Source organism: Pantoea sp. BJ2 (assembly GCF_040255075.1).
GTDB lineage: Bacteria > Pseudomonadota > Gammaproteobacteria > Enterobacterales > Enterobacteriaceae > Pantoea > Pantoea leporis.
Genome location: NZ_CP158292.1, coordinates 519044 through 634386, shown reverse-complemented (window position 1 = coordinate 634386; position 115343 = coordinate 519044). Strand labels below are relative to the sequence as shown.

General features: G+C 55.3%; 105 protein-coding genes and 2 tRNA genes (1 of these 107 cut by a window edge). 51 read left to right on the top strand and 56 right to left on the bottom strand.

The features are described 5' to 3' along the window. The 3 genes in view from AAF463_RS02790 to AAF463_RS02780 are tightly spaced (at most 37 nt apart) and all read right to left on the bottom strand, a layout consistent with a single transcriptional unit that may run on beyond the window. Positions 1-243, bottom strand: the 5' portion of a protein-coding gene (locus AAF463_RS02790; protein WP_350261489.1) for a cytochrome c. Its footprint begins 1014 nt before the window's first position; the window shows 243 of its 1257 coding nt (coding positions 1-243); it begins with the start codon at positions 241-243; its stop codon lies off the left edge, out of view. A gap of 4 nt (positions 244-247) precedes the next feature. Next, on the bottom strand, positions 248-2017 hold the full coding sequence (locus AAF463_RS02785; protein WP_192235833.1) for a GMC family oxidoreductase: 1770 nt from the start codon (positions 2015-2017) through the stop codon (positions 248-250). Positions 2018-2054: 37 nt separating this feature from the next. After that, the gene (locus AAF463_RS02780) at positions 2055-2786 is read right to left on the bottom strand and encodes a gluconate 2-dehydrogenase subunit 3 family protein (protein WP_309836058.1); all 732 of its coding nucleotides are present in this window, start codon (positions 2784-2786) and stop codon (positions 2055-2057) included. Between the two features lie 532 nt (positions 2787-3318). On the opposite strand from AAF463_RS02780, the gene AAF463_RS02775 reads away from it, so the two are divergent. From AAF463_RS02775 to AAF463_RS02765, 3 genes are all read left to right on the top strand, one after another. Next, entirely contained in the window at positions 3319-4887 is a 1569-nt protein-coding gene (locus AAF463_RS02775) for an ABC transporter substrate-binding protein (protein ID WP_350261488.1), read from the top strand. A 333-nt stretch (positions 4888-5220) separates the two neighbouring features. Then, positions 5221-6723, top strand: a complete 1503-nt coding sequence (locus AAF463_RS02770; RefSeq protein WP_350261487.1) for a helicase HerA-like C-terminal domain-containing protein — start codon at positions 5221-5223, stop codon at positions 6721-6723. 80 nt (positions 6724-6803) lie between these two features. Next, positions 6804-8081, top strand: coding sequence for a DUF445 domain-containing protein (locus AAF463_RS02765; protein WP_350261486.1), 1278 nt, complete (start codon positions 6804-6806; stop codon positions 8079-8081). Positions 8082-8113: 32 nt separating this feature from the next. On the opposite strand, the gene lptG is transcribed toward AAF463_RS02765, so the two are convergent. Together lptG and lptF are read right to left on the bottom strand one after the other, a co-directional pair. Continuing rightward, positions 8114-9190, bottom strand: a complete 1077-nt coding sequence (gene lptG / locus AAF463_RS02760; RefSeq protein WP_350261485.1) for an LPS export ABC transporter permease LptG — start codon at positions 9188-9190, stop codon at positions 8114-8116. Next, positions 9190-10290 carry an LPS export ABC transporter permease LptF gene (gene lptF / locus AAF463_RS02755; protein WP_110868051.1) on the bottom strand — a complete coding sequence of 367 codons (1101 nt, stop codon included), beginning with the start codon at positions 10288-10290 and terminating at the stop codon, positions 9190-9192. The genes lptG and lptF overlap by 1 nt, the downstream gene beginning before the upstream one ends. A 269-nt stretch (positions 10291-10559) precedes the next feature. On the opposite strand from lptF, the gene pepA reads away from it, so the two are divergent. The 4 genes from pepA (at position 10560) to AAF463_RS02735 (ending at position 16162) form a co-directional block, all read left to right on the top strand. Further along, positions 10560-12071, top strand: coding sequence for a leucyl aminopeptidase (gene pepA, locus AAF463_RS02750; RefSeq protein WP_101762227.1), 1512 nt, complete (start codon positions 10560-10562; stop codon positions 12069-12071). 201 nt (positions 12072-12272) lie between these two features. After that, positions 12273-12734 carry a DNA polymerase III subunit chi gene (locus AAF463_RS02745; protein ID WP_061718226.1) on the top strand — a complete coding sequence of 154 codons (462 nt, stop codon included), beginning with the start codon at positions 12273-12275 and terminating at the stop codon, positions 12732-12734. Between the two features lie 2 nt (positions 12735-12736). Further along, on the top strand, positions 12737-15592 hold the full coding sequence (locus tag AAF463_RS02740) for a valine--tRNA ligase (RefSeq protein ID WP_350261484.1): 2856 nt from the start codon (positions 12737-12739) through the stop codon (positions 15590-15592). 66 nt (positions 15593-15658) lie between these two features. Then, positions 15659-16162: a GNAT family N-acetyltransferase gene (locus AAF463_RS02735; RefSeq protein ID WP_137386840.1), complete on the top strand. Its 504-nt coding sequence runs from the start codon at positions 15659-15661 to the stop codon at positions 16160-16162. Between the two features lie 162 nt (positions 16163-16324). On the opposite strand, the gene miaE is transcribed toward AAF463_RS02735, so the two are convergent. Together miaE and rraB are read right to left on the bottom strand one after the other, a co-directional pair. Next, entirely contained in the window at positions 16325-17086 is a 762-nt protein-coding gene (gene miaE, locus AAF463_RS02730; protein ID WP_101762230.1) for a tRNA isopentenyl-2-thiomethyl-A-37 hydroxylase MiaE, read from the bottom strand. A gap of 60 nt (positions 17087-17146) precedes the next feature. Then, positions 17147-17569, bottom strand: coding sequence for a ribonuclease E inhibitor RraB (rraB, locus tag AAF463_RS02725; RefSeq protein WP_008104254.1), 423 nt, complete (start codon positions 17567-17569; stop codon positions 17147-17149). A 161-nt stretch (positions 17570-17730) separates the two neighbouring features. Between rraB and argF the strand changes: the two genes are divergently transcribed. The 4 genes from argF to ridA all read left to right on the top strand — a co-directional run bounded on the left by argF (position 17731) and on the right by ridA (position 20857). Further along, positions 17731-18738, top strand: coding sequence for an ornithine carbamoyltransferase (gene argF, locus AAF463_RS02720; protein ID WP_137385078.1), 1008 nt, complete (start codon positions 17731-17733; stop codon positions 18736-18738). Between the two features lie 243 nt (positions 18739-18981). Next, entirely contained in the window at positions 18982-19917 is a 936-nt protein-coding gene (gene pyrB, locus AAF463_RS02715) for an aspartate carbamoyltransferase (RefSeq protein WP_350261483.1), read from the top strand. Between the two features lie 10 nt (positions 19918-19927). Next, positions 19928-20392: an aspartate carbamoyltransferase regulatory subunit gene (gene pyrI, locus AAF463_RS02710; protein WP_007886734.1), complete on the top strand. Its 465-nt coding sequence runs from the start codon at positions 19928-19930 to the stop codon at positions 20390-20392. A 78-nt stretch (positions 20393-20470) separates the two neighbouring features. Next, positions 20471-20857, top strand: a complete 387-nt coding sequence (ridA, locus tag AAF463_RS02705) for a 2-iminobutanoate/2-iminopropanoate deaminase (RefSeq protein WP_061718232.1) — start codon at positions 20471-20473, stop codon at positions 20855-20857. A gap of 152 nt (positions 20858-21009) precedes the next feature. On the opposite strand, the gene AAF463_RS02700 is transcribed toward ridA, so the two are convergent. Then, positions 21010-23394, bottom strand: a complete 2385-nt coding sequence (locus AAF463_RS02700; protein WP_350261481.1) for a family 20 glycosylhydrolase — start codon at positions 23392-23394, stop codon at positions 21010-21012. Between the two features lie 268 nt (positions 23395-23662). On the opposite strand from AAF463_RS02700, the gene nrdD reads away from it, so the two are divergent. Continuing rightward, positions 23663-25801 (top strand): anaerobic ribonucleoside-triphosphate reductase, encoded by a 2139-nt coding sequence (nrdD, locus tag AAF463_RS02695; RefSeq protein WP_350261480.1) that lies wholly within the window; start codon positions 23663-23665, stop codon positions 25799-25801. Then, complete coding sequence (gene nrdG, locus AAF463_RS02690) at positions 25798-26277, top strand: anaerobic ribonucleoside-triphosphate reductase-activating protein (RefSeq protein ID WP_350261479.1); 480 nt, start codon at positions 25798-25800, stop codon at positions 26275-26277. The genes nrdD and nrdG overlap by 4 nt, the downstream gene beginning before the upstream one ends. On the opposite strand, the gene AAF463_RS02685 is transcribed toward nrdG, so the two are convergent. Beyond that, the gene (locus AAF463_RS02685) at positions 26257-27291 is read right to left on the bottom strand and encodes a permease (protein ID WP_350261478.1); all 1035 of its coding nucleotides are present in this window, start codon (positions 27289-27291) and stop codon (positions 26257-26259) included. The genes nrdG and AAF463_RS02685 overlap by 21 nt on opposite strands. 238 nt (positions 27292-27529) lie before the next feature. On the opposite strand from AAF463_RS02685, the gene AAF463_RS02680 reads away from it, so the two are divergent. Continuing rightward, positions 27530-28051: a type 1 glutamine amidotransferase domain-containing protein gene (locus AAF463_RS02680; RefSeq protein WP_271460657.1), complete on the top strand. Its 522-nt coding sequence runs from the start codon at positions 27530-27532 to the stop codon at positions 28049-28051. A gap of 38 nt (positions 28052-28089) precedes the next feature. Here AAF463_RS02680 and AAF463_RS02675 read toward each other — a convergent pair whose 3' ends face one another. Continuing rightward, on the bottom strand, positions 28090-28515 hold the full coding sequence (locus AAF463_RS02675; RefSeq protein WP_101762239.1) for a YhbP family protein: 426 nt from the start codon (positions 28513-28515) through the stop codon (positions 28090-28092). Between the two features lie 80 nt (positions 28516-28595). Between AAF463_RS02675 and AAF463_RS02670 the strand changes: the two genes are divergently transcribed. Continuing rightward, entirely contained in the window at positions 28596-28883 is a 288-nt protein-coding gene (locus AAF463_RS02670; protein WP_277976986.1) for a GIY-YIG nuclease family protein, read from the top strand. On the opposite strand, the gene AAF463_RS02665 is transcribed toward AAF463_RS02670, so the two are convergent. Continuing rightward, positions 28867-29373 carry an N-acetyltransferase gene (locus tag AAF463_RS02665; RefSeq protein WP_101762241.1) on the bottom strand — a complete coding sequence of 169 codons (507 nt, stop codon included), beginning with the start codon at positions 29371-29373 and terminating at the stop codon, positions 28867-28869. The two genes, AAF463_RS02670 and AAF463_RS02665, sit on opposite strands and share 17 nt — an antisense overlap. Beyond that, positions 29367-29891: an SCP2 domain-containing protein gene (locus AAF463_RS02660; RefSeq protein WP_036648365.1), complete on the bottom strand. Its 525-nt coding sequence runs from the start codon at positions 29889-29891 to the stop codon at positions 29367-29369. The genes AAF463_RS02665 and AAF463_RS02660 overlap by 7 nt, the downstream gene beginning before the upstream one ends. Before the next feature lie 203 nt (positions 29892-30094). Here AAF463_RS02660 and AAF463_RS02655 point away from each other — a divergent pair, with 203 nt between their 5' ends. The 3 genes from AAF463_RS02655 (at position 30095) to AAF463_RS02645 (ending at position 33112) form a co-directional block, all read left to right on the top strand. Further along, positions 30095-31090 (top strand): peptidase U32 family protein, encoded by a 996-nt coding sequence (locus AAF463_RS02655; protein ID WP_137385068.1) that lies wholly within the window; start codon positions 30095-30097, stop codon positions 31088-31090. A 9-nt stretch (positions 31091-31099) separates the two neighbouring features. Next, the gene (locus AAF463_RS02650) at positions 31100-31984 is read left to right on the top strand and encodes a U32 family peptidase (RefSeq protein WP_222185148.1); all 885 of its coding nucleotides are present in this window, start codon (positions 31100-31102) and stop codon (positions 31982-31984) included. A gap of 117 nt (positions 31985-32101) precedes the next feature. Further along, on the top strand, positions 32102-33112 hold the full coding sequence (locus tag AAF463_RS02645; RefSeq protein WP_192412491.1) for a luciferase-like monooxygenase: 1011 nt from the start codon (positions 32102-32104) through the stop codon (positions 33110-33112). Positions 33113-33115: 3 nt separating this feature from the next. Here AAF463_RS02645 and AAF463_RS02640 read toward each other — a convergent pair whose 3' ends face one another. Next, positions 33116-34033: an AraC family transcriptional regulator gene (locus AAF463_RS02640; protein WP_137385065.1), complete on the bottom strand. Its 918-nt coding sequence runs from the start codon at positions 34031-34033 to the stop codon at positions 33116-33118. Between the two features lie 183 nt (positions 34034-34216). Between AAF463_RS02640 and AAF463_RS02635 the strand changes: the two genes are divergently transcribed. After that, positions 34217-34963: a glucose 1-dehydrogenase gene (locus AAF463_RS02635; RefSeq protein WP_350261477.1), complete on the top strand. Its 747-nt coding sequence runs from the start codon at positions 34217-34219 to the stop codon at positions 34961-34963. 68 nt (positions 34964-35031) lie between these two features. Here AAF463_RS02635 and AAF463_RS02630 read toward each other — a convergent pair whose 3' ends face one another. The 17 genes from AAF463_RS02630 to rlmE all read right to left on the bottom strand — a co-directional run bounded on the left by AAF463_RS02630 (position 35032) and on the right by rlmE (position 53125). Beyond that, positions 35032-36942 carry a DEAD/DEAH family ATP-dependent RNA helicase gene (locus tag AAF463_RS02630; RefSeq protein WP_101762247.1) on the bottom strand — a complete coding sequence of 637 codons (1911 nt, stop codon included), beginning with the start codon at positions 36940-36942 and terminating at the stop codon, positions 35032-35034. Positions 36943-36958: 16 nt separating this feature from the next. Further along, complete coding sequence (gene yrbN / locus AAF463_RS02625) at positions 36959-37009, bottom strand: protein YrbN (protein ID WP_152689941.1); 51 nt, start codon at positions 37007-37009, stop codon at positions 36959-36961. 110 nt (positions 37010-37119) lie between these two features. Continuing rightward, complete coding sequence (nlpI, locus tag AAF463_RS02620) at positions 37120-38004, bottom strand: lipoprotein NlpI (RefSeq protein WP_008104288.1); 885 nt, start codon at positions 38002-38004, stop codon at positions 37120-37122. Between the two features lie 129 nt (positions 38005-38133). After that, positions 38134-40272 carry a polyribonucleotide nucleotidyltransferase gene (gene pnp, locus AAF463_RS02615; protein WP_101762248.1) on the bottom strand — a complete coding sequence of 713 codons (2139 nt, stop codon included), beginning with the start codon at positions 40270-40272 and terminating at the stop codon, positions 38134-38136. Positions 40273-40581: 309 nt separating this feature from the next. After that, entirely contained in the window at positions 40582-40851 is a 270-nt protein-coding gene (gene rpsO, locus AAF463_RS02610) for a 30S ribosomal protein S15 (protein WP_036620269.1), read from the bottom strand. Positions 40852-40984: 133 nt separating this feature from the next. Then, the gene (gene truB / locus AAF463_RS02605) at positions 40985-41929 is read right to left on the bottom strand and encodes a tRNA pseudouridine(55) synthase TruB (protein ID WP_350261476.1); all 945 of its coding nucleotides are present in this window, start codon (positions 41927-41929) and stop codon (positions 40985-40987) included. Further along, on the bottom strand, positions 41929-42336 hold the full coding sequence (gene rbfA / locus AAF463_RS02600) for a 30S ribosome-binding factor RbfA (protein ID WP_350261475.1): 408 nt from the start codon (positions 42334-42336) through the stop codon (positions 41929-41931). Before rbfA ends, truB begins: the two co-directional genes overlap by 1 nt. Before the next feature lie 65 nt (positions 42337-42401). After that, the gene (gene infB / locus AAF463_RS02595) at positions 42402-45092 is read right to left on the bottom strand and encodes a translation initiation factor IF-2 (RefSeq protein ID WP_064737725.1); all 2691 of its coding nucleotides are present in this window, start codon (positions 45090-45092) and stop codon (positions 42402-42404) included. 17 nt (positions 45093-45109) lie between these two features. Next, entirely contained in the window at positions 45110-46597 is a 1488-nt protein-coding gene (gene nusA / locus AAF463_RS02590; RefSeq protein WP_101762251.1) for a transcription termination factor NusA, read from the bottom strand. Positions 46598-46621: 24 nt separating this feature from the next. Further along, the gene (gene rimP / locus AAF463_RS02585) at positions 46622-47074 is read right to left on the bottom strand and encodes a ribosome maturation factor RimP (RefSeq protein ID WP_137386838.1); all 453 of its coding nucleotides are present in this window, start codon (positions 47072-47074) and stop codon (positions 46622-46624) included. 212 nt (positions 47075-47286) lie between these two features. Beyond that, positions 47287-47363, bottom strand: a tRNA-Met gene (locus AAF463_RS02580). A 59-nt stretch (positions 47364-47422) separates the two neighbouring features. Beyond that, positions 47423-47509 (bottom strand) — tRNA-Leu (locus AAF463_RS02575). A gap of 49 nt (positions 47510-47558) precedes the next feature. Further along, the gene (secG, locus tag AAF463_RS02570; RefSeq protein ID WP_007886689.1) at positions 47559-47894 is read right to left on the bottom strand and encodes a preprotein translocase subunit SecG; all 336 of its coding nucleotides are present in this window, start codon (positions 47892-47894) and stop codon (positions 47559-47561) included. 216 nt (positions 47895-48110) lie between these two features. Beyond that, complete coding sequence (gene glmM / locus AAF463_RS02565) at positions 48111-49445, bottom strand: phosphoglucosamine mutase (protein ID WP_101762253.1); 1335 nt, start codon at positions 49443-49445, stop codon at positions 48111-48113. Positions 49446-49448: 3 nt separating this feature from the next. Beyond that, entirely contained in the window at positions 49449-50282 is an 834-nt protein-coding gene (gene folP / locus AAF463_RS02560) for a dihydropteroate synthase (RefSeq protein ID WP_350261474.1), read from the bottom strand. Between the two features lie 130 nt (positions 50283-50412). Continuing rightward, positions 50413-52320 (bottom strand): ATP-dependent zinc metalloprotease FtsH, encoded by a 1908-nt coding sequence (ftsH, locus tag AAF463_RS02555; protein ID WP_036620266.1) that lies wholly within the window; start codon positions 52318-52320, stop codon positions 50413-50415. Between the two features lie 175 nt (positions 52321-52495). Further along, positions 52496-53125 carry a 23S rRNA (uridine(2552)-2'-O)-methyltransferase RlmE gene (rlmE, locus tag AAF463_RS02550; protein WP_007886684.1) on the bottom strand — a complete coding sequence of 210 codons (630 nt, stop codon included), beginning with the start codon at positions 53123-53125 and terminating at the stop codon, positions 52496-52498. Positions 53126-53250: 125 nt separating this feature from the next. On the opposite strand from rlmE, the gene yhbY reads away from it, so the two are divergent. Further along, the gene (gene yhbY / locus AAF463_RS02545) at positions 53251-53544 is read left to right on the top strand and encodes a ribosome assembly RNA-binding protein YhbY (protein WP_007886683.1); all 294 of its coding nucleotides are present in this window, start codon (positions 53251-53253) and stop codon (positions 53542-53544) included. A 126-nt stretch (positions 53545-53670) separates the two neighbouring features. Here the strand turns inward: yhbY and greA are convergent, their stop codons facing one another. After that, the gene (greA, locus tag AAF463_RS02540) at positions 53671-54147 is read right to left on the bottom strand and encodes a transcription elongation factor GreA (RefSeq protein WP_101762255.1); all 477 of its coding nucleotides are present in this window, start codon (positions 54145-54147) and stop codon (positions 53671-53673) included. 246 nt (positions 54148-54393) lie between these two features. On the opposite strand from greA, the gene dacB reads away from it, so the two are divergent. From dacB to pmrB, 3 genes are read left to right on the top strand one after another with little or no spacing between them, the layout of a single operon-like run. After that, positions 54394-55827 carry a serine-type D-Ala-D-Ala carboxypeptidase gene (gene dacB / locus AAF463_RS02535; protein ID WP_137386837.1) on the top strand — a complete coding sequence of 478 codons (1434 nt, stop codon included), beginning with the start codon at positions 54394-54396 and terminating at the stop codon, positions 55825-55827. Next, positions 55827-56489: a two-component system response regulator PmrA gene (pmrA, locus tag AAF463_RS02530; protein WP_101762257.1), complete on the top strand. Its 663-nt coding sequence runs from the start codon at positions 55827-55829 to the stop codon at positions 56487-56489. Before dacB ends, pmrA begins: the two co-directional genes overlap by 1 nt. Continuing rightward, the gene (pmrB, locus tag AAF463_RS02525; RefSeq protein ID WP_350261473.1) at positions 56486-57547 is read left to right on the top strand and encodes a two-component system sensor histidine kinase PmrB; all 1062 of its coding nucleotides are present in this window, start codon (positions 56486-56488) and stop codon (positions 57545-57547) included. The genes pmrA and pmrB overlap by 4 nt, the downstream gene beginning before the upstream one ends. 6 nt (positions 57548-57553) lie before the next feature. On the opposite strand, the gene AAF463_RS02520 is transcribed toward pmrB, so the two are convergent. Next, on the bottom strand, positions 57554-59824 hold the full coding sequence (locus AAF463_RS02520; RefSeq protein ID WP_350261472.1) for a TonB-dependent siderophore receptor: 2271 nt from the start codon (positions 59822-59824) through the stop codon (positions 57554-57556). A 259-nt stretch (positions 59825-60083) separates the two neighbouring features. Here AAF463_RS02520 and fes point away from each other — a divergent pair, with 259 nt between their 5' ends. After that, positions 60084-61313 (top strand): enterochelin esterase, encoded by a 1230-nt coding sequence (gene fes, locus AAF463_RS02515; RefSeq protein WP_350261471.1) that lies wholly within the window; start codon positions 60084-60086, stop codon positions 61311-61313. Next, positions 61298-65209: an enterobactin synthase subunit F gene (locus tag AAF463_RS02510; protein ID WP_350261470.1), complete on the top strand. Its 3912-nt coding sequence runs from the start codon at positions 61298-61300 to the stop codon at positions 65207-65209. The genes fes and AAF463_RS02510 overlap by 16 nt, the downstream gene beginning before the upstream one ends. Before the next feature lie 175 nt (positions 65210-65384). Here AAF463_RS02510 and AAF463_RS02505 read toward each other — a convergent pair whose 3' ends face one another. The 3 genes from AAF463_RS02505 to fepD are packed head-to-tail and all read right to left on the bottom strand — an operon-like array spanning position 65385 to position 68148. Next, positions 65385-66182 (bottom strand): ATP-binding cassette domain-containing protein, encoded by a 798-nt coding sequence (locus tag AAF463_RS02505; protein ID WP_350261469.1) that lies wholly within the window; start codon positions 66180-66182, stop codon positions 65385-65387. Next, entirely contained in the window at positions 66179-67162 is a 984-nt protein-coding gene (gene fepG, locus AAF463_RS02500; RefSeq protein WP_277974444.1) for an iron-enterobactin ABC transporter permease, read from the bottom strand. The genes AAF463_RS02505 and fepG overlap by 4 nt, the downstream gene beginning before the upstream one ends. Then, positions 67159-68148, bottom strand: coding sequence for a Fe(3+)-siderophore ABC transporter permease (fepD, locus tag AAF463_RS02495; RefSeq protein ID WP_192235870.1), 990 nt, complete (start codon positions 68146-68148; stop codon positions 67159-67161). The genes fepG and fepD overlap by 4 nt, the downstream gene beginning before the upstream one ends. A 141-nt stretch (positions 68149-68289) precedes the next feature. Here fepD and entS point away from each other — a divergent pair, with 141 nt between their 5' ends. Continuing rightward, the gene (entS, locus tag AAF463_RS02490) at positions 68290-69540 is read left to right on the top strand and encodes an enterobactin transporter EntS (RefSeq protein WP_192412528.1); all 1251 of its coding nucleotides are present in this window, start codon (positions 68290-68292) and stop codon (positions 69538-69540) included. Here entS and fepB read toward each other — a convergent pair. After that, on the bottom strand, positions 69535-70500 hold the full coding sequence (gene fepB / locus AAF463_RS02485; protein WP_210080947.1) for a Fe2+-enterobactin ABC transporter substrate-binding protein: 966 nt from the start codon (positions 70498-70500) through the stop codon (positions 69535-69537). The two genes, entS and fepB, sit on opposite strands and share 6 nt — an antisense overlap. 176 nt (positions 70501-70676) lie before the next feature. Between fepB and AAF463_RS02480 the strand changes: the two genes are divergently transcribed. The 5 genes from AAF463_RS02480 to AAF463_RS02460 are packed head-to-tail and all read left to right on the top strand — an operon-like array spanning position 70677 to position 75533. Then, positions 70677-71858 (top strand): isochorismate synthase, encoded by a 1182-nt coding sequence (locus AAF463_RS02480; protein WP_350261468.1) that lies wholly within the window; start codon positions 70677-70679, stop codon positions 71856-71858. A 10-nt stretch (positions 71859-71868) separates the two neighbouring features. Continuing rightward, positions 71869-73485 (top strand): (2,3-dihydroxybenzoyl)adenylate synthase, encoded by a 1617-nt coding sequence (locus AAF463_RS02475; RefSeq protein ID WP_350261467.1) that lies wholly within the window; start codon positions 71869-71871, stop codon positions 73483-73485. Between the two features lie 18 nt (positions 73486-73503). Further along, positions 73504-74358: an isochorismatase gene (locus AAF463_RS02470; RefSeq protein WP_110868078.1), complete on the top strand. Its 855-nt coding sequence runs from the start codon at positions 73504-73506 to the stop codon at positions 74356-74358. Beyond that, positions 74355-75113, top strand: coding sequence for a 2,3-dihydro-2,3-dihydroxybenzoate dehydrogenase (gene dhbA / locus AAF463_RS02465; RefSeq protein WP_101762269.1), 759 nt, complete (start codon positions 74355-74357; stop codon positions 75111-75113). Before AAF463_RS02470 ends, dhbA begins: the two co-directional genes overlap by 4 nt. Positions 75114-75116: 3 nt before the next feature. After that, positions 75117-75533 carry a hotdog fold thioesterase gene (locus AAF463_RS02460; RefSeq protein WP_101762270.1) on the top strand — a complete coding sequence of 139 codons (417 nt, stop codon included), beginning with the start codon at positions 75117-75119 and terminating at the stop codon, positions 75531-75533. A 40-nt stretch (positions 75534-75573) separates the two neighbouring features. Here AAF463_RS02460 and cgtA read toward each other — a convergent pair whose 3' ends face one another. The 3 genes from cgtA to rplU all read right to left on the bottom strand — a co-directional run bounded on the left by cgtA (position 75574) and on the right by rplU (position 77583). Then, positions 75574-76749 carry an Obg family GTPase CgtA gene (gene cgtA / locus AAF463_RS02455; protein ID WP_008104343.1) on the bottom strand — a complete coding sequence of 392 codons (1176 nt, stop codon included), beginning with the start codon at positions 76747-76749 and terminating at the stop codon, positions 75574-75576. A 249-nt stretch (positions 76750-76998) separates the two neighbouring features. After that, the gene (gene rpmA / locus AAF463_RS02450; protein ID WP_007886647.1) at positions 76999-77256 is read right to left on the bottom strand and encodes a 50S ribosomal protein L27; all 258 of its coding nucleotides are present in this window, start codon (positions 77254-77256) and stop codon (positions 76999-77001) included. Between the two features lie 15 nt (positions 77257-77271). After that, a complete protein-coding gene (gene rplU / locus AAF463_RS02445) occupies positions 77272-77583 on the bottom strand; it encodes a 50S ribosomal protein L21 (RefSeq protein ID WP_007886644.1) in 312 nt (103 codons plus the stop codon). A 252-nt stretch (positions 77584-77835) separates the two neighbouring features. Here rplU and ispB point away from each other — a divergent pair, with 252 nt between their 5' ends. Then, a complete protein-coding gene (gene ispB / locus AAF463_RS02440; protein WP_101762272.1) occupies positions 77836-78807 on the top strand; it encodes an octaprenyl diphosphate synthase in 972 nt (323 codons plus the stop codon). 236 nt (positions 78808-79043) lie between these two features. Then, entirely contained in the window at positions 79044-79325 is a 282-nt protein-coding gene (locus tag AAF463_RS02435; RefSeq protein ID WP_101762273.1) for a helix-turn-helix domain-containing protein, read from the top strand. 67 nt (positions 79326-79392) lie between these two features. Here AAF463_RS02435 and murA read toward each other — a convergent pair whose 3' ends face one another. The 7 genes from murA to mlaF form a co-directional block, all read right to left on the bottom strand. Continuing rightward, a complete protein-coding gene (gene murA / locus AAF463_RS02430; protein ID WP_110868080.1) occupies positions 79393-80652 on the bottom strand; it encodes a UDP-N-acetylglucosamine 1-carboxyvinyltransferase in 1260 nt (419 codons plus the stop codon). A 46-nt stretch (positions 80653-80698) separates the two neighbouring features. Continuing rightward, positions 80699-80956 (bottom strand): BolA family iron metabolism protein IbaG, encoded by a 258-nt coding sequence (ibaG, locus tag AAF463_RS02425; RefSeq protein ID WP_008104351.1) that lies wholly within the window; start codon positions 80954-80956, stop codon positions 80699-80701. A gap of 114 nt (positions 80957-81070) precedes the next feature. Next, complete coding sequence (gene mlaB / locus AAF463_RS02420; protein WP_008104353.1) at positions 81071-81376, bottom strand: lipid asymmetry maintenance protein MlaB; 306 nt, start codon at positions 81374-81376, stop codon at positions 81071-81073. Further along, positions 81376-82011: a phospholipid-binding protein MlaC gene (gene mlaC / locus AAF463_RS02415; protein ID WP_101762276.1), complete on the bottom strand. Its 636-nt coding sequence runs from the start codon at positions 82009-82011 to the stop codon at positions 81376-81378. The genes mlaB and mlaC overlap by 1 nt, the downstream gene beginning before the upstream one ends. 18 nt (positions 82012-82029) lie before the next feature. Then, a complete protein-coding gene (gene mlaD, locus AAF463_RS02410; protein ID WP_101762277.1) occupies positions 82030-82566 on the bottom strand; it encodes an outer membrane lipid asymmetry maintenance protein MlaD in 537 nt (178 codons plus the stop codon). Positions 82567-82570: 4 nt separating this feature from the next. Beyond that, the gene (gene mlaE, locus AAF463_RS02405) at positions 82571-83353 is read right to left on the bottom strand and encodes a lipid asymmetry maintenance ABC transporter permease subunit MlaE (protein WP_007886633.1); all 783 of its coding nucleotides are present in this window, start codon (positions 83351-83353) and stop codon (positions 82571-82573) included. Positions 83354-83357: 4 nt separating this feature from the next. Beyond that, complete coding sequence (mlaF, locus tag AAF463_RS02400; RefSeq protein WP_008104360.1) at positions 83358-84173, bottom strand: phospholipid ABC transporter ATP-binding protein MlaF; 816 nt, start codon at positions 84171-84173, stop codon at positions 83358-83360. A 227-nt stretch (positions 84174-84400) separates the two neighbouring features. Between mlaF and AAF463_RS02395 the strand changes: the two genes are divergently transcribed. The 11 genes from AAF463_RS02395 to npr all read left to right on the top strand — a co-directional run bounded on the left by AAF463_RS02395 (position 84401) and on the right by npr (position 92402). Then, the gene (locus AAF463_RS02395; protein ID WP_101762278.1) at positions 84401-85384 is read left to right on the top strand and encodes a calcium/sodium antiporter; all 984 of its coding nucleotides are present in this window, start codon (positions 84401-84403) and stop codon (positions 85382-85384) included. Positions 85385-85397: 13 nt separating this feature from the next. Continuing rightward, positions 85398-86378, top strand: coding sequence for an arabinose-5-phosphate isomerase KdsD (kdsD, locus tag AAF463_RS02390; RefSeq protein WP_101762279.1), 981 nt, complete (start codon positions 85398-85400; stop codon positions 86376-86378). A gap of 12 nt (positions 86379-86390) precedes the next feature. Continuing rightward, positions 86391-86957, top strand: coding sequence for a 3-deoxy-manno-octulosonate-8-phosphatase KdsC (gene kdsC, locus AAF463_RS02385; protein WP_101762280.1), 567 nt, complete (start codon positions 86391-86393; stop codon positions 86955-86957). Continuing rightward, on the top strand, positions 86954-87526 hold the full coding sequence (gene lptC, locus AAF463_RS02380; protein ID WP_101762281.1) for an LPS export ABC transporter periplasmic protein LptC: 573 nt from the start codon (positions 86954-86956) through the stop codon (positions 87524-87526). Before kdsC ends, lptC begins: the two co-directional genes overlap by 4 nt. Beyond that, complete coding sequence (lptA, locus tag AAF463_RS02375; RefSeq protein ID WP_036648348.1) at positions 87501-88055, top strand: lipopolysaccharide ABC transporter substrate-binding protein LptA; 555 nt, start codon at positions 87501-87503, stop codon at positions 88053-88055. Before lptC ends, lptA begins: the two co-directional genes overlap by 26 nt. A 5-nt stretch (positions 88056-88060) precedes the next feature. Beyond that, complete coding sequence (gene lptB / locus AAF463_RS02370; protein WP_008104371.1) at positions 88061-88786, top strand: LPS export ABC transporter ATP-binding protein; 726 nt, start codon at positions 88061-88063, stop codon at positions 88784-88786. Positions 88787-88834: 48 nt separating this feature from the next. Continuing rightward, complete coding sequence (gene rpoN, locus AAF463_RS02365; RefSeq protein WP_350261466.1) at positions 88835-90274, top strand: RNA polymerase factor sigma-54; 1440 nt, start codon at positions 88835-88837, stop codon at positions 90272-90274. 21 nt (positions 90275-90295) lie between these two features. Further along, a complete protein-coding gene (hpf, locus tag AAF463_RS02360; RefSeq protein ID WP_101762283.1) occupies positions 90296-90583 on the top strand; it encodes a ribosome hibernation promoting factor in 288 nt (95 codons plus the stop codon). A 160-nt stretch (positions 90584-90743) separates the two neighbouring features. Next, positions 90744-91226, top strand: a complete 483-nt coding sequence (ptsN, locus tag AAF463_RS02355; protein ID WP_176970221.1) for a PTS IIA-like nitrogen regulatory protein PtsN — start codon at positions 90744-90746, stop codon at positions 91224-91226. 52 nt (positions 91227-91278) lie between these two features. Then, complete coding sequence (rapZ, locus tag AAF463_RS02350) at positions 91279-92133, top strand: RNase adapter RapZ (RefSeq protein WP_101762285.1); 855 nt, start codon at positions 91279-91281, stop codon at positions 92131-92133. Beyond that, positions 92130-92402, top strand: coding sequence for a PTS phosphocarrier protein NPr (gene npr / locus AAF463_RS02345; protein ID WP_008104379.1), 273 nt, complete (start codon positions 92130-92132; stop codon positions 92400-92402). Before rapZ ends, npr begins: the two co-directional genes overlap by 4 nt. Before the next feature lie 5 nt (positions 92403-92407). Here npr and mtgA read toward each other — a convergent pair whose 3' ends face one another. Beyond that, positions 92408-93130 carry a monofunctional biosynthetic peptidoglycan transglycosylase gene (gene mtgA / locus AAF463_RS02340; protein WP_110868084.1) on the bottom strand — a complete coding sequence of 241 codons (723 nt, stop codon included), beginning with the start codon at positions 93128-93130 and terminating at the stop codon, positions 92408-92410. An 876-nt stretch (positions 93131-94006) separates the two neighbouring features. After that, on the bottom strand, positions 94007-96361 hold the full coding sequence (gene arcB, locus AAF463_RS02335; RefSeq protein WP_350261465.1) for an aerobic respiration two-component sensor histidine kinase ArcB: 2355 nt from the start codon (positions 96359-96361) through the stop codon (positions 94007-94009). Between the two features lie 902 nt (positions 96362-97263). Here arcB and AAF463_RS02330 point away from each other — a divergent pair. Beyond that, complete coding sequence (locus AAF463_RS02330; RefSeq protein WP_350261464.1) at positions 97264-102795, top strand: glutamate synthase-related protein; 5532 nt, start codon at positions 97264-97266, stop codon at positions 102793-102795. 129 nt (positions 102796-102924) lie between these two features. After that, on the top strand, positions 102925-104679 hold the full coding sequence (locus AAF463_RS02325) for a sulfite reductase subunit alpha (RefSeq protein ID WP_137385040.1): 1755 nt from the start codon (positions 102925-102927) through the stop codon (positions 104677-104679). A gap of 52 nt (positions 104680-104731) precedes the next feature. Here the strand turns inward: AAF463_RS02325 and sspB are convergent, their stop codons facing one another. From sspB to zapE, 5 genes are all read right to left on the bottom strand, one after another. Then, the gene (gene sspB, locus AAF463_RS02320; RefSeq protein ID WP_064737765.1) at positions 104732-105220 is read right to left on the bottom strand and encodes a ClpXP protease specificity-enhancing factor; all 489 of its coding nucleotides are present in this window, start codon (positions 105218-105220) and stop codon (positions 104732-104734) included. A gap of 3 nt (positions 105221-105223) precedes the next feature. Continuing rightward, a complete protein-coding gene (gene sspA, locus AAF463_RS02315) occupies positions 105224-105865 on the bottom strand; it encodes a stringent starvation protein SspA (protein ID WP_008104394.1) in 642 nt (213 codons plus the stop codon). A gap of 329 nt (positions 105866-106194) precedes the next feature. Continuing rightward, positions 106195-106587 (bottom strand): 30S ribosomal protein S9, encoded by a 393-nt coding sequence (rpsI, locus tag AAF463_RS02310; RefSeq protein ID WP_007886600.1) that lies wholly within the window; start codon positions 106585-106587, stop codon positions 106195-106197. Between the two features lie 15 nt (positions 106588-106602). Then, a complete protein-coding gene (rplM, locus tag AAF463_RS02305) occupies positions 106603-107031 on the bottom strand; it encodes a 50S ribosomal protein L13 (RefSeq protein WP_007886599.1) in 429 nt (142 codons plus the stop codon). Positions 107032-107269: 238 nt separating this feature from the next. Beyond that, positions 107270-108397: a cell division protein ZapE gene (gene zapE / locus AAF463_RS02300; protein ID WP_350261463.1), complete on the bottom strand. Its 1128-nt coding sequence runs from the start codon at positions 108395-108397 to the stop codon at positions 107270-107272. 190 nt (positions 108398-108587) lie between these two features. On the opposite strand from zapE, the gene zapG reads away from it, so the two are divergent. From zapG to degS, 3 genes are all read left to right on the top strand, one after another. Further along, positions 108588-108992 carry a Z-ring associated protein ZapG gene (zapG, locus tag AAF463_RS02295; RefSeq protein ID WP_064737767.1) on the top strand — a complete coding sequence of 135 codons (405 nt, stop codon included), beginning with the start codon at positions 108588-108590 and terminating at the stop codon, positions 108990-108992. Positions 108993-109096: 104 nt separating this feature from the next. Further along, a complete protein-coding gene (gene degQ / locus AAF463_RS02290) occupies positions 109097-110467 on the top strand; it encodes a serine endoprotease DegQ (protein ID WP_101762291.1) in 1371 nt (456 codons plus the stop codon). Positions 110468-110553: 86 nt separating this feature from the next. Then, positions 110554-111633, top strand: coding sequence for an outer membrane-stress sensor serine endopeptidase DegS (gene degS / locus AAF463_RS02285; protein WP_061718288.1), 1080 nt, complete (start codon positions 110554-110556; stop codon positions 111631-111633). A gap of 23 nt (positions 111634-111656) precedes the next feature. On the opposite strand, the gene epmA is transcribed toward degS, so the two are convergent. Next, positions 111657-112634 carry an elongation factor P--(R)-beta-lysine ligase gene (gene epmA, locus AAF463_RS02280; RefSeq protein WP_101762293.1) on the bottom strand — a complete coding sequence of 326 codons (978 nt, stop codon included), beginning with the start codon at positions 112632-112634 and terminating at the stop codon, positions 111657-111659. 136 nt (positions 112635-112770) lie between these two features. On the opposite strand from epmA, the gene AAF463_RS02275 reads away from it, so the two are divergent. Then, complete coding sequence (locus tag AAF463_RS02275) at positions 112771-113295, top strand: lipocalin family protein (RefSeq protein ID WP_101762294.1); 525 nt, start codon at positions 112771-112773, stop codon at positions 113293-113295. 39 nt (positions 113296-113334) lie between these two features. Here the strand turns inward: AAF463_RS02275 and AAF463_RS02270 are convergent, their stop codons facing one another. Together AAF463_RS02270 and efp are read right to left on the bottom strand one after the other, a co-directional pair. After that, positions 113335-113469: an entericidin A/B family lipoprotein gene (locus tag AAF463_RS02270; RefSeq protein ID WP_007886592.1), complete on the bottom strand. Its 135-nt coding sequence runs from the start codon at positions 113467-113469 to the stop codon at positions 113335-113337. A 145-nt stretch (positions 113470-113614) separates the two neighbouring features. Beyond that, the gene (gene efp, locus AAF463_RS02265) at positions 113615-114181 is read right to left on the bottom strand and encodes an elongation factor P (protein WP_034826669.1); all 567 of its coding nucleotides are present in this window, start codon (positions 114179-114181) and stop codon (positions 113615-113617) included. A gap of 42 nt (positions 114182-114223) precedes the next feature. Here efp and epmB point away from each other — a divergent pair, with 42 nt between their 5' ends. After that, entirely contained in the window at positions 114224-115252 is a 1029-nt protein-coding gene (gene epmB, locus AAF463_RS02260; RefSeq protein WP_101762295.1) for an EF-P beta-lysylation protein EpmB, read from the top strand. Positions 115253-115343 lie beyond the last annotated feature (91 nt).

Here is a 115343-nt window from a genome sequence, read left to right as displayed (position 1 = left end):
GCCGATGCCGTGCTCTTTGTCCGGCGTAATGTTGGTGGAGTAAATGGTGCCGAGATTCGACTCAATCGCCAAACCACCAGCGTAATCCCCTTTACCGGAAACGGTATGGCACGCCATACAGTCGCCGAGACGCGACAGGTATTCACCCTGCTTGATCAATTGAGCTTCATCTTCCGCGTGTGCCTGCAGTGCAAAGCTGCCCAGCAGCACGGCGTTGGCGATTAACAATGATTTTAATTTCATGCGCTTATGCCTGTACCAGTGGACCGGGATTTTTCAGATAATGTTCTTTAATGGCTTGTGCCGCCATCAAGGTGATCGCGCCGATGGTATCGGTCGGGTTCGCCTGGAAGTTTTGCGGGAAGGCGTTGCCGCCCGGCACAAACACGTTATGAACGTCCCAGCTCTGCAGGTACTTGTTCAGTGCAGAAGTTTTCGGGTTATCGCCCATCACCGCGCCACCCACGTTGTGGGTTGAAACGTATTTGGTGAGGTCAAAGTCCGCGCCCATTGGCAGGAAGCTCATGCTCATGCTGTCTGGGTTCAGCTCTTTGGCGATGTTGCCGACGATGCCTTTCAGGTGCTGTTGCAGCTTCAGTTCGTTCTCTTTCCAGTTGAACGTCATGCGCAGCAACGGCTGACCGCGATGGTCGGTGTAATTCGGATCCAGATCCAGATAGATATCGCGATACGACTGGCAGGTAGTGGTGATGCTGATCTTCATGGAATGGTTGTACCACTCCTCCAGACCTTCTTTGTAACCCATGCCCCACGATGGTGTGCCTTTCGGCAGCGCAGCAGCCATTGGCGTGCCGGTGGCTTGCGAGCTGTGGATCTTGGCGCCGCCGAGGAAGCCAAGGCCCGGACCGTCGAAGTTGCCTGGCGAGATGTCGTTGAACATCTGGCCGGTGGCGCCGGCGGTGGCGTAAGAGTTGAAGTTTTTGTCTTTGAAGAACAGGGTTGCGCCGCCGTTTGACAGGAACGCGTAGTTACGCCCCACCACACCCTCTTCGGTGATTGGGTTATACGGCTTGCCGATACCGGAGAGCAGCATCAGGCGTACGTTATAAAGCTGGAAGCTGGAGAGCACCACGATCTTCGCCGGCTGGAACACTTCGTTGCCGTCCACATCGTAGTAAATCACGCCCTTGGCGGTTTTCTGGTCGTCATGCAGTACCACTTTCACCACTTCCGCATGCACTTCGTAAGAGAAGTTCGGCATACGTTTCAATGCATCCATCACCGCCGTTTGTGGTGAGGCTTTAGAGTAGTTGAGGCACGGATATTTCGAGCAGTAGCCGCAGTAGTTACACGGTGCGATCTGGTTGCCGTACGGGTTTTTCCACGCGCGTGATACGCACGCAGATGGGTTCGGGAACGGATGGTAGCCGAGTTTGGTGGCCGCCTCTTTGAACATCACGTTGTTCAGCGTATCTTCCAGTGCAGGCAACGGATAAGGTTCAGAACGCGGACCTTCAAACGGATCGCCGCCCGGCAGAATCTGGCCGCGCAGGTTGCCGGTGGTGCCGGATTGACCGCAGATCAGCTCAAACTTGTAGTAATACGGCTCGATCTCTTCCCAAGTGAACGGGAAGTCCATCACGCGCATATCTTCCTGCAGGATGCCCGGCTTGTAGGCCTCATCGACGTAGGTTTTCAGCTTCAGGTCGGTTGGGGTTGGACGAATCAGCACCGCCGTCCAGTGCATGCCCGCGCCGCCCACGCCGGTTCCCGGCGCAAACGCGCCCCATTTACGGGTCGGCAACGCCGTCTGGCTGCTGTTGTAACGCACGGTGACCGCCACTTCTTTTGGCGTAGCAAACACTTTGTTACGCACGTTGTAGGCGTATTCATCAGCCGGTTTCGGGTAAGCGAAATCCGGGTAATCACGCTCGCCGCCACGCTCCAATGCGCGCACTTCGAGTCCCGCCATCGCCAGCTCAATACTCATCAACGAGCCGGCCCAGCCGAGGCCGCAAACGACGACATCGACTTCTTTCTTTGTAATCTGTGCCATGTTAATCCTGTCTCACATACCAAAAACGGGGGTGTGCTTACGCGCTTTCACCCAGGAGGCTGACCGGTCCCAGCGGGTACGGCACGTTGTGCTGCTTCACCCATTCGGTAAAGCTGGCGCGTGCGCCCGGGAAGCCGATGGCGATCCAGGCTTTCATGCCTTTGTTGCCGCCGTACATCGGGTCAGCGAGGTAGCCATGTTTGGTATCTGAGAGCAGTTGGCCGAAGAACTGCGAGGCCTTTAGGTTCTCTTCGCCCAGGGCGGCGAAGTCAATGCCGTCGTTTTTGTTCACTTTGGTGAGCACCGCATCTTTCTCTTCCAGTGACAGCTCATGGAACGGTTTCTGGAAGTTGCTTTGCGTCCACTGATTCACCAGCTTGATACCGGTTTGGTACATCTGCTGTGGCGTGAACGGGATTTGATAACCCATGGTGGCAGGCGCATGCACGTTGAACGGACCCTGCATGTAAATCTCTGCCCCGAACTCCGGGCTGTGCAGCTGCTGATCGATAAAGATCGGCACGTTGGTTTCCAGTGCACCTGGCGCTTTACCTTTACCGCCGGCTGGAATCAGGCGATCGGTTGCGGCCAGAATAAATTGCCACTCATCGGTACTGAAAAAGATCGGTTTATAGTCGGCGAGCTCGGGTGCTGCCATTTCCGCAGCTTGCGCCGCAGTTAATCCCTTAAATACCAGGTCACTTAATGGCAAAGCCAATAGCGACCCAAGTAAAAACTTACGTCTGGTGGTCGGTTTATTTAGAAGCATGGCGCGACGACTCTCACTTGCTAAGAAAGATAATTATTTTTGTTAATAGCTTTATAAATCGGTAAATAACCTGGCAATCTTAGGGATATAGGTATTTCAGAATGTAAAAATTCAATTATGGATGTGTTTTGATGAAATTAAGTCATCATGTTGAATTTAGGTTAAGGCTTGGTAAAAGGCTTTCGAGGCGAAAAAACAGGGTTTAGCCGTACATTTGAGGGGAAAGTGGCACGAATCAGTGGGCATTTGACCAGGGATTATCGCGCAAAGAAATAATCGCAGGAATGAATCAATGAAAAAAAATCATACTTCCATACCAGAGAATTATTCTCATTTATAACATCTTATTTACTTTATTGACCAGCAGATGAACGATCTATTTAGCGGAAATGACAAGTCGCGCACAAAATAAACGCAATAATTCCCCCAGGTAATCAATTGTTATATTCCGGCACAGCTCAGAACAAACCGGCATTTTGCCAAAGCGACGGCAGAGATAGAGTGAATTTATCTATCACTCAGGACAATAATAATGCGCTCACTGATTTTGCTCGTCGCTTTATGGGGCAGCAGTTTTGCACTGCACGCAGCCACACCGAAAGATACCCTTGTCGTCGCCGTCCCGCTCGACGGCATTATTAGCTTCGATCCCGCTGAAAGCTTCGAAACCGTCAGTAACAGCGCGCAGCGCAACATCTACCAAACATTAGTGGAGGCAGATCGTCATGATCCGCAGAAGCTGGCACCGCTGCTGGCCACCCACTGGCAACAAGGCAGCACGCCGCACAGCTTAGTGTTCAACATCAAACCCAACGCACACTTCTCCAGCGGCAATCCGGTGACGGCGCAGGATGTGATCTTCTCACTGACGCGCGCGGTGCAGCTGAACAAAGCGCCCTCTTTCATCCTCGCCGAATTTGGCTGGACCAATGAAAACATCGCCAGCCAGTTCAAAGTGCTGAATGACCATCAGCTGGAGATTCAGTGGCCAGCGCAGATTGGTCAGAATCTGGCGTTGCGCCTGCTGACCGCGCCGGTGGCCTCGGTGGTGGATAGCAAAACCGTGCAGCAACACGTCGCTAATAACGATCTCGGCAACGGCTGGCTGCATACCCATTCCGCCGGCAGCGGCGCATTTATCCTTCAGCAATATGTGCCGCAGCAGGCGCTGGTGCTGAGCGCCAACCAACAAGCGAATCCGCAGCCGAAGCTGAAACGCATTCTGCTTAAAGGCGTGGCGGATGCCAGTGCGCGTCGTCTGCTGATTCAGCAAGGCGATGTTGATGTGGCGTATCAGCTTGGCCCGGATCAAATTGATGCGCTGAAGAGCGACAAGAATCTGCGCATTGAAGCCTTCCCTTCCAGCCTGGTTTACTACCTCGGTTTCAATACCAAAGACAAAGCGCAACCGGCGTTAGGCAATCCGGCGCTGTGGCAAGCCGCGCGCTGGTTGGTGGACTACAACAGCCTCTCGAAGGATTTGCTGAAAGGTCAGTACCGCATTCATCAGAGCTTCCTGCCGCAGGGTTTTGACGGCGCGCTGGACGATCAGCCGTTCCACTACGATGTGGCGAAAGCCAAAGAGATTCTAGCCAAAGGCGGCATCAAGCCGGGGACGAAGTTTGCGCTGACGGTGATCAATCAGCCGCCCTATATTGACGTGGCGCAGGCGCTGCAGGCCAGCTTCGCCAAAGCGGATGTGCAGATTGAGTTACAGCCGGTGGCGGAATCGGAGCTGTGGAGCAAAATGCGCGGTCGCGATTTCCAGTCGATCTTCATTTACTGGGGCGCAGACTATGTCGATCCAAACACCAACGCCAGCGCCTTTGCCTATAACGTGCCGGGCGGTTCCAAAACCCTGGCGTGGCGCGTCGGCTGGGATATTCCGGATCTGAGTGCGAAAACCCGCGCAGCGGCCGGTGAAAGCGATGCGGTTAAGCGCCGTGCGCTCTATACCGATTTGCAGAAAACCGTGCAGCAGAACTCACCGTTCGTGGTGACGCTGCAGGGCGCGCAGCAGGTTGCGGTGCGGAATAACGTGAATCATGTGCAGCAAGGGATTGGTGTGAGTTTGCTGTTTTTTGATACGGTGCAGAAATAGTTTTGGATTGTGCTCGCTTTCCCCCTCCTCGGTCCTCCCACCAAAATTGTGCTCGCTTTCCCCCTCCTCGGTCCTCCCCCATTAATGGGGGAGGAAGATGCTGCCATATGCCAGTGCTGAGGCTGCATGTGGCAGCATCTCCTTCCCCCGTTTACGGGGGAAGGCCGGGATGGGGGACAGCAGGCACCTAACCTCCTTCCCCCGTTCACGGGGGAAGGCCGGGATGGGGACAGCAGGCACATAATTACGCCTTTTTCGGCACAATCCTCCTCCCTCCTCGCGCGCCGCTTGCTATCCTTCTGGCATAACCTATTGCCTGAGAGCGAAAAAATCATGACCACTCCGTTACTGATTGCCCAAACGCCTGACGTTCAACTGCATCTTCTCTCCAACATGGCGAACCGCCACGGTTTGATCACCGGCGCTACCGGCACCGGCAAAACCGTTACGCTGCAAAAGCTGGCGGAATCCTTCTCCGATATCGGCGTGCCGGTGTTTATGGCCGATGTGAAAGGCGATCTCACCGGCATTTCCGCCGCAGGCGAAGGATCCGAGAAGCTGCTGGCGCGTCTGGCGAAGATTGGCGTCAGCGACTGGCAGGCGCAGAAAAATCCGGTGATGGTGTGGGATATTTTTGGTCAGCAAGGCCATCCGGTGCGCGCCACGGTATCCGATCTCGGCCCGCTGCTGCTGGCGCGGCTGCTCAACCTTAACGACGTGCAATCGGGCGTGCTGCAAATCATCTTCCGCATCGCCGACGATCAGGGCTTGTTGCTACTGGATTTCAAAGATCTGCGCGCCATGACGCAATACATCGGCGACAACGCCAAAGCCTTCCAGACGCAATACGGCAACATCAACAGCGCGTCCGTTGGGGCGATTCAGCGCGGATTACTGGCGCTGGAGCAGCAAGGTGCCGAGCACTTCTTTGGCGAGCCGATGCTGGATATCCGCGACTGGATGCGCTGCGATAGCAACGGCAAAGGCTTTATCAACATCCTCTCGGCAGAAAAGCTTTATCAAATGCCAAAACTCTACGCCACCAGCCTGCTGTGGCTGATGGCCGAGCTGTATGAGCACTTGCCCGAAGCCGGCGATCTCGATAAGCCTAAAATGGTGTTCTTCTTCGACGAAGCGCATCTGCTGTTTACCGATGCACCGGCGGTGCTGCTGGAGAAAGTTGAGCAGGTGATTCGCCTGATCCGTTCGAAAGGCGTTGGCGTCTATTTCGTTACGCAGAATCCCGCTGATATTCCCGACAACGTGCTGGGCCAGCTCGGCAACCGCGTACAGCATGCGCTGCGCGCCTTTACCCCGAAAGATCAGAAAGCGGTAAAAAGTGCCGCCGAAACCATGCGCGCCAATCCGGCGTTTGATACCGTCGAGGCGATTCAGGCGCTCGGTACCGGCGAAGCGCTGATCTCCTTTCTCGATGAAAAAGGCAGTCCATCGATGGTGCAGCGAGCGATGGTGATTGCGCCCGGCTCGCGCATGGGACCGGTTACGCAGGATGAACGCAATGGCCTGATCAACAATTCGCCGCTGTACGGTAAATACGATAGCGAAGTCGATCGCGAGTCGGCGTTCGAAATGCTGCAAAAAGGCGTGCAGGCCACCACGCAGCAAGCCAATGCGCCGGAAGCCAAAGGCAACAAGGTCGCCGTTGATGACGTTATTCTCGGCGGTCTGAAGGACATTCTGTTCGGCACCACTGGCCCACGCGGCGGCAAGCGCGACGGCGTGGTGCAGAGCGTGGCGAAGAGTGCCGCGCGCCAGGTCACCAATCAGATCATTCGAGGTGTATTAGGAAGCCTTCTTGGCGGCCGCCGTCGCTAATACCCGGCATACTTCAAGCCGCAGGTGCGTTAGCTGTATGTCTTCCTGCAACTCGAATTGTTTAGGGTATTTAAGGAACTATGGATAAATTCCAACAACTTAAGCGCAGCAAACGTCTGGCGCTGTCACTGCTGCTGATTGCGGCAGCCACCTTTATTGTGACGCTGTTTCTGCCAGCCAACTTTTGGGTGCTTGGGCTGAAGGCAATCGCAGAAGCGGCGATGGTCGGCGCATTAGCCGACTGGTTCGCCGTGGTGGCGCTGTTCCGGCGCGTGCCGGTGCCGTTTATCTCACGTCATACAGCAATTATTCCGCGCAATAAAGATCGCATTGGCGAGAATCTGGGTCGCTTTGTGCAGGAGAAATTCCTCGATACCGATTCGCTGCTGGCGCTGATTCGCCGCCACGATCCGTCGCAGATGCTGGCGCAGTGGCTGAACACGCCGGGCAACGCCGATCGCATTGGTCGTCATCTGTTACAGGTGATGCGCGGTTTTCTCGATCTCACCGATGATCAACGCATTCAGCGCTTTCTGCGCCGTGCGGTGCATCGCGCGCTGGATAAGGTCGATCTCACCCAATCCAGCGCGCTGCTGCTGGATAGCCTGACGAAAAATAATCGCCATCAGGAGCTGCTGGATGCGGCGGTACAACAGCTGCTGCGCTTGCTGCACAAGCCCGGAACGCGCGAGTTTATCGCCGCGCAGATTGTGCGCTGGCTCAAGCGCGAACATCCGATCAAAGCCAAAATGCTGCCAACCGAATGGCTGGGCGAACACAGCGCTGATTTGGTGGCGAATGCGGTGGATTCGATACTCGATCAGGTCGCGCTCGATCAGGGGCATGAGTTGCGTCTGGGCTTTGACCGCGCGGTGCAGCGGCTGATTGAGCGGCTGAAAAGCGATCCTGAAATGGCGGAACGTGCTGAAAATATCAAGAGCTGGCTGAAGGAAGATGAGTCGTTCAATCGCTACATTGGCGAGCTATGGCAGGATTTACGGGGCTGGCTGAAAGACGATGTAAATAGTGAGGATTCACGAGTGCAGGAGCGCGTCAGACTGGCCGCGCTGTGGCTGGGCGAGACGCTGGCGGCTGACGAAGCGCTGCGCGCCTCGATGAATCAGCATCTGGAAGATGCCGCACGCAGCGTGGCGCCGGAGTTTGCTGCCTTCCTGACGCGCCATATTAGCGATACGGTGAAAAGCTGGGATGCGCGCGATATGTCGCAGCAAATTGAGCTGAATATCGGCCGCGACCTGCAGTTTATCCGCATTAACGGCACGCTGGTTGGCGGGACGATTGGGCTGATTTTGTATGTGTTGTCGCAGGTGCCGGGTTGGATCGAGCGTATTCAGTAAAAAGGTCGCCATGAATGGCGACCTTACAAGGCTTAGCGGCGTTTCATCAGCAGGAACAAGCTGATGGCGAAGAATGCACCGCTCGGCAGAATCGCACCCAGAATCGGCGGCAAACCGTATACCAGGCTTAGCGGGCCAAAAATCTGGTCCATAACGTAGAACAGGAAGCCAAAGCTAATCCCCGTCACCACGCGCACGCCCATCGATACGCTTCGCAGCGGACCAAAGATAAACGACAGCGCCATCAGCATCATCACCGCCACAGAGAGCGGCTGGAAGATTTTGCTCCACATATTCAGCTGGTAGCGCCCTGCAACCTGGCCGCTCTGCTTGAGGTATTTGCTGTAGTTATACAGGCCGGTGATCGAGAGCGCGTCCGGGTCCAGCGCCACTACGCCGAGCTTGTCAGGCGTCAGGTTGGTTTTCCATTCGCCGCTCAGGCTTTGCGAGCCGGTAATTTGTTTGGCATCTTGCAGATCCGATTCATCGACCTGCGACAGCGCCCAGACCTTTTTATCCGCATCCCAGGCGGCACTCGCCGCATAGCGTACGCTGAGTAAACGGCGCTGATCGCTGAACTTGTAGATGCTGACGCCATCAATCTCGTTATCGCCTTTGATGCGCTCGATGTAGATGAAGTCGTTGCCGTCTTTCGCCCACAGGCCGTTTTGCGTCGAAACCAGCGAGCCACCGTACAGCTGCTGCGCACGGTAGTTACGCGCCATCTGTTCACCCTGCGGTGCAACGAATTCGCCCACCGCCATGGTCAACAGCACCAGCGGAATCGCGGTTTTCATTACTGCCAGCGCCACCTGCATGCGGGTAAAGCCCGATGCCTGCATCACCACCAGTTCACTACGCTGCGCCAGCGTGCCCAAACCGAGCAGTGCGCCCAATAGCGCCGCCATCGGGAAGAAGATTTCGATATCTTTCGGTACGCTGAGCAGCGTGTAATAACCGGCGTCCAGCGCGGTATAAGCGCCCTGCCCGGTTTTCCGCAGCTGATCGACGAACTTAATAATGCCCGACAGCGACACCAGCATGAACAGCGTCAGCATGATGGTGTTAAAGATGGTTTTGCCGATATAGCGGTCAAGAACCTTAAACATCAGACCGATCCTCCACGGCTAAAGCGCGCGCGGATGCGACGCATCGGCACGGTATCCCACATGTTCAGCAGCACCGCCAGCGCCAGATAGGAGAAGTTCACCACCCACATCCAGATGGCCGGATCGAAGCGGCCTTTCGCGGCGTTGGAACGCAGAGAACTTTGCAGTAAGAAGAAGATCAGATACAGCAGCATGGCAGGCAGCATCGACAGCACGCGGCCCTGACGCGGGTTCACCACGCTAAGCGGCACCACCATCAACGCCATAACCAGTACGGCAAAAATCAGCGTCAAGCGCCAGTGCAACTCCGCCTGGAACTGCGGGGTTTTGGTCTTGAGCAGCGTGCTAATATCCGCCTGATCGGCATCGTTCGGATCGAGCGTGGCTTCTTTGTAGCCTATCACCGCCTGATAGTTGACGAAGTCCGTGATGCGGAAGTCACGCAGCAAGGCGGTGCCTTCAAAACGCGTGCCTTTATCCAGCGTCACCACTTGCGAGCCATCTTTGTGTTGCTCCATGTGGCCGCTATCAGCCAGCACCACCGAGGGACGCGCGTTGCCTTTCGGACGCAGCTGCGCCAGGAACACGTTGCCGAAGGTATTGCCCTTCACATCTTCAACAAACAGCACCGCATTGCCGTCGCTGGAGGTCTGGAACTGCCCAGCCGCCAGCGCCGCCGCGCCTGGGTTAGATTTGGCGTTTTGCGTCACTTCCTGCTGATAACGTGATGACCATGGCCCTAACCAAATGACGTTGACCGCCGCCACAAGCGAGGTGAACAGCATCAGGATCATCGCGGCTTTAATCAGCACACTTTTGCCCAGGCCGCAGGCATGCATCACCGTGATTTCACTTTCGGTGTACAGCCGCCCAAGGGTCATTAAAATCGCCAGAAACAGGCTTAGGGGCAGGATAAGTTGTGCCATTTCAGGCACGCCGAGTCCTAACAATGTCAGAACTAAGTTTGTTGGAATTTCGCCATCCACCGCAGCTCCCAAAATCCGCACTAACTTCTGACAAAAGAAGATCAGCAGCAGGATGAAGAGGATAGCCAGCTGGCTTTTGAGCGTTTCCCGAACCAGATATCTAATGATGATCACGCTTAGTACGCCTGTGATAACTTGTCTTTTTGCAGGAAAATCGCTAGTTTCAACGCTTATCAGCCATTTTTCTTCATCAATGGCCGTCATCGTAGCTAAAATAGTATGACGAACGCGTTAGTGTGGTGAAAAAACAACATACTTGTCACCACCACTCATTATGACTACCGGCGTTGAATTGTCATGGCGTCGCAACGAATTAATGAGTTACGAGCGCGCTACATTCTAACGACAGCCAAGGCCGTTGTCTTTAAGATTCAGGAGAGTGCATGGAGTTCAGTGTAAAAAGCGGTAGCCCGGAAAAACAGCGTAGCGCCTGCATTGTTGTTGGCGTTTTCGAACCGCGCCGTTTGTCACCCATTGCTGAGCAGCTGGATAAAATCAGCGATGGCTACATCAGCGCCCTGCTGCGCCGCGGTGAACTGGAAGGAAAAGTGGGCCAAACGCTGCTGCTGCACCATGTGCCGAATATCCTCTCCGAACGCATCCTGCTGATCGGCTGCGGTAAAGAGCGCGAGCTTGATGAGCGCCAGTATAAGCAGGTCATTCAGAAGACAATCAATACCTTGAACGACACCGGCTCAATGGAAGCGGTGTGCTTCCTGACTGAACTGCACGTCAAAGGTCGCAATACTTACTGGAAAGTGCGTCAGGCGGTCGAAACCTCTAAAGAAGCGCTCTACAACTTTGATCAGCTGAAAAGCAACAAAGTCGAGCCGCGCCGTCCGCTGCGTAAACTGGTGTTCAACGTGCCGACCCGCCGTGAACTTACCAGCGGCGAGCGTGCCATTCAGCACGGTTTGGCCGTGGCTGCCGGTGTGAAAGCCGCCAAAGATCTCAGCAATATGCCGCCAAATATTTGTAACGCCGCGTATCTGGCGTCGCAGGCGCGTCAGCTGGCGGATGCGTACAGCAAAAATGTCACCACCCGCGTCATCGGCGAACAGCAGATGAAAGAGTTGGGGATGAACGCCTATCTGGCGGTTGGCGCAGGTTCGCACAACGAATCGCTGATGTCGGTGATTGAGTACAAAGGCAATCACGATCCGGAAGCGCGCCCCATCGTGCTGGTCGGCAAAGGCTTAACCTTTGATTCCGGCGGTATCTCGATCAAACCCGCCGATTCCATGGATGAGATGAAGTACGACATGTGCGGTGCGGCGTCCGTTTACGGCGTGATGCGCATGGTGGCGGAACTGAATTTACCGCTGAACGTGGTGGGCGTGCTGGTGGGCTGTGAAAACATGCCTGATGGCAAATCGATGCGTCCGGGCGACGTGCTGACCACTATGTCAGGTCAAACCGTTGAAGTGCTGAATACCGATGCCGAAGGCCGTCTGGTGCTGTGCGATGCGCTGACCTACGTTGAACGCTTCGAGCCAGAAGTGGTGATTGACGTGGCCACACTGACCGGCGCCTGCGTGATTGCGCTGGGTCACCATGTCAGCGGTTTGATGTCGAACCACAATCCGCTGGCGCACGAGCTGATCAGCGCATCTGAGCAGTCCGGCGACCGCGCCTGGCGTCTGCCGATGGCGGATGAGTATCAGGAGCAGCTGGAATCCAACTTTGCTGATATGGCGAACATTGGCGGCCGTCCTGGCGGTGCGATTACCGCCGCCTGCTTCCTCGCGCGCTTTGCGCGTAAGTTTAATTGGGCGCACCTGGATATCGCCGGTACCGCATGGCGTTCCGGTAAAGCCAAAGGCGCAACCGGCCGTCCGGTACCGCTGCTGTCGCAGTTCCTGCTGAATCGCGCAGGGTTGAACGGCGACGATTGATTTGGTGATGGCTGTCGCCCATCATTGATTTGGTGATGGCTGTCCCCCATCCCGGCCTTCCCCCACAAGTGGGGGAAGGAGACGCTGCTACATGCGAATTCACAACTAACATAGGGCAGCATCTTCCTCCCCCACTTGTGGGGGAGGACCGAGGTGGGGGACAGCAAGCACCCAGCCCCCCCCTCTCATCCAAAGGATCCAATGAAAAACGCCACTTTCTATGTGATGGAGTCTGAGAGCGCCGACGACGGCCTAACCGCCATCGAAGCGTTGGTGTGCTCTCTTGCCGAAACACGCTGGCGTGACGGCAAACGCATCCTGATTGCCTGCGAAAACGAAGAACAAGCCAATCGGCTGGATGAAGCGCTCTGGCAACTTCCGGCAAACGCCTTTGTGCCGCACAATCTGGCGGGAGAAGGCCCGCGCTACGGCGCTCCGGTTGAGCTGGCCTGGCCACAGCGTCGCGGTAGTTCACCGCGCGATCTGCTGATCAGCCTTCTGCCACAGTTCGCAGATTTTGCTACTGGTTTCCATGAAGTGATAGACTTCGTTCCTTATGAAGAATCTCTAAAACAACTGGCGCGCGATCGCTACAAAGCCTATCGCAGCGTTGGTTTCCAATTGAATACGGCGACGCCACCCTCGCCGCAAACGACAGTGTAGAAATGGAAAAGACATATAACCCGCAAGATATCGAGCAGCCGCTCTACGAGCACTGGGAACAGCAGGGCTACTTTAAACCGAATGGCGATACCAGCCAGGAAAGCTTTTGCATCATGATCCCGCCGCCGAACGTCACCGGCAGCTTGCATATGGGTCACGCTTTCCAGCAGACCATCATGGATACCATGATTCGCTACCAGCGCATGCAGGGTAAAAATACCTTGTGGCAGGCCGGTACCGATCACGCCGGTATCGCTACGCAGATGGTGGTAGAACGCAAAATCGCCGCTGAAGAGGGCAAAACGCGCCAGGATTATGGCCGCGATGCATTCATCGACAAAATCTGGCAGTGGAAAGCGGAATCCGGCGGCACCATTACTCGCCAGATGCGTCGTCTCGGCAACTCGGTTGACTGGGATCGCGAGCGCTTCACCATGGACGAAGGTCTGTCCAACGCAGTGCGCGAAGTGTTTGTCCGCCTGTACAAAGAGAACCTGATTTACCGTGGCAAACGCCTGGTAAACTGGGATCCAAAACTACGTACCGCAATCTCCGATCTGGAAGTGGAAAACCGCGAGAGCAAAGGCTCGATGTGGCACATCCGCTATCCGCTGGCTGACGGCGTGAAAACCGCTGAAGGTAAAGATTATCTGGTGGTGGCGACCACGCGTCCGGAAACCCTGCTAGGCGATACCGGCGTCGCGGTTAACCCGGAAGATCCGCGTTATAAAGATCTGATCGGCAAAGAGCTGATCCTGCCACTGGTGAACCGTCGTATTCCGATCGTTGGCGATGAACACGCTGATATGGAAAAAGGCACCGGCTGCGTGAAGATCACGCCTGCGCATGACTTCAACGACTACGAAGTGGGTCGTCGTCATAAGCTGCCGATGATCAACATTCTGACCTTTGATGGCGACATCCGCGAGCGCGCGGAAGTGTTCGACACCAATGGCGAAGTCAGCGACGCGTGCGCAGACGACATCCCGGCACAGTTCCAGAAAATGGAGCGTTTCGCCGCGCGTAAAGCGATGGTTGCCGCCATTGATGAGATTGGCCTGCTGGAAGAGATCAAACCGCACGACCTCACCGTGCCTTACGGCGATCGCGGCGGCGTGGTGATCGAGCCAATGCTGACCGACCAATGGTATGTGCGCACCGCACCGCTGGCGAAAGTCGCGGTTGAAGCGGTAGAAAACGGCGATATCCAGTTCGTGCCGAAGCAGTACGAAAACATGTACTTCTCATGGATGCGTGACATTCAGGATTGGTGTATTTCACGTCAGCTGTGGTGGGGACACCGCATCCCAGCATGGTACGACAACGACGGCAACGTCTATGTTGGCCGCACCGAGGACGAAGTGCGTCAGGAAAACAATCTGGCTGCCGATGTGGCGCTGCGCCAGGATGACGACGTGCTGGATACCTGGTTCTCGTCCGGTCTGTGGACCTTCTCGACGCTGGGCTGGCCGGAGAACACCGAAGCGCTGCGTACCTTCCATCCAACCAGCGTGCTGGTGAGCGGCTTCGACATCATCTTCTTCTGGATTGCGCGCATGATCATGCTGACCATGCACTTTATCAAAGATGAAAACGGCAAGCCGCAGGTGCCGTTCAAAACCGTTTATATGACCGGTTTGATCCGCGATGAAGAAGGCCAGAAGATGTCCAAGTCGAAAGGTAACGTCATCGATCCGCTGGATATGATTGACGGCATTTCGCTGGAAGATCTGCTGGAGAAACGTACCGGCAACATGATGCAGCCGCAGCTGGCTGAGAAGATCCGCAAACGTACCGAAAAGCAGTTCCCGGACGGCATCGTGCCTTCAGGTACCGATGCGCTGCGCTTCACCCTTGCCGCGCTGGCTTCTACCGGTCGTGACATCAACTGGGATATGAAGCGCCTCGAAGGCTACCGCAACTTCTGCAACAAGTTGTGGAACGCCAGCCGCTTCGTGCTGATGAATACCGAAGAGCAGGATTGCGGACAAAACGGCGGCGAAATGAAGCTGTCGCTGGCGGATCGCTGGATTCTGAGCGAATTCAACCGCAGCGTAAAAGCCTACCGTGAAGCGCTGGATAACTATCGCTTTGATATCGCGGCCAACATTCTGTACGACTTCACCTGGAACCAGTTCTGTGACTGGTATCTGGAGTTGACCAAGCCGGTGATGACCAGCGGTAGCGAAGCGGAACTGCGCGGTACGCGTAATACGCTGGTCACCGTGCTGGAAGCGCTGCTGCGTCTGGCGCATCCGATCATTCCTTACATCACCGAAACCATCTGGCAGCGTGTGAAAGGCCTGAAAAACATCGATCACGATACCATCATGCTGCAGCCGTTCCCGCAGTATGACGCGGCGAAAGAGGATGCCGAGGCGCAAGCCGATATCGAGTGGATGAAGCAGGCGATCGTCGCGGTACGTAATATCCGTGCTGAGATGAACATCGCACCAAGCAAGCCGCTCGACGTGCTGCTGCGTGACTGCTCTGCCGCCGCGCAGCGTCGCGTCGAAGAGAACCGCACCTTCCTGTCGCGTCTGGCGCGTCTGGAAAGCCTGACCATTCTGCCTGCAGGCGAGAAAGGCCCGGTTTCGGTCACTAAGATTGTTGAAGGCGCTGAGTTGCTGATTCCGATGGCGGATCTGGTCAACAAAGAAGCCGAGCTGGAGCGTCTGGCGAAAGAGCTGGTGAAACTTGATGTCGAAATTGAGAAGATCCAGACCAAGCTGGCGAACGAAGGCTTTGTCTCACGAGCGCCGGAAGCGGTTGTCGCCAAAGAGCGTGAGCGCGTGGCTGAGCTTGAGCAATCAAAAGCAAAACTGTTTGAACAGCAGGGCGTGATTGCGGCATTGTAAGCGCTTCAGTCCAACTGCTTAATCGAAGCCGGGCACTGCCCGGCTTTTTTATACCGGAAGATAATGATGACCACCGACGCTCCCATCAATTTAAAGGTGCGCCCCATTACAGCCGCCGATAACCCGCTGATTGCACAGGTGATCCGTGATGTGTCAGCCGAATTTGGCCTGACGGCGGATAAAGGCTACACCGTGTCCGATCCCCATCTCGATCGCCTGTTCGAACTCTACAGCGAAGCCAACAGCGCTTACTGGATTGTGGAACATGATGGTGTGGTGGTGGGCGGCGGCGGCGTTGCACCGCTGGCCTGCAGCGCGCCGGATATCTGTGAGCTGCAGAAAATGTATTTCCTGCCGCAGGTGCGCGGCTTAGGTCTGGCGCGCGATCTGGCGCTGCGTGCCATGGAATTCGCCCGTCAGCAGGGCTTTCAGCGCTGCTATCTGGAAACCACCGGCAGTTTGACGCGTGCGATTAAGTTGTATGAGTCGTTGGGGTTTGAGCTGATTGATAGCGCGATGGGTTGTACCGGGCATGTGGATTGTGAAGTGCGGATGCTGAAGGTGTTGTGATTTGATGTGCTGGCTGTGTATGCTCGCTGTCCCCCTCCTCGGTCCTCCCCCATAAATGGGGGAGGAAGATGCTGCCACATGTCAGCGCTGAAGCTGCATGTGGCAGCATCTCCTTCCCCCGCTAGCGGGGGAAGGCCGGGATGGGGGACAGCGCGCACAAACCTAAACCGCCGGCACTCCACTATGAAACCGCAGTTCGCCATCCGGCTCGCTGATTAAGCGCGCTTCTGCCTCGCCAAACACCTGCACGCGCGGCGCAATCTCCTTCGGCGAAATCTGCTGCGCCAGCTTCAGGTAATCCTGATAGTGACGCGCTTCCGAGCGCAGCAGCGAAATATAGAACTTCTCCAATTGCTCATCCAGATACGGCGCCAGGCTGGCGAAACGTTCGCAGGATCGCGCTTCGATGTACGCTCCGCAAATCAGCTTATCCACCAGCGCTTCCGGCTCGTATGTGCGAATCTCGCGAATCAAACCTTTGGCATAGCGGCTGGCAGTGATTTTGCGATACGGCAAACCGCGCGACTGCATGATTTCCCACACCTGATAGAAGTGGTGCAGCTCCTCTTTCACCAGCAGCACCATCATCTCCACCAAATCATCGGCCCACGGCAGCTCGTTGCGCACGATAATGCTTTTGGTCAGATTCTTGTGGGCATTGATAAAGTTACCGTCCTGCTCGTCGCGGTAGATAAAATCTTCATACGGCTTGAGCCACGCCAGAATGGCATCACCACTTGGCTTATCCGCCACGTATTTACGGATGATGAACACCGCGGTTTGCGCGGCTTTCAATTCACAAACCATGTGATCGGTGAGCAGCAACGTCAGATTTTCCGGCTTGCGCGCTTCATCAATCCACGCTTGTGGCGTGCGGCAATGCAGGAATTGATAGATCGGTTCTAATAGCGGAGCGTAATTCATGGGCAGTCTTTTGTCTTACGGGGAAACGTGATCAGGGCGGCGAGTGCCGCCCATTAATGCTTAGTGACGCACACCGTTGTCTTCTTCGTCGTCGATGAACTCGCCATCGTCGTCTTCATCTTCGGCATCAGGATCTTCAAAGTAGGTGCCCCAACCGTCGTAATCGACATTGTAGCTGCCCGCCAGATTCACCAGCTGCTCAACCTGCGCATCAATCAGCTCTGGCTTCAACGCGCCTTCGCTCAGGATATCCACACACATTACGGTGGTGCCGTCTTCCAGCTCCAGCTCTTCTGGCTCGCTCACTTCGTAGCCCAGCTTGAAGGCATCAACCGCCACCTTCTCCAGCGAGTCGAAGTTGTTGCAGGAGAGATGATGCTCAATAGTGTAAAGCGCATCTGGATCGCTGCCGTCTTCCAGCAACTCTTCAATGATCAGTCGCGTCTCTTCGCGCTGTTCTTCCAGCAATGCTTCATATGCCATGGGTGTGTCCTCAAATATTCGGCTGAATTCAATTATTTTCCCACACTGCCTCGCGCGCCACTACACAAAACAACAAGTTTCTTAGCGCTGGGGTTGAAAATGCATATTCATACGGTTAGATTGAATTTTAATTCATTTAATGTAGGCATCCGGAGCGCTGTATGAGTCAGCTACATCAAAGACATTTCCTGAGATTGCTGGATTTCACCCCAGCCGAAATCGATTCTCTGCTGAGTCTGGCAGGTGAATTAAAACACGCAAAGAAAAATGCCAGCGAAACGCAGTACCTGAAAGGCAAAAACATCGCGCTCATCTTCGAAAAAGACTCGACTCGTACCCGATGCTCTTTCGAAGTTGCCGCTTACGATCAGGGCGCTAACGTCACCTATCTCGGCCCAAGCGGCAGCCAAATCGGCCATAAAGAGTCGATGAAAGACACCGCGCGCGTGCTGGGACGCATGTATGACGGTATTCAGTATCGCGGCTACGGCCAGGAACTGGTGGAAACCTTAGCGGAATTCGCTGGCGTGCCAGTGTGGAACGGCCTGACCACCGAATTCCATCCCACGCAACTGCTGGCCGATCTGCTGACAATGCAGGAACATTTGCCGGGTAAATCGCTGAATGAAATGACGCTGGTTTACGTCGGCGATGCGCGCAACAACATGGGCAACAGCATGCTGGAAGCCGCTGCGCTGGTCGGCCTCGATCTGCGTCTGGTGGCGCCAAAAGGCTGCTGGCCGGAAGCGGAACTGGTGGAGCAATGCCGCGTGGCCGCACAGCAAACCGGTGGCAAAATCACCCTGACTGAAGATATCGCTGAAGGGGTGCAAGGTGCCGACTTCATCTACACGGATGTGTGGGTGTCGATGGGCGAAGCCAAATCGGTGTGGGAAGATCGCATCGCCCTGCTGCGTCCTTATCAGGTTAATAGCGCGATGCTGGCGCTGACCGGCAATCCGCAGGTGAAGTTCCTGCACTGCTTACCGGCCTTCCATGACGACAAAACCACGCTGGGCCGTCAAATGGCCGAGCAGCACGGTTTGCACGATGGCATGGAAGTGAGTAATGAGGTGTTTGAATCTGCGCACAGCATCGTGTTCGATCAGGCTGAAAACCGCATGCACACCATTAAAGCGGTGATGGTCGCGACGCTCGGCAAGCTATGATTGGTGGCGCCGCAAACGTTTACCTCGCGCGCGATATTTGCTTGATGCAAATCAGTGAATGCGTATAATGCGGCCCAATTTGCCGGAGGAAACATGCAACAGCGCAGCGCACAATTTGACGCTCAACGACGCCTGACAGCGGGCGGCGCATCTGTTTCTTTCCGTCATCAATCGATCGTAAAAAAAGCCCCTTAAGCAGGGGCTTTTTTTTGTCCGCAATCCGGCAGCGCAGAGGAGAACGCTATGGCCAACCCGCTATATCGCAAGCACATTATTTCCATCAACGATCTCAACCGCGACGAGCTGGAGCTGGTGCTGCATACCGCTGCCCAGCTGAAAGCCAATCCCCAGCCGGAGCTGCTGAAACACAATGTGATCGCCAGCTGCTTCTTTGAGGCTTCAACGCGTACGCGTTTGTCGTTTGAAACCGCGATGCATCGTCTCGGCGCGTCAGTGGTGGGCTTCGCCGACGGTAGCAACACCTCGCTCGGCAAGAAAGGCGAAACCCTCGCCGATACCATTTCGGTGATTGGGACTTACGTTGATGCCATCGTGATGCGTCATCCGCAGGAAGGCGCCGCGCGTCTGGCGACGGAATTCTCCGGCGGCATTCCAATCCTCAACGCCGGTGATGGCGCTAACCAGCATCCAACGCAAACGCTGCTCGATCTCTTCACCATCCGCGAAACGCAAAATCGCCTGGATAACCTAAATGTGGCAATGGTCGGCGACCTGAAATATGGCCGCACCGTGCATTCACTGACGCAGGCGCTGGCGAAGTTTGATGGCAACCGCTTCTTCTTTATCGCGCCGGATGCGCTGGCGATGCCGGCGTACATCACCGATATGCTGGATGAGCAGAACATTGCCTGGTCACGCCACGACACCATCGAAGAAGTGATGCCAGAACTCGATATTCTGTATATGACGCGCGTGCAGAAAGAGCGCCTCGATCCGTCGGAATACGCCAACGTTAAAGCACAGTTCATTCTGCGCGCCGCTGATTTAGCCGGTGCGCGCGACAACATGAAAGTGCTGCATCCGCTGCCGCGTATCGACGAGATCACCACCGACGTGGATAGCACGCCGTACGCCTGGTATTTTCAGCAGGCTGGAAATGGCATCTTCGCTCGCCAGGCGCTGCTGGCGCTGGTACTGAATCGCGAACTGGCACTGTAAGGAGAAAGCGATGACTCACGATAATAAATTGCAGGTTGAAGCCATCAAACGCGGCACGGTGATTGACCATATCCCGGCGCAGGTCGGCTTTAAGTTACTTTCGCTGTTTCGTCTGACCGAAACCGATCAGCGCATCACCATCGGCCTCAACTTGCCGTCGGGCGAGATGGGCCGTAAAGATCTGATCAAGATCGAAAATACCTTCCTGACCGACGATCAGATCAATCAGTTGGCGGTGTATGCGCCGCTCGCCACGGTAAACCGCATTGACGAATACGAAGTGGTGGCGAAGATCGCCCCCACCTTGCCGGATCGTATTGACCGCGTGCTGACCTGCCCGAACAGCAACTGCATCAGCCGTAACGAGCCGGTATTCACCAGTTTTGCGGTGAAAAAGCGCGAAGATGATGTGCATCTGAAGTGCAAATATTGCGAGAAAGAGTTCGCGCGCCACGTGGTGCTCGGTCACTGGTAATCGCCCGCGTCGTCCCTATAATGGGACGATTCATTTCGCGGCGGACATCGGTCGGCCGCGCACTTTCAAGGAGAAACAATGTCTCGCGAAATCAGTACTTCAAACGCACCCGCAGCGATTGGCCCTTACGTGCAGGGCGTGGATCTCGGCAGCATGATCATCACTTCAGGCCAGATCCCGGTTGATCCGGCCACCGGCGCCGTTGCCGACGATGTTTCCGCGCAGGCACGTCAATCACTGGAAAATGTGAAGGCGATTGTCGAAGCCGCCGGCCTGAAAGTGGGCGATATCGTGAAAACCACCGTGTTTGTGAAGGATTTGAATGACTTCGCCACCGTGAACGCGACTTATGAAGCGTTCTTCACCGAGCACAACGCCAGCTTCCCAGCGCGTTCGTGCGTGGAAGTGGCGCGCCTGCCGAAAGATGTGAAGATTGAGATCGAGGCGATTGCGGTACGTCGTTGATTTGGTTGGTGCTGGCTGTCCCCCATCCCGGCCTTCCCCCGCAAGCGGGGGAAGGAGATGCTGCCACATGCAGCTTCATCACTGACATATGGCAGCCTCTTCCTCCCCCATTTATGGGGGAGGACCGAGGAGGGGGACAGCCATCACAATATCTATTTAAACGACCGCAACAACTTCTCCAGCGGCCGCACCAGCGCCAGCACTGTTTCATCCTGCACCTGCGCTGCCGTATCCAGTTGCGTATGCATCTGCGCCACCTCACCTGCGCCATACGCCTGATTACGTTCCAGCGCATTGACCAAATCCAGTCCCATTCGGCTCAACTCTGCTACTTGCTGTACTTGCTGCTGCAGCGGCTTGAGCTGATAGCTGCCCAGAATTAGCGGCATCACCGCATCGCTGTTGTTCTGCCAGCGCTGCAATTGCTGACGGATGGCATGCGCCGCCGCATGATCGGCGCGATTGGCGATCAAGCGATCCACCTGCTTATCCAGCACACGCACCGCATTGCTCTCGGCCGGCAACACATCCGCCAAACGATTGAGCGGTTCAAAATAGTCGTAATGTCCCGCCTGAAATTTCAGATGCTGGCGCGTGTAGTACTGCGCTGGCTCCAGCACTTCGGCCAATATGCGCAGCGGCGTGATGTCGCTGCTGTTCGCCAGTCGCATCATCTGCACTTCAGCCTGCTGATGCTGCTGCAAGCCGACTGAAACAGTGCCCCAGCGATCCACCGCGCTCAGGCGCTGATACATGTTATCGCTGTCGGTGACATCCTGCGCCGACCATAACCGCTCCGCCACCACAAAGGCGCGCGGCCAAAGGCGTGTGTCGATTACCCGGCTGTTAACGTTCTCCGCCCACAGCGCCGCTTCGCCGCCAATCAGGTTGTTCTGCATCTGTTGCGGCGTCGGCAGCGATGGCGTAATGCCGGTTGGCACCTGAGGCAACTTGCTGCCTTCTGCGGGATAGCGCACGTTGCCCACCAGCATATAACCGGTCAGCTTGTCTTGCGTTAGCGTCACCATCGGCTGGAATGGCCCCATCCACGTATCGACGCTGAACGTCAGCTGTGTGGGCGACAGCCAGCGGATATCACTGACCATGCGACGCGCTTTGCCGCTGAAATCGATAAAGCCGCGCCAGCCGTTTTTCCCTTCTATCAGGGTAAAGCTGCCTTTCAGCGCGCTGCCTTTCAAACGCGGCATGGTGAATTGCCAGCTCTGCGCCTGCTCACCTGCCTGCACCTGATCCGCGCCGTTAAGCCCCTGCGGCCAGGGTTCATTGCGATAGTGATAGGCGGCGGTTTGCGGCTGATCGAGATAGAAACCGGTGGAGAGAATGCCGCGAAAGTCGTTTTTCGCCACCGTGCCCAACGCATCCTGTCCTTGCCACGATTGAATCAGAATGCTTTTAGGCAGATCAGGATGGTAAACCTCATCCCAGCCGATCATGCGGCGCTGATGCGCTTCGAGGATTTTCTCAACGCGCTGATTAAACCAAGCTTGCAGCGCATGCGTATCCTTTAAACCGTGGTCGCGCATAAACTGCTGAATGCGTGTGGAATCGTTCCACTGGGTTGGATCAACCTCATCACCGCCAATGTGGATGTAGGGATCGGGGAAGATCGCCGTCACTTCGCCCATTAAGGTGTCGATAAAGCGAAATACCGCTTCGTTGCTGGGATCGAGCAGCGGCTTAAACACGCCCCAGCCGCGCTCCATCTGATACGGTCCCGGCGCGCTCATTAACTCCGGCATCGCTACTGCTATCGCCGACGCATGACCGGGCAGATCGATTTCCGGTACCACGCGTACGCCGCGCTGCGTGGCGTAGCGCACCACATCGCGCATCTGCTGCTGCGTGTAGTACAAGCCGTCACTGGCTTTCTCCTGCAGCTGCGGATAGTGGCTGGAGGCAAATCGCCAACCTTGATCGTCGGTTAAGTGCCAGTGAAACACGTTCATACGCGCGGCGGCGATGCCGTCGATTTGTCGTTTCACGGTTTCAATTGGCAGGAAGTGGCGCGCCGAATCGATCAGCACGCCGCGCCACGGAAAGCGCGGTTTGTCATCAATGGTGACGTAGGGAATTTCGGTGCCGTTTTCGGTGTTTTCAATCAGCTGCAGCACGGTTTCCATGCCGCGCATCGCGCCAAAGCGCGTGTTGGCTTTCAGCAAGACGCCATCGCTGTTAACCAGCAGATGATAACTTTCGTCGCTGTCTGGTTGAGGAAGCGGATCAACCGCCTGCGCGATTTGTACCTGAATGCTGGGATGATCGCTGGATGCGCTGGCCGGCAGCAGCGGCCAGCCGGTTTGCCGCGCAATGCGCGCGCGCCAGCGCGATTCAGCACCTTCCAGATGATCGCCCGAGATATGCAACGTGAGCTGCGGTGTTAACGCATACGCCCCGCCGCCGCCTGGCTGGACAACGCTTTGTGGCCACGGCATCAGCGGTAAATCTCCAGCCGGCGCGGCGAAGGCGGAAAAAGTCATGGATAAACAACAGGCAAGCAGAGTTCTTTGCAATGGCATCTGGGCATCCTTGTAAATGAAACAACGGACCAAAATGGGCAAAAGGCCCATTAAACCTGTTTCGCATTGCAAAGCAAGTGGCCGCAAACTGAAATCAAGGCGGGTTAATACTTTTGTATTTTAGCCAGATTAACCATTGCGCGGCTTTCATTCCTGGTTGTGGCTTCTTTGTTATAGGTCAAACCGCCGGCGATTAATCTCAGCGCAAACACCACATATAGCGATTAAACTCCTTAAAATTATCTACATATAGTTTCATGGAGAAGAAATGGCGACGGTGGTGATTAAGCGTGACGGCTGCAGAGTGCCGTTTGATGCGCAGCGGATCGAGGCGGCAGTCAACGCGGCTGCAGCTGCGGCACAAATCGATGATACGGCGTGGTGCGCGCAAGTGGCGGCGCAGGTCAGCCAGCAGCTGGCTGAACAGGCTGAAGTGGATATCCGCGACATTCAGTGTGCGGTGGAAGAGACGCTAATGAGCGGACGCTGGCCGCAGCTGGCGCGTGCCTACATCGAATATCGCCATGACCGCGATTTAGCACGCGAGCAGCGCGGTAAACTGCATCACGCTATTCGCGGTTTAGTGGAGCAAACCAACGCCGCACTGCTCAATGAAAACGCGAATAAAGACAGTAAAGTGATTCCCACCCAGCGCGATCTGCTGGCTGGCATCGTCGCCAAACATTACGCTCAGCAGCAACTCTTGCCACGCGATGTGGTGCTGGCGCATGAACGTGGTGACATCCACTATCACGATCTCGACTATTCTCCGTTCTTCCCGATGTTTAACTGCATGCTGATCGATCTGCACGGCATGCTGACCCACGGTTTTAAGATGGGCAACGCCGAGATCGAGCCGCCCAAATCAATCGCCACCGCCACGGCGGTGACCGCACAGATCATCGCGCAGGTCGCCAGCCACATTTACGGCGGCACCACCATCAATCGCATTGATGAAGTGCTGGCACCTTTCGTTACGCTCAGTCTGGAAAAACACCGCGCGGTGGCGCTGGAATGGCAGATTCCGGATGCCGAAGCCTATGCGCGCGTTCGCACTGAGAAAGAGTGCTACGACGCGTTTCAGTCGCTGGAATATGAAGTGAATACGCTGCACACCGCCAACGGCCAGACGCCGTTTGTCACCTTTGGCTTTGGCCTCGGCACCGACTGGGCCGCGCGCCTGATCCAGCAATCCATTCTGCGCAACCGCATTGCCGGATTGGGCAAAAATCACAAAACCGCGGTGTTTCCTAAACTGGTGTTTGCAATCCGCGAAGGCGTGAATCGTCGGCCTGGCGATGTTAATTACGATATCAAGCAGCTCGCGTTAGAGTGCGCCAGCAAGCGCATGTATCCGGATATCCTCAACTACGAAAAAGTGGTGGAAGTGACCGGCTCGTTTAAAACGCCGATGGGCTGCCGCAGCTTCCTTGGCGTGTATGAAGAGAACGGCGAGCAGATTCACGAAGGCCGCAACAATATTGGCGTCATTAGCCTCAATCTGCCACGTATCGCGCTGCAAGCCAAAGGCGATGAAGCGCAGTTCTGGCGCTTGCTCGATGAACGTCTGGCGCTGGCGAAACGTGCCTTAATGACGCGTATAGCCCGGTTGGAAAAAACCAAAGCGCGCGTAGCGCCGATTCTCTATATGGAAGGTGCCTGCGGCGTGCGCCTGAAAGCGGATGACGAAGTGGGCGCCATTTTCCGCAACGGCCGCGCCTCAATTTCCCTTGGCTACATCGGCTTGCATGAAACGCTGAATGCGCTGAGCGGCAACCAAGTGCATCCGTATGACGCCGATTACCTGCGGGAAAAAGGCGTGGCGATTGTCACGCACCTGCGCCGCGCGGTGGATGCGTGGAAAGCGGAAACCGGCTACGGCTTCAGCTTGTACAGCACGCCGAGCGAGAATCTGTGCGACCGCTTCTGTCGCCTCGATGCCGCCGAATTTGGCGTGGTGGCCGGCGTTACCGACAAAGGGTATTACACCAACAGCTTCCATCTCGACGTGGAGAAGAAGGTCAATCCGTACGACAAGATCGACTTTGAAGCGCCCTATCCCGCCATCGCTAATGGCGGATTCATCTGTTACGGCGAATATCCCAATATCCAGCACAACCTCAAAGCGCTCGAAGATGTCTGGGATTACAGCTATCACCGCGTGCCCTATTACGGCACCAATACGCCGATTGATGAGTGCTACGAATGCGGCTTTAGCGGCGAGTTTAGCTGCACCAGCAAAGGGTTTACCTGCCCATGCTGTGGTAATCACGATCCGGCGCGCGTGTCGGTGACGCGCCGCGTGTGCGGCTATCTCGGCAGCCCGGATGCGCGTCCGTTTAACGCCGGTAAGCAGCAAGAAGTACAGCGGCGCGTTAAACATCTGGAGACAGGAAAACTGGGATGATGCGCATCCACGGCTATTATCCGGTTGATATCGTTAACGGGCCCGGCACGCGCTGCACGCTGTTTGTCGCGGGCTGCGAACATCAGTGTCGCGGCTGCTACAACCAAAGCACGTGGCGGCTGGATTCCGGCGTGCCGTTTACGCTGGAGATGGAAGAGCAGCTGATCGCTGATCTTAACGATCGGCGCATTGCGCGCCAGGGCTTGTCGCTGAGCGGGGGCGATCCGCTGCATCCGCACAACGTGCCGCATATACGTCGTCTGGTGAAACGCGTGCGGCGTGAGTGTCCGGATAAGGATATCTGGCTGTGGACCGGATATGAAATGGCGGAACTCAGCGCGGCGCAGCGCGAAGTGGTGGAGGAAATTGATGTGCTGATTGATGGACGCTTTATCGAAGCGGAGAAAGATGCGCGGCTGCTGTGGCGCGGCAGCCGCAATCAGAAGATTTGGTGGTTACGCCAGCCACAAAGCTAGCACGCCGAGCAGCATGCCGCTGCCTGCCACGCCGATCAGCGCGATCCACAGCGCCCGTGCGGGAAAGGCGCGATACAGCATCAATAACGACGGCACACTCACGGCGGGCAGCGTGACTAATAACGCCAGCGCGGGCGCAATGCCCATGCCCGCCAGCATCATGGTCTGCACAATCGGGATTTCCGCGGCGGTAGGAATCACAAACAGGCAGCCGGCGATTGCCATCAACATCACCCAAAACAGCGTATTACCCACCGCGCCATCCGCGTGCGGGAACAGCCACACGCGCGCGGCGCCGAGCAACAATACCGCGACGATATACAGCGGAATGGTGTTGTAGAACAGTCGCCACATCACCCGCAGCCAGCGTGACAGAAACGGCTGTTCATCGCGGGCCGGGATAACGGGCGCGGTAACGGCTTGATCCGGCACGCTGCGCTGCACCAGCCACGCGATGCCCAACACCATCATCAAACCTGCCACCAGCCGAATCGCCGCAAAATGCCAGCCGAGCACAAAGCCCATAAAAATCAGCGTGGCAGGATTGAGCAGCGGATTCGCCAGCCAGAACGCCATCGCCGCACCGCTGGAAACCTGTGACTGACGTAAGCCAGCGGTCACTGGTGCCGCACAGCAGCTGCACATCATGCCTGGCAAACCTAATCCAGTGCCCATCAGCGTCGAGCCAAAGCGTGAGCTGCCCATCAGACGCAGCAGCCAGGCGCGCGGAATCAGCACCTGCACCAACGATCCGAGGATCACCCCGAGCACGGCCGCTTTCCACACGGCGAGGAAATAGACCATGGCGTAATCGAGCGCCGCGCGCCACGGTGAGTCCGCCGCATTGGCCAGAATCGATTTACCGATCGAATGCGTTTCGGCAGCAGTAAAGGCTTTGCCGTAATAAGGCTGCCATTTGACATACCACAGGCCGATTACTACCACGGCGAGGAACAGCAGCGGTTTCCACCAGGCGAAGCGTGTCGCCGGGGCATGAGAAATGAGTTGGGTCATCACGGAATTCCGTATTCAACTGAATAACGATGCCGCGTTAGGATACGCGGCGGAAAGGCCTTAGTGTCATTCAGGTCATTTCATTGCGCCATGTGGAAATCGCCTAAACTTGATCCGGCGCGGAAATTTACCTCCCGGAAGAATTGCCGGCTGGCTTGCTTTTTGCGACATGGCTACCAGGCTTGTTGGATTAGAAGTGCAACGAACATAAGGTTCGTGATCAACAAGGAGGAAAAAGATGAGCAAGAAAATAGCGGTACTGATTACCAATGAATTTGAAGACTCAGAGTTTACCTCACCAGCAGAGGCTTACACTCAGGCGGGCCATGAAGTGGTTACCATCGAGTTTAAGGCCGGCAACATCGTTAAAGGGAAGCAGGGTAAAGCTGAGGTCAACATCGACAAGGCTATTGATGATGTGAATGCAGCCGAGTTCGATGCGCTGCTGCTGCCCGGCGGACACTCTCCCGATGCCCTGCGCGGTGACGATCGCTTCGTCAACTTCACCAGGGAGTTTGTCGCCAGCGGCAAGCCGGTGTTTGCCATTTGCCATGGCCCGCAGCTGCTGATCAGCGCGAACGGCGTGCGCGGCCGCAAAATGACCAGCGTAAAAGCCATCGCCATCGATCTGCGTAATGCCGGTGCGGATTTTTACGATAAAGAAGTGGTGGTGGATGATGACAAGTTAGTTACCAGCCGCACGCCTGAAGACCTGCCCGCGTTTAATCGCGAATCGCTGCGGATTTTGAACGCGGCCTGATAGTTTTTCCTGCATTGGGGTCGCCGTGAATGGCGGCCCTAAGGCCGGGTCCAGATAATCTTTTTGCCAAAGCCCAGCGCATTGTCGGTCATCTTCACTTCGTCGAGCACGATTTCCCACAATGGTGCGGTGACCTTCTTTGCCACTGGAAAACGCTTCTGATAGGCGTGACGCGCAATAACTTCCCTGTTTCCGCTTAGCAGCTGAATCACGCCGCGATACTGCACGCCTTTAATCAGCAGCACACTTTTGGGCTGGCCATTCACCGTGCCCGCCACGCGCGGATTTGACTGGATTAATGCGCCATGGCGCGTGTCTGGTTCAGTCATCAGCCAGAACGCCATGTTCGCGGCATCAAATACATAAAAGCAGTTGGCACACCACAGATCGTCGCCGTGGCTGGCAGATAACGACAGCACGTGCTGTTTTTTTAAGTAGCGAATCAGATGAGCATGGTCGGACAAAATTGGACTCCGTGCGGCGAATAGCGATGCGGCCTGAAGCGCGCTACACTGCCTGCCAGCTAATTTTCTGGATAAGTATGATGGAACAAGGCTGGCAGCTTTATCTGCTACAAACCGCCGCAGGCATGCTGTATACCGGCATCACCACCGATGTTAATCGTCGGCTGCAACAGCATCAGCAGGGACGCGGCGCGCGTTCGCTGCGTGGCAAGGGCCCGCTGACGCTGGTGTTTCACTGCGATGCGGGCGATCGGGCGGCGGCGTCACGCCTGGAATATCAGGTGAAGCAGCTGAGCCGCGCGCAAAAGCTGCTGCTGGTTGCACAGCAGCCGCCCTGCTTAGTGGCCTGGTTTAGTCGAAACGATTAAACGGCAGCGCGAATTCGATCAGCCCTTCTGCACCGACAAACGCATCGTCGGCCAGTTTGTAAACCTGAAAGGCCGCTTCACTGCCTAACCAGCGACAGTGCAAACCATGACGTGCCGCCGGTTCAAAGCCGAGTGGATTGTAGAACTCAGGATCGCCCAGCACCACCACGGCGCTGTAGCTGAACTCATTAAGTGAATCCAATCCTTCATACACCAGCCGTTTAGCAAGGCCCTGTTTGCGCACCGATTCATCCACGGCGAGCGGCGCCAAAGCGACCCAGTTGCGGTCTTCTCCCTGCAGGGTCACCGGACTGAAAGCGGCATAACCCAGCACCTGACCTTCATCATCCGTGGCAACTACACCGAGAGTCAGCAAGCCATCTTCGCGCAGTTGCTGTATCAGTTCCGCTTCGGCAGCGGTAGCAAAACTGCGCTTTAACAGGCTATCGATGCCTGCTGCATCAACGCCAATTTCAGTACGAATCAACATGAGATCCCCGCGCGCGCCTCAGCGGCCTTCGCGTCCTGTTTCATTCCTGCCTCAATAAAAGCAGCGAGCTGCTGCAATCCCGTGCGTAATGGCGTGGGCATGGCATCCAGTTCAATGGCATCCATCAGGTTTTTCACCTCAAGTCCCAGCTCAGTGTCACCTTCAATCACCAGACGGCGTTGAAAGAACAGCATATCGGGATCCGCTTTGCGTGCTGCCACCAGCAACAGATCGTTGGCTTCACCGCGAAACCAGACATCAGCCTCGGTGTCGCGCGAAACGGTCAGGCGCCCTGCTTGCAGGGTGGTGATCCAGCGCAGATTCACATCGGCAACCTCAATCCCCAGATAACGCCCTTCCAGAAAGTCTAACTCACCTTCAGACAAAGCATGACGAAATTGCCAGTTTAGGAGTTGTTGCAGAATAGCTTTTTTTAGCGGGAAAGGGGTAATGGAAACGGGTAAAGCAAGGAATTCTGGCCCTTTTTCAACAATCAGACCGCGTAAGCGCGCAAACATCATCGTCATTCCCTTCAGAAAGTTTCATCTATTTTGCCACATCTGACCGGCTTCGCCTCCACTGAGATCAAGGAAATCGCCGCCTGGCTGGACGAAAAACCTTCACTCCCGATCATCAATGCCGCTTTCACTGCCTTAAATCAACATTGCTGTCGGGTCAGTTATTTACACTCTTCGGCTTCAGAATCCGGGGAGGAAAATGTATGGAACTGCTGTGTCCGGCGGGGAATTTGCCTGCGCTGAAATCGGCGGTGGAGCATGGTGCTGACGCGGTGTATGTCGGCCTGAAAGACGATACCAATGCCCGCCACTTTGCTGGCCTCAATTTTACCGATAAGAAACTGGCTGAAGCCGCACGCTATCTGCATCAGCATCGGCGCAAACTGCATGTGGCAATCAACACCTTCGCCCATCCTGATGGCATCAATCGCTGGCAAAGCGCGATTGATGTTGCCGCTCAGAACGGCGCGGATGCGTTGATTCTGGCCGATATTGCCACGCTGGAGTACGCGGCAAAACACTATCCGCAGGTTGAGCGTCACCTTTCGGTACAGGCCTCCGCCACCAATCTGCAGGCCATCCATTTTTACCATCGTCATTTTCAACTCAGCCGCGTGGTGCTGCCGCGCGTGCTGTCGATGCATCAGGTCAAACAGCTGGCGCGTGAAACGCCGGTACCGCTGGAAGTGTTCGCTTTCGGTAGCCTGTGCATTATGGCTGAAGGCCGCTGCTACCTCTCTTCCTGGCTGACCGGCGAGTCGCCTAACAGCGCGGGAGCTTGCTCGCCGGCAAAATTTGTGCGTTGGCAGCAGACGCCAAAAGGCATGGAATCGCGCCTGAATGAGGTGCTGATTGACCGTTACGCGCCCGACGAGAGCGCTGGCTATCCCACATTGTGCAAAGGCCGTTATGAAGTGGATAACCAGCTCTATCACGTACTGGAGGAGCCCACCAGCCTGAACACCTTGTCGCTGCTGCCTGAACTGCTGCGCGCCAACATTGCCTCGGTGAAAATTGAAGGACGTCAGCGCAGTCCGGCCTATGTGGCGCAGGTAGCGAAAGTGTGGCGTCAGGCCATTGATCGCTGCATGGCATCGCCGGAACAGTATGCCGTGCAGGAACCCTGGATGCAGGCGTTGGGCGAGTTATCAGAAGGCAGCCAAACCACGCTCGGTGCTTATCACCGTGACTGGCAATAAGGAGATCGCATGAAATACGCCATCGGGCCGGTGCTGTGGTACTGGCCAACTGCAACGCTGGAAACCTTTTATCAACGCGCCGCCGAGAGCAGCGCGGAGATCATTTATCTCGGCGAAGCCGTCTGCAGTAAAAGACGCGCTACCTCGTTCCATCAATGGATGGACATCGCGCGCATGCTGGCGCTGCAGGGCAAGCAAGTGGTGCTGAGTACGTTGGCACTGCTGCAGTCGCCATCGGAAGTCAAAGAGCTGCGCCGCTATGTCGAGAACGGTGAGTTCCTGCTGGAAGCCAATGATATCGGCACCGTGAATATGGCGGCGGAGCGCAAATTGCCGTTTGTCGCCGGCCCAACGCTGAATGTGTATAACGCGCAGACGCTGCAACTGTTGCTGAAAGAAGGCATGACGCGCTGGTGCATTCCGGTGGAGATGTCCCGCGACTGGCTGATTCAACTGCTGCAACAGTGCGATGCGGCGGGTGTACGCGACCAATTTGAGGTGGAAGTGCTCGGCTATGGTCATCTGCCGCTGGCGCTGTCAGCACGCTGCTTTACCGCACGCGCCGAGAATCGTGGCAAAGATGATTGCCAAACCTGCTGCATCAATTACCCAACCGGCCGCCGCGTGCTCTCGCAGGAAGGCCAGCAGGTGTTTGTGCTCAACGGCATTCAGACCATGAGCGGTTATTGCTACAACCTCGGCAATGACCTGAGCGGCATGCATAACTGGATCGACATTGTACGTTTGTCGCCCCAGGGCGAAAGTACACTCGCCGAAGTGGATCGCTTCCGCGCCAACGAAGCCGGTCAGGCGCCGCTAATGATGGCGCGCGGCAGTGATTGTAATGGTTATTGGCGTCGCCTGGCGGGAATGGCACTGGAAGGCGGCAGGTAAAGGCACATTCCGGCTATATTCCTGCTGTTATTAGCAGTTTTAATATAGGTAACGATGAGTAATACTCACAAGCGCAGGTCCGACTAAACACCTGCGCCATCCCTATTTGGAGTGCCCATGTCTGAGAAAAAAACTGTTCGCCTGTCCGTGTTGGATCTGGCCCCTATTCCACAAGGTTCCACTGCACGCGACGCGTTCCATAATTCGCTGGCACTGGCCCGTCAGTCCGAAGCATTGGGCTTTCACCGCTACTGGCTGGCGGAACACCATAATATGACGGGGATTGCCAGCGCCGCGACGTCAGTGCTGATTGGCTATTTAGCGGCTAATACCGAAACGCTGCGCCTCGGTTCAGGCGGCATTATGCTGCCCAATCATGCGCCGCTGGTGATCGCCGAACAGTTTGGTACCCTCGAGTCACTCTATCCTGGGCGCATCGATTTGGGACTGGGCCGCGCGCCGGGTTCCGACCAACGCACCATGCTGGCGTTGCGTCGTCATCTTTCCAGCGGCCAGGCAGATAGTTTTCCGGAAGATGTCTCTGAACTGATTCGCTGGTTTGACGCCGAAGAGGGAGAACATCCGCCAGTACAACCGGTTCCAGGTTTAGGATTGAAAATTCCGGTGTGGCTGCTCGGTTCCAGCCTGTACAGCGCGCAACTGGCCGCTCAGCTGGGTTTGCCGTTTGCATTTGCCTCGCATTTCGCGCCGGATCTGCTGTTCCAGGCGCTGCATCTCTATCGTGAGAAATTCAAACCTTCCACACGTCTGGCGAAGCCGTATGCGATGGTGTGCGTCAACGTCGTTGCAGCCGATAGCGAACGTGACGCCCGCTTCCTGTTCACCTCGATGCAGCAGCAGTTTATTAACCTGCGTCGCGGCAAACCGGGTCCGCTACCTGCGCCGGTGGAGAACATGGATAATCTATGGTCGCCGTCCGAGCAATATGGCGTGCAGCAGGCACTCAGCATGTCGATTGTCGGCGATAGCGATAAAGTCCGCAGCGGCCTCGCCGCGCTGATGCGTGAAACCCAGGCGGATGAAATTATGGTTAACGGCCAGATTTACGATTCGCAGGCGCGTCTGCGCTCCTTCGCGCTGGCAATGGAAGCAGCGCGCACGCTGTAAACCTTATTGCGGTGGGTTTAACCACTCTGGGCCCACCGCAATGGTTCGCACGTCTCGCGCCGGTGACTGACCGTGAAAACGGCTGTATTCACGACTGAACTGCGAAGCACTTTGATAACCCACCCGATAACCCGCCGTGCCGGCATCCAGCTTCTCAATCAACATCAAACGCCGCGCCTCGTTGAGCCGCAGCTGCTTTTGATACTGCATCGGCGTCATCGCCGTTACCGCTTTAAAGTGATGATGCAGCGACGAAATACTCATCCCTACGCTGCTCGCCAGAAAATCCATTTTCAACGGCTGATGAAAGTTTTCGCGTAGCCAACGCGCGGCGCGCGCCACTTTGTTGCCTGGCCGTTCCGTCAACGCCATGTTGAGAATGCGCGGCCCTTCGGGTCCAGTCAGCAAACGATAGAAAATCTCCTGCTCAATCAACGGTGCCAGCGCAGCAATGTCCTGCGGGTGATCCAGCAACTCGACCAAACGCATCACCGCATCCACCAACGGGGGCGCGACTTTATGCACGGCGATACCACGCTCGCTCACCGCCGTGCTGCCGAGTTGATGGTGCGGAAAGTGTTCCAGATAACGCATCAGACGCGTTTCGTTAATGGTGATGCCCACACCAAGATTCGGTTTCTCTGGCGTTGCCATGACCACGCAGGATTGCACCGGCATATCAAGCGTCACCAACAGTAAATCGCCCGGCCCGTAATGCATCACTTCATCACCCATGCGCAGCGCTTTTTGCCCCTGCGCGATCAGGGCAAAGCTCGCCCAGGTCGCCACATGCGCCAAACTGGTGGGCTGAGAACTGCGGCCGAAAGAGAGAAAATCGATTGGGCAATAGTGACGACCATCCTGCGGTGCGTGGCGAGCAATAATTGCCACCAACTGCTGCCATTGTTCCTGATGAATCATGCGCTCGGTGCTCCGCGGTAAGAAATCACTGAGTGGATATTCTCGCTTGTGGTTGGCGCTGCGACTAGTCCTTGAACAGCAGATTTGCAGGATCGTGCAAGAAGCTTGCAGGATTGCGCTACCACCCGATTGTATGGACAGCGCATGCTTTATTTTCCCCGAAATCTCAGGTGGAGAGACACGATGAAAACACTTGAAGGCAAAATTGCGCTGGTGACGGGCGCTTCGAAAGGCATTGGTGCCGCCATCGCCATGACTTTCGCGGCGGCCGGTGCTCGGGTAGTGGTGAATTATCTTCAGGACGAAGTGGGTGCGGCGGATGTGGTGACCGACATTCAGGCGCTGGGTAGCGACGCCATCGCCGTACAGGCTGATATTTCACGCGAGGCCGATGTGCAGCGCTTGTTCGCTAGCAGCATTGAGCAGTTTGGCGCGCCCGACATTGTGGTGAATAACGCCGGGATTTTTCACCACGGTGACTTTGCCGAGCTTAGCCTCAGCAAGATGCAGCAGCAGCTGAATGTGAATCTGCTGGGTACCTTGCTGGTGTGTCAGCAGGCGGCAAAACATTTCCCCGCAGGCGGCGGTTCCATCATCAACCTTAGCGCTTTAAATAGCCAACGCTGCACGCCCGGCTCGGTGCTTTGGGCAGCAACCAAAGGCGCGATCGATACCTTAACGCAGGGCCTCGCACGCGAGCTTGGGCCACGTAATATTCGCGTCAATGCGTTAGCACCCGGCATTATTTTGACCGAAGGTTTGCTGGCGGCGAAGAAGATGCACCCGGAGTTGAAAGCACAGCTGATAGCGGCAACGCCGCTCGGACGCTTTGGCTTGCCGGAAGATGTGGCGCAGGTGGCGCTGTTTCTGGCGTCAGAAGAGTCAGCTTACGTTAGCGGTGAACGCGTGCTGATTGCTGGTGGCGTGTAAAATTCACCTTCCACGCGCATAAAAAAAGGGACGCGTTAGCGTCCCTTTTTACTTTTCGCGTTTATCGCTTATGCGTCACGACGACGTGGTGCAGCAGCGCCTTCTGGACGCGGGCCACGACCACCTTCACGGCTGAAGCGTCCGCCTTCACGGCCACCTTCACGACGTTCGGAGAAGCGACGTGGAGCGCCTTCGCCACGTGGAGCACCATCACCGCGCGGTGCGCCATTGCCACGACGTTCGCCGCCAGCAGATGGACGACGTTCGCTACGCTCGTGCACTGGCGCATCACCCATCAGCTGCATATTCATCGGTTTGTTCAGAATACGCGTACGAGTAAAGTGCTGCAGCACTTCGCCCGGCATGCCTTTCGGCAGCTCGATGGTTGAGTGAGTACCAAACAGCTTGATGTTACCGATGTAACGGCTGCTGATGTCACCTTCGTTAGCGATCGCGCCAACGATGTGACGAACTTCAACACCATCATCACGGCCCACTTCAATGCGATACAGCTGCATTTCGCCAACGTCACGACGCTCACGACGTGGACGATCGCCATCGCGGCTGTCACGGCTTTCGCGTGGACCACGAGAATCACGTGAATCGCGACGCTCACCACGGTCAGGACGATCGCTGAACTCGCGACGCGCTGGACGCGGTGCTTCTGGCGGCAGAATCAGTGGACGTTCGCCCTGAGCCATTTTCAGCAGTGCTGCGGCCAGCGTTTCGATATCCAGATCTTCGCCCGGCTGCATTTTGCTCAGCAGTGCGCGGTACTGGTCCAGATCGCTGCTTTCCAGCTGCTGCTGTACTTTAGCCGCGAACTTAGCCAGACGACGCTCACCCAGCAGTTCTGCGTTCGGCAGCTCAACTTCTGGAATAGTCAGCTTCATGGTGCGTTCGATGTTGCGCAGCAGACGACGCTCGCGGTTCTCAACGAACAGCAACGCACGACCTGCACGACCAGCACGGCCGGTACGACCGATACGGTGAACGTAAGACTCTGCATCCATCGGGATATCAAAGTTTACGACCAGACTGATACGCTCAACGTCCAGGCCACGTGCTGCAACGTCGGTCGCGATCAGGATGTCGAGACGACCATCTTTCAAACGCTCCAGCGTCTGCTCACGCAGTGCCTGGTTCATGTCGCCGTTCAGTGCTGCGCTGTTATAACCGCTGCGCTCCAGCGCTTCGGCCACTTCCAGCGTGGCATTTTTGGTACGCACGAAGATGATGGCTGCATCGAAATCTTCCGCTTCCAGGAAACGAACCAGCGCATCAGTTTTACGGCCGTATGCGGTCCAGTAAGACTGAGAAATGTCTGGGCGCGTAGTCAGGCTTGACTGGATGCGCACTTCCTGTGGATCTTTCATGAAACGCTTGGTAATACGGCGAATCGCTTCTGGCATGGTGGCTGAGAACAGCGCGGTCTGATGACCGTCTGGAATCTGCGCCATGATGGTTTCAACGTCTTCGATGAAGCCCATACGCAGCATTTCATCCGCTTCGTCCAGCACCAGACCGCGCAGGTTAGACAGATCTAACGTGCCACGCTTCAGGTGATCCAGCAGACGACCAGGGGTACCCACAACAACTTGTGGTCCCTGACGCAGGGCGCGCAGCTGTACGTCATAACGTTGGCCGCCGTACAGAGCTACCACGTTAATGCCACGCATGTGTTTAGAGAATTCTGTGACGGCTTCAGCAACCTGTACCGCCAATTCGCGGGTAGGTGCCAGCACCAAAATTTGCGGTGCTTTAACAGTAGCATCAATGTTGTTTAGCAGCGGCAGTGAGAATGCCGCAGTTTTACCACTACCGGTCTGCGCCATACCCAACACGTCACGGCCAGCCAGCAGATGAGGAATGCACTCAGCCTGGATTGGAGAAGGCTTTACGTAGCCCATACCGTTCAGTGATTCGAGGATGTCGGCGTTCAGGCCAAGGTCAGCAAAAGTGGTTTGAATATCAGTCATGTAGTACACGTGCCTCTTAGATTGCGGCGGCCAGTCTACATAACTCGTCGTGAAAACTTTCAGTCATTTTCATCAAAAAGTGTGAACCGGCTCAAATTAGAAGTTTTGACGAACAGAAAAGCCCTCATCTCTGAAGATGATGACTTTACAGGTATTCAGGCAATAAAAGTTCGTCAGCTATTGCTGGTCAGATTCTGATAAATCGTCTTGTGTCTGGCCGAGTTGCGCCAGTTCCAACAATGCGTATCGGTGCTCAACAAAGTTATTTACGTTGTTGGCCACCGCCAGTTTGAACAACGCTTTCGCGTCGTCCTTCTCCCCCAGACTTAGGTAATACTTACCTAAATAGAAGTTGGTTTCACTGAGATGTTCAGCGAGCGAGGTGTTATCCGTTGCGTCCGCCTTGAGACGTTCCATCAGCGTTTTTTCACTGATGTCGCCAAGGTAGAACTCGACAATATTCCATCCCCATTGATCGCGAACCGCTTTGTCATGACGCTGTCTCAGCGTAACTTTTGCCTTGTCGGCATCCATATCGCTTTCAACGAGATAGAGCCAAAGGCTGCGGAATGGATCGTTAGGATCGTCTTGATAAAACGCCAGCAGATCATCTTGCGCTAACTTGTATCGACCGCCGTAATAGAGGGCGATACCACGGTTTAAATGCGCATAGTTGTAAGTTGGATCAAGCTCAAGTACAGAATCAAACGCTTCATAGGCAGCATCAAAGTTGCCTGCCTGCGTTAAGTATATACCGAGATAGTTAAATACCTCAGGCATATCTGGTCTTATAGACAGCGCTTGCGAAAAATCGTTCCGCGCTAATGCCCTCAGACCCAAACTATCATACAACACTCCGCGCTCATATAATAGCTGTGCGCGTTCATCATCGGTCAGGGCACGACTGGCAAGAATTTGTTCCATTCGCGCCAGGATCACCTCTTGCTGCAGTGTGGGCTGCAAAGGTACTGCCAGAACTTCGTTCTTACGCCAATTGGAGTTGCTGCATCCTGCCAGCGTGATAGCTGTCGCAACAAAACACCAGCGCAAAAAAGGCTTCATTTCCCACTCCCGAATACAAACATTGGGACAACCATCCTGTCATCCTCCTGCTGTGCACAAGGATTCCCGCCCTCGCGATGATCTAAACACCTCTCCCCGCAAAGCAGGGAGAGGTAAATCGGTAAACGCTTACTCGGCGTCAGATGCATCAGATGCAGCGGTAGCAACTTCTTCCGCTGGTTTCTGCTCTGTCGCTTCTTTGATGCTCAGGCGTACACGGCCCTGACGGTCCACTTCCATGACTTTCACTGGAACTTCCTGGCCCATCTGCAGGTAATCGGTCACTTTCTCTACGCGCTTGTCGGCGATCTGAGAGATGTGCACCAAACCTTCTTTACCGCCGCCGATTGCCACGAAGGCACCGAAATCAACGATACGTGTCACTTTACCAGAGTAAACGCGGCCAACTTCGATCTCAGCAGTGATCTCCTCGATACGACGAATGGCTTCTTTGGCTTTCAGGCCATCAGTAGCAGCAATCTTCACGGTACCGTCATCTTCGATTTCGATGGTGGTGCCGGTTTCTTCGGTCAGCGCACGGATCACTGAGCCGCCTTTACCGATGACATCTTTGATCTTGTCTGAACTGATTTTGATGGTGTAAATGCGCGGCGCGAACTCAGAAATTTCCTGACGCGGCGTGCTGATTGCCTGTTCCATCACGCTCAGAATGTGCAGACGCGCACCCTTCGCTTGGTTCAGAGCAACCTGCATGATTTCGCGGGTGATGCCTTCGATTTTGATATCCATCTGCAGCGCAGTGATACCATCGCGGCTACCCGCTACTTTAAAGTCCATATCGCCGAGGTGATCTTCGTCACCCAGGATGTCAGACAGAACCACAAAGTTGTCGGCTTCTTTAACCAGACCCATCGCAATACCGGCTACGGCAGCTTTGATCGGTACGCCAGCGTCCATCAGTGCCAGAGATGCACCGCACACGGAAGCCATTGAAGAAGAACCGTTAGATTCAGTGATCTCTGAAACCACACGCACGGTGTAGGGGAAATCAGCTTGCTTAGGCATTACTGCCAGCACGCCGCGCTTCGCCAGACGACCGTGACCAATTTCACGACGCTTCGGTGAGCCAACCATACCGGTTTCGCCCACGCAGTATGGAGGGAAGTTGTAGTGGAACAGGAAGCTATCAGTACGCTCGCCCATCAACTCATCCAGATTCTGCGCATCACGTGCGGTACCCAATGTTGCGGTAACCAGCGCCTGCGTTTCACCACGGGTAAACAGTGAAGAACCGTGCGTGCGTGGCAGTACGCCAGTGCGCACATCCAGGCCACGAATCATATCTTTCTCACGGCCATCGATACGCGGTTCGCCACGGATGATGCGGCTACGAACAACGCTCTTCTCAAGGTCATGAACGATGTCAGCGATATCGCCAGCATCCAGCGTTTCATCTTCAGCCTGCAGTGCAGCAATGGTCGCGTCTTTCACTGCGCCAACCTGAGTGTAACGCTCCTGCTTATCAGTGATGCGATAGGCATCGCTGATGCCCGCTTCTGCCAGTGCAGTAACGCGTGCGATCAGTGCGTCGTTAGTTGGCAGTGGCTGCCAATCCCAACGTGGTTTACCCGCTTCGGCAACCAGCGCATTGATGTTTTCGATAACGATCTGCTGTTGGTCGTGGCCGTATACCACAGCGCCCAGCATCTGTTCTTCGGTCAAGATGTCAGCTTCTGATTCCACCATCAGCACCGCGTTCTGGGTACCGGCAACAACCAGGTTCAGACGTGATTCGTTGATTTCATCAGCAGTTGGGTTCAGTACGTACTGATCGTTGATATAGCCCACGCGCGCTGCGCCGATTGGGCCATTGAACGGCAGACCTGACAGAGCCAGCGCAGCAGATGCGCCGATCATCGCAACGATGTCTGGGTTAACCTGAGGGTTAACGGAAACAACGGTCGCAATAACCTGGACTTCGTTAATGAAGCCTTCCGGGAACAGCGGACGAACTGGACGGTCAATCAGGCGTGAGATCAGGGTTTCGCCTTCGCTTGGACGGCCTTCACGACGGAAGAAGCTACCCGGGATACGACCAGCAGCGTAAGTACGCTCCTGATAGTTAACCGTCAGCGGGAAGAAATCCTGACCTGGTTTAGTTTTTTTCTGGCCAACAACGGTAACGAATACAGCAGTGTCATCCATGCTCACCATTACTGCAGCGGTAGCCTGGCGCGCCATCATGCCGGTTTCCAGCGTGACGGTATGCTGACCATATTGGAATTTGCGTACGATCGGGTTCAGCAAAATTTAAGTCCTTAAATTCAGAGGCGCAGCCCATTCTGGCGCGCCGGGGATTACCGATCTTCAGTTGCATCCTCGCGACTAATGACAACCTTAACCGCCCATGCGGTAAAGCCTCTCATTAGCCGCGCGAACCTCTGCAAGCAAAGATCACTCTCTGCAACAATACATGAGTTTGGTCCGGATTGCTGCGGATTGCTCGAAAAAAGGGGCCATAAAGGCCCCCTTTTCGCGAAACTCGCACAAATCTGATCATCAGATGCGTTTTTTTGCATGGTGCATGCGCTACATCCTTGATCAGATTCTTCAGACTTAGCGACGCAGACCCAGGCTTTCGATCAGACCGGTGTAGCGAGCAACGTCTTTACGCTTCAGGTAGTCCAGCAGCTTACGACGCTGAGATACCATGCGCAGCAGACCGCGACGGCTGTGGTGATCTTTCTTGTGCTCAGAGAAGTGACCCTGCAGGTGGTTAATCTGAGCAGTCAGCAGAGCAACCTGAACTTCAGTTGAACCGCTGTCGTTGGTACCACGACCGTATTTAGCAACGATCTCTGCTTTAGCTTCTACGCTTAGAGACATAATAAACTCCGTTAGATAATGAATGTATGGGTGCCGATCTCTAATTCAGCAGCCCGCTTTTAAAGCCGCGCCATTCTACTCTTCGCCTGATAGCAACGCAAATGCGCCGTTAGGTCAAATCCGAGAGGCTTGATTACGCAGGAAATTCTACCACCAGACGACGCGGCGCCACGCGTCCATCGTCGGCGATTTCGGCCATACCAATGAATTTTTGCTCATCACCTTCCGTCACGCGCACCAATCCCTGTTCCGGCGCATCCGCCACCTGAACCGGCATACCTTGTTTGAAATAAGCCGCCACCGTAGGCAGCAAATTCACTATCGGGAACTCTTCTGCCGGACTATCCATCGGCAGCAATAACGCATCGAGCGCACTGTAATCCGGCGTTTCCGCCATGTTGACGGTGGCCGCCACTTCCTGCAGCTGCTCCAGCGTCACCATTCTTTCGATCGGATAACGCGCCACCTGCAGACGACGCAGCATGATAACGTGCGCACCGCAGCCAAGCCGTTCACCGAGATCGTCGATGATAGTGCGGATGTAAGTGCCTTTAGAGACGTGAATCTCCAGCTCCAGTTCATCACCTTCCCAGCGAATAAACTGCAGCTCAAACACTTTGATCGGGCGCGCTTCACGCGGCACGGTTATGCCTTCACGTGCGTACTCGTACAGCTTGCGTCCCTGATACTTCAGCGCGGAGAACATGGTCGGCACCTGCATGGTGTCGCCACGAAAATAGTCCAGCGCTGCATCCAGTGCCGCCTGATCAAAAGTAATCGGACGCGTCTCAACAATATTACCGTCGGCATCAGACGTATCGGTGCGTTCACCCAGGCGAGCAATGACGCGATAACGCTTGTCCGAATCGAGCAGATACTGCGAAAACTTGGTGGCTTCGCCGAGGCAAACCGGCAGCATGCCGGTCGCCAGAGGATCGAGGGCGCCGGTGTGGCCCGCTTTGTTCGCGTTGAACAGACGTTTTACTTTCTGCAGCACATCATTGGAAGATGCGCCTTGGTGCTTATCCAGCAGAAACACACCGTGGACGTCGCGACCGCGACGACGAGGACGACTCATTAGTCCTCCTTGTCATCGTCCGCCGGGCTATCGCCACGACGCTCAACATCGCTCTTAATAACGTTGCTGACCAGGTTCGACATGCGCATACCTTCGATCAGCGAGTTGTCGTAGAAGAAGGTTAGCTCCGGCACGATGCGCAGGCGCATCGCTTTACCTACCAGCGTACGGATATAGCCAGAGGCTTCTTTCAGCGCCTTCAGGCCGTTTTGCACTGCTTCTTCATCTTTATCATTCAAAAAGGTCACAAACACCTTGGCATAGGCAAGATCGCGCGACACTTCGACGCCCGAAACCGTCACCATCATACCGAGACGTGGATCTTTAATTTCGCGCTGCAGGATAATTGCGATCTCTTTCTGCAACTCCTGAGAAACGCGCTGTTGGCGGCCAAATTCTTTTGCCATTATTCTTTCTCCCAAATAATTCGGGAGGCCAGAGGCCTCCCAAATTGCAACACATCAAATGATGATCAATCGATGGTGCGTTTAATTTCAATCACTTCGAACACTTCGATCATATCGCCAACGCGAACGTCGTTATAGTTCTTCACGCCAATACCACATTCCATGCCGTTACGAACTTCGTTGACGTCATCTTTGAAGCGACGCAGTGATTCCAGTTCGCCTTCATAGATAACCACGTTGTCACGCAGTACACGGATTGGGTTGTGACGTTTGATGATACCTTCAGTGACCATACAGCCCGCGATGGCACCAAACTTCGGTGATTTGAACACGTCACGTACCGCAGCCAGACCGATAATCTGCTGTTTGAACTCTGGAGCCAGCATACCGCTCATTGCTGCTTTTACTTCGTCGATCAGATTATAGATGACGGAGTAGTAACGCAGGTCAACGTTTTCAGCGTCAATCACGCGGCGAGCAGATGCATCAGCACGCACGTTGAAGCCGAGAATGATGGCGTTGGATGCTGCAGCCAGCGTGGCGTCGGTTTCGGTGATACCACCCACGCCTGAACCGATAATGCGTACTTTCACTTCGTCGGTAGACAGTTTCAGCAGCGAATCAGAGATGGCTTCAACAGAACCCTGTACGTCAGATTTCAGCACGATGTTCAGCTCAGACACTTCGCCTTCAGTCATGTTGGCGAACATGTTCTCCAACTTAGACTTCTGCTGACGCGCCAGCTTAACTTCACGGAATTTGCCCTGACGATACAGTGCAACTTCACGCGCTTTCTTCTCATCACGTACTACAGTCGCTTCATCACCCGCAGCCGGCACACCGGACAGACCGAGGATTTCGACTGGAATGGATGGACCTGCTTCCAGTACTTCACGACCCAGTTCGTCACGCATCGCACGTACACGGCCATATTCGAAGCCGCACAGCACGATATCGCCTTTGTTCAGCGTACCTTCACGTACCAGCACGGTAGCAACCGGGCCACGACCTTTGTCGAGGAACGATTCAATCACCACGCCGCTCGCCATACCTTCACGGATAGCAGACAGTTCCAGAACTTCAGCTTGCAGCAGAATCGCATTCAGCAGGTCGTCGATACCGGTACCGGCTTTCGCAGAGACGTTAACGAACATGTTCTCACCGCCCCACTCTTCCGGAAGAATTCCGTACTGGGTCAGTTCGTTCTTAACGCGGTCTGGATCAGCATCTGGCTTATCAATTTTGTTAACCGCAACAACCACTGGCACACCGGCTGCTTTCGCATGCTGGATAGCTTCAACGGTCTGAGGCATCACGCCATCGTCAGCAGCCACAACCAGGATAACGATATCCGTGGCCTGCGCACCACGAGCACGCATTGCGGTAAACGCGGCGTGTCCAGGGGTATCGAGGAAGGTGATCATACCGTTGTCAGTTTCAACGTGGTAAGCACCAATATGCTGGGTAATACCGCCCGCTTCGCCTGATGCCACTTTCGTTGAACGAATGTAGTCAAGCAGCGAGGTTTTACCGTGGTCAACATGACCCATGATGGTGACGACTGGCGCACGGCTTTCCTGCGCAGCATCGGTGTCACGATCGTCCATTACCGCTTCTTCCAGCTCATTCTCACGGCGCAGGATCACTTTGTGACCCATCTCTTCCGCAACCATCTGAGCGGTTTCTTGATCGATAACCTGGTTGATGGTCGCCATGGCGCCCATCTTCATCATCGCTTTAACGACCAGAGAACCTTTGATCGCCATTTTGTTGGCCAGTTCAGCAACGGTGATGGTTTCACCGATGACAACATCGCGGTTAACCGCCTGAGCCGGCTTGTTAAAGCCCTGCTGCAGGGTGCTTGGCTTACGATGCTTACCGCCTTTGCCGCCACGCACCTGAGCACGCGCTTCTTCGCGATCGGTTTTAGCTTCAGAATGCTTGTTGCCTTTCTTAACCGGACGAGCCGCTTTGGTGGTGCGAGCACGTGCACGGCCAGCTTCTACCTGGCGATCGTTCTCGTCTTCTGCCTGACGGGCGTGAGTAGAGGTAGTGACGTGATAGTCGCCTTTATCCTCTTCTTCAGGTTTTGCCCATTCAGCGCCTTTCTCTTCAGCCAGGCGGCGGGCTTCTTCAGCCACGCGGCGCGCATCTTCTTCCAGCTTACGGCGTGCTTCTTCTTCTGCTTTACGTTTCAGTTCGGCAGCTTCTGCTTCACGACGGGCTTTATCAGATTGCGCAGCCTTGGCTACTACATCGGTAGGTTGATTAGTCAATTTCTCTTTTTCCGCTGCTTCACGTTTAGCCTTGTCAGCGGCTTCGCGCTTGGCTTTGTCTTCGGCTTCACGTTGCGCTTTCTGTTCAGCTTCGCGACGGGCTTGTTCTTCCGCCTCGCGACGCGCCTGCTCTTCCGCTTCACGCTGCGCCTCGGCTTCCGCTTCTGCCTGAGCTTGCTCAGACTCTGCATCGCCTTTCACGTATGTGCGCTTTTTGCGGACTTCGATTTGTACCGACTTACTTTTACCCCCGGTGACGGGAATATTCAAGGTGCTGCGCGTCTTGCGCTGCAAAGTCAGCTTGCTTGAACCGGTCTGACCGTGCTCACGATTCAGGTGAGACAGTAAGGTTTCTTTCTCTTGCTGGGATACCGCATCGTTTTCAGACTTACGAATCCCTGCATCAGCAAATTGCTGTACCAGGCGATCGACCGGGGTCTGAATTTCGGCGGCCAGCGATTTTACGGTTACATCTGTCATGCTGTTCCTTCCTGTTATTACGCGTCATCGCCGAACCAGCAGATATTACGTGCAGCCATAATCAGCGCACCGGCTTTCTCGTCATCCAGCCCTTCAATATCTGTCAGATCGTCAACACCTTGCTCAGCGAGATCTTCCAGCGTGCAAACGCCTTTCGACGCCAGGCGATACGCCAGCGCACGATCCAAGCCCTCAAGATTCAGAAGATCCTCAGCGGGCTCCTGATTACCAAGGCTCTCTTCTTTCGCTAATGCCAGGGTGGTTAACGCATTTTTTGCTCGTTCACGCAGGGCTTCAATGGTCTCTTCATCGAGGCCGTCGATTTCCAGCAGCTCGTTGATTGGCACATAAGCCAATTCTTCCAGCGAAGAGAAGCCCTCTTCCACCAGAATGGTGGCGAACTCTTCGTCGATGTCGAGATGTTTGGTGAACATATCGATCGCTGCATGGGCTTCAGCTTGGTGCTTAGCCTGCAGATCATCGACGGTCATCACGTTTAGTTCCCAACCGCTCAGTTGGGAAGCCAGACGCACGTTTTGGCCGTTACGGCCGATCGCCTGAGCCAGATTGCCGGCTTCAACAGCGATATCCATGGTGTGATTGTCTTCATCCACCACAATTGACGCCACATCGGCTGGCGCCATAGCGTTGATAACGAACTGCGCCGGGTTGTCGTCCCACAGCACAATGTCGATACGCTCGCCACCCAGCTCGCTCGAAACCGCCTGGACACGCGCACCGCGCATACCGACGCAAGCGCCCACTGGATCAATACGTTTATCGTTGGTCTTCACCGCGATTTTGGCGCGTGAACCCGGATCGCGCGCTGCCGCTTTGATCTCGATAACTTCTTCGCCAATTTCTGGCACCTCAATGCGGAACAACTCGATCAGCATTTCTGGTTTAGAACGGGTGACGAACAGCTGCGCGCCACGCGCTTCAGGGCGAACGGCATACAGCACACCGCGGATACGGTCACCTGGACGGAAGTTTTCACGCGGCAGCATGTCTTCACGCAAAATCACGGCTTCAGCATTGCTACCGAGGTCCAGTGAAATGTTGTCACGGTTCACTTTCTTCACCACGCCGGTGATGATTTCGCCTTCGTGCTGACGGAACTGATCAACCACCATTGCGCGCTCAGCTTCACGTACTTTTTGTACGATAACCTGCTTAGCAGTTTGGGTGGTGATACGGTCGAAGGTGACAGATTCAATCTGATCTTCGACAAATTCGCCCAGATTGAACGCTTCGTCTTCATAACGGGCTGCATCCAGCGTGATCTCGCGAGTCGGCTGCGTGACTTCTTCTACAATCTGCCAGCGACGGAAGGTGTCGAAATCGCCGCTGCGGCGATCGATGCTGACACGCACTTCGATCTCTTGCTCATACTTCTTTTTGGTCGCAGTGGCCAAAGCGCTCTCCAGCGCTTCGAAGATTTTCTCACGCGGCAGGGCTTTTTCGTTAGAAACGGCTTCTACTACAGCTAAGATCTCTTTGTTCATCCTGGTTAGCCTCAATCCGGACTTTTAAAAGTGGGGGACCAGGTTCGCTTTCTGAATGTTGCTCAGCGCGAACACTTCATCGTTACCCTCAACGGTCACCGTGATCATCTCGCCTTCAACAGACTTGATGATACCCTGCCATTTACGGCGGTTTTGTACGGCCATGCGTAGTACCAGGCTCACCTCGTCACCGACAAAACGTGCATAGTGTTCAGCAGTGAAAAGAGGACGTTCGAGACCCGGCGAGGAAACTTCAAGGTTGTAAGCCACGGTAATTGGATCTTCCACATCCATTACTGCGCTAACCTGGTGGCTAACATCGGCGCAATCATCAACATTGATACCCTCTTCACTATCAATATAGATGCGCAGGGTTGATGTGCGACCACGAATAAACTCAATACCGACTAATTCGTAGCCAAGCGCTTCTACTGGAGCAGAGATCAACTCTGTCAATTTTTGCTCTAATGTGGACAAGCCCACCCCCAAGACATAAAAAAAGGGCCTATAGCCCAGTGTTTCGATTTCCTGATAACAAAAAACCCCGAATATTCGGGGCTTTTTGTGACTGGACCCTGTACGCCGCATAGCGGCTTCGGAGCATAATCCAAAAGAATTTTTTTCAAAAATCACTGAGATTGCGTCCGTCGATGCATACAGTATATTTGAAAAAGAACTCTAAGGGAAAGTGGTTGCGGGGGCCGGATTTGAACCGACGACCTTCGGGTTATGAGCCCGACGAGCTACCAGGCTGCTCCACCCCGCGTCCGAAAACGTGGCGAATAATACGCCGACCTTGCAAAAAATGCAAGTTAAACTGAGATTTGGTACCGAGGACGGGACTTGAACCCGTAAGCCCTTTCGAGCACTACCACCTCAAGGTAGCGTGTCTACCAATTTCACCACCTCGGTACATCACTAGACTGCGACGTTGTTTTATCGCACTACAGCGTTGACGATCTTACTGCGGGATATCATTGCCCGGCGTTGCCGGTTTAGCTGGCTGAGTCTGCTGTTCAGACTGCGCCGGCGCAGTGAGGTTATCCCACTCGCTACCTTTGGCTGTTTTATTACTGTTCAGGTTACCCAGAACCAGGCTGATGATGAAGAACAGCGTAGCCAGTACCGCGGTCATACGAGTCATAAAGTTGCCAGACCCATTTGAACCAAACAGCGTACCAGAAGCGCCTGCACCGAATGAGGCTCCCATATCAGCGCCTTTGCCTTGCTGCAGCATGATCAAACCCACGAGGCCAATCGCTACAATAAGGAAAACAACTAACAGAGCTTCGTACATAATCAACCTGTTTCCTTGCGCGTTATCTGCACAGTTAAAGCTTCAACCAATATCGATGGGGAGTCTCGTCATCACCCATCAGAAGCGGGTGTGAATACTAACCAAAGGCACATACCTCTGCAAGTGCAATTTTCACCATCGCTATCGATTGCGGAAAAAAGCACCATCCCGGTGATTTTGCAGGCGGAAAGTTTAAAAACTCCCCGCCTGAAAAACTCACACCGCTTTTACTGCATCCGCGATTTTATGCGCCAACGCGCTGACCTGCGCCTCATCTTCACCTTCCACCATCACACGAATCAGGGGTTCAGTGCCGGATTTGCGCAGCAACACACGACCGCGTCCCGCCAGCGTTTTTTCAGCTTCCGCAGTGACAGCTTTCACGCTTTCGCTTTCCAGCGGATCGTGCTCGCCAGCGAAGCGCACATTGACCAAAATCTGTGGCAGCATTTTCATGCCGCTGCACAGGTCATGTAGCGTCATATGGTTGCGTACGATTGCAGTAAGCACTTGCAAACTTGCTACGATGCCGTCGCCGGTGGTGGTTTTGTCAAGCAGAATGACGTGACCGGAGTTTTCCGCTCCTAGACGCCAGCCCTTCTCCTGCATTTTTTCCAGCACATAGCGGTCGCCCACTTTCGCACGGGTAAACGGAATACCCAGCTGTTTCAGTGCCAGTTCCAGACCCATGTTGCTCATTAACGTGCCCACCACGCCACCGCGCAGCTGGCCCTGACGCAGCCCTTCACGCGCAATGATGTAGAGAATTTGATCGCCATCGACTTTGTGACCTAAATGGTCAACCATCATGATGCGGTCGCCATCACCGTCGTACGCCAGTCCGAGATCGGCCTTCTCTTCCAATACGCGATGCTGCAGCAAACGCAGATCGGTCGCACCGCAATCTTTGTTGATGTTCATGCCATCCGGCTGCACGCCGATAGCAATCACATTCGCACCCAGCTCACGCAGCACATTAGGCGCAATGTGATACGTCGCGCCATTCGCACAATCGACCACAATCTTTAGCCCATTCAGGCTCAGCTCGCTTGGGAAAGTCCCTTTGCAGAATTCGATGTAACGACCAGCAGCATCGACAATGCGACTGGCGCGGCCCAGTTCAGCCGACTCTACGCAGGTGATCGGCTTTTCCATCTCCAGTTCGATCGCTTCTTCAACTTCATCTGGCAGCTTGGTACCTTCAGCCGAGAAGAATTTGATGCCATTGTCGTCAAAGGGATTATGAGAAGCTGAAATCACAATACCCGCTTCCGCGCGGAAAGTGCGGGTCAGATAAGCAATTGCAGGTGTCGGCATCGGGCCGGTGAAAGCCGCCGACAATCCCGCCGCCGCCAGGCCAGCTTCCAGTGCCGATTCCAGCATATAGCCTGAAATACGCGTATCTTTACCAATCAATACTTTGCGTGAACCCTGGCGCGCCAGCACCTTACCCGCCGCCCAGCCCAACTTGAGGACAAAATCAGGGGTAATCGGTGCTTCACCGACTTTGCCGCGAATCCCATCTGTACCGAAATATTTACGATTACTCATGCTTTATCCTTTTGCTCTCCGTGTCGCTTCGACGACGCGCATCGCTTCGACAGTCTCTTTCACATCATGCACGCGAATAATTTGCGCCCCTTGCATGGCGGCAATCACCGCACAGCTGAGGCTTCCGGTCAGACGCTGGGCCGGACCGACATTTAGCAACTGCCCAACCATCGACTTGCGTGACATTCCTACCAACAGCGGTAAGCCGTAGTGGTGGAAATGGCTGAGGTTGGCCAGCAGTTCATAGTTGTGGCTGAGATTCTTACCGAAACCGAAGCCAGGATCGAGCATCAGATTATCTTTTTTGATGCCGGCGGCTTCACATCGCGCAATCTGTGCAGCGAAGTAAGCATCCACTTCGCTCACGATGTGGCTATATTCCGGTGCCTGCTGCATGGTGCGCGGTTCTCCTTGCATATGCATCAGACACACCGGCAAGCCTGTTTCTGCCGCCGCCGCCAGCGCGCCCGGTTCGGACAAAGAACGAATGTCATTGATAATGTGAGCACCCACTCGCGCCGCTTCACGGATCACTTCTGACTTGGAAGTATCGACCGAAATCCACACCTCAAAACGCTGCGCGATGGCTTCCACCACCGGAATAACGCGTGCCAGCTCCTCTTCCACGCTAACTTCATCAGCGCCCGGACGCGTTGATTCACCGCCCACATCAATAATGGTGGCACCGGCATTCACCATTTCATTGGTGTGCGTCAGCGCATCGACCAGCGTGTTGTGACTTCCACCATCAGAGAAAGAGTCCGGCGTGACATTCAAAATACCCATCACATGGGGAAAAGAGAGATCGAGATGGGAATCACGGGCGAACAACTTCATGGCGAGAATCTCCTTGAGGAATCACTGAATCACGGAATGTAAAAAACCCCGGACTGGCCGGGGTTTGCATTGTAACAAGTATTGCGGGAGGGAGAACTGGCGGTGAGCAACGCATCCCGCCAGAATGCCATCACATGATCTTGTCTGAACCCGGCGTTTTCGGGTCATCAACAGGACGTGGAGCCTGCGTAGAGTCGCCGTTACCCACAGCAACTTTCGCCTCTTCCCAACCTGCTGGTGGACGCACTTCGCGGCGTGCCATCAGATCGCTGATCTGCGGTGCATCGATGGTCTCATACTTCATCAGCGCGTCTTTCATCGCGTGAAGGATGTCCATGTTTTCATTCAGAATACGGCGTGCACGCTGGTAGTTGGTATCGATAAGGTGTTTAACTTCCTGATCGATAATGCGCGCCGTTTCATCTGACATGTGTTTTGCTTTCGCCACTGAGCGACCGAGGAACACTTCGCCCTCTTCTTCAGCGTAAAGCAATGGACCCAGCTTCTCAGAGAAGCCCCACTGCGTAACCATGTTGCGTGCTACGCTGGTCGCCATTTTGATGTCAGATGAAGCACCGGTAGAAACATAGTCCGGACCATAAATGATCTCTTCCGCCAGACGTCCGCCGTAAGCCACAGAAATACGGCTTTCCAGCTTCTGACGGTTGGCGCTGATCTCATCGCCTACTGGCAAGAAGAAAGCCACACCCAGAGCACGACCACGCGGAATGATGGTGACCTTGTGCACCGGATCGTAACCCGGAACCAGCGTACCCACGATCGCGTGACCCGCTTCATGATAAGCCGTCGATTCTTTCTGCTCTTCGGTCATCACCATGGAGCGACGTTCCGCACCCATCATGATTTTGTCTTTGGCTTTTTCAAACTCAACCATCGAAACAACACGCTTGTTGCCGCGAGCAGCAAACAGCGCAGCTTCGTTGACCAGGTTAGCCAAATCCGCACCGGAGAAACCAGGCGTACCACGTGCGATAACTGATGGATCCATATCGGTTGCCAGCGGCACACGACGCATATGGACTTTCAGAATCTGCTCACGACCACGCACGTCTGGCAGACCCACCACAACCTGACGGTCGAAGCGGCCTGGACGCAGCAGCGCCGGGTCAAGAACATCTGGACGGTTAGTTGCCGCGATAACGATGATGCCTTCATTACCTTCAAAGCCATCCATCTCAACCAGCATCTGGTTCAGCGTTTGTTCACGTTCATCATGACCACCGCCTAAACCGGCGCCACGCTGACGGCCAACCGCATCGATTTCATCGATAAAGATGATGCACGGTGCCGCTTTCTTCGCTTGTTCGAACATGTCACGCACACGAGATGCACCGACACCGACAAACATTTCCACGAAGTCAGAACCGGAAATGGTAAAGAACGGGACTTTGGCTTCACCAGCAATCGCTTTCGCCAGCAGCGTTTTACCGGTACCCGGAGGGCCGACCATCAGGACGCCTTTCGGAATTTTACCGCCCAGCTTCTGGAAACGGCTCGGCTCACGTAGATACTCAACCAGCTCACCAACTTCTTCTTTGGCCTCATCACAACCGGCCACGTCAGCAAAAGTGGTTTTGATCTGATCTTCGGTCAGCATGCGGGCTTTGCTCTTGCCGAAGGACATCGCGCCCTTGCCGCCGCCGCCCTGCATCTGCCGCATAAAGAAGATCCACACGCCAATTAGCAGCAGCATTGGGAACCATGAGATGAAGATGGAAGCCAGCAGGCTTGGTTCTTCAGGCGGTTCGCCAACGACTTTGACGTTTTTGGTCAACAGGTTATCGAGTAACTTAGGATCGTTGACGGGGATATAGGTGGTGTATTTATTGCTGTCTTTTTTGACAACGTTAATCTCACGCCCGTTAATTCGTGCCTCGCGGACCTGATCTTGGTTCACTTCCGATAGGAAAGTTGAATAATCAACCCTACGGCCATTCGACTCGCTGGGCCCAAAGCTCTGGAATACAGACATCAGCACGACCGCGATGACTAACCAGAGAATCAGGTTTTTCGCCATGTCACTCAAGGGATTAACCTCATATTACAACGATGTTAACAGACAGCGTAGGGTACTATAGATCCTTCATACCTGGAATCGCAGTGCGGATGATTTTGCTTGTTTACCCTGAAACTCAGAATTACACATCAGAGTAAACGCATTGGTCGTCTTGCTTTGATTCCGGCAATTCGGGCTAAAGTTTGCGCCCCGTCGCCACAATGTACACTTCGCGCGAACGTAATCGCGAAGCGTCCGGCTTACGAATTTTTACTTTCGTAAACAGGGAGCGAATTTCCCGCAGGTATTCATCGAAGCCATCTCCCTGAAACACTTTCACGACAAAACTGCCGCCTGGGGCCAGGATATCCCGACACATTTCCAGCGCCAATTCTACCAAATACATCGAACGTGGAATATCAACCGCAGGTGTACCGCTCATGTTGGGTGCCATATCAGACATCACCACCTGCACCTTTTGGTCGCCAACGCGCTCCAGTAAGGCGTTAAGTACCGCCTCATCACGAAAGTCGCCCTGCAAAAAATCAACGCCGACAATCGGATCCATTGGTAACAGATCGCAAGCGATGATACGACCACTTGATCCGATAAGCTGAACCACATATTGCGACCAGCCGCCGGGTGCCGCACCGAGATCAACAACCGTCATCCCGGGTTTGAAAATCTTGTCACCCTGCTGAATTTCTTCAAGTTTAAACCAGGCACGCGAACGTAACCCTTTTTTCTGTGCCTGCAGCACATATTTATCGCTAAAGTGTTCCTGTAGCCAGCGACTGGAACTGGCCGAACGCTTTTTACCCGTCATAATTTTTCCAATTAAATCGTCATCGTAGCGATAAATCAGCACGCAATGGTCGCGTTGATTTGGCGATATACCCGAGATGGCGGTAGAATGAACCGTTTTCAATCCCTGAGTAAGCAAAAAATACGATGAATCTGAGTACCAAACAAAAACAGCACCTGAAAGGCCTTGCCCATCCGCTTAAGCCGGTTGTCATGCTGGGCGGAAATGGCCTGACCGAAGGCGTGCTTGCCGAAATCGAACTGGCGCTCGAGCATCACGAATTGATCAAGGTAAAAATTGCCTCGGAAGATCGTGAAACTAAGCAGCTGATCGTGGACGCTATCGTGCGTGAAACTAAAGCAGGCAACGTACAGGTAATCGGCAACACGCTGGTGCTGTATCGCCCTGCCAAAGAGCGTAAAATTACTCTTCCGCGTTAATCATGCCTTTAAAGGCGGCGACGGGCAAAGAAAGTGCCACGCTCCTGCATGTGATAAAAGGCCGCAATGCGGCCTTTTTCCTTTCTTTACAAAATGCAGCGACATATTGCAAAGCGTAGCAATATCTTAAAGGTATTCCACCTTCAGGACTTCATATTCCACATCCCCGCCTGGGGTTTTCACAATCGCGACATCGTCGGCTGATTTTCCAACCAATCCACGCGCCATCGGCGAATTCACTGAAATCAGGTTCTGCTTGAAGTCAGCTTCATCGTCACCCACGATGCGATAGGTGAACTCTTCTTCCGTATCCACATTGAGGATGGTCACGGTAGCGCCAAAAATTACGCGACCGGTTTTCGGCATGGCAGTCACATCAATGACTTGCGCATTGGAAAGCTTGGCTTCAATCTCCTGAATACGCCCCTCGCAGAAACCCTGTTCTTCGCGAGCCGCATGATATTCGGCATTCTCTTTCAAATCGCCGTGCTCACGGGCTGTGGCGATGGAGGCGATGATGCGCGGACGCTTCACAGTTTTCAGTTCGTTCAGCTCTTCGCGCAGCTTCTCAGCGCCTTTCAACGTCATCGGAATCTGATTCATTTTGGCTCCTCGTCATCTATCCTGGTTAACGGCGTCATCCTGACCGGTGACAGCAGAAAATAGCTTCTGCAGCGCGTTACCTCTTTTCACAAGCAAAAGAAGCCTGACCCGGAAAGCTTTCCGGGTCAGGTTCGGTTTTGCATTTTGATACGTATTTTACCCCAGAGTTCCCTGTGGGTCATCGTTTACTTTGCACCGTCCGGGGACGTAGTATTGACGCCCTCACCCGTCAGTTACCGCGAGATTATGCGATTTTCACGACTTGTTACCGGATTAACCTGTGCGTTTATGCTGCAGGCACAAGCAGCTCCCGTTGAAGAATACATGCAGTATTTGCCAGACGGCGCAAACCTGGCGCTGATGGTACAAAAAGTGGGCGCATCCACCCCGATAATCGATTATCACGGCAAACAGATGGCGTTACCGGCCAGCACCATGAAAGTGGTGACAGCGCTGGCGGCTTTATTAGAGCTCGGGCCCGATTTTCGTTTCCAGACCACCATGGAAACCAAAGGAGCGGTCAATGACGGCACCCTGAATGGCGATTTAGTGGCACGATTTGGCGGCGATCCTACGCTGAGCCGCCAGGATCTGCGCAACATGGTCACAGCGCTGAAAAAACAGGGCATCACCCATATTAAGGGCAATCTGGTGATCGACACTTCGGTGTTCGCCAGCCACGATATGGCGCCAGGCTGGCCGTGGAACGATTTGACGCAGTGCTTTAGTGCGCCACCGGCAGCGGCCATCGTCGATAAAAACTGTTTCTCCGTGTCGCTGTATAGCGCCAATACGCCGGGCGAAAACGCCTTTGTGCGTATCGCCTCCTATTATCCGGCCCACATGTTTAGTCAGGTGCGCACCATTGGCCGCAACAGCGGTGACGGACAATATTGCGAGCTGGATGTGGTGCCAGGCGAGCTCAATCGTTACACCTTAACCGGCTGCATGCGTCAACGTTCAGAGCCGCTACCGCTGGCCTTTGCCGTGCAGGATGGTGCTGCGTGGGCCGGTGAGATACTTAAAGCCGAACTGCGCGCCGCCGATATTGATTACAGCGGTCATCTGGTTCGCCAGGCGCAAGTGACGTCGCCGGGTACCGTGTTGGCTTCAACGCAATCAGCGCCGCTGCACACGCTGCTGCACACTATGCTGAAGAAGTCGGACAACATGATTGCCGACACCGTGTTCCGCACCATAGGCCATCATTACTTCAATGTGCCGGGCACCTTCCGCGCGGGTTCAGATGCGGTACGTCGTATTCTGCGCGAAAAAGCCGGGGTCGATCTCGGCAACAGCATTCAGGTTGATGGTTCCGGGCTGTCGCGTCATGACCTGATCGCGCCAGAGACCATGATGCAAGTGCTGCAATACATTGCGAAAAATGATTCGACGCTGAATTACATTTCGATGCTGCCGCTGGCCGGTTACGACGGCACGCTGCAATATCGCGGCGGTCTGCATGAAGCAGGGCTGGATGGCAAAGTCTCGGCGAAAACCGGTTCGCTGCAGGGCGTCTATAATCTGGCAGGATTCATCACCACCTCCAGCGGCGCGCGCGTCGCCTTTGTCCAGTTCCTGTCCGGTTACGCGGTACCGCCGGAAAATCAGAAAACGCGCCGCATTCCGCTGGTACGTTTTGAGAGCCGCCTCTATACGGATATCAACAAGAACAACTGATGAAACTGCTAATCGTTGAAGATGATGCGCTGTTGCAATCGGGCCTCGCGCAGGCATTAAGCTCGCAAGGCTACGCCATCGACTGCGCCAGTACCGCCGCAGAGAGCAACGCGCTGCTGCGTAGCGGTCAGTACAGCCTGATCGTGCTCGATCTCGGCTTGCCGGATCGCGATGGCGCATCACTGCTGCGACAATGGCGACGCGACGGCATTGCGGTGCCGGTACTGATCCTCACGGCGCGCGATGCGCTGGAGGATCGCGTTGATGGTCTGGATGCCGGCGCTGACGATTATCTGGTGAAGCCGTTTGCATTGGTTGAACTGCAGGCACGCGTGCGGGCGCTCATCCGCCGTTATCAGGGCCACAGCGATAACCTGCTGCAACAGGGCGATCTGACACTCAATCTCAGTTCACAACAGGTTCTGCTGGAAGATCAGCCGCTGGAGATCACGCCCAAAGAGTTCGCACTGCTCACCCGCTTACTGATGCGCGTGGGGCAAAACGTACACCGCGAAACGCTGCAACAGGATCTCTACAGCTGGAATGACGATCCCGGCTCCAACACTCTCGAAGTTCACATCCACAATTTGCGTCGCAAGCTCGGGAAAGATCGCATAAAAACCGTGCGCGGCGTCGGTTACCGTCTGGAAATCCGCGAATGAACAGCATGCGTCAGCGGTTATTGATTATGCTGGCGCTGATTCTCCTCACCTGTCAGGTGATGAGCGCCATCTGGCTCTGGCATGAAAGCCGCGAGCAGATCAGTTTTTTAGTCAACGAAACGCTCTCTGCGCAGGCGCGTAACGATCGGGTAGAAAACGAGATCCGTGAAGCCATTGCCTCGTTGCTGCTGCCTTCCTTAGTCATGGTCGCCCTCACTTTGCTGCTGTCGTTTTGGGCGATTAACTGGATTATTCGTCCGCTGAAATCGCTGCAGGACAGCCTTGCGCATCGTTCAGCGGATAATCTGACACCGTTGCCGATCTACTCCGAAATGGATGAGATCGTGGCGGTAACCACCTCGATCAACCAACTGTTTTCACGCCTCGATCACACGTTGCAGCAGGAACGCCTGTTCACTGCCGATGCGGCGCACGAGCTGCGCACGCCGCTGGCCGGATTGCGCCTGCATCTCGAGCTGCTCCACCAGCAGAACGTGCCGCAGAGCGAGATGCTAATTGAACGTATCGATCAGTTGATGCACACCGTGGAACAGCTGTTGATGTTATCGCGCGCCGGGCAAGCGCTGGCGGGCGGTCACTATCAGCAGTTGCAGTGGCAACAGGACATCATGCAGCCGCTGGAGCCAGAAATGACCGAGCTGTATCAACAGCGTCAACAAATCCTGCACTGGCCGCAGAACGACGATGTGCCGCAGCAAGGTGAAGCGGTACTGCTGCGCCTGATGCTGCGCAATCTGCTGGAAAACGCCTCGCGCTACAGCCCGGAAGGCAGCGAAGTCGTGGTGAAGATGCAGCAGGACCAGCAGCAGGTGATTATCGAAGTGTGGGATCAGGGCCCGGGTATTGAAGCCGCCGCTGCGGAAGAGCTAACACAGGCGTTTCGTCGTCGCGATCAGCGTTATGGCGGCAGCGGTTTGGGTTTGAATATCGTGCTGCGCATCGTGCAGATGCATCGCGGCAGGCTGGAGCTGGTGAACCGTGAAGATCGCAGCGGGCTGATTGCCCGCTGCTATTTACCACATCAACTGATTGGCTAAGCGCCGTTAGAAGTGGGTATTCAGGCTCATAAAGTAAGTACGGCCGGATTCGTTGTAGGTATTCGCACCCGCTCCATACAGATAAGAGTTGGTGTTAGCGTTACCGGTGGTTTGCGCATTACCTTCGCGATAGTGACGTTTATCGAACAGGTTATCGATGCCCACCGTGACGCTGGCGTACTTGTTGATATCGTAGGTACCGCTCATACCGATAATTGAGTAAGGACTTACTTTATCCGTTGCGCTGCCGGTCGAAAGATTCCCTTTGTAATCATACTTCTTCGGCGTCTGCGTGCCGTACCAGGTCAGCGTGGTTTGCAGCGACAGATCCTGCGTCGCCTGCCAGCTCAGCGTCGAATTCAGCGTGTATTCCGGAATCACCGATAAACGATCGCCGGTCTCTTTGTTCTTACTCTGCAGCATATAGGTGAAGTTGTTATTCCACATCACGCTGTCGGAGAACGGCACGTTGACGGTGCCTTCCAGCCCTTCCACCACCGCTTTCGGTACGTTTTCCCACTTATAAATATCTGTGGTGCCATTGGATGCTTTGCTCACTGGCGAGTAACCGGCTTCGATCTTGTTGCGATAATCGTTGCGGAACCAGGTTAAACCGGCCTGATAACCTTCGTGTTTCCACTCCAGACCAATCTCTTTATTGATGCTGTTTTCCGCTTTCAGGTCGCTGTTACCCTGCAGATAACAGGCGCCGGTGCTGGCCGCACAACCCTGACCGTTGCTGTACAACAAGTAGTTCGGGTTGGTCTGATACAGGCTCGGCGCTTTATAGGCGCGACCAATCCCCATCTTCAGCGTGAAGTCATCGCCCAAACCTTGTGACAGGTTGAGCGACGGGCTCCAGTTATTGCCAACAATCGAGTGATGATCGAAACGCAGGCTTGGCGTCAGCATGGTGCTGTCGGTCAGCTCCATGTTGTCTTCCGCAAACAGTGAGAAAATCTCTGCCTGGGAATACGGGCTGCGACCGGTGTTATCGATGCCCGGCACCGAACCGTAGCTCGCCGCCTGCGTGTTGGAAGAGCCATCCTTCATGCGCTGCTGGTTCCATTCGGTACCCAGCGTCGCCGTTTGGTTAAACAGCAGCTCAAACGGAATGCTGACTTCGCTATGCAGCAGCACGTCATCCAGCTGAATGGTGTTGAAACCGCTGTTAGAGAAGATGCCTTCGGTGCCGCCGGCCAAACCTTCATTGATGCGCGAGTTGCGGGTTTTCTCATAGCGCGCGTAGGTATTGGTGCTGACGCCGTTATCCCATGCGCCGGTCCATTTCAATGAGACGTTCTGGCGATACAGGCGGTTAGTTTCATCACCGTACAGACTTTTCACCAGCGCGCTGGTGTTGGTGTTCTGCGTATCACCCGCATACAGGTTGCCCTGACGGCTGTAACCGGCCTGCAGCTCCAGCGTCTGCATCGGTGCAAACGCCCAGCTCAGCAAGGCATTGATATATTTATTAACTGAACCTTCACGACCCGCCGGATAGCTGCCCGCATAGCTACCGGTGCGCGCCGCCGCATGCCCTTCGTTGATGTCATAGGCATCGGCCTGGGTTTTGGCTAAACCACCGTACAAACGGAAATTGAAATCATCGCCCAGCGGCCCTTCGAGACTGAAGTTAGTGCGCTTAGTGGCGCCTTCCGCTTTATGTTCCGGCACGTTGTAATAGGTGTTCCAGGAACCGTGCCACTGCTGATCGGTCTGTTTTTTGGTGATGATATTCACCACACCGCCCGCCGCGCCGTTACCGTAACGCACCGCCGCCGGTCCGCGAATCACGTCGATGTGATCGATCATCTCCGGCGGCACCCAGTTGGTGTCGCCACGCGTATCACGCTCGCCACGCCAGCCAAGGCGCACCGAGTTGCGGCTGGTGATCGGCATGCCGTCCACCATGATCAAGGTGTTTTCCGGGCCCATACCACGAATATCGATCTGGCGATTGTTACCGCGCTGGCCGCTGGTGGAGTTGCCTGTCAGGTTAACGCCTGGCATGGTACGGATAATTTCAGACACATCACGCGCGGGCGGATGTTTTTTGATTTCGTCGGCGGTAATGGTTGAGACGCCCGGCGCTTGCAGGTTCTGCTGCTGCGCGGTGACCATCAAGGTGCCGCCGTCCATTGATTGTGCGTCAGTCGTGCTGGCAGAGGTTTTGCTGGAGGAAGTCTCTGCTGCCCAGGCGCTGCTGGAAAGCAGTGAGGCGCTGAGCCCCAGTTCAATCAGAATGGCTAACGATAACCGTGAGTAATTTTTCATTTTATACGTTCCTGGATGGCCAGCAAAAAGCCGTTGAATGCTTAACTGGCGAGCCGGTGAGAAGATCCCTGTCCATATCGCGCCCAGTTCCAGACCCTTCAAACCATCCGTAGCGCAACCTTACCGAACGGTAAGCCTCTGGCGGAACAGGCGTGCTCATTTTTGAGCGCAGTCACCCTATTGCAAATGCAAATTATTATCAATAGTATTATTCATCAGGCTTATGTAAATCTCCGCGTAAACACCGACTGGCAGCCCTATGACCTGGCGAAATGATGTAACCGGCAGTGCGGCCTGGTGGCAGGCGCAACAATCCCAAGGCATTCCCCGCATTGAGTTAGCAGACGATGGCCAATGTCAGGTCACCTTCTTCTGGCGTGACCCGCAAGGCGACGAGACGCAATCGTCGACCCAGCGCGTGTGGATTAACATTACCGGCGTGACCGATCACCACCAGCGCCGCCCGCCGCAGTCGTTAATGCGTGTGGCGGGCACCAACGTCTGGTATTGGCAGACCTCGCTGCCCGCCAACTGGCGCGGCAGTTACTGTTTGATGCCCGATGAACAGGCCACGGACTTCACTGGCGTTGCCGACATGTCCACGCTGCGCAACTGGTGGCGCGACAAATTCCCGACGGCGCAGGCCGATCCTTTGAACAGCTTACGTGGCTGGTCCGGTGGTCGCGGCATGGGCGTCTCGCCGCTGCATTTGCCTCACGCGCCCGATCAACAGCTGTGGCAAGCGGTGGATAACGGCACAGCGCCAACCATTGAACTGCAACAGCAACAATGGGATAGCGCGCTATTAGGCAACAGCCGCAAGGTGTGGATTTACACCACCGGCGCAGCCAATCCCGCACAGCGTCCGCTGGCCATCATGCTTGACGGGCAATTCTGGGCGCACAGCATGCCGATTGCCGGACCGCTGCAGCAGCTCACTGATGCCGGTTCTTTGCCGCCAGCGGTGTATCTGTTTATCGATATCATTGACCGCGAACACCGCAGCCGCGAGCTGCCGTGTAACGCGCAGTTTTGGCAAGCCATTCAGCAAGAACTGTTACCGCAAGTTGCACAATCAACGCCTTATCGCCAGCAGGCGGACAGTACCATCGTCGCCGGACAAAGCTTTGGCGGCCTGGCGTCGGTATTTGCCGCGCTGCACTGGCCGGAAACCTTTGGCAACGCGCTCAGCTTATCGGGCTCCTTCTGGTGGCCGGAACGCGGCAATCCGCACGGCTGGCTGCTGCAGGCGCTGGATAACGGTCTTGCACCGCGTCAACCGCTGCGTTTCTGGCTCGAAGCGGGCAAACGCGAAGGCTTGATTCTGCAAGCTAATCAACAACTTCAACAGCAGCTTAGCGCTGCCGGCTATCAGGTGAATTACCTGCCGGTGGAAGGCGGCCATGACGCGCTCTGTTGGCGCGGCGGCCTGCTGAATGGCCTGCAAGCGCTGTGGAGCAAACCGGAGCATCCATGTCCGAATCCCTGATGAATAAGCCTATGACCGACCAACAAACCTTGCCGTTAGTCGCGGCACAGCCCGGCATCTGGATTGCCGATCAGCTGTCACCTCACCACAACGCTTACGCGGTGGCGCATTTTGTCGAACTGCGCGGTGAGATTGATAGCGCCCTGTTGGCGAAGGCGATCGTTGCGGGCATGCAGGAAGCCGACACGCTGAATATGGCCTTTGGTGAGGTGGAAGGCGAAGCGTTGCAGTGGCCGCAGCCACACGCCTTTAGCCTGCCGCAGATTGTCGATTTGCGCGCGGAGGCCGATGCGCCCGCTAAAGCGCGCGCGCTGATGCGTGACGACATGAATGGCGATCTGCGCGTATTGAGCGGCGCAAAGCTGTGGCATCACCGCCTGTTCCGTCTCGACGATCAGCATTGGTTTTGGTATCAGCGCTATCATCATTTGGTGGTGGATGGCTTCAGCTTTACCGCGCTGACGCGCCGCATCGCCAATCTCTACAGCGCGGCCGTACGCCAGCAAGCCGCTCAACCGACGCCGTTTATTCCGTTTAGCGAAGTGGTGGACGAGTATCAGCGCTACCGCGAATCCTCCTCCTTTATGCGTGACAGCCAGTTCTGGCGCGAAAAAGGCGCGGCGCTGCCCTCACCGGCTTCGCTCTCGCCGCTGCCGCTCGCCGGACAACATGCCAGCACCGATCTGCTGCGCCATAGCGTTACGCTGGATCGCAGCACTTTCCAGACGCTGGTGCAGCAGCAACCGCACGCCAGCGCGGCCGATCTCGCCTTTGCGCTGGTGGCGCTGTGGCTGGCGCGTCTCAGCGGGCAAAACGACTTTGCCGCTGGCTTCATCTTTATGCGCCGCATAGGCTCGGCCGCCTTGTGCGCCACCGGTCCGGTGATCAACGTATTGCCGATGGCAATCCATTACGATCCGACGCAGCCGATCGGCGCGCTCGCCGCCCAGCTGGCGGTTGAAGTGAAAAAGATGCGTCGTCATCAGCGCTATGACGCCGAACAGGTGCAGCGCGATCTCGGCCGCCTCGGCGATGGCGATCCGCTGTACGGTCCAGTGATCAACCTGAAGATGTTTGATTACCAGCTCGATTTCGCTGGCGTGGAAGGCATCACCCATCAACTGGCGTCCGGGCCGGTGCGCGATCTGGAGATCGCCATTTACATCAGCGAGCACGGTGAACTGACGCTGGAGCTGCTGGCCAATGCCGAACGCTATAGCGAACAAACTTTGCAGCGTCATGCCAGCCGCTTTGCCCTGCTGCTCGATCAGCTGGCGCAACAGCCGCAGCGGCCGTGCGGCGAACTCGATCTGCTCACTGCCGAAGAGCATGCGCAGATTGCCGCGATCAACCAAACCGCCTATCCGCTGCCAGCAGAAACGCTGGCGTCACTGTTAGCGCAGCAGGCGGCACGCACCCCCGATGCACCGGCGCTAGCCGATGCGCAGCATCAGCTTAGCTATCGCTCGATGCAACAGCAGGTGTTTGCGCTGGCCGCCGATCTCAGCGCCGCCGGCGTGCAGCGTGGCGATATTGTCGCCGTGGCGCTGCCGCGTTCAGTGCAGCTATCCCTGGCGCTACAGGCGATTGTTTCGCTCGGCGCTGCCTATTTGCCGCTCGATACAGGTTATCCGGATGACCGCTTACAGCTGATGCTGGAAGACGCCGCGCCAAAAACGCTGATCACCTGCGCAGCGCTCAGCGCACGTTTCAGCGCCATCGCGTCGGTCAATCAACTGCATTTTGATGTGCTGTATCACAATGCCCATGCACCGCAGCCGGCCAGCGCGCCGACGCCGCAGGATGGCGCCTATATCATTTACACCTCAGGTTCGACCGGTCGCCCTAAAGGCGTGCTGGTGGGGCATGAAGCCATCGTCAATCGCCTGTTGTGGATGCAGGATCGCTATCCGCTGCAAGCCGATGACGTGGTGCTGCAAAAAACGCCGAGCAGCTTCGACGTTTCGGTGTGGGAATTCTTCTGGCCGCTGCTGGTCGGTGCGCAGTTGGTGATGGCACCGCCAGAAGCCCATCGCGACCCGGAAGCGCTGCAGCAGCTGTTTGCCCGCTACCAAGTCACCACCACGCATTTCGTTCCCTCGATGCTGGCGGCCTTTGTCGCGGCGCTGGACGATCAAGCGGCGATTGCCCGCTGCGCCAGCCTGCGTAACGTGTTCTGCAGCGGTGAAGCGCTGCCGACGGATTTATCGCGCGAGTGGGAAAAACTGACGCGCGTGCCGCTGCACAATCTGTATGGCCCAACCGAAGCGGCGGTGGATGTCAGCTGGTATCCGGCGTTTGGTGCTGCCCTGGCCGCCGTCGAAGGTGCCAGCGTGCCGATTGGTTTCCCGGTGTGGAATACCGGCCTGCGCATCCTTGATGCCCGCATGCAGCCGGTGCCGCCGGGCGTGGCGGGCGATCTCTACTTAACCGGCGTGCAGCTGGCGCATGGCTATCTCGGCCGTCCCGATCTCACCGCCAGCCGCTTTATCGCCGATCCTTTCATGCCCGGCGAGCGCATGTATCTCACCGGCGACGTGGCGCGCTGGCTGGATAACGGCGCGGTGGAATATCTCGGTCGCAGCGACGATCAGCTGAAGATTCGCGGTCAGCGTATCGAACTGAATGAGATCGATCATGTGCTCAGCGCGCAGCCCGGCATTGAGCAGGCGGTCACACACGCGGTGGTGCTTGGCGGCACGGCAGCGCAAGGTGATGCGCGTCAGCTGGTCGGTTACGTGATTGCCGGGCAGCCGGTTGATCGCGACGCGCTGCGTCAGGCGCTGGCGCAACGCTTGCCCGCGCATATGGTGCCGGTAGCCATTGTGCAGCTCGATGCCTTCCCGCTCAGCAGCAATGGCAAGCTGGATCGCAAAGCGCTGCCGTTGCCCGCATCCGCCGGCGCCAGTGCGGGACGTGCACCGCACGCTGGGCTGGAAACCACGCTGGCAAACGCTTTCTGTCAGCTGCTGGCGCGCGAGGAAATCAGCGCGCAGGATGACTTTTTCGCCCTCGGCGGCCATTCGCTGCTGGCGATGCGCTTAGCGGCGCAGCTGCGCCGTGAGCTGCAACAGCCGGTGTCGGTGGGACAAATCATGGTGGCCTCAACGGTGGAGAAGCTGGCAACGCTGCTCAGTGATACGCAATCCCATCAGCAAGCCGGTTTCGAAGCGGTGCTGCCGCTGCGTCAGGGCAACGGACCAACGCTGTTCTGCTTCCATCCGGCGTCAGGGTTTGCCTGGCAATTCAGCATCCTGCAGCGTTATCTCGATGAGCGCTGGTCGCTGGTCGGCATTCAGTCGCCGGATATCAGCAGCCCGCTGAACCAAAGCGCGCATCTGGATGACGTGTGCGACGCCCATCTGCAAACCCTGCGCGACGTGCAGCCGCACGGACCTTACTATTTCCTCGGCTATTCGCTTGGCGGAACCCTGGCGCAGGGCATCGCGGCACGGCTGGAAGCGGCCGGTGAAGAGGTGGCGTTCCTCGGCCTGCTGGATACCTGGCCACCAGAAACGCAAAACTGGGATGAGAAACGCGGCGAGAACGTGCTGGATCCGGCGGTGCTGGAAGAGGTGAACCGCGAGCGCGAGCAGTTTATCGCCGCGCAGCGCCATCAGGCCGGTGAAGAGATGCGCGCGATGTTCGATACCATCGAGGCCAACTACGCCAGTTCGGTGCGCCTGCTGGCGACCGCACGCAGCGCGCGTTTCAACGGTCGCGCCACGCTGTTCCTCGCCGAACAGACGCAGCAGCCAGGACAAGATGCGCGCCGCGCCTGGGCACCGTATGTTGGTGAACTGGAAGTGTGGCCGATGGATTGCGCCCACGTGGAGATCATTTCACCGCAGATGTTTGAGCAGATTGGGCCGTTGTTGCAGCGGTTGTTGGGATAGCGATCTTTCCCTCACCCTAACCCTCTCCCGCAAGCGGGAGAGGAAACAATCAGGAGCCGCTGACGGGAGAGGGAATGTTTAGGTGTGGTAACGGGTGTAACATACAAGCTGGGTCGGCCCCTTCTCCCGCTTGCGTGAGAAGGCTGGGATGAGGGCCCGCGCGCACCGTGTTTAATTATCCCCCGCGCCCCAGCGGCACAATCATCGGCGTATGCGCCACCGGATCGTCCACAATCACGCAGCGCAAGCCATACACCTGCTCGATCAACGCGGGCGTCACGATCTCCGACGGCTTCCCTTCGGCGACAATCCTGCCGTCACGCATCGCAATCAAATGCGTGGCATAGCGACAAGCGTGATTAAGATCGTGCAGCACCACCACCAGCGTTCGCCCATGCTGTTGATTCAGCTCCTGCATCAATTCCAGCAGCTCAATTTGATGGGTGATATCCAGCCAGGTGGTCGGTTCATCCAGCAGCAGCAGCGGCGTTTCCTGCGCCAGCACCATGGCAATCCACACGCGCTGACGCTGACCGCCCGATAACGTATCCACCGACTGCTGGGCCAAATCGGCCACGCCGGTGGCGCGCATCGCGTTCTGCACCGCCACTTCATCTTCCGCACGCCAGCGTCCAAACAGCGCCTGATGCGGATAACGTCCGCGCGCCACCAGCTCGGTGACGCTGATGCCCGCCGGCGCGTTGGAACTTTGCGGCAGCAAACCCAAACGCCTCGCCACTTCTTTGGTGGGATAGCTGGCAATGGCCGCGCCATCCAGCAACACCTCACCTTTTAACGGCGTATGCAAGCGACTCAACGTGCGCAGCAGCGTCGATTTTCCGCAGGCGTTAGGGCCGATAATCACCGTCAGCTCACCTTGCGGAATCGTCACTGACAGATTCTCTGCCACCACCTTTTTGTCATAGCCCAGCGTCAGGCTATCGCCGCGCAGACGTGAAGGGATATCGGTCATTGGCGTCGCGCCTCCCGCACCAGTAAAGCGATCAGATAAAGTCCACCGAGAATGACGGTTATCACGCCAACCGGTAATTGATAAGGCAGGAACAGATGCTGCGCGGCGAAGTCTGCGGCAATCAGCAACAGCGCGCCGCACAGCGCCGCCAGCGGCAAGGCACCTTTAACGCCGCCGCCAAGACGACGGGCAATCTGCGGCGCCAGCAGCGCGACAAACGAAATCGGCCCGACCAGCGCGGTTGACGCCGCCGTGAGCACCACGCCAATCAGCATCAGCCACATGCGGCTGCGCTCCACCGGCACGCCAAGCGCGCAGGCGGTATCGTCGCCCATCTCCAGCAAACGCATCCGCCGCGCCAGCAGCGCCATCAACAGTAACGCCAGCAGCAGCACCGCAATCACCGGCGGCGTTTTTGCCCAGGTAATGCCGTTGAGCGATCCGGCGCTCCACAAGCCCGCACTCAGCGCCGACTCCAGCGAGGCGCTGATAATCAGCCAGGAATTCAACGCCATCAGCAGCGCGCGCACGCTGATGCCGACGATAATCAGCCGGAAGGTCTCTACGCCGTTGCGCCAGGCAAACAGATAGACCAGCGCCGCCGTGGCGATGCCGCCAATCAACGCTGCGCCGGTCATCGCCGTGACGCTTTGATTAAATAGCACCAGCGCCACCAGCACGCCGCTGTAAGCGCCGGTGTTGAAACCGAGAATGTCCGGGCTGCCAAGCGGATTACGCAGCAGCGACTGGAAAATTGCGCCGCTGATGCCTAACGCCGCACCAATCAGCAGCGCCATTAGCACGCGCGGCAAGCGCCATTCCAGCACGATCAGTTTGACGTTGCTGGCGCCCTGCCCGAGCAGAATTTGCCAGATTTGATCACCGCTGATCGGCAATGCGCCGCGCGTCATCGCCAGATAAGCAAGCAGAGCGCAGGCGCACAGCAGCCAAAGCGTATGTAACCCGACACGACGCGTCATAGTGCACCCCGGCCCAATTTACGGCGCACCAGCACAATCAGCATCGGCGCACCGAGCATCGCCGTGACGATGGAAACCCGCAGCTCGCCCGCCACCAGCAGGCGGCCAAGGATATCGGCGGCGAGCAGCAAAATCGGCGTGATCAGCGCGGTCGCAGGCAGCATCCAGCGGTGATCGTTGCCCACCAGCCAGCGGGCAAAGTGCGGCGTCATCAAACCGACAAACGCAATCGGGCCCACCGCCGCCGTGGCTGCGCCGCACAGCAGCGCAATCGCCAGCAGGCCCAGCAGTTGGGTGCGCGCCACCCGCGTACCGAGCGCGGTCGCCATGTCGCCACCCATACTCAAACTGTTCAGCGCCTGCGATAGCGCAATGGCGACCACACTGCCGATCAGCACTGCTGGGAACAGCGTGCGCAGCGTAGTGAAATTGCGAATATCCAGCGAGCCGCTGTGCCAGAAGCGCAGATGATCGTAGATGTCGGGATTGAGCAGCGACAGGCCAGAAGTTAATCCTTCCAGCACCGCGCCCAGCGCCACGCCGGCCAGCGTCAGACGCACCGGATTGACGCGCCCGCCGCCAATCGCGCCGGTCATCGCCACCAGCACGGACGCCAGCAGCGCGCCGCCAAAGGCGAAGCCGAGCCAATCCACCGGCGAGTCAGCACCGAACAGCGCAATGCCAATCACCACCGCGAAACCTGCTCCGGCGTTGACGCCAAGAATGCCGGGATCGGCCAGCGGATTGCGCGTCAGGCTCTGCATCAACGCACCAGCGAGGCCGAGCGCCACGCCCGCCAGCAAACCGGCCAGCGTACGCGGCAGGCGCGCGTCACGCACGATGACGCACTCCGCGCTGTGACAGGAGGTGGTAAGCGAATGATAAACATCGGGAAGCGGTATTGATTTTGCCCCCAGCATTAAGCTGAGCGCAATGAGGAGCAAGAGCAGAATCCCTGAGCCTGCTAATGCACGAATCTGGCGCATAGCGTTCTAAACCTTCACTGTTCAACGTCGTCGCATGCGCGATGTAACTTGATAATGGTTATCGTTATTACTCGCGTTTAGCTATGTTACCATGACTCGCCTCGCGGACGATGAGGAAAATTGGTGCAATAAGGCGAACACATGAACAAATCTTCCCACTTTATCGATCTCTCGCTGCTGAAAACTCACCCGGCTTTTCGCGCGGTGTTTATCGCGCGTTTTATCTCGATTGTCGCGCTCGGCATGCTCGCTGTGGCGGTGCCGGTGCAGATTCAGCACATGACCCATTCACCGCTGCTGGTGGGCTTGGCGGTGACGCTGGCCGCTGCCGGCATGTTTATCGGCCTGCTCACCGGCGGCGTTTTGGCGGATCGCCATGAACGCAAAAAGCTGATTTTGTTTGCCCGATCCACCTGCGGCTTAGGTTTTATCGCGCTGGCGATTAACGCCGCGCTGCCAGAACCCTCTCTGATCGCGGTTTATCTGCTGGGTTTCTGGGATGGTTTTTTCGGCGCGATTGGCGTCACCGCGCTGCTGGCGGCGACGCCCGCGCTGGTCGGTAGGGAAAACATTATGCAGGCGGGCGCTATCACCATGTTGACGGTGCGCTTCGGCTCCATTTTATCGCCCGCGATTGCTGGTCTGGTGATTGCTCACGGCGGCGTGACGTGGAACTACGCACTCGCTGCCTTTGGCACCTTACTTACCGTGTTAACGCTGCTGAAATTGCCCACTTTGCCGCCGCCGCCACAACCGCGTGAACATCCGCTGAAATCCCTCGCCGCTGGCGTGCAGTTTCTTTTCGCCAGCCCGATTGTCGGCATGGTGGCGCTGATTGGCGCATTAGTCACGCTGGCCAGCGCGGTGCGCGTGCTCTATCCGTCGCTTGCGCCGCATTGGTCAGTGAGCGCTGACCAGCTTGGCCTGATGTATGCCGCCGTGCCGCTCGGCGCAGCTATCGGCGCGTTCACCAGCGGTAAACTGAAACACGCCGCGCGTCCCGGACAGCTGGTGCTCGGCAGTGCGATTGCAGCGTTTGTCGCGTTGGGTTTGTTTAGCCAGATGCCGAACCTGCCGCTGGCGTTAGCCTGTTTAGTCGCTTTCGGTTACTTCAGCGCCATCAACAGCCTGGTGCAGTACGCGATGATTCAGGCATTAACGCCAGATCATCTGTTAGGCCGCATCAACGGCTTGTGGACCGCGCAGAACGTGACCGGCGATGCGATTGGTGCGGCGGTGATTGGTGCGATGGGTTCATGGCTGCTGCCACCGCAGGCCGCCGCGGTATTTGGCTTTACGGCGGCGCTGCTCGGCATCGTGATGTGGTGGGTGATGGGCCGTTTACGTCGTTACCATCCGCCAGCACCGGAGCTGACGGAACAGGCATCATGATTTAACGAACAGCTTCTCCAGGCGCGCCAGCAGATTGCTGGCGCTGTAGTAATCAAGACGGAAGGAATCGACGCCCAGCTCGTAAACCTGCTTGCCCTGCACCGCCGCGTTTTGTGCAAGGAACGGATTGTTCAACACCGATTGCGTGGTTTTATCGTCAGCGGCGAACAGCAGGAAGGTTTTACCGGTCAGGCCGCTGGCAACGTTTTCGCCTGACAGCTGAATGATGTCTTTGCGCTGTCCCATGCTGTGTCCCTGCTCAACCGTCGCCGGTGGCGTTGCCAGGGTGAAGCCAAGTTGTTCCAGCAGCTTGCCCTGCGCCGAAGCCGCGGTCCACACATTGACTGCGCGTCCGCCGCCGTTCCATACCATGGCGGAGACCGGCTGCGGTGGCAGCGTGATGGCTTTTTTCAGCGCCGCTTCACGATCGTCGAAAGCTTTAATACGTTGCGCCGCCTGCGCTTCATGCCCGGTCGCCTGGCCTAACTGCGTGACGACCTCCTGCCAGCTTTTGTCGTCGTAATTGACCACCAGCGTCGGTGCAATAGCCGAAAACTGTTCGGCGAGCTTGATGGCAGAATCGTTGCCGGTGGCGCTGACGATAATCAGATCCGGCGCTTGCGCGGCAACCGCTTCGGCATTCGGCTCACCGATGTACAGGCGTTGAAGATGTTGCTTTTTGGCAACATCGCTCCACTGGCGGAAGAAACCCTGATCGTCGGCCAGGCGACTGTTCGGCGCAGTCGCGCCGGAAGCAATCACCGGCGCATCAATGGCCAGCAGCGATCCGGTCAGCGTGACGCTGGTCGAGACAATGCGCTGCGGCGCGTGATTGAGCGTGATCGATCCGTTGGCACCCTGAACGGTGCGCGGCCAACCTTGTTCGGCATGAGCGACGCTGGTGAAAATCTGGAAAACACCTATAAGGGCTGCAATGCCCCAAAAACCGCATTTATTCATAAGTTTTGGTCCACTTTTTAGCATATTGCCCTGCTGAGCGTCAGCGCCTGATTACGGCTAAACGCAGCTGAAATCCCGCGAATGGATTGACACTTTTGCCCAATCGACGTAGGTTACAGGCCCATAATAAAAATGATAATCATTCTTAATAATCTTATCATTTATAGGTGAAAATTATGGTGGAATCTTCCACGTTTGAAAATGCCTGGCTGAAGGATTATTCCGCGCTAAGCCGTGGTTTCCTCTTTACCTCGCCGTGGCGTAGTTTGGCAACGCAAGGATGCTATACCACCGTTACCGCGCCGGTAGATGACGCCGCGTCGCTGGACGGTGATTTCCAACAACAGTTACGTCAGCATTTTGCCGCGGCGAAAAAACAGGGCATCGACAATCCGATTCTGGTCGGGGCGATCCCGTTTGACGTCAGCCAGCCCGCCGCGCTGTTTATTCCTGAATCCTATCAGACGTTTAATCGCGCTGACCTGCAAAACGCGTTGCCGGAAAACGTCAGCGATCTGCCGCAGGTGCGACGTCGCACCGCAGTGCCGGATCACGATGTGTTTACCACGATGGTGGCAGATGCGGTGGCGGCCACGCAGCGCGGCGATCTGGATAAAGTGGTGCTGTCGCGTCTGATGGATATCGTTACCGAACAGCCGGTTGATACCGCAGCGCTGATGCAGCGCGTCATTGCGCAGAACCCCAACAGCTACCATTTCCATCTGCCGCTGCCGCAAGGCGGTGCGCTGATTGGTGCCAGTCCGGAGCTGATGCTGCGCAAACAGGGGCGCGATTTTAGCTCTTGTCCGCTGGCGGGCTCAGCGCGGCGCAATCACGATGATGCCCAGCAGGATCGTGCCGCTGGCGATACGCTGATGGATTCCGGCAAAGATCGTCATGAGCACAAACTGGTGACCGACGCGATGCGCGACACCTTGCAGCCGCGCAGCCGTTTGCTGTCGGTGCCGACCATTCCGTCGCTGATTACCACCGCCACGCTGTGGCATCTCGCCACGCAAATCGACGGCGAAGTGCAGGATGAGCGCGAAAATGCGCTGTCGCTGGCCTGCCTGCTGCACCCGACGCCTGCGTTGAGCGGTTTCCCCCATCAGCGCGCGCAGCAGCTTATTCAGCAGCTGGAACCTTTTGATCGCCAACTATTTGGCGGCATCGTCGGCTGGTGCGATAGCCAGGGCAATGGCGAATGGGTGGTCATCATCCGCTGCGGCACCGTGCATGGCACGCGGGTGCGCCTGTTTGCCGGTGCGGGCATCGTGGCCGACTCACAACCCGAATCAGAATGGCGTGAAACCGGCGTGAAGCTGGATACCATGTTGCGCGCCTTTGGACTGCAATAAAGGAAAGAACATGAGCATTCCCTATACTCGCTGGCCGGACGACCTGGCTGCGCGCTATCGCGAAAAAGGTTACTGGCTGGATGTGCCGATGACCGACATTCTGGCGCGTCATCAGCATAATGATGCCATCGCGGTGATTGATGGCGATCGCCAGATCAGCTATCGCGAAATGGACGTGCTGAGCAGCAACCTGGCCGCCGCGCTGCAGCGTCGTGGCCTGCAAAATGGCGATACTGCGCTGGTGCAGCTTGGCAACGTGGCCGATTTTTATGTCACGGTATTTGCGCTGTTTAAGCTCGGCGTAGCGTCAGTATTTGCGCTGTTCAGCCATCAGCGCACCGAACTAAGCGCCTATGCGGCGCAGATCGAACCTAAACTGCTGATTGCCGATCGCACTCACACGCTGTTTGCTGATGATAGCTTTATCAACGCGCTGTGCGCCGCGCAGCCTTCGCTGCAGCAGGTGATTCTGCGTAATGACAACCAGCCGGAAAATACGCTGGAAGCGCTGATGGCGGAAGCCGCGGGTGATTACGTCGCCACACCAACCGCCGCTGATGAAGTGGCGTTTTTCCAGCTCTCCGGCGGCAGCACCGGCACGCCAAAGCTGATTCCGCGCACCCACAACGACTATTACTACAGCATTCGCGCCAGTGATGAGATTTGTCAGGTGACCGCCGATACGCGCTATCTCATCGCCCTGCCCGCGCCGCATAACTTTGCCATGAGCTCACCGGGTTCGCTCGGCGTGTTTTATGCCGGTGGTCAGGTGATTCTGGCTGCCGATCCCAGCGCCACGCTCTGCTTCCCGCTGATTGAGAAGCATCAGGTCACCGATACCGGTTTGGTGCCGCCGGCGGTGAGTTTGTGGCTACAGGCGATTCAGGAATGGGGCAGTAATAAACAGCTGGCTTCGCTGCAACGCATTCAGGTGGGCGGCGCCAAGCTGGGCGAAACCCTCGCGGCACGTATTCAGCGTGAAATTGGCTGTCAGCTGCAGCAGGTTTTCGGCATGGCCGAAGGTCTGGTGAACTACACGCGCTTTGGCGACGATGAGAACATCATTCTCACCACGCAAGGCCGCCCGATCTCTGAAGATGACGAAGTGTGGGTCGCTGACGAGCACGGCAACGCGCTGCCAACCGGCACCATCGGTCGCCTGATGACGCGCGGCCCCTACACCTTCCGTGGCTACTACAAGAGCCCGGAACATAACGCCGCCAGCTTCGACGCCAACGGGTTTTACTGTTCGGGCGATCTGATTGAGATCGACGTGCAGGGCTACATCACCGTGCAAGGGCGCGAAAAGGATCAGATCAATCGCGGTGGCGAGAAGATCGCCGCGGAAGAGATCGAAAACTTGCTGCAACGCCATCCGGATGTGATCCACGCCGCGCTGGTGTCGATGAACGACGAATTGATGGGTGAAAAGAGCTGCGCCTTTATCGTTGCCAGCCAACCGATCAAAGCGGTGGCGTTGCGTCGTCACCTGCGAGAACTGGGCGTGGCCGAGTTCAAATTACCTGACCGTATTACCTGCGTCGATGCCCTGCCACTGACGCCTGTCGGCAAGGTGGATAAAAAACGTTTACGCCAACAGCTTGCCGACCAACAAGCGCAAGCCTGACCTGTTCCGGAGATTGTAATGGCTATTCCAAAACTGAACGCTTACGCGCTGCCCGCAGCGACTGAACTGCCTACCAACAAAGTGAAGTGGGCGCTTGAGCCTCAGCGTGCCGCGCTGCTGATTCACGATATGCAGGCTTACTTCCTTAATTTCTGGGGCGAAAACAGCCCGCTGGTTAATCAGGTGGTGGAAAACATCGCTCGTCTGCGTGCTTACTGCAAAGCGCAGGGCATACCGGTGTTCTATACCGCTCAGCCGAACGAACAGAGCGATGCCGATCGCGCACTCCTCAACGACATGTGGGGGCCGGGCCTGAACAAACATCCGGATCAGCAGAAGATCGTTGATGCGCTGGCACCGGATCAGGACGATCAGGTACTGACCAAATGGCGATACAGCGCCTTCGTGCGCTCACCGCTGGAATCGATCCTGCAGGAGATGGGCCGCGATCAGTTGATCATCACCGGCGTGTACGCGCACATCGGTTGCCTGACCACCGCGACTGACGCCTTTATGCGTAATATCCAGCCATTTATGGTGGCGGATGCGCTGGCCGACTTCACGCGCGAAGAGCACATGATGGCGCTGACTTACACCGCAGGTCGCAGCGGTAAAGTAGTGATGACCGCCGACCTGATGCCGCTGCCGTTGAGCAAAGACGATCTGCGTGCGCTGATTCTGCCGCTGCTGGAAGATGACGATGTGCCTGCAGATGACGAGAACCTGATCGATTACGGTCTGGATTCAGTACGCGTGATGGCGCTGGCGGCGCGCTGGCGTCAGGTGCACAGCGACATCGATTTCGTCAGTCTGGCAAAAAATCCGACCATCGATGGCTGGTGGGCGCTGTTATCAAGGGTGCCAGCTAAATGAGTGCAACTTTCGATTTCAGTGGAAAAATCGTCTGGGTAACCGGCGCAGGCAAAGGTATTGGTTACCACACCGCGCTGAGCTTCCATCAGGCGGGCGCGCAGGTTATCGGCTTCGATCTGCGTTTCGAACAGGCCGACTATCCTTTCACCACGCAGGTGCTGGATGTGGCGAACGCCGCCGAGGTGAAAGCGGTTTGTCAGCGTTTGCTGGCAGATCAGCCGCGTCTCGATGTGCTGGTGAACGGTGCCGGCATCCTGCGTATTGGCAGCACCGATGAACTGTCGTTCGACGATTGGCAGGCGTGTCTGGCGGTGAATGCCGGCGGCGCGTTCAACCTGTTTCAGCAAACCTTGCCGGTGTTTCGCCAGCAGCGTGCGGGTGCGATTGTGACTATCGCCTCTAATGCGGCACATGCGCCGCGCCTTGGTATGTCCGCTTATGGCGCTTCCAAAGCGGCGTTGCGCAGCTTGTGTCTGACCGTGGGTTTAGAGATGGCGCCTTACGGCGTGCGCTGCAATATCGTTTCTCCGGGTTCCACCGATACCGATATGCAACGCAGCCTGTGGCATACGCCAGAAGCCGAGCAGGAGATGATCAATGGTTTCCCGGATCAGTACAAGCTGGGGATCCCGCTGCGTAAGATCGCTAAACCGCAGGAGATCGTTGCTAACGTGATGTTCCTCGCGTCGGATCTTGCCAGCCACGTGGTGCTGCAGGATATTGTGGTCGACGGTGGCGCAACGCTGGGATCCTAAGTTATGGCAATCTGGAAACGTTCGGTCGATGTTGAAACGTTGAATAAGATGGGTGAAAACTCGCTGGTGGCACACGTTGGCATTGTGTTTACCACCATCGGTGAAGATTATCTCGAAGCCACCATGCCGGTGGATGCCCGCACGCATCAGCCGTTTGGCCTGCTGCACGGCGGCGCTTCTGTGGTGCTGGCGGAGTCGATGGGATCGATTGCCGGTTATCTCAGCATCGAAGAAGGTAAAAGCGTGGTGGGGATTGAGGTGAGCGCCAGCCACCATCGTGCAGTAAGCAGCGGTGAAGTGCGCGGTATTTGCCGCCCGCTACACCTTGGTGCGCGTAATCAAAGCTGGCAGATTGAGATTCGTAACGCCCGCGACCAACTGTGCTGCACCTCGAGATTGACGGTGGCGGTGCTGGGTTAAGACATAAAAAAAGCGGCCTTCGGGCCGCTTTTTTGTACGATTAACGCTGGTAAATGATTTCGACGCCTTCGTCGTCCTCTTCGTCCCAGTCGTCATCCCAATCGTCGTCTTCTTCCACTTCCTGCGCCGTTTCCATGGCTTCACGGTGATAATCATCCCACATGAAGGCCACTTTCTCTGGCTCTTTAGCTTCTTCTTCGGCTTCTTTTGGATTTTCGATGATAAAGCTCATCACATCCCAGCAAAGATCTTTCACGCCATCATGGCTAGCCGCAGAGATTAGGTAATATTTTTCTTCCCAGCCTAATGCTTCCACTACCGCTTTGGCACGGCTTTCCGCTTCTTCGCGGCTCAGCAGGTCACATTTGTTGAACACCAACCAGCGCGGCTTCTGGAACAGCTTATCGCTGTATTTTTCCAGTTCGCCGAGAATGATGCGGGCATTTTCTACCGGATCAGATTCATCGATAGGGGCAAGATCGATCAGGTGCAACAGCACGCGGCAGCGCTCAAGGTGCTTCAGGAAGCGAATACCCAGACCTGCGCCATCCGCTGCACCTTCAATCAGGCCAGGAATGTCGGCGACAACAAAGCTCTTTTCGTTGTCCATACGCACCACGCCAAGGCTTGGCACTAGCGTAGTGAACGGATAATCCGCGACCTTGGGTTTCGCTGCGGATACCGAGCGAATAAAGGTCGATTTACCGGCATTCGGCAGACCCAACATACCAACGTCAGCCAGCAGCATCAGTTCCAGTTGCAGATCACGCTTCTCGCCCGGTGTTCCCATGGTTTTTTGACGCGGGGAACGGTTAACTGAGGATTTAAAGCGCGTGTTACCAAGGCCATGCCAGCCGCCTTTCGCCACCATCAGCTTCTGCTCATGACGCGTCATGTCGCCCAGCGTTTCGCCGGTACCCTGGTCAATTACGCGGGTACCAACGGGCACTTTAACGATAATGTCTTTACCACGTTTACCGGTGCAATCACGGCTTTGGCCATTCTGGCCACGTTCGGCACGGAAAGACTTTTCAAAGCGATAATCGATCAGGGTGTTGAGGTTTTCATCCGCCAACAAATACACGTCGCCGCCGTCGCCGCCGTCGCCGCCATCCGGGCCGCCTCTTGGAATATATTTTTCACGGCGGAAGCTTACGCAACCATTGCCGCCATCACCCGCGACCGCAAGGATCGTCGCTTCATCTACAAACTTCATTTTATTTCTCCGTCACGCTGTCGTTCACGGCAGCTTGCAGGCCGCAAACGGGTCCGCCAGGGTCTTCTGCGCTGACCGACGGCGGATAATACAAGACTGGCAAAGCCAGGAGTACATAAATTGTACAACAACTGTGCTAAAGCGTAACTGTTATCCAGCAAGCTCAGTAGCAGAATGTAAAAAGCCCCGCAAAGCTGCGGGGCCTTTCATTCGTGTATTCAGACGTTAGACGTCTGCAGCACGACAACCTTACTCAGCAACGATGCTGATATATTTACGGTTGTTCGGGCCTTTAATCTCGAATTTTACTTTGCCGTCTGCGGTGGCAAACAGGGTGTGGTCACGACCACAACCTACGTTGCTACCTGCGTGGAATTTGGTGCCACGCTGACGAACGATGATGCTACCTGCCAGAACAGATTCGCCACCGAAACGTTTTACACCCAGACGTTTTGCGTTGGAGTCGCGACCGTTACGGGTCGAGCCACCAGCCTTCTTATGTGCCATTTGTCAGATCTCCTCTTACGCGCCGATCACAGTGATTTTCACATCTGTGAACCACTGACGGTGACCAGCTTGCTTACGGTAGTGTTTACGACGACGAAACTTAACGATTTTAATTTTCTCGCCACGACCGTGAGCAACAACTTCTGCCTTGATCACACCGCCTGAAACCAGTGGCGCGCCGATTTTCACGTCTTCGCCATTTGCGATCATCAGAACCTGGTCAAACTCAATGGTTTCACCGGTTGCGATGTCCAGCTTTTCCAGGCGAACGGTCTGACCTTCGCTTACTCGGTGTTGTTTACCACCACTTTGGAAAACCGCGTACATATAAAACTCCGCTTCTGCGCGTGCCTTTCTATTCATCAGGCGGCGCGATAAATATTCACAATAGGGCGCGAATTCTACGCAATACTCCAGCAGAAGACAAGAGCACTTTGCACTCTCTTGCAGAAAAAAAGCGCAAGGCGAATGCAAACGTTTCGCAACCCGATTTTTCAAGTACAATCAGTAACAGATTACCTGAACTCACGCTGTGTAAAGCGCTTACCATGCAAAAAACGAGTAAAGCTGAAAAGACGAATGAACTTAGAACAGATTAATGAATTAACCGCGCAGGACATGGCGGCCGTCAACCAGACCATCCTCGAGCAGCTGAATTCAGAAGTCTCACTGATTAACCAGTTGGGCTATTACATCATCAGCGGCGGGGGCAAACGCATCCGTCCGATGATCGCTGTGCTGTCGGCACGCGCGCTGAATTATCAGGGATCGTTGCACATCACTAATGCGGCGCTGATCGAATTTATCCATACGGCGACGCTGCTGCACGATGATGTGGTGGATGAATCCGATATGCGCCGTGGCAAAGCCACCGCTAACGCCGCGTTCGGTAATGCGGCAAGCGTGCTGGTGGGCGATTTTATCTATACGCGTTCATTCCAGATGATGACCAGCATGGGATCCTTAAAGATCCTTGCGCTGATGTCGGAAGCGGTCAACGTGATCGCCGAAGGAGAAGTGCTGCAGTTAATGAACTGCAACGATCCCGATATCACTGAAGAGAGCTACATGCGGGTGATCTACAGCAAAACCGCTCGCCTGTTCGAAGCTGCTTCGCAAGCGTCGGCGATTTTAGCTGAGGCGACGCCCGCGCAGGAAAAGGCGTTACAGGATTATGGTCGCTACCTTGGCACCGCTTTCCAGTTAATTGATGATTTGCTGGATTACAGCGCAGATGGTGAAACGCTGGGCAAAAATACCGGTGATGACCTGAGCGAAGGTAAACCGACGCTGCCATTGCTGCACGCGATGCACAACGGAACGCTTGAGCAGGCGCAGATGATCCGTAAAGCCATTGAAGAAGGTAACGGTCGTCATCTGCTGGAACCGGTGCTGGCAGCGATGCAACAGACTGGCTCGCTGGAGTGGACGCGCAAACGCGCTGAAGAAGAGGCCGATAAAGCCATCGCAGCCCTGCAGGTATTACCCGAAAGCCCGTGGCGCAGCGCCCTCGAAGCGCTGGCGCACATGTCAGTACAGCGCGATTTCTGATTTCAACGGGGCCTTCTCAGGCCCCGTTTCCTTCCTCACTCTTCTCCCTTTTTACTTACATCTCTTGCATCGCTTTTGCGAAAAGCGACGCAGTTTCGTGCGCCGGCCAAACATTTACTGGAAAATTACGGGAAACATTTGCTATAAAAACGCGGGTTTTTTCCAGATATCTCTGCCACGGGAGCGCCTTTTTACAGCGGAGATGAAGTAATAACACGGACATGGAGAAGAGAGTTATGTACACAAGGAAAGCGGATTGGCACCCGGCAGATATCATTGCTGCATTACGTAAGAAAGGCACATCACTGGCAGCGCTGTCACGCGAATCAGGGCTCAGCTCCTCAACGCTGGCCAATGCGCTGTCGCGTCCCTGGCCCAAAGGTGAGTGGCTAATCGCCAATGCGATCAAGGTTCATCCGGCAGACATCTGGCCAAGCCGATATTACGATCCTGTTACCGGCCAGTTATTGGATCGCAAGAAGTGCATACGATCGCCGAAGGATCGTAAAAAGATCTGACTGTAATACCAATGAAAAAAAACCAGCCGCGTTGCCGTGACTGGTTTTTTGATCTACGAAGCAGAAATTATTCGCCGCTTACGCGCTCGATATTTGCACCCATCGCTTTCAACTTATCTTCGATGTGCTCGTAGCCACGGTCGATGTGATAGATACGATCCACTATCGTGGTGCCTTCCGCGATACAACCCGCCAGCACCAGACTCGCTGATGCACGCAGATCGGTGGCCATCACCTGCGCGCCCGACAAGGTTTCTACGCCATGACAAATCGCTGTATTGCTCTCAATTTCCGCGTGCGCGCCCATACGAATCAGCTCAGGGATATGCATAAAGCGGTTTTCGAAGATGGTTTCGGTAATCACACCGGTACCTTCTGCCACCAGGTTCAACAGTGTGAACTGCGCCTGCATGTCAGTAGGGAAGCCAGGATGCGGCGCGGTACGGATATTCACCGCTTTTGGACGCTTACCGTGCATATCCAGGCTGATCCAATCTTCGCCCACTTCGATCTCTGCACCAGCCTCACGCAATTTAGACAGCACGGCATCCAGCGTATCTGGCTTCGTGTTGTGGCAAACAACTTTGCCCCGTGAAATGGCTGCTGCGACCAGGAATGTACCGGTTTCGATACGATCTGGCAGCACGCGATAAACGCCGCCGCCCAGACGCTCAACACCTTCAATGGTGATTTTGTCTGTGCCCGCGCCGGTGATTTTCGCACCCAGCGTGTTGAGGAAGTTTGCCGTATCGACAATCTCCGGCTCACGCGCGGCGTTCTCAATGATGGTGATGCCGGTGGCCAGCGTGGCCGCGCTCATGATGGTAACGGTAGCGCCGACAGACACTTTATCCATCACGATATGCGCGCCCTTCAGACGGCCATTGACAGAAGCTTTAACGTAGCCCTCTTCCAGCTTAATTTCCGCACCCAGCTGTTCCAGGCCAGTAATGTGCAGATCGACCGGGCGTGCACCGATAGCGCAGCCGCCCGGCAGTGAAACCTGGCCCTGACCAAAACGCGCCACCAGCGGACCCAGCGCCCAGATCGAAGCACGCATGGTTTTCACTAAATCGTATGGCGCACTGAAAACATTAACTTCGCGAGCATCAACGTGGACCGAACCATTGCGCTCAACGCGCGCACCCAGCAGATTCAGCAGCTTCATGGTGGTATCGATATCACGCAGCTTCGGTACGTTCTGAATCTCTACCGGCTCTTCAGCCAGCAGCGCAGCAAACAGAATCGGCAACGCAGCATTCTTCGCCCCGGAAATGGTCACTTCACCACTTAAACGGGTGGGGCCTTGCACACGAAATTTGTCCATTAACACCGCTCTCAATTATCTATCAATAAAACAACCGGTGAGGCACTTAAAAACCGTTGAGTTTACGGTCGCGCGCCCACTCGGCTGGGGTATAAGTTTTGATGGAAACCGCATGAATACGGTTATCCGCAATATATTCCATCAGCGGCGCGTACACAGCCTGCTGCTTCTTCACGCGGCTCAGTTCGCCGAACATTTCGCCCACCGCGATGACCTGAAAATGGCTGCCATCGTTGCTAAGTACGTGTACTTCTTCTAATGCCAGCGCCTGCATCAGCACGGCCTGAACTTCACTATTTTCCATCGCTCATTACTTCGCTTAATAATAATAAGGCAGACATCTTAGAGGAAAGCGTCTGACTCTTAAATACGCAAAAGCCCCTGAAAAAATCAGGGGCTTAGCATCGACATCATTTGATCAGGCGATTTTTTCCGCAGAAACAATAATCTGCTGCAGGTTATACAGCGTGATCAGTGACTGGAGTTTATCGGAGATCCCAGAGAAAAGTGGTGCGCTGCCTTGAGCACGCGCAATTTCACGCAGATGCACCAACAGCGCTAAACCCGCTGAATCCACCCTTTCCAGCCCGGCGACATCAATGGTGGTGATATCCGCCACCGCAGTGTCACGTTCCTGCCACAAGGTCAGCAAAGTATCACGATCTAATTTGCCGCTTAAGGCCAGCGTGCTGGCAGTGCGCTGCCAGCGTAACGGTTCACTCATTATTGCTTTTTATCCAGGGTGATCGGCTGTGCGGCATAGGTTTTCAGCTGAGCCGTCAAGCCATCAATGCCTTTGGTACGCAGCAGATCGCCCCACTCATTCTGTTTCGTGGTGATCATGCTGATGCCCTCGGCCACCATATCATACGCCTGCCAGTTGCCAGTTTGGCTGTTCTTACGCCACTGGAAATCGAGACGCACAGGCGGACGCCCATTAGGATCGATGATGGTGACGCGAATCGCCACGATATTGGCATCGCCAATCGGCTGCTCCGGCTGAATCTGGTAGGTTTGACCGTTGTACAGCGCCAGCGCCTGGCCGTAAGCCTGTGCCAGATAATCACCGAACGCGGCAAAGTAGGCATCACGTTGCGCCGGTGTCGCATCGCGATAATAGCGACCAAGAACCAACGCACCGGCATATTTTATCTGTACGTACGGCATCAGTTCCTGACGTACCACTTCGCGTAGATAGTTCGGATCCTGCTTAATCTTCGGCTGTTCGTTTTTCAGGCGGGTGAAGGTCTTTTCCGCCGCTTCGTTCATCAGCTTGTAAGGATTAGTTTGATCCGCTGCGGCGTTGGCTGCCAGCGGTGCGATTGCCAACAGGGCAATCATCAGTAAACGTTTAAACATCATGTTTTACCTCGTAGGTTATTCCGTTGTTGCAGGTGCTGCCGGTGCACTCTGCGCACCCTGTGATTTATCGTCAGATTTGTTATCGCCGCTTTTATAGAGGAATTGACCGATCAGGTCTTCCAGTACCAGCGCCGACTTGGTGTCACGCAGCGTGCCGCCATCTTTCAGCATAGAAGAGCCAAGCTCGGGATCGTCAAAACCTAAATTCAGCGCCAGGAACTGCTCACCGAGTAGGCCTTGAGTGCGGATGGCTAATGAGCTGGTGTCGGGAATCTTATTAGCGTATTTATCGCTAATATCCATGGTCACACGCGGTGAGAGGGTTTTCTCATCCAGCGCAATATCTGACACCCGGCCAATCAACACGCCGCCAATTTTCACCGGAGAACTGACTTTCAGTCCGCCGATATTATCGAAGGTGGCATACATCTTCCACGTTGGTTCGGTGCCGATAGTTTTGAGATCGGCAACGCGCAGGCCGAGGAATAACAGCGCCAGCAGCGCAGCCAGCATGAAGACGCCAACCCAGATTTCGTTTTTCTTGCTTTGCATTGCATCAATTCCCAAACATCAGTGCTGTCAGCACAAAATCCAAACCGAGTACCGCCAGTGAAGCATGCACCACGGTACGCGTTGTCGCACGACTGATCCCTTCCGAGGTCGGGATGGCATCATAGCCATTAAAGAGCGCAATCCAGGTTACCGTGACGGCAAAGACTGCGCTTTTGATCATGCAGTTAACGACATCAGTGCGGAAATCTACCGCGTTCTGCATCGCCGACCAGAAGAAACCGGGATCGATCCCTTTCCAGCTCACGCCAACCAGCGCGCCACCGGCAATACCAACGGCGGTAAAGATCAACGCCAGCAACGGCATGCTGATAAATCCGGCCCAGAAACGCGGTGATACCACGCGACGTAGCGGATCGACGGCCATCATCTCCATGCTGGAGAGCTGTTCGGTGGCTTTCATCAGCCCGATTTCAGCGGTTAACGCTGAACCCGCACGGCCTGCAAACAGCAACGCCGTGACGACCGGACCGAGCTCACGCAGCAGCGAGAGCGCCACCAGCATGCCAAGGCTGGTTTCCGCATTGTAAGTGGTGAGCACCAGATAGCCTTGCAGACCCAGCACCATGCCAATAAACAAGCCAGATACCACGATGATCAGTAACGATAACACGCCCACGCTATACAGCTGTTTCACCAGCAGCGGCGCATGGCGACGAAACGCCGGCTTACCGACTAACGCATGAAATAACATGAGGCCTGCGCGGCCAAAAGCGGCACAGGTATTGATTCCCTGACGTCCAAATGACGCTAGCGCCTGTAACAACATCAGTTTACGTTCTCCCTGAGCGGGTCAAGTCGCTGAGATAATCGCCAGCGGCAAAGCGGAAAGGCACCGGACCATCCGCATGACCCTCGATAAACTGGCGCACACGCGGATCGGGATTTTCCCGCAGTTCCGGCGCGCTACCCTGAGCAATGATTTTTTGTCCGGCAACAATATAGGCATGATCGGCAATGCTCAAGACCTCAGGCACATCGTGTGAAACCACGATGCAGGTCAGGCCCAGAGCATGATTCAGTTCGTCAATTAACTTCACCAGCACGCCCATGGTAATCGGATCCTGGCCGACAAAAGGCTCATCGAACATGATCAGTTCGGGTTCCAGCGCGATAGCACGCGCCAGCGCCGCACGGCGGGCCATACCGCCAGAAAGTTCGGCAGGCATTAGTTTAGCGGCTCCACGCAAACCCACCGCTTCCAGCTTCATCAATACGGTGCTGTGCAACAGCTCTGGCGGCAGCTGCGTATGTTCACGCAACGGCCAGGCAACGTTTTCATACACGTTGAGATCGGTAAACAGCGCGCCGGACTGAAACAGCATGCTCATTTTTTTACGCGCTTCGTACAATTTGGTGCGGGAAAGCGTCGGGATATTTTGATCGCGGAACCAAATCTCGCCTTTATCAGGCTGTAATTGCCCACCGATCAGACGCAATAATGTGGTTTTGCCAATTCCGGACGGGCCCATAATCGCGGTGACTTTACCGGCAGGTACCGTTAACGAGATGTCGTCGAAGATAGTACGATCTCCGCGCGTGAAACTGACGCCACGAACCTCAACCAGATTCGTTTGCTGCTGGATCATCTTTACCTCTTTATGCGGATCGGGCGCTATCAAAGCTGTGGATGGTAGCCTGGTAGCCTCGAATGCACGATAGTTTTACAGAAACTTACCCACTTAGTGTGGCGAAAACGGCCTTAAAATTTACTTTTGCCTCTCAGACAGTCAAAATCAGCGCCTGTTAGTGCGTGCAGAATGTTTTTACCCGTCGGACAAGGTTCGCCGACACCTCCATCCATCAAGGATTTTTAATGTTCGTAGCCTCTGCCTTGCTGTTTATCGGATTGATTTTACTGGTTTACGGTGCCGACCGTTTGGTATTTAGCGCCGCGATCCTCTGTCGATCCTTTGGCATCCCACCGCTGATCATTGGTATGACGGTGGTAAGCATTGGCACATCATTACCGGAATTGATCGTCTCGTTTTCGGCCGCACAGCATGGGCAGATGGATTTAGCGGTTGGCACCGCGTTGGGCTCGAACATCACCAATATTCTATTAATTCTGGGCGGCGCGGCACTGCTCCACCCATTGACAGTACACTCCAATCTGATTCGGCGCGAATTGCCATTAATGCTGCTAGTCTCACTGCTCAGCGGCATCATGCTGTTTGATAACTATTTAAGTCGACTCGACGGCATCGCGTTACTGCTGATTGCATTGGGTTATCTGCTGGTGGTGATTCGCATTGCTCGTCGTGCTGAACGCGATAACAACGACACGCTAACCCGCGAACAGCTGGCGGAGCTGCCGCGCGATGAGGCAGGCAACACCGTGGCCTTTCTGTGGCTGGCGGTTGCACTGATTATTTTGCCGATGTCGACGCGTATGGTGATCGACAACGCTACCGTCTTTGCCGACTACTTTGGTGTGAGCGAACTGGTGATGGGCCTGACGCTAATCGCCGTCGGCACCAGTTTGCCCGAACTGGCCACCGTGGTGGCTGGCGCGCTGAAAGGTGAGGACGATATCGCGATCGGTAACCTGATCGGCGCCAATATTTTCAATCTGGCGATTGTTCTCGGCCTGCCGGCGCTGATTCATCCCGGCAGCGTTGATGCGCATGCCTTCGCACGTGATTACTGGGTGATGCTGGCAGTGAGCGTACTGTTCGCCCTGCTCTGCCTGCTGCGCAAACGCCGTATTGGTCGTATCGCAGGCACACTATTATTAGGTGGTTTTATCGCGTGGGTGCTGTGGCTATGGCTGAGCCCCATGCTTATCACAAGCTATTAAGGACGGACTGACCATGTCACATCAGCAACCGGATTTCGATTTTCAGCAAGCAGGCAAAGCGGTGCTGCGCATCGAACGCGAAGGGCTGGAGCAGCTTGATCAATATATCAATGATGATTTCGATCGCGCCTGCGCGATGATCTTTGCCTGCCGCGGCAAAGTGGTGGTGATGGGCATGGGCAAATCCGGGCATATCGGGAAAAAAATGGCCGCGACTTTTGCCAGCACCGGTACACCCTCGTTCTTTGTGCATCCCGGCGAAGCCAGCCACGGCGATCTCGGGATGGTCAGCACCAATGATGTGGTTATCGCGATTTCTAACAGCGGTGAATCCGGAGAAATCCTTGCGTTGGTGCCGGTGTTAAAGCGCCAGAAAGTGCAGCTGATTTGTATCACCGGTCGTCCAGATAGTGCGATGGGCCGCGCTGCGGATGTGCATCTGTGCGTGAAAGTGCCGCAGGAGGCTTGTCCGCTCGGCCTGGCACCGACCACCAGCACCACCGCGACGTTAGTGATGGGCGATGCGCTGGCCGTGGCGTTGCTGGAAGCGCGCGGATTTACCCAGGAAGATTTTGCGCTGTCGCATCCTGGCGGTGCGCTGGGCCGCAAACTGCTGCTGCACGTCAGCGATATCATGCACAGCGGCGATGAGATCCCGCACGTTAGCCGTGATGCGTCGATGCGTGATGCGCTGCTGGAAATTACCCGTAAGAATCTCGGTTTGACGGTGATCGTCGATGACCTAATGAAAATCGAAGGCATCTTTACCGATGGTGACTTGCGTCGCGTGTTCGATATGGGCATCGATTTCCAGAAAGCCACCATTCAGGAAGTGATGACCAGCGGCGGCATTCGCGTGCGCCCCAACATGCTGGCTGTTGACGCCCTTAATTTGATGCAAAACAAAAACATCACCGCCCTGCTGGTGGCCGATGACGATCGCCTGCTCGGTGTGGTACATATGCATGACATGCTGCGCGCTGGCGTGGTCTAACAGGAAGAAATAATGAGTGCTGAAACGGCGATGGTCGAGACTTGCTACGGTCCGGTGAGCGCGGACGTCATGGCGCGTGCTGCGAAGATTCGCCTGCTGATTTGTGACGTTGATGGCGTGATGTCCGATGGCGTCATTTATATGGGCAACAGCGGTGAAGAGCTGAAAGCTTTTAACGTGCGTGATGGTTATGGCGTGCGTTGCCTGCTGACCTCCGGCGTCGAAGTGGCTATTATTACCGGCCGCAAAGCAAAATTGCTGGAAGATCGCTGTAAGACGCTCGGCATTACGCATCTTTACCAGGGACAATCGGATAAGCTTTTGGCCTGGCGGGAACTCCTGGATAAACTGTCATTAACGGCCGATCAGGTCGCCTACATTGGCGATGACCTGATCGACTGGCCGGTAATGGCGCAGGCGGGTTTGAGCGTTGCCGTTGCTGATGCTCACCCGATTTTACTGCCGCGCGCGCATTATGTGACCCGCATTGCTGGTGGCCGCGGTGCGGTACGTGAGTTGTGCGATCTGATTTTGATGGCGCAGAACAAATTTGAGGATGCCAAAGGGCAATCAATATGAGTAAGAGCAGGCGTTGGATGACGCTGATCCTGGCCTTGATCGCCTTAGTGCTGATCGGCTGGAATCTCACCAACCAGGATGACGACAGAACGCCGGTGGCAACCAACGATCAAGCGCCAACCTACACCAGCGAGAAATCGAACACGGTGGTGTATAACCCCACAGGCGCGCTGGGCTATAAGCTGGTCTCCGATAAAGTGACCTACTTTGCTGCCGATGAGATAAGTTGGTTCGATAATCCGGTGATGACCACCTATGACGTAAATAAAGTGGCGACATGGTCGGTACGCGCCGATAAGGCAAAGCTGACCAAAGATCGTATGCTTTATCTTTACGGCAACGTTGTTGTCAATTCTTTGACTCAGGATTCACAGCTTGAGCGCATCCTTACCGATAACGCTCAGGTTAATTTGGTCACCCAGGATGTGACATCTGACGATCAAGTCACCCTTTTTGGCCGCAGTTTTAATTCCACTGGCATGAAAATGCGCGGCAATTTACGGACGAAACATGCTGAGCTGCTTGAAAAGGTCAAAACTTCCTATGAAATTCAAAATGAACAAAAATAGCCTTAAGTTATTGCTGGTGAGTACGCTGCTGGCAACGAGCCTGCCTGCGCTGGCATTAACCGGCGACTCAGACAAACCGGTAAATATCGACTCCGTTAACCAGGCGTTGGATCTGCAGGGCAACGTCGCGACCTTTACCGGCAACGTAATTGTGACGCAGGGTTCCATCAAGATTACCGCCGATAAAGTGGTGGTCACTCGTCCGGGCGGCGATAGCAAAAAAACCATTGTTGATGCTTACGGCACGCCAGCCACCTTCTATCAGATGCAGGATAACGGTAAGCCGGTGCAAGGCCACGCAAGTAAACTGCACTATGAATTGGCGAACGATTTTGTTGAGCTGACCGGCAATGCCTTCATTCAGCAGCAGGACAGCAACATCAAAGGCGACCGCATCACTTACCTGGTGAAAGAGCAGAAGATGCAGGCGTTCAGCCAGGGCGACAGCAAGCGCGTGACTACCGTTTTGGTACCGTCGCAGCTGCAGGACAAAAACGGTTCGTCCGCGAGCCCTAAAAAGAGTAACTGATTGCTATGGCTACACTAATCGCTGAAAACCTGGCGAAAGCCTACAAAGGCCGCCGCGTGGTGGAAGATGTTAGCCTGCAGGTAAAATCCGGCGAGATTGTCGGCCTGCTGGGCCCAAACGGTGCCGGTAAAACCACCACCTTTTACATGGTGGTGGGCATTGTGCCGCGCGATGCCGGCCGCATCGTGATTGATGATGAAGACATCAGCATTCTGCCGCTGCATGCGCGCGCCCGTCGCGGCATCGGCTATCTGCCGCAGGAAGCTTCGATCTTCCGTCGCCTGAGCGTGTACGACAACCTGATGGCTGTGCTGCAGATCCGTGATGATTTAACCGAAGAACAGCGTCAGGATCGGGCCAACGAGCTGATGGAAGAGTTCCATATTGGCCATCTGCGCGACAGCATGGGCCAGGCGCTGTCGGGTGGTGAACGCCGTCGTGTGGAAATTGCCCGCGCGCTGGCGGCTAATCCGAAATTCATCCTGCTGGACGAACCTTTTGCCGGTGTTGACCCGATCTCGGTTATCGACATCAAGAAAATCATCGAGCATCTGCGTGACAGTGGCCTTGGCGTGCTGATTACCGACCACAACGTGCGTGAAACCCTCGCGGTGTGTGAACGCGCTTATATCGTCAGCCAGGGACATTTAATTGCCCATGGCACGCCTGATGAAATTCTTGTAGATGAGCAGGTTAAGCGTGTTTATTTGGGCGAAGAGTTCAGACTCTGATAAGGTGTTGTAACACCCTACGTTTGCTTAGGAAATTCTTACCGAATTATGAAGCAAGGTTTGCAACTCAGGCTCAGCCAACAGCTGGCGATGACTCCACAGTTGCAGCAAGCCATTCGCTTGCTGCAACTCTCTACGCTTGAACTCCAGCAAGAACTGCAACTGGCGCTGGAAAGCAATCCGCTGCTTGAACAAACCGAACTGCACGAAGAAGTTGACGCACGTGAATTTCAGGATCAGGAAAGTGATTCGTTAGACACGCGCGAAGCGCTTGAACAGAAAGATATGCCTGAAGAGCTTCCGCTCGACGCTACCTGGGACGAAATCTACACCGCAGGCACACCGTCAGGCACCGGCACCGATTACCTGGATGACGAACTGCCGATCTACCAAGGCGAAACCACCCAATCGCTGCAGGATTACCTGATGTGGCAGGTTGAGTTAACGCCGTTCACTGATACCGATCGCGCGATTGCCACGTCAATTGTTGATGCCATTGATGACACCGGCTATCTCACCGTCAGCTTACAAGACATTTATGACAGCATTGGTGATGAAGAGTTGGCGCTGGAAGAAGTCGAAGCCGTGCTCAAGCGCGTGCAGCGTTTCGATCCGATTGGCGTCGGTGCACGTGATTTGCGTGATTGCCTGTTAGTCCAGCTGTCGCAATATGCTGCCGCCACGCCCATGCTGGCGGAAGCACGCCTGATTGTTAGCGAACATCTCGATCTGCTGGCCAACCATGATTTCCGCAGCCTAATGCGCGTAACCCGTCTGAAGGAAGAAGTGCTGAAAGAGGCGATGCTGCTGATTCAGTCACTCGATCCGCGCCCAGGCCAGTCGATCAACACCAGCGAACCGGAATATGTCATTCCCGATGTGCTGGTGCGCAAAATCAGCAAGCGCTGGACGGTTGAACTCAATTCCGACAGCATGCCGCGCCTGAAAATCAATCAGCAGTATGCGGCGATGGGCGGAGCTGGCCGTAATGAAAGCGATAACCAGTTTATTCGCAGCAACTTACAGGAAGCCAAGTGGCTGATTAAGAGCCTGGAGAGCCGCAACGACACGCTGCTGAAAGTGACACGCTGTATCGTTGAACAGCAGCAGGCGTTTTTTGAGCAGGGTGAGGAGTACATGCGTCCGATGGTGTTGGCGGATATCGCCCAAGCTGTTGATATGCATGAATCCACCATTTCCCGCGTGACCACGCAAAAGTATTTACACAGCCCGCGTGGCATCTTTGAACTGAAGTATTTTTTCTCCAGTCACGTCAACACCGAAGGCGGCGGCGAAGCCTCTTCCACGGCGATTCGTGCATTAGTGAAAAAATTAATCTCGGCGGAAAACCCCGCAAAACCCTTGAGCGACAGCAAACTGACCTCCATGTTATCCGAACAGGGCATCATGGTTGCGCGACGTACGGTTGCTAAATATCGCGAGTCTTTATCTATACCGCCATCAAACCAGCGCAAGCAATTGGTTTGACCGAACGAAGAAGGAAGACCTATGCAGCTAAACCTTACCGGACTTAATGTTGAAATTACCGAACCTCTGCGTGAATTTGTAAATACCAAATTTGCCAAACTGGAACACTATTTTGATCGTATCAATCAGGTTTATATTGTTCTGAAGGTAGAGAAGGTGACGCAGGTTGCGGATGCAACACTGCACGTTAACGGCGGAGAGCTGCACGCCACATCGGAAGCGGAAGACATGTACGCGGCCATCGACGGGTTAATCGATAAACTTTCCCGTCAGCTGACCAAACACAAAGACAAACTGAAAAAACACTAACCTTCACGCTTGCAGAGTGCTGACTGATTCGGCACTTAGAGCATAAATGGGGCGGAACTTACCGCCCCGTTTTGTCATCTGCGCAAGCGCCAGCGGGTGAACGGTAATGAAATCAATTGCCTGAAACTCGCGGCTATGTGAACTCGCAAGTGAAACGATGATGAACAACGATCTAACACTGGAATTGAGCTCGGTCCTATCACTGGACTGTACCCGTAGCGGCGTACACTGCCAGAGTAAAAAACGCGCGCTGGAGATTATCAGCGAGCTGGCAGCGAAGCAGCTCAATCTGCCGCACCAGACGCTTTTCGAAGCCATCCTGACCCGCGAACGCATGGGCAGTACCGGTATTGGTAACGGCATCGCCATTCCACATGGCAAGCTGGAAGAGGACACCTTACGCGCTGTCGGCGTGTTTATTAGCCTCGATCAGCCTATCGCTTTTGATGCGGTAGATAATCAGCCGGTTGACCTGCTGTTTGCCCTGCTGGTACCCGCGGACCAGTGTAAAACCCACTTACACACGCTTTCGCTGGTTGCCAAACGCCTCGCAGATAAAACCGTCTGTCGTCGTTTGCGCGCGGCACAGAGCGACCAAGAGCTCTACGCCATTATCACAGAAGCTCAGGAAGCACACTCTTAAGCGAGAAACACTTTTACCGGCGTATTCGCCGGTTTAAAACGGGAGAAATGTGATGGTGCTGATGATCGTTAGCGGTCGGTCAGGCTCAGGAAAATCAGTCGCGCTGCGTGCCCTCGAAGATATGGGCTTTTACTGTGTCGACAACTTGCCGGTGGTCTTGCTACCGGAGCTGGCGAATACCTTAACCGAACGCAATATCTCTGCGGCGGTCAGCATTGACGTGCGTAACATGCCGGAATCACCGGAAGTCTTTGAAGCGGCGCTCAACAATCTGCCCGATGCCTTTTCGCCGCAGCTGCTGTTTCTTGATACCGATCGCAACACGTTGATTCGCCGCTACAGCGATACGCGTCGCCTGCATCCGCTCTCCAGCAAAAACTTGTCGCTGGAGAGTGCTATCGATGAAGAGAACGATCTGCTGGAGCCACTGCGCTCACGCGCCGATCTGATTATCGATACCTCTGAGATGTCGGTTCATGAGCTGGCGGAGATGCTGCGTACCCGCCTTTTAGGCAAGCGTGAGCGTGAACTGACCATGGTGTTTGAGTCATTCGGCTTCAAACACGGCATTCCGATCGACGCCGATTATGTTTTCGATGTGCGCTTCCTGCCAAACCCGCACTGGGATCCTAAGCTGCGTCCGATGACCGGTCTGGATCGTCCAGTGGCCGCCTTCCTCGATCGTCACACCGAAGTGCACAATTTTATCTATCAAACGCGCAGCTATCTGGAACTGTGGCTGCCGATGCTGGAAACCAATAACCGTAGCTATCTCACCGTCGCCATTGGCTGTACCGGCGGTAAGCATCGTTCGGTGTATATCGCGGAACAACTGGCGGATTATTTCCGTTCACGCGGTAAAAACGTGCAGTCTCGTCATCGCACTCTGGAAAAACGCAAATCATGACCGTGAAGCAAACCGTTGAAATTCGTAACAAGCTGGGCATGCACGCGCGCCCAGCGATGAAGCTGTTCGAGCTGGTGCAGAGTTTTGATGCTGAAGTGTTGCTGCGTAACGAATCGGGCACCGAAGCTGAAGCCAGCAGCGTGATTGCGTTGCTGATGCTCGACTCAGCGAAAGGCGGTCATATTGAAATCGAAGCCAGCGGCCCGCAGGAAGAGCAGGCGCTGGCAGCGGTCATCGAACTGTTTGAAGCGGGCTTTGACGAAGATTAAGCCTTTCAATGCAGCTTGTAGCGATTCAGGAAACCCTCGCCGCCTAACTGGCGCATCTGCCGCATAATCCACTGCTGGCGCTGTCGCGTGTAGCCTGAAGGCGCATCGGCACGGAAGCGGATCGGATTGGGTAGAACCGCCGCCAGTAACGCGGCTTCAGACATCGTCAGGCGGCTGGCGGGTTTATGGAAATAGCGCTGTGAGGCCTCTTCCACGCCAAATACGCCATCGCCAAATTCTGCAATATTGAGATAAACCGTCAGGATGCGCCGCTTGGTCCACACGGTTTCGATTCCCACCGTGAGTCCCGCTTCCAGCCCTTTACGTACCCAGCTGCGGCCATCCCATAGAAACAGGTTTTTCGCCGTCTGCTGAGACAAGGTTGAAGCTCCGCGCATGCGTTCATTGCCATCGTTATCCAGCACTGATTGAATGGCATCAACATCAAAGCCCCAATGCTCGGGAAACTTTTGATCTTCAGAAGCGATAACCGCTAAAGCCATCCACGGCGAGATCTCATCCATGCCGACCCAATCCGAGTGCGCCACATAATCAAAACGCCCTGTAAACCAGGCACCGATTTGCCGCTCCACCATTACCGCCGAGAACGGTACCGGTAAAAAAGCAAACAGCAGAATGCCCGCTAACCAGATGCCGAGCCAGGCCAGCAGCACTTTAGCAATCAGTACTTTAATACGTTTTCCCAGCGTCCCTTTACTCTTGCTCATGCAATTTTCTCTTACCTGTTCCCTGTATTAATCAATCACCCAAGTCACAATAGCTAACACCAACGATTAACCACTAAATTTTATCCTCTGATTGGCAAAAACGTCAGTGAAATTGTTGCCTGCGCAATCAACGTTCCTCTATTAGAGCCAATCACATCAAGCACTTCCGCCAAAAAGGAATCGGTTCCATGATGTTAAATGCACCAGGCGCTGCGTGCATGAACACTTAACTGAATGTGATATCGCTCACGCAAAAGCTTTCATGAAGCTTAACTATAATTTTTTATGATGTTCGAACTTGTTCATTGATTACAGAGACCAATCTGAAAAATGCGACCAAATCTGTATGATCCTGCCTGCATTGGGCCTCAATGATGGTAAAGCGATTTACCGCACAATTGGTTTACATCATTCAATAAACTATAAACTGGAACTTTCCGTTTAAGGTTTCCAAAACGTTTTGGATAAGCCGTCAGAAAACCTTACTTTATTCATCAATATCAGCATGTTAATCTAACTTAACTTCAATTTTTTGTCAGAATCACATTTTCCATGCTCGTGTTGGGCTTTTCCTGCAAACGACTGAAGCAAAACCAGGCAAAAAGCAGAACAATTGGTCAAAAAAGGTGCAATATGGCAAAGAAATTAATTCCTTGCTTGACTGTGTCAGCAAATTAATGTTTTCTGTATTTAATCGCTGCTCAACATCACACAATTTAATGAATCTTGTCGCAAGCATTGGCGAATTTGTTAAGGTGATTTGGAAGCGTTAACCAATACCGAACTGCTGCTTTCTTATTCGATTTCTAATAATAGCAGCAGTGCCCATTTCCCTGGTGTTGGCGCAGTATTCGCGCACCCCAGTTTCGACTGGGGTCATTTTTTTCTAACGTCCTGTAATTTTTCCCGCTCCGCTACCCATTCACGTAACACGTTCACGTCTTTCAGCCACTCTTGTTTTAACTCATCGACCCACTCTTGCACGTTGTCCCACCACGCTGGCAATTCCGGCGACTGAATCTGCTTCGCCAACTGCTGTATATGCAGTAAGCCAACCGAACCTGCCGCACCTTTGATCTTATGCCCTTCTTCAGCAATGCCTTTTTGATCGCGCGCCATCATGTTGGAATCCAGCACCTCGAGATAGCCCGGCATCATCTGCTCAAACATGGTCAGGCTTTGGGTAATCAATCCAGGGCCAACCAGTTCAATGTATTGCTCCAGCATCGCCACATCTAGCAGCGTGCGCGACTGCGCGTCTGATGATTCGGTGGCGATCTCTTCCAGCTCCGGCTGATAATCCCAGAACTTCTTGATCACCGCCGTAAGCGCTGGCACAGCAAGCGGTTTGCTCAACACATCATCCATGCCGGCATCGAGATACTCTTTTTTGTCTTTCAGCACATTGGCGGTCAATGCCACCAGCGGCGGCAGCGCCACATCTGCGTAACGCTGATGGATGGCACGTGACACGTCGAGGCCCGTCATATCCGGAAGCTGAATATCGAGCAGCACCAGATCGAACTCCTGCGGATCAAACATCGCCAGCGCGTCCGTACCGGTCATCGCGACTTCGACGCTGCAACCCAGCTTCTCCAGTACCGAACGCGCAACAATCACGTTGAGTTCAATATCTTCCACCAGTAATACGTGCAGCGCCGGCAACGGCATACTGTCATCCAGATTGTCGTCTTCCACTTCCTCAGCGACGCGTGGCGCGTTGATCTCCACGGTGAAGCAGGAACCCTGCCCCGCGACGCTACTCACGCTGATATCGCCGCCCATCGCCTGGGCTAAACGACGCGAGACCGCTAAACCGATGCCGGTGCCCGTTGCCGGCTTGCCGCCGTGCTGATCTTTCACCTGGTAATACATGGCGAAGATCTTATCCTGCTCTTCCCGCGGAATGCCCATGCCAGAATCCTGTACTTCAAAGTGCAGCGTTTCATCCTGACGATAGGCAACGCGCACCACAATCTCGCCCTGCTGAGTAAATTTCACGGCATTGCCGATCAGGTTCCACAGAATTTGACGCAGACGCGTGCCATCCGCCGAAATTTTATGGGGCAGCGGCAGCTCCGGCGCCATGACAAATTTCAGCCCTTTTGGCTGCGCCAGCAGACCGGAGAGGTTTTCCAGATCGGCGAGGAAACCGGTGAAATCCAGCGGCTGATTATCCAGCTGCACTTTGCGGCGTTCGATTTTGTCCACTTCAATTACATCATTGAAGATGTTGCCCAGCGTGATGGCCGACACGTGGATGGTTTTGAGGTACTTCAGCTGCTCCTGATTGAGATCGGTATCCAGCAGGATGCGGCTCAGTCCGACGATGCCATTCAGCGGCGTACGCAGCTCATGGCTGATAGTCGAAATAAAGGTAGTCTTCTCACGGCTGGCGTTCTCCAGCGCGTCCTGATAGCGCTTACGCTCGGTAATGTCGCGGCCAAAGCCCATCAGGCCACTGCGTTTTCCGACACGGTCGTAATAGGGCACTTTACGGATTTCGAAACAGGCTTTGCGCCCGTCGGGATATTGCAGCCACTGTTCGTAGGTTAGCGACACATTGTGGCGGAACACCTTCTCATCGGTTTCCAGCACTTTGGTCGCGGCTTCGTCATCGTAGATATCGCGTGGTGTCAGGCCAATCAGCTGCTTTTCGCTCATGCCGGTTAGCAGTTCCATGGCGCGATTACAGCCGGAGAACTGCTTATCAATGTTGCGGTAGAACACCAAATCCGGTGACGCATCAAGGAAGGAGCGCAGGAAGGAGGATTGCTGTTCCAGCTCGATTTGCGCCTGCTCGCGTCGTGCCATCTCTTCGCGCAGCTTATCCATCACCTGCTCGCGCGCCTGCTCGGCTTTGATACGGTCGTTAATTTCCTGATTAAGCTGGGTGATGGTCTCTTTCATCTGCTGGTTCAGCTCGAGATCGCGCGTACGCATCTCTTCCAGCTTATCTACCAGTTTCGACAGGCGCTGGCGCGACTCTTCCAGCTGATCGACCACCACTGAGAGGAAATAGACGGCCCAGGGCGTAATCAACAGACCGAAGAAGATGGAGCGGACGACGTCGATGCTCTCCACATGCCCACGCAATACCATGGTGACGGCCATCTGTACCACCATCGCCAGCACCACCAGCGCTGAGGCTAACAGCAGCGAAAAGCGTACCAGGCCGAGTTTGACCATCAAATCAACGTAGTACTGCGCTAAAAGACGAATCTGTTTCATTACGAGCTCCCTGAACGAAATCTGGCTCATGATAGCGTAATTATCGCTGCGCTGCCCCGCTTCACCCGGCCATATCGCGCAGGTTATGCCCTGTAATGGTGCATCGCAGCGTGATTTCGCCGACGTTCCCTTCTATATGCGCAAAGCGCTTGACTAATTCTGCCAACTGAATAATCTGGAGGGCCGCGCTTTTGCGAACCTTTCCTCAACATCCGGTGCTAATCAGCACCCTGGCAGCCATTCATCCTGATGGTTGCACCTCTTTATTGCATACCCATTCAATTTAAATGACTTTCTACGCATGCTTTGCGTGATTAATTTTACTAATGGCAGCGCCATTTTGATTCAAATATGACGCCATAAGAAAAACAGATACATGCTGTGTATCAACTGCCCCTAACAGCATTAAATGCTGTTATAACCCTTTCTGCCAGCATTGTTTGGATATTAGAGGGCTGGGTCACAGTGAGACGGCTCACACTTCCTGGGGGAATGCGCAGCGGGATATTGACATAAATTTACGCAATAAATTCTTATTAATCATTTAATTAAGTGACAAGAAAGCCTATTACCCGCATCAAAGCTGGCTATTTGACCTGAGTTCGCTTTCCCGATAAGTTGGAATTCCACTGGAAGCTTTCCTGGTGGGCCTGTGTCTCGGCATATCTATGCAGCAAGAAGCCTCCCTCTGGATGCAAGCTATCTCCCGAAAGAGACCGGAATAAAAAGAGCAGCTCATTAAGGACGTGACAACAGTGTCTTGAGAGCCCTTGCTCGGTGCTGCGACGCCTGCTCTTTACTGAGCGGCACAAGAATTGATACCGCCGCGCTGGCTTACATTGTCACGCTGCGGTACACGAAATAATGCAGGTAATGTCAAAAGAAGTTTAAGGAGACTCTCAATGTCCACGCAAAAACCGAATCCCTATGGTTTGTATGACCCATCAGCTGGCAGTGACAGCTGTGGTGTAGGTTTCATTACCCGTAAGGACGGCGAGCAGACTCATGAGATTCTGCGGATGGCCCATAGCGCGCTGTGCACGGTTCCGCACCGAGGCGGCATGTCTGCCGAAGGCGTGGGCGATGGCGCGGGTGTGAACGTCGATCTCTCCCTGAACTTCTTCCGCAAGGTCACCGGTCTGGCGCTGGAAGCCGGCCGTTTTGGCGTCGGTAACTTCTTTGTACCAAAAGACGCAGAGCTGCGTGCAAATGCTGAGCGTCTGGTTGAAGAAACGCTGGCGGCGCATAACTTCCCGGTATTAGTGAAACGCGATATGCCGCTGGACGGCAGCGTGACGCGCCCGGCCGCCCTGCAATTCCAGCTGCCGATTGTGCAGTGGATTTTTGCCGCGCCGCAGGAAGTGACTGAACAACTCGAATTCGAGCGCCAGATTTATCGCGCGCTGCTGGATATCGAAGCGCGCGCCTTTACCGAAAGCGAATTCGGCGGCCTCTATCCGCTGTCGCTCTCTTCGCGCACGCAGGTATTTAAAGCGCGTCTGAACTCCAACGAAGTGATTCCTTACTTCAAAGATTTGACCGATGCCGATCATCAGGTGCGCGGGCTGTTCTTCCACACCCGTTTCTCGACCAACACCGATCCGCATACCACCATGGCGCAGCCATTCCGCTTAATGGCGCACAACGGCGAGCTGAACACCGATCGTAAAAACCGCATTGCCGAAGCGGCACTGATGCTGGCGCGCGGTAAAAAAATCGTGCGTCCAAAAGGTCAGTCCGACAGTTCGCGTCTCGACCAGAGCATCCATAGCCGTTTGATGGAAGATAACCTCGATCTGATCAACGCCGTAGTTTCGATGATGCCGCCAGCGTGGGAGAACGATACCTCGCTCTCGAACGAAGTGCGCGCCATGCTCGAGTACTTCTCTTTATATGAAGAGAAGAACGATGGCCCAGCTGCGCTTATCTTCGGTAACGGTGAAGTGATCGGCGCGCGACTTGACCGCCTCGGTCTGCGTCCGCTGCGTTCCGTTGAAACCGCGGAGTACATCGGAGCGATGTCTGAAGCGGGCCAGATCGCCTTCCCACCGGAAAGCGTGCTGCGTCGTGGCCGTATCGAAGCGGGCGGCATGCTCTATTACGATCACAAAGAGAAACGCTCTTACACCACGGTTGAAGCGCTGGAAAAACTGGCCGCTGAAAAAGATTATCTGTCACTCCTGAGCAAAGCGCGTATCGATCTCGCCGACCTGCCAGAAATTCAGGCAGAGCAGCTCGGCTCGCCGCTGCGTTATCGTGGTGACCTCAAAACCTATCAACGTTTTGTCGCCTACTACTACAACCAGGAAAGCTTCAAATTCATGATGGATCCGATGCTGCAAACCGGCGCTGAGAAGATCTCAGCAATGGGTTACGGCAACGCCATCAACGGCCTTTCTGACCACGAAGGTGGCATGGCGCACTACTTCTCACAACGATTTGCCCAGGTTACCAACCCGCCGCTCGACTCGATTCGTGAAGCGGACGGCATGACGCTGCGTGTGGCGCTGGGTGCGAAGCCGCATCTCGGCCGCAGCAAAGGTCAGCAAATCATTGTTCCGACGCCAATCCTGACGCACCTCGACATGCTGCGCCTGCGCGAGCAAACCGTCGCTCCTTATGCGCGTTTCGAGATGCTGTATGAGCCGGTGGTCGGCAAAGATATCGTCAGCCGTGCGGCCAACGCCAACGCGCTGGAAAAAGCCATTGATGACTTAGCCCAGCAGGTAGTCGATTTCGCACGCCAGCAAGGCGGCATCGCGGTGATCACCGATCGTCATATCTCTTCAACTCACGCAGCGATCCCGATGCTGCTGATGGTGTCGGCGATCAACCAACGTCTGGTGCAGGAAGGTCTGCGTCTGGATGTTTCGCTGGTGGTTGAAAGTGGTCAAAGCATCTCTTCACACCATATCGCGGCGACGCTGGGCTTCGGTGCTTCTGCCGTTTACCCACTCGGCGTGCAGATGCGTGCGGAAGAGAAGTTCGGTGAAGGCGAAGAAGGCAACAAAGCCTTTAAACGCTATGCCAAAGCAGCCGAAAAAGCGCTGATGAAAACCATGGGTAAAGTCGGCCTGTGTACCGTTGAGAGCTACAGCTGTGGCGAGTTCTTCGAGCCGAACTTCCTGAATACCGACGATCCGGTATTGAAAAAGTATTTCCCGAATATCAAAACGCCGGTCGGCGGCGCGGGCTTCCCGGCGATCGCCCAAATGGCGGTAGATTGGCACCAAAGCGCATTAAAAATTCAGGGCGAAGCGGAAGTGCCGTTGCTCGGCCTGTTCAAAGAGCGTGCTGAAGGCGCGGGCCACTCATACGGCACCATCGCGGTGCGTACCTTCATTGATATGACGGAACAACCGATTCGCTTTGCCAACAAAGAGCGCGAAGAGGACAACTTTATTCGTTTGATGACGCTGGCCAAACTGGATAATGCGTTCAACATCAAAGCGGAAGCCTTTAAAGACAGCAGCTTCGAGCGTATCCCAAATGAGGTGATCGACAGCTTTGCCATCACGCCAGATTACCGTCAGTTCTCCAGCCTGATGCATGCCGAGCGTAAACGCCGTCCTGCGGCGCTACGTGACATCCTCGCGCTGCCGTGCGATTTGACCCACGTAGACAGCGAAGCCGAATTCGGCCGTAAACTGGGCCGCTACTCGCTGGTGAACAACGGTTTCGCTACGCGTGGCCTGAAATGTGAAGCAGTGAACGGCAGCCTGAACCAGTTCGAGCTGCGTCTGATCGATGCAATTGCTGGGCTGAAACCGGAAAGCGAGCGTCTGGAAGCGCTGGCGCGGGCGCTGAAAACCCGTTTCACCGACGATATCGAAAGCAGCAACGTGGCGGATGGCGTGCTGCACATCACCGCTTACGGCAAAGCGGCCGATTATCTGTCGCTGATCTTCACCGCGCTGCCATCGCTGCCGCTGGAAGAGATTCAGCCAGCCCACGAAATCACCCGTACCTTTGCTTCCGGTGCGATGAGCCACGGTGCGTTGGTTGCGCCGGCGCACGAAGCTGTCGCGCATGGTACTAACATGGTTGGCGGCATGAGTAACTGTGGTGAAGGTGGCGAGCACTATTCACGTCACGGCACCATCCGCGCGTCACGTATCAAGCAGTTGGCATCCGGGCGTTTCGGCGTGTGGGCGGCTTATCTTGCTGACCCAATGCTGGAAGAGCTGGAGATCAAAATCGGTCAGGGCGCGAAGCCCGGTGAAGGCGGCCAGCTGCCGGCACCAAAAGTGACCGTTGAGATTGCCGCAGCGCGTGGCGGTACGCCGGGCGTTGAGCTGGTTTCACCGCCGCCGCACCACGACACTTACTCTATCGAGGATTTGGCGCAGCTGATCCACGACTGTAAAGCCGCGCGCGTGCGCGTCATCGTCAAACTGGTTTCCTCTGAAGGTATCGGCACCATCGCCGTCGGCGTGGCGAAAGCCGGCGCGGATGTCATTAACGTCGCGGGTAACACCGGCGGCACCGGCGCAGCGTCCGTTACCAGCCTGAAATATACCGGCCGCGTCGCGGAAATCGGCATCGCTGAAGTGCATCAGGCGCTGTGTGCCAACGGCCTGCGCGACAAAGTGCAGCTGCGCTGCTCCGGCGCGCAGCAAACCGGCAGCGATGTGATCAAATCTGCCCTGCTCGGCGGCGATAGCTTCGAGTTCGGCACCACCGCGCTGATGATGCTGAAATGCGTGATGGCGAAAAACTGTAACGTCAAATGCCCGGCCGGTTTAACCACTAACGCCGAAGCCTTTGATGGTGATCCGCGTCAGCTGGCGCAGTACTTCATCAACGTGGCGCAGGAAGTGCGTGAGTTCCTCGCCCGCCTCGGTCTGCGGTCTCTGCGTGAAGCGCGTGGCCGTTCGGATCTGCTGCACTTGATGGATCACCCGCTGGAAGTCGGCAAACTGGATCTGCGTGCGATGTTGACCGTGGTGCCAGAGCAGAAAATTGCCAAGCCGGTGTATCTGGAAAAAGACTTTGAGCTGGATGATGGCTGGGTCAGCGAGCTGAAAACGCAGCTGGTTGGCGCGGCAAGCCGTGAAATCGCGCTGGGCGCGGGCATCACGCTGAACAACCGTAACAAAAGCGTCGGTGGTCAGCTGGCGATCGATATCGAACGCATGCTGAACCATGAACTCTCGAAAGAGCAGCTGGCTGCATTGCCAGCGGTGCTGAAAGACGATCGCGGTCGTCACTATCTGGCGCCAGCCACCGTGCTGATTAACACCAGCGGCTCTGCTGGCCAGTCGTTCGGCGCGTTCTGCAACGACGGCATGCAGATGAAGCATTACGGCACCTGTAACGACGGTGTCGGCAAAGGCCAGTGCGGCGGCGAGTTGGTGGTGATGTCACCAGGCGGCGGCGCACTGGATAGCGATGGCAACGTGTTGATCGGTAACTTCGCGCTGTTTGGCGCCACCGGCGGCCGTCTGTTCGTTCAGGGCCAGGCGGGTGACCGCTTCGCCGTGCGTAACTCCGGCGCAACCGCGGTAGTGGAAGGCGTTGGTGACTTCTGCTGCGAATACATGACCAACGGCGCCATCCTCAACCTTGGCACCTTTGGTAAAGGCTTTGGCAACGGCATGAGCGGCGGTTTCGCTTACCAGTACGATCCGTATGGATCGCTGGCAGCCCACGCAGCAGGTGATTCGGTGCTGTTTGGTTCTATCGCTGATGAAGATGAAATGGCGCAGGTGCACAAACAAGCGGTGCTGACCATGCTGAACTGGCATCTGGAAGCAACCCAATCGCCACGCGCGGCCTGGCTGCTGGATAACTGGGAAACCGAGTGCCACCACTTTGTTTATGTGATGCCGCGTTCACTGCTGCTGTATCAGGATGGCACCGAGATCCTGAAAGCCAAATCACGTAAAGACCTGCTTGAAGAGCTGTCAACCTCGCTGGCTGCGCATCAGGTTGCGAAGTTCAAATCAGCGTGGCGTGACGGTAAAACCATTGCCAACGGCGCAGTTCCGGCTTATGGCGCGACCGATACGCTGGAGATGTTTGTTCTGCTGAACAATTACACCGTTCTCAGCCTCGCGCAGCAGCTGGCGCTGGGCAAGCTGCCGAAAGGCACGGCGGTGGAAGATCCAGCAGTAGAAAAAGCGGTACGTAATCTGCTGATGACCGAAGATTTCACGCTCATCAGCAAGCTGCAACGTCATGCACGCTCGGCGATTGAGAGTTACAGCGATGACGAGCTGGCAAGCCTGATCGCCGCGAAACGAATGTCAGATTACAAAGCGGCATTAACGCAGCGCAACATTCGCTCGATGGACAGCCTGGCGACTTACGGCTGGATCATCTATCAGGATGCCTGCAACCGTGAAGTGCTTGGTCATCTACCTGATTTTGAAGAGCTGTTTGCGCGTGCTGCACTGCCAGAAATCGCTGCGGCGGTCGGGAAACTTTCCTGATTACAGCGCCAATGAACAAGTGTAATTTTGACCTTTCCCTCACTACTTCAAGGTGCAGAAAGGCGGCAAACGCATCTGCAACCTGAAGTATGACAGGGATAAAATTTTGAACAGGATTGAGCCTTACCGATGAAAATTCCTTACATTCCTGAAGATGCACCGTTTAACGGTGAGCAGAAATACTGGCTGGCGGGCTTCCTCGCCGGCCTCCATTCGCGCCTGCTGGTATTAGAAGACAAGCAGAGCGCACCGGCTGCAGGTGCCAGCACCAATACGCAGTTGCACATCCTGTTCGGTTCACAGACCGGCAACGCTGAAGCGCTGTCGCAAACGGCCGCTAAAGCCGCACGCGCCAAAGGTTTGGTGCCGGTGGTTCAAGCGCTGGGCGAAGTGGATCTGGATGTGTTCGCCACCATGCGTCACGTGCTGATCGTCACCTCAACTTACGGCGAAGGCGAAATGCCGGACAACGCCCAGCTGTTCTGGAACGCGATTTCAGCCAGCACCGCGCCGCGTCTGGAGCAGATGCACTTTGCGGTATTGGCGATTGGCGACACCGGCTACGACGGTTTCTGCCAGGCAGGTAAATTCATCGATATGCGTCTTGAGCAGCTCGGTGCAAAACGCGTCGCCGATCGTATCGACTGCGATATCGACTTCGAAGAGCCATCCAGCGCGTGGATTGGTACGGCGATGCCGCAATTCGCCGCCAGTGCAGGCAGCAGCGGTACAGCATTAGAAAGCGCGCCAGAAGCGCCCGTCATTCCGGGCAGCAATAAGCAAAACCCCTATGCGGCTGCGTTGGTGACTAACAAGCGTCTTTCGGCAGAAGAGTCGGCGAAAGATATTCGTCACTTCGAGTTTGATCTCACCGACAGCGGTTTGAAATATGAAGCGGGCGATGCGCTGGGTGTGATCCCGGTGAACGACGCAGCACTGGTTTCACTGCTGCTGACTCAGCTGAAAGCAGATTACGAAACGCCAGTTCCCAGCTTTGATCGCAACCTCGGCGATCTGCTGACTTATCAGTTCGAAATTTCCGAGCCATCACGCAAACTGATTGAGTGGGTTGGCCAGCACACCACTAACCAGGAACTGCGTCACGTCCTGCAGCACGACGATAAAGATACCCTTGCCGTGTGGCTGTGGGGCAAAGACACGCTGGATCTGCTGCAGCTCGAGCTGACGCGCAGCCTGTCGGTGCCGGAATTCGTTGCCATGCTGCGTCCGTTACAGCATCGCGCTTACTCCATCTCGTCGAGCTCGAAAGCCCATCCAAATCAGGTACATCTGACCATTGCTTCCGTGCGCTATCACAGTGGCGGCCGCGAGCGTAAAGGCGTGTGCTCAACTTATCTGGCTGAACGTGTACGTCGCGGCGAAAAGCCGGCGATCTTCATCTCACCAAATAAAGCGTTCCGTGTACCGTCAAACGGCAATGCGCCGCTGATCATGGTTGGGCCAGGCACCGGTATCGCACCGTTCCGCGCCTTCCTGCAGGAACGTCAGGCAACGGGCGCAGAAGGTAAAAACTGGCTGTTCTTCGGTGACCAGCATCAGGCACATGATTATATCTACGAGGAAGAGTTGCAGGCATGGCAGGAGAAAGGTCTGCTGACTAATCTTGATCTGGCCTTCTCGCGCGATCAGGAAGAGAAGATCTACGTGCAGAACCGCATGCTGGAGAAAGGCGCTGAGCTTTACGCCTGGCTGCAGGATGGCGCTTACTTCTACGTGTGTGGCGACGCATCTCGCATGGCAAAAGACGTTGATGCGGCGCTGTATGAAGTGGTTCGTCAGTTCGGTGGTTTGTCCAGCGAGCGCGCGGCGGCTTACGTTGATCAGCTGAAGAAAGATAAACGCTACCTGCGCGACGTCTACTAAGACGCGCAGGCATAAAAAAACGGGCCAATCGGCCCGTTTTTTATTGCACGTTTTACTTCACCACACGCAGTGAAGGTCGTCCGCCACGCGGCGGCGGCTCATCATCTGGCGAGTGATCGTCATCAGTCGCATCATCCGGACGATCGCCATCAATCACAGACATCATTGTCTCTTCCTGACCGCTACCTTCCTGCTCGTCCGTCGCCAGCTCATAAGCCGGTTCCGGCTCGAACATGGTGCCAGCGCCGTTTTCTCGGGCATAAATCGCCAGAACTGCAGCCATCGGCACAGAAACCTGACGCGGTACGCCACCGAAACGCGCGTTGAAACGCACTTCATCATTGGCGAGGTCAAGATTGCCTACCGCACGCGGCGCGATGTTCAGAACGATCTGTCCATCACGCGCATATTCCAGCGGCACCTGCACACCTGGCAGATTGATGTCGACCACCAAATGCGGCGTCAACTGGTTATCCAGCAACCAGTCGTAGAACGCCCGCAACAGGTAAGGACGACGCGCCGTTAGTTGCGACATTTCCATACATTAGCCCCGAGCTTGCAGGCGCATTTCACGTTCTGCTTCCGTCAGTGACGCAAGGAAAGAGTCACGTTCAAACACGCGCGTCATATAGCCTTTCAGCTCTTTAGAACCGGCGCCAGACAGGTCAACGCCCATCTGCGGCAGACGCCACAGCAGCGGCGCCAGATAGCAATCCACCAGGCTGAACTCTTCGCTCATGAAGAACGGTGTGCGTGCGAACAGTGGTGCAATCGCCAGCAGCTCTTCGCGCAGTTGCTTGCGCGCTGCATCGGCTTCGGCACCGTTGGCGGTTTCGATGGTGCGCATCAGGCTGTACCAATCCTGCTCAATGCGGTGCATCATCAGACGGCTTTCACCGCGCGCTACCGGGTAAACCGGCATCAGCGGTGGATGCGGGAAACGCTCATCGAGGTATTCCATGATGATGCGTGATTCATACAGCGTCAGTTCACGGTCGACCAGCGTCGGTACGGTGCGATACGGGTTGAGGTCAATCAGATCCTGCGGCAGGTTATCCGTTTCAACCTGCTCGATCTCCACGCTGACGCCCTTCTCAGCCAGTACAATACGTACCTGATGGCTGAAAATGTCAGTCGGACCAGAAAACAGCGTCATTACCGAACGTTTGTTGGCAGCGACAGCCATGAAAACCTCCAAGTTTGTTCACAAAAAGATACTGCGAATAGCCAACCACGCGGCGACTCACCGGCTCATCAGATTCGCCTACCGTCAGCGTCAGGAGCATCGACCGGTCTTCCGGACAGGGACGACATGCATAACGCTGCGTCTTGCAGGCGCAAAGTGACAGTGAGTTTACCAGATTTTAAGCAGCTTGTGGGGCGGGCGTGATGATTTGCGGGCAAAATGCGGGTAAAGCTCGCGTTTTTCGTGGGAAAAAATCATTAATGCAGGCAATAAAAAACCCGCCGAAGCGGGTTTTTTGAGCCAACTGCCGCTGCCGGAGCAGCAAACAATTAACGCTTGGAGAACTGCGGACGACGACGTGCTTTACGCAGGCCGACTTTCTTACGTTCAACTTCACGCGCATCACGGGTAACGAAGCCCGCTTTACGTAGTTCAGAACGCAGAGACTCGTCGTACTCCATCAGAGCGCGTGTGATACCGTGACGGATCGCACCAGCCTGACCAGAAATACCACCACCTTTAACGGTGATGTACAGGTCAAATTTACCAACCATATCAACCAGCTCCAGCGGCTGACGCACGACCATGCGTGCAGTCTCGCGACCGAAGTACTGCTCCAAAGAGCGCTGGTTAATTACGATGTTACCGCTACCCGGCTTGATGAAGACGCGAGCGGCAGAGCTTTTGCGGCGACCAGTGCCGTAGTTTTGAGTTTCAGCCATTGCCTATAATCCCGATTAAATGTCAAGAACTTGCGGTTGCTGCGCCGCGTGGTTGTGCTCGTTGCCTGCGTAAACTTTCAGTTTACGGTACATAGCACGACCCAGTGGGCCTTTCGGCAGCATGCCTTTAACCGCGATTTCAATCACACGCTCAGGACGGCGCTCGATCATCTCTGCAAAGGTCGCTTGCTTGATACCACCGATGTGGCCAGTGTGGTGATAGTAAATCTTGTCAGTACGCTTGTTGCCGGTTACAGCAACTTTTTCTGCGTTCAGAACGATGATGTAATCACCGGTATCAACGTGCGGAGTGTATTCCGCTTTGTGCTTACCACGCAGACGGCGCGCCAGTTCAGTCGCCAGGCGACCCAAGGTTTTGCCCGTTGCGTCAACAACATACCAGTCACGCTGTACGGTTTCTGGTTTAGCTGTAAAAGTTTTCATTGAAAAGCTTACCCAAATAAAAAGTTACACGTTGGTGAAATCCCAAACGCTAAGTAAACGATTGAGGCTCACACGACCATTTTGCCCAGCAAGCCACCCCTTCAAGTGAGTTACCGGATCACATCGTGTTCTTGGGAAAGAAAACCGATGCTGTAACGTGGGGTCGCAAGATTATAGAGAAGTCGAACTCAAAGATCGAACCTTTTTGCATCTAAAACCTACGATTTATGCCACGTCATCAGGGCAGATGCGGCAGACGCAAATACTCTTCGCTCTGCATCTCCTGCAAACGCGACAAGCAGCGCTGATACTCAAACTTCAAGCGTGTGCCCTGATAAATTTCAAACAGTGATGTTTCAGCCGCGACAACCAGTTTCACGTGGCGTTCGTAGAACTCATCGACCAACGCAAGGAAGCGGCGCGCCTGATCTTCGGTCTTATAAATCATCACCGGCACATCATACATCAAGACGCTGTGAAAACGGCGCGAGAGCTCAATATAGTCGTGTTGACTGCGCCCTTCGCCGCACAGCGTCAGGAAATTGATCGCCAGCACGCCTTCATGCACGCCCAGCGTGGGCATCTGGCGATGGTTGATTTCCAGCACCGGCGCGTCTTCACGCGCTTTGCCGGACAGCGCGCGGAACATGCGCTCCATTTCGCTGTGAGTGGCCTCGTTGAGCGGGAAGTTCCACAAATGCGCCGACGTTAGGGTGCGCAAGCGGTAATCGATACCCGCGTCCACATTCATCACTTCACAATGACGCTTGATTTGTTCGATGGCAGGCAGGAAACGCGGGCGCTGCAGGCCGTTGCGATAGAGCTCATCCGGCGGAATGTTCGAGGTGGCTACCAGCGAGATGCCGCGCGCAAACAGCGCTTCCATCAGCGTGCCCAGCAGCATGGCGTCGGTGATATCCGAGACAAAAAACTCATCGAAACAGAGAATGTCGGTTTCCGCTTTAAAGCGATCGGCGACAATTAGCAGCGGATCGCTGTGGCCTTGCAGCTGCGTCAGTTCCTGATGGACACGCAGCATAAAGCGGTGGAAATGCAGGCGCAGCTTACGATCACCAGGAATTGACTGAAAAAACAGATCCATCACCCAGGTTTTACCGCGTCCCACACCGCCCCACATATACAGTCCGCGCACTGGCGCTTCGCGGGTGCTTTTCTCTTTATTCATTATCTTAGACAAGCGGCCCAACAGACCTTTGGCAGCCGGTTCAACCTGTTGCTGGCGGGCAATCAATCCTTGCTGGATGGTATCTAAGCGGGTAATCGCTTCTCGTTGTACGTCATCCGGGCGAAATTCGCCCTGCGACAGCGCCTGCTCGTAGCGTGCAAGCGGAGATGAGGTTTGCATGGTTCTCTCAGAATCCCTGAAAAAGTCCGATTCACGGGTCGGTTGACGAAAATTAGGCCGCTCTACACTAAGCGATGCAGCCCGATAGTTCCACTTCCAATAGATTATTGGGTATAGTGGCTGCTATTGAAGTTGATGTTGCAACAGAAGCAATGCCCTACGAAACAACGGAAATTACACGGGAGTCATTATGACCTGGGAATACGGGCTGATTGGTTTAGTGATTGGCATTATTGTCGGCGCAGTCGTCATGCGTTTTGGCAACAAGAAGCTGCGTGAGCAGCGTAGCATGCAGTATGAACTGGAAAAATCGAAGGCTGAGCTGGCGGATTACCGCGAGGAGCTCACCAACCACTTCGCCCGCAGCGCCGAGCTGCTGGACAATATGGCGCATGATTATCGCCAGCTGTATCAGCACATGGCGAAAGGGTCTAACGACCTGCTGCCAAATCTGCCCGGCGAGAAAAATCCGTTTGCCTACCAGTTAACGGAAGCCGAAGCGGATAACGATCAGGCGCCGGTGCAGATGCCGCGTGATTACTCTGAAGGCGCATCCGGCCTGTTACGTGGCAGCGACCGCGCTCCGCGTAATTAATCCGTTTGGGGCACAGCTTAGCTGTGCCCTTTTTGTTTTCGAACACAAACCACAAACTACTGTCACACTTCTTTTATCCCTTTCGCAGCGAGAGCGTTGTAGCAATGAAAAAACAAGCACGTCTGTTAAGCGCATTAGCCTTAGGTATCGGGATGAGTTTGGCTGCGGCGCCGAGTGCGCTGGCAACTCTTCCCGCCCAGATTCAGGGACAAGCATTGCCAAGCCTGGCACCGATGCTGGAAAAAGTTCTGCCCGCAGTAGTGAGCGTGCGTGTTGAAGGTACCGACAGCGGTCAGCAGGCGCAGGATATTCCTGAACCACTGAAGCGCTTTTTTGGTCAGGCACCGGGACAATCGCAGCCGCAGCCTTTTGAAGGTCTGGGTTCTGGCGTGATCATTGATGCCGCTAAAGGCTATATCCTCACCAATAACCATGTGGTCAGCAACGCCGATAAAATCAGCGTGCAGCTGGGTGACGGCAACGAATATGACGCTAAGTTAATTGGTCACGATGAACAAACCGACATCGCATTGATCCAGGTTGAAGGCGCGAAAAACCTGACACAGGTGAAAATCGCCGACTCTGATTCGCTGAAAGTGGGTGATTTTGCCGTGGCCATCGGTAATCCGTTTGGTCTGGGTCAAACCGCCACGTCGGGCATCATCTCTGCGCTCGGTCGTAGCGGCCTGAATCTGGAAGGACTGGAAAACTTCATTCAGACCGATGCCGCGATTAACCGCGGTAACTCCGGCGGTGCGCTGGTGAACCTGAATGGTGAGTTGATTGGTATCAACACCGCGATTCTGGCGTCAAGCGGCGGCAACATCGGCATTGGCTTCGCCATTCCCGCCAATATGGCGATGAACCTGGCGCAGCAGCTGATTCAGTTCGGCGAAGTGAAGCGCGGTCAGCTTGGTATCAAAGGTACGGAAATGACCGCCGATATCGCCAAAGCGTTTAACGTTGATGCGCAGCGCGGCGCCTTTGTTTCGGAAGTGCTGCCGAAGTCAGCCGCCGAAAAAGCGGGCATCAAAGCTGGCGATATCATCACCTCCATCAATGATAAGCCAATCACCAGCTTTGCTGAGCTGCGTGTGAAAGTCGGCACCACGCCGCCGGGCCAGGATGTGAAAATCGGCCTGCTACGTGAAGGCAAACCGGTCAACGTCACCGTCACGCTGGAACAGAGCGCGCAAACCACCGCCAGCGCGCAGCTGATGTCGCCTGCACTGCAAGGCGCAACGCTGAGCGACGGCGCGACCAAAACCGGTGATAAAGGCGTGAAAGTCGATGCCATTGAAAAAGGCACGCCAGCGGAGCAAGTCGGTTTGCAGAAAGATGATGTGATCATCGGCGTAAACCGCAATCGCGTCGCTTCTATTGCCGAAATGCGCAAAGTGCTGGAAGGCAAACCGCCGGTGCTGGCACTGAACGTGGTGCGCGGCGAAGAGACGATTTACCTGCTTCTGCGATAATCCTCGCAACAGGCGGACAAGCAGGTGTTTGTCCGCCTTTCTCATGCTATTCTGCCCTGCGATCTCACCTGGCTTGAAATAACACCATGTTTCTTAAACTTTTGCGTTCTGTGGTGATGGGCCTGATCGTGGCTGGCTTACTGCTCGTCGCGATCCCTGCGCTGCGTATGGGCAGCAACGTCACCTTTGATCATGACAACAGCGACGATGAAGCACCCGTTAGTTTTAATCAGGGTGTGCGACGTGCCGTGCCCGCGGTCGTTAACGTCTATAACCGCAGCGCCCACGGCAACAATAATCGCGGAATCACCACGCTGGGTTCCGGCGTGATCATGAACGGCAAAGGCTACATCCTCACTAACAAACACGTGATTAATAACGCCGACCAAATCATCGTCGCGCTGCAGGATGGACGCTTCTTCGAAGCCACCTTAGTGGGTTCCGATGCCATGACCGATTTAGCGGTGCTGAAAATCAGCGCCTCCAACTTGCCGGTTATCCCCATCAACGCCAAACGTATCGCGCACATCGGCGACGTCGTCATGGCGATCGGCAACCCATACAACCTCGGCCAAACCGTGACGCAAGGCATTATCAGCGCCACCGGACGCGTGGGTCTGAGCTCATCCGGACGACAAAACTTCCTGCAGACCGATGCCTCGATCAATCAGGGTAACTCGGGCGGCGCATTGATTAACTCGCTTGGTGAACTGATGGGCATTAACACCCTGACGTTTGATAAAAGCAGCGATGGCGAAACGCCGGAAGGAATTGGTTTCGCCATTCCCACCGCGCTGGCGAGCAAAATCATGGATAAGCTGATTCGTGATGGTCGGGTGATTCGCGGCTACATCGGCATCACCGGGCGCGAACTGCCGCCGCTGCACGGCCAGGGCAGTAATCTTGATCGCGTGCAGGGCATTATCGTTAGCGACGTCACGCCTGGCGGCCCCGCCGATAGCGCCGGCATTCAGGCCAATGACGTGCTGCTGGAAGTGAATGGTAAACCGGCGCTCTCGGCGCAGGAAACCATGGATCAGGTGGCAGAAATTCGGCCGGGCTCGGTGATTGACGTGCAGATCTTGCGTAATGAAAAGAAAATGACCTTGCCGGTGACGATTCAGGAATTCCCGGAAGTGACCGCGCCCGCCACCACCACGCCATAAGGGCGCTTGCGCGCCCTGATGATTTAGCTGCGATCGACCGGGAAGGCGATCACTTCGCTTAGCGAGCTGGCTTTCAGCGCCAGCATGATCAAACGATCCACGCCCAACGCCACGCCAGAACAGGCAGGCATACCGTGCGCCAGCGCATCCAGCAGATAGGTATCGATAGGATGTTGCGGCAGGCCACGCGCAGCACGACGACGATTGTCCTGCTCAAAGCGCTGACGCTGCTCGCGGCTATCGGTTAATTCACGGAAACCGTTCGCCAGCTCAATCCCTTTGTAATAGACCTCAAAGCGCTCGGCGACGCGGTGATCTTCCGTACTGATCTCCGCCAATGCGGCCTGCGTCGCAGGGAAATGGTAGACGAAGCACGGCTTATCGTTACCAATCTTCGGCTCAACGCCCAGCATAAACAGCAGCTGCAGCAGCGTATCGCGGTCTTCTTCACGATTGGCCAACTCGCCCTCGCCCAGCTTCTCCGCCACTTCGCGTAGCTGCGCTTTATCAGCCGATAACGGATCGACTTCCAGATGGCGGATAAACGCCTGCTGATACGACAGGGATTCCGCGCTGTCGCACTCCAGCACCTGCTGCATCAAATCGTCCACCTCGTTCATGAGGCGGTACATGTCGTAGTGCGGACGATACCACTCCAGCATGGTGAACTCGGGATTGTGGTGACGCCCGGCCTCCTCATTACGGAAGCTGCGCCCCATCTGGTAAATCGGACCACTTCCGGCCGCCAGCAGGCGCTTCATGTGATATTCCGGACTGGTCATCAGCCACAGATCGCGCCCTTCGGCTGCGCCTGGCCCAACAAAACGCGTCTGGAACGGCACCAGATGGATGTCAGTGATGGTCGCCTGGCTCATCGCCGGGGTATCGACCTCCAGCACGCCGCGATCGGCAAAGAAACGACGTATTTCCGCCATGATAGCGGCGCGTTTCAACAAATTGGCAATGGGTGCGCTCGGCTGCCAGCTTGCCGTTTCGCTCATGTTGATGACTCCTCATACAGATAAGGGGTGGAAGTCTACCCGCAATGCCGATGGCAAACAACGGCAGCGGGCGCAGGCAGCAATTTGCTAGCGGGAAGCTATACTTAACCCATTAAAATCGTAAAGGAATCCCACAATGTCCCCATGGAAAACCCTGCTTGCCAGCCTGAGCGCTTTTCTCTCCGTTGCCTGCTCAACCGCGCCACCTAAAGGTGTTACGGTAGTAGAAGGTTTCGACAGTCAGCGCTATCTCGGCCAATGGTATGAAATCGCCCGCCTCGATCACCGCTTTGAGCGCGGATTACAACAGGTTACCGCTAATTATAGTCCGCGCGAGGACGGCGGTTTGAAGGTGATCAATCGCGGCTACAATCAGCAGAAACAGCGCTGGCAAGAGAGCGTTGGCAAAGCCTACTTCACCGGCGATAAACAGCGCGCCGCGCTGAAGGTGTCGTTCTTTGGCCCGTTCTATGGCGGCTACAACGTGATCGCATTGGATCCTGACTATCGCTATGCGCTGGTGTGCGGGCCGAATCGTAGCTACTTGTGGATTCTGTCACGTACGCCGCAGCTGGATGAAAATGTTAAGCAACGCCTGGTTGAACAGGCCAGAAGTGCCGGATTCCCGGTGGATGAGCTGATTTGGGTGGAGCAGAAATAGAGAGGACCGGTGCGAAAGTCGCTTTCGCACCGGACTATCTTACTGTGCGCTGCGCTGGATTGCCTTGCCGCCCGCCGAAACGTCTTCGCCAACACCACGCGTGGTGTTACAAGCGGTCAGAACGGATGAGAGCACCAGCACGGAAAAAATCGCGACAATACTTTTCTTTAACATAGCCATATCCTTTTTGGTTGCAGTAAAAGTACAGCTCTTAAAGCATAGTCTTGATCTGTAAAACTGCGGATTGGACGGATGAAAAAAGAGAAGGGAAACACACAATGAGAAAAAAGGCGCATCAATGATGCGCCTGATTTGACGATTATTTTACGCGAGAAACGTATTCGCCAGAGCGGGTATCTACTTTTACTACTTCGCCAATCTGTACGAACAGTGGCACTTTGATTACCGCGCCAGTCGACAGCGTAGCGGGCTTACCGCCGGTACCTGCGGTATCACCCTTCAGGCCTGGATCGGTTTCGATAACTTCCGCTTCGATGAAGTTCGGTGGCTGAACAGCGATCGCTTTATCGTTCCACAGGGTAACGATACAATCCGCATTGTCCTGCAGCCACTTGGTCACGTCATCCAGCACTTTAGATTCGATCTGATACTGCTCGAAAGATTCTGGGTGCATGAAGTAGTAGAAGTCGCCGTCGTTGTAAGAGTATTGCAGCGTCATATCACGAACGTCTGCGCCTTCGGCAGAGTCAGTAGATTTGAAGGTCTTCTCAACGCGAGAACCGGTCAGCAGACGACGCATTTTAACGCGCGCAAATGCCTGGCCTTTACCCGGCTTAACGAACTCACTGGCTTCGATGGCATATGGCTCGCCTTCGAACATGATTTTAAGACCGGGACGGAAATCGTTGCTAAGATAAGTCGCCATAAAGGCCCTCTGTAAATATTGAACTGGTAAATAGCCAAAAAAATGGCACACATTGTAACCCTAAATCCCCCCGTCAGAGAAGATTGGTTGCAGCAACTAGCTGATGTTGTCACCGAACCTGCTGAATTACTGCAACTTTTATCTCTTGATCAGCATGCTGATCTGGCTGCAGGCGCCGATGCGCGCAAGCTTTTTGCCCTGCGCGTACCGCGCGCCTTCATCGCACGCATGAAAAAAGGCGATGCGACCGACCCGCTGCTGCTGCAAGTGCTCACCAGCCGTCAGGAATTTATCGATGCGCCAGGTTATAGCACCGATCCGCTGGATGAACAAAGCAGCGTTGTGCCGGGTTTACTGCATAAGTATAGAAACCGAGCGCTGCTGCTGGTAAAAGGCGGCTGTGCGGTCAACTGCCGCTACTGTTTCCGCCGTCATTTCCCCTATCAGGATAATCAGGGCAACAAGCGCAACTGGCAGGCAGCGATTGACTACATCGCCACGCATCCGGAACTGGACGAGATCATCTTCTCCGGCGGCGATCCGCTGATGGCGAAAGATCATGAACTGGCATGGCTGGTGGGCGCGCTGGAGAAAATCCCGCATCTCAAACGCCTGCGTATTCACAGCCGCTTGCCGGTGGTGATCCCGTCGCGTATCACCGAAAGCTTGTGTCAGATTCTGGCGGACACGCGCCTGCAGGTATTGATGGTGAGCCATATCAACCATGCGCAGGAAATTGATGATGAGCTGCGTTACGGCATGCAGATGCTGAAGCGTGCCGGCGTGACGCTGCTCAATCAGAGCGTGTTGCTGCGTGATGTGAATGATGATGCGCAGACGCTAGCGGATCTCAGTAATGCGCTGTTTGATGCTGGCATTCTGCCCTACTACCTGCACGTGCTGGATAAGGTGCAAGGCGCGGCGCACTTCTTTGTGTCAGATGAGGAAGCACGTGGGCTGATGCGCCAGCTGCTGCCGATGGTTTCCGGTTATATGGTGCCGAAACTGGCGCGCGAGATTGGCGGCGAGCCAAGCAAGACGCCGCTGGATTTGCAGCTGCGTCAGGTATAACCAAGACCCAACTGAATGATTCCTGCCCATCGTTCCTCTATAAAAGCTCCTGAAATTATCTGGCACATGGTGTGCTGAGGTTATACAGGAG

Bases quoted from the DNA above. Each gene is read 5' to 3' on its own strand.
- AAF463_RS02785 (WP_192235833.1), bottom strand. From the start codon at position 2,017: ATGGCACAGATTACAAAGAAAGAAGTCGATGTCGTCGTTTGCGGCCTC.
- AAF463_RS02780 (WP_309836058.1), bottom strand. From the start codon at position 2,786: ATGCTTCTAAATAAACCGACCACCAGACGTAAGTTTTTACTTGGGTCG.
- AAF463_RS02775 (WP_350261488.1), top strand. From the start codon at position 3,319: ATGCGCTCACTGATTTTGCTCGTCGCTTTATGGGGCAGCAGTTTTGCA.
- AAF463_RS02770 (WP_350261487.1), top strand. From the start codon at position 5,221: ATGACCACTCCGTTACTGATTGCCCAAACGCCTGACGTTCAACTGCAT.
- AAF463_RS02765 (WP_350261486.1), top strand. From the start codon at position 6,804: ATGGATAAATTCCAACAACTTAAGCGCAGCAAACGTCTGGCGCTGTCA.
- lptG (WP_350261485.1), bottom strand. From the start codon at position 9,190: ATGTTTAAGGTTCTTGACCGCTATATCGGCAAAACCATCTTTAACACC.
- pepA (WP_101762227.1), top strand. From the start codon at position 10,560: ATGGAGTTCAGTGTAAAAAGCGGTAGCCCGGAAAAACAGCGTAGCGCC.
- AAF463_RS02745 (WP_061718226.1), top strand. From the start codon at position 12,273: ATGAAAAACGCCACTTTCTATGTGATGGAGTCTGAGAGCGCCGACGAC.
- AAF463_RS02740 (WP_350261484.1), top strand. From the start codon at position 12,737: ATGGAAAAGACATATAACCCGCAAGATATCGAGCAGCCGCTCTACGAG.
- AAF463_RS02735 (WP_137386840.1), top strand. From the start codon at position 15,659: ATGACCACCGACGCTCCCATCAATTTAAAGGTGCGCCCCATTACAGCC.
- miaE (WP_101762230.1), bottom strand. From the start codon at position 17,086: ATGAATTACGCTCCGCTATTAGAACCGATCTATCAATTCCTGCATTGC.
- rraB (WP_008104254.1), bottom strand. From the start codon at position 17,569: ATGGCATATGAAGCATTGCTGGAAGAACAGCGCGAAGAGACGCGACTG.
- argF (WP_137385078.1), top strand. From the start codon at position 17,731: ATGAGTCAGCTACATCAAAGACATTTCCTGAGATTGCTGGATTTCACC.
- pyrB (WP_350261483.1), top strand. From the start codon at position 18,982: ATGGCCAACCCGCTATATCGCAAGCACATTATTTCCATCAACGATCTC.
- pyrI (WP_007886734.1), top strand. From the start codon at position 19,928: ATGACTCACGATAATAAATTGCAGGTTGAAGCCATCAAACGCGGCACG.
- ridA (WP_061718232.1), top strand. From the start codon at position 20,471: ATGTCTCGCGAAATCAGTACTTCAAACGCACCCGCAGCGATTGGCCCT.
- AAF463_RS02700 (WP_350261481.1), bottom strand. From the start codon at position 23,394: ATGCCATTGCAAAGAACTCTGCTTGCCTGTTGTTTATCCATGACTTTT.
- nrdD (WP_350261480.1), top strand. From the start codon at position 23,663: ATGGCGACGGTGGTGATTAAGCGTGACGGCTGCAGAGTGCCGTTTGAT.
- nrdG (WP_350261479.1), top strand. From the start codon at position 25,798: ATGATGCGCATCCACGGCTATTATCCGGTTGATATCGTTAACGGGCCC.
- AAF463_RS02685 (WP_350261478.1), bottom strand. From the start codon at position 27,291: ATGACCCAACTCATTTCTCATGCCCCGGCGACACGCTTCGCCTGGTGG.
- AAF463_RS02680 (WP_271460657.1), top strand. From the start codon at position 27,530: ATGAGCAAGAAAATAGCGGTACTGATTACCAATGAATTTGAAGACTCA.
- AAF463_RS02670 (WP_277976986.1), top strand. From the start codon at position 28,596: ATGGAACAAGGCTGGCAGCTTTATCTGCTACAAACCGCCGCAGGCATG.
- AAF463_RS02665 (WP_101762241.1), bottom strand. From the start codon at position 29,373: ATGTTGATTCGTACTGAAATTGGCGTTGATGCAGCAGGCATCGATAGC.
- AAF463_RS02660 (WP_036648365.1), bottom strand. From the start codon at position 29,891: ATGTTTGCGCGCTTACGCGGTCTGATTGTTGAAAAAGGGCCAGAATTC.
- AAF463_RS02655 (WP_137385068.1), top strand. From the start codon at position 30,095: ATGGAACTGCTGTGTCCGGCGGGGAATTTGCCTGCGCTGAAATCGGCG.
- AAF463_RS02650 (WP_222185148.1), top strand. From the start codon at position 31,100: ATGAAATACGCCATCGGGCCGGTGCTGTGGTACTGGCCAACTGCAACG.
- AAF463_RS02645 (WP_192412491.1), top strand. From the start codon at position 32,102: ATGTCTGAGAAAAAAACTGTTCGCCTGTCCGTGTTGGATCTGGCCCCT.
- AAF463_RS02640 (WP_137385065.1), bottom strand. From the start codon at position 34,033: ATGATTCATCAGGAACAATGGCAGCAGTTGGTGGCAATTATTGCTCGC.
- AAF463_RS02635 (WP_350261477.1), top strand. From the start codon at position 34,217: ATGAAAACACTTGAAGGCAAAATTGCGCTGGTGACGGGCGCTTCGAAA.
- AAF463_RS02630 (WP_101762247.1), bottom strand. From the start codon at position 36,942: ATGACTGATATTCAAACCACTTTTGCTGACCTTGGCCTGAACGCCGAC.
- nlpI (WP_008104288.1), bottom strand. From the start codon at position 38,004: ATGAAGCCTTTTTTGCGCTGGTGTTTTGTTGCGACAGCTATCACGCTG.
- rpsO (WP_036620269.1), bottom strand. From the start codon at position 40,851: ATGTCTCTAAGCGTAGAAGCTAAAGCAGAGATCGTTGCTAAATACGGT.
- truB (WP_350261476.1), bottom strand. From the start codon at position 41,929: ATGAGTCGTCCTCGTCGTCGCGGTCGCGACGTCCACGGTGTGTTTCTG.
- rbfA (WP_350261475.1), bottom strand. From the start codon at position 42,336: ATGGCAAAAGAATTTGGCCGCCAACAGCGCGTTTCTCAGGAGTTGCAG.
- infB (WP_064737725.1), bottom strand. From the start codon at position 45,092: ATGACAGATGTAACCGTAAAATCGCTGGCCGCCGAAATTCAGACCCCG.
- nusA (WP_101762251.1), bottom strand. From the start codon at position 46,597: ATGAACAAAGAGATCTTAGCTGTAGTAGAAGCCGTTTCTAACGAAAAA.
- secG (WP_007886689.1), bottom strand. From the start codon at position 47,894: ATGTACGAAGCTCTGTTAGTTGTTTTCCTTATTGTAGCGATTGGCCTC.
- glmM (WP_101762253.1), bottom strand. From the start codon at position 49,445: ATGAGTAATCGTAAATATTTCGGTACAGATGGGATTCGCGGCAAAGTC.
- folP (WP_350261474.1), bottom strand. From the start codon at position 50,282: ATGAAGTTGTTCGCCCGTGATTCCCATCTCGATCTCTCTTTTCCCCAT.
- ftsH (WP_036620266.1), bottom strand. From the start codon at position 52,320: ATGGCGAAAAACCTGATTCTCTGGTTAGTCATCGCGGTCGTGCTGATG.
- rlmE (WP_007886684.1), bottom strand. From the start codon at position 53,125: ATGACGGGTAAAAAGCGTTCGGCCAGTTCCAGTCGCTGGCTACAGGAA.
- yhbY (WP_007886683.1), top strand. From the start codon at position 53,251: ATGAATCTGAGTACCAAACAAAAACAGCACCTGAAAGGCCTTGCCCAT.
- greA (WP_101762255.1), bottom strand. From the start codon at position 54,147: ATGAATCAGATTCCGATGACGTTGAAAGGCGCTGAGAAGCTGCGCGAA.
- dacB (WP_137386837.1), top strand. From the start codon at position 54,394: ATGCGATTTTCACGACTTGTTACCGGATTAACCTGTGCGTTTATGCTG.
- pmrA (WP_101762257.1), top strand. From the start codon at position 55,827: ATGAAACTGCTAATCGTTGAAGATGATGCGCTGTTGCAATCGGGCCTC.
- pmrB (WP_350261473.1), top strand. From the start codon at position 56,486: ATGAACAGCATGCGTCAGCGGTTATTGATTATGCTGGCGCTGATTCTC.
- AAF463_RS02520 (WP_350261472.1), bottom strand. From the start codon at position 59,824: ATGAAAAATTACTCACGGTTATCGTTAGCCATTCTGATTGAACTGGGG.
- fes (WP_350261471.1), top strand. From the start codon at position 60,084: ATGACCTGGCGAAATGATGTAACCGGCAGTGCGGCCTGGTGGCAGGCG.
- AAF463_RS02510 (WP_350261470.1), top strand. From the start codon at position 61,298: ATGTCCGAATCCCTGATGAATAAGCCTATGACCGACCAACAAACCTTG.
- AAF463_RS02505 (WP_350261469.1), bottom strand. From the start codon at position 66,182: ATGACCGATATCCCTTCACGTCTGCGCGGCGATAGCCTGACGCTGGGC.
- fepG (WP_277974444.1), bottom strand. From the start codon at position 67,162: ATGACGCGTCGTGTCGGGTTACATACGCTTTGGCTGCTGTGCGCCTGC.
- fepD (WP_192235870.1), bottom strand. From the start codon at position 68,148: ATGCGCCAGATTCGTGCATTAGCAGGCTCAGGGATTCTGCTCTTGCTC.
- entS (WP_192412528.1), top strand. From the start codon at position 68,290: ATGAACAAATCTTCCCACTTTATCGATCTCTCGCTGCTGAAAACTCAC.
- fepB (WP_210080947.1), bottom strand. From the start codon at position 70,500: ATGAATAAATGCGGTTTTTGGGGCATTGCAGCCCTTATAGGTGTTTTC.
- AAF463_RS02480 (WP_350261468.1), top strand. From the start codon at position 70,677: ATGGTGGAATCTTCCACGTTTGAAAATGCCTGGCTGAAGGATTATTCC.
- AAF463_RS02475 (WP_350261467.1), top strand. From the start codon at position 71,869: ATGAGCATTCCCTATACTCGCTGGCCGGACGACCTGGCTGCGCGCTAT.
- AAF463_RS02470 (WP_110868078.1), top strand. From the start codon at position 73,504: ATGGCTATTCCAAAACTGAACGCTTACGCGCTGCCCGCAGCGACTGAA.
- dhbA (WP_101762269.1), top strand. From the start codon at position 74,355: ATGAGTGCAACTTTCGATTTCAGTGGAAAAATCGTCTGGGTAACCGGC.
- AAF463_RS02460 (WP_101762270.1), top strand. From the start codon at position 75,117: ATGGCAATCTGGAAACGTTCGGTCGATGTTGAAACGTTGAATAAGATG.
- cgtA (WP_008104343.1), bottom strand. From the start codon at position 76,749: ATGAAGTTTGTAGATGAAGCGACGATCCTTGCGGTCGCGGGTGATGGC.
- rpmA (WP_007886647.1), bottom strand. From the start codon at position 77,256: ATGGCACATAAGAAGGCTGGTGGCTCGACCCGTAACGGTCGCGACTCC.
- rplU (WP_007886644.1), bottom strand. From the start codon at position 77,583: ATGTACGCGGTTTTCCAAAGTGGTGGTAAACAACACCGAGTAAGCGAA.
- ispB (WP_101762272.1), top strand. From the start codon at position 77,836: ATGAACTTAGAACAGATTAATGAATTAACCGCGCAGGACATGGCGGCC.
- AAF463_RS02435 (WP_101762273.1), top strand. From the start codon at position 79,044: ATGTACACAAGGAAAGCGGATTGGCACCCGGCAGATATCATTGCTGCA.
- murA (WP_110868080.1), bottom strand. From the start codon at position 80,652: ATGGACAAATTTCGTGTGCAAGGCCCCACCCGTTTAAGTGGTGAAGTG.
- ibaG (WP_008104351.1), bottom strand. From the start codon at position 80,956: ATGGAAAATAGTGAAGTTCAGGCCGTGCTGATGCAGGCGCTGGCATTA.
- mlaB (WP_008104353.1), bottom strand. From the start codon at position 81,376: ATGAGTGAACCGTTACGCTGGCAGCGCACTGCCAGCACGCTGGCCTTA.
- mlaC (WP_101762276.1), bottom strand. From the start codon at position 82,011: ATGTTTAAACGTTTACTGATGATTGCCCTGTTGGCAATCGCACCGCTG.
- mlaD (WP_101762277.1), bottom strand. From the start codon at position 82,566: ATGCAAAGCAAGAAAAACGAAATCTGGGTTGGCGTCTTCATGCTGGCT.
- mlaE (WP_007886633.1), bottom strand. From the start codon at position 83,353: ATGTTGTTACAGGCGCTAGCGTCATTTGGACGTCAGGGAATCAATACC.
- mlaF (WP_008104360.1), bottom strand. From the start codon at position 84,173: ATGATCCAGCAGCAAACGAATCTGGTTGAGGTTCGTGGCGTCAGTTTC.
- AAF463_RS02395 (WP_101762278.1), top strand. From the start codon at position 84,401: ATGTTCGTAGCCTCTGCCTTGCTGTTTATCGGATTGATTTTACTGGTT.
- kdsD (WP_101762279.1), top strand. From the start codon at position 85,398: ATGTCACATCAGCAACCGGATTTCGATTTTCAGCAAGCAGGCAAAGCG.
- kdsC (WP_101762280.1), top strand. From the start codon at position 86,391: ATGAGTGCTGAAACGGCGATGGTCGAGACTTGCTACGGTCCGGTGAGC.
- lptC (WP_101762281.1), top strand. From the start codon at position 86,954: ATGAGTAAGAGCAGGCGTTGGATGACGCTGATCCTGGCCTTGATCGCC.
- lptA (WP_036648348.1), top strand. From the start codon at position 87,501: ATGAAATTCAAAATGAACAAAAATAGCCTTAAGTTATTGCTGGTGAGT.
- lptB (WP_008104371.1), top strand. From the start codon at position 88,061: ATGGCTACACTAATCGCTGAAAACCTGGCGAAAGCCTACAAAGGCCGC.
- rpoN (WP_350261466.1), top strand. From the start codon at position 88,835: ATGAAGCAAGGTTTGCAACTCAGGCTCAGCCAACAGCTGGCGATGACT.
- hpf (WP_101762283.1), top strand. From the start codon at position 90,296: ATGCAGCTAAACCTTACCGGACTTAATGTTGAAATTACCGAACCTCTG.
- ptsN (WP_176970221.1), top strand. From the start codon at position 90,744: ATGAACAACGATCTAACACTGGAATTGAGCTCGGTCCTATCACTGGAC.
- rapZ (WP_101762285.1), top strand. From the start codon at position 91,279: ATGGTGCTGATGATCGTTAGCGGTCGGTCAGGCTCAGGAAAATCAGTC.
- npr (WP_008104379.1), top strand. From the start codon at position 92,130: ATGACCGTGAAGCAAACCGTTGAAATTCGTAACAAGCTGGGCATGCAC.
- mtgA (WP_110868084.1), bottom strand. From the start codon at position 93,130: ATGAGCAAGAGTAAAGGGACGCTGGGAAAACGTATTAAAGTACTGATT.
- arcB (WP_350261465.1), bottom strand. From the start codon at position 96,361: ATGAAACAGATTCGTCTTTTAGCGCAGTACTACGTTGATTTGATGGTC.
- AAF463_RS02330 (WP_350261464.1), top strand. From the start codon at position 97,264: ATGTCCACGCAAAAACCGAATCCCTATGGTTTGTATGACCCATCAGCT.
- AAF463_RS02325 (WP_137385040.1), top strand. From the start codon at position 102,925: ATGAAAATTCCTTACATTCCTGAAGATGCACCGTTTAACGGTGAGCAG.
- sspB (WP_064737765.1), bottom strand. From the start codon at position 105,220: ATGGAAATGTCGCAACTAACGGCGCGTCGTCCTTACCTGTTGCGGGCG.
- sspA (WP_008104394.1), bottom strand. From the start codon at position 105,865: ATGGCTGTCGCTGCCAACAAACGTTCGGTAATGACGCTGTTTTCTGGT.
- rpsI (WP_007886600.1), bottom strand. From the start codon at position 106,587: ATGGCTGAAACTCAAAACTACGGCACTGGTCGCCGCAAAAGCTCTGCC.
- rplM (WP_007886599.1), bottom strand. From the start codon at position 107,031: ATGAAAACTTTTACAGCTAAACCAGAAACCGTACAGCGTGACTGGTAT.
- zapE (WP_350261463.1), bottom strand. From the start codon at position 108,397: ATGCAAACCTCATCTCCGCTTGCACGCTACGAGCAGGCGCTGTCGCAG.
- zapG (WP_064737767.1), top strand. From the start codon at position 108,588: ATGACCTGGGAATACGGGCTGATTGGTTTAGTGATTGGCATTATTGTC.
- degQ (WP_101762291.1), top strand. From the start codon at position 109,097: ATGAAAAAACAAGCACGTCTGTTAAGCGCATTAGCCTTAGGTATCGGG.
- degS (WP_061718288.1), top strand. From the start codon at position 110,554: ATGTTTCTTAAACTTTTGCGTTCTGTGGTGATGGGCCTGATCGTGGCT.
- epmA (WP_101762293.1), bottom strand. From the start codon at position 112,634: ATGAGCGAAACGGCAAGCTGGCAGCCGAGCGCACCCATTGCCAATTTG.
- AAF463_RS02275 (WP_101762294.1), top strand. From the start codon at position 112,771: ATGTCCCCATGGAAAACCCTGCTTGCCAGCCTGAGCGCTTTTCTCTCC.
- AAF463_RS02270 (WP_007886592.1), bottom strand. From the start codon at position 113,469: ATGTTAAAGAAAAGTATTGTCGCGATTTTTTCCGTGCTGGTGCTCTCA.
- efp (WP_034826669.1), bottom strand. From the start codon at position 114,181: ATGGCGACTTATCTTAGCAACGATTTCCGTCCCGGTCTTAAAATCATG.
- epmB (WP_101762295.1), top strand. From the start codon at position 114,224: ATGGCACACATTGTAACCCTAAATCCCCCCGTCAGAGAAGATTGGTTG.